Genomic DNA, 114495 nt, shown 5'->3' with positions numbered 1-114495 from the left:
CCGATATTGCCAATCTTGTTGCCTCAACACTAGGCCTGCCTTGCAAATTGGTTTGCTTTGATCGGCCGGGGGAACTAGCCGATGCCGTCAATCAGGATATCTGGGATATCGGCAATATCGCATTTGAGGCTGAACGCGCCCAAACGCTGGATTTCAGTCACCCCTATGTCGTGATCGAAGCCAATTTTCTGGTACGCCATGATGATGATTTTTTGACCAACGATGATGTTGATCGGGCTGGTGCAAAAATCGCCGTTTCCGAACGAAGCGCCTATGATCTCTGGCTTACCGATCATTTCAGCCAAGCCCAGATTATTCGGGCGTCATCAATTCAGGCAGCGCATGATTTGTTTTTTGAAAAAAAGGTTGATGTTCTGGCCAGTCTGAAACCAAAGCTTCTTGAAGACATGGCCAATAATAGCGGCCTTCGGATGATCGACCCTCCGTTTACCGCAGTGAAGCAATCAATCGGCCTTGCCAAGGGCAAAGCAGACTCGATTGCTTTTATCAATGCGCTGATTGCCCAATCAATCGAGAATGGCTGGATCGCAGCACAGCTTGAAATCCATGGCATGACCGGAAAATTAGGTATAGACCCTAACTAGACGCCAAGACTGACTGCACAAAACCGAAACCCGATCAAAAAAGGCTATCCCCATGAAATCAATTTTGATCACCGGATGCTCAAGCGGTATTGGACTTGATTCCGCGCTTGCCTTTCGTGATGCCGGCTGGAAGGTTATCGCCAGCTGTCGCAAGCCAGCGGACTGCGCAATCATGCGCGATCATCATAAAATCCATAGCATTTGCATTGATTATGAAGATGAGGCGAGCATCATCAACGGCTTTGCTTATGCGCTTGAATTCACCGATGGGCATCTTGATGTTCTATTCAATAACGGCGCTTATGGCATTCCGGCGCTTGTTGAAGATCTTCCAACAGATGCCTTGCGGGCAATTTTCGAGGCGAATTTCTTTGGCTGGCATACATTATCACGGCTTGCCATCGCGCAGATGCGCAAACAAAAACAGGGTCGCATTATTCAGAATTCATCGGTTCTTGGCTTTGCGCCTTTGAAATTCAGGGGCGCCTATAATGCCACCAAATTTGCATTGGAGGGGCTAACCGACACGATGCGGCTGGAACTTCACGGAACAAATATTCATTTAATCCTTGTTGAGCCGGGGCCTATTCGAACCCGGATCAGGGAAAATGCCTATATACAATTCAAACAATGGATCAATTGGAAGGGAACCGCCCGCGAATCTTGGTATGAAGAAGTCGCCATACCGCGCCTATCGGCCATTGATCCGCCACCAGATACTTTCGAATTGATGCCAGTTGCCGTTACCAAGGCGGTGATGCATGCGGCCACGGCAAAGCGACCAAAACTGCGATACCGCGTCACCACCGCCACAACATTAATGATGATCCTTCGCCGGTTGCTAAGCTCGCGTGCCTATGATGCGCTGGCGCGCCGGCTATAGCGATTGCAAACATATAAATAGCTGCTGCGAGCCCCCAAAAGGGCTGGTGCCTATTCTTCGATTGACATTCGGATTTTCACAAAATTACGAATCGCCATGCCGATCAAAATTGCGCTTATGCCATAGACGGCTTTTTCACCAAATGAAAATTGCTCTGAAACCAATATCGTCAAGCTTGCCACCACTGTCGCAATATAATTCAGCCCCAAAAACGCGGCGCGAAATTTCATTTTCATTTGGACCTCATATCACCACCTAAAACCGCAACCATAATAAGCCACATATCATCAATAACACATAAATCACCAGCCAAGGCAACGTCATTGCATTAGCAAAATAAACCTCCATCGCCATAATGATATCGCCAAGATTGGCATGACCCGAATATGTCGATAATCCTGGCTGGCATTCATCAGATATCGGGCCGCCGCCAAAGCAATGAAACCGAGTGAGACCTTTTGCCAGAGATTACTGCACCAAAGCCGGTTCGTGGATCCGAATGGATTTATCTGCAACGCCAATTTTTCATTTATGAAAATCAGGGCTGCGATAAATGTATTCGCAATACCACGCCGCCCTATCTGCCGCCATTACGCGGGGTGCATGTGAGTTATGATGCCAAAACATCCGATTATCTATGCGGCTTTTGCGTCAGATCACAGATGACACCATAACCATCTTTATTTTGAGTCGGGTTGATTTTTTGCAGCTTCATCGGTTTTTTCGGGCGCTAAAAGATTCTTGCCCTTATTCTGCTTTGCGATCTTGTTCAGATAGCCGGCTTGCTGCTTTCGCTGCGCTTTCCCTGCCCATCCACCATTTTGATTTTTTGTTTGCGTTTTCATGTGCATTTCATAGCACATGCTGCCATCAACTGACTAAAAAGAATCATCAAGACGGTTTTTTGATCATTGGCGTTTGTCCGCTGGCAGCATTATCGCTCTGGTTTGATTGAAGCATGAACTACATCAAGGCTATAATGCTTGGGAAGCATCATAATTTTTAAGCGGCATCCAAACCAATTCTGCCGGCAAGCGCAAAGACAGACAGCATTTCTGGAGAGGAGTTTGAACGACATGGATGACCCGATTTGCCCGCTTTGTCTTCGGTCGATTCCTGCCAATGTTGCGCAATCAAAACATCATTTGATTCCAAAGTTGAAAGGCGGAAAAACTGGTGAAACGGTTCTTTTGCACCATATTTGTCACAAAGAAATACACGCAAGTTTGACCGAGGCCGAACTGGCAAGAGATTATCATTCAATTGATGCGCTGCGGCAGCATCTAAGAATTGCCAAATTTATCAATTGGATTAAAAAACGGCCAGCCGATTTCAATTCACGCGTCCCAAACAAACGCCGATAAGATTCACCGCAAAGGCCAGAAATGGGGTTTCACCCAATCACAAATGATTGATGATGATTAATTACTAGCTTGATAGATAGGCCATCATAACGATGTAGCCACTTGCCAGCAGTTGAAAAAGAAACACCGCAACTGATATCAAATGCAACCAGCCAAACATTGCCTTTGCAGCAGTATTACCAGCAAGAAGCGCGTCGCGATATTTATTGATCTGCGGTGTTAGGATAAAAGCATTGCCCAAAAACCCCAAGGCAACCAACGCCGAAATAATGGCATTTGGTGAATGGCTATCAAACAATGCGGCAAGCCCGGCACAGCTTGAGGTTATAAATCCAAACATAAACATTCTTGGAAATAGTTTCCGAAGATAAGCACCAGCGGCTTTTTGCGATAACACTTTGAAAACGGTGGGCGCGACAACGGCCGAAAACATAACCATGAAACCGATATTGGCGGCATGAATCAGAATGGAAAGCTGCAATTGATTAATCCTTATATCGGCTGGCCGTGGCGGTAACTTTTAACAAAGCAAAGCCAAAATGGCCTTTGGGCGAACAAGACAGAAACAGGCTAGCCAAATACCGGATTCAGGCTTTCAGGATTATCAAGCCAATGCATCAACATGGCCGATGCAAACAATAAGACGAACATGATCGAAATGACGATAATCACCTTACCAAGCCGGTTCTGCGGTAACGGGTCTATGGGCAAATTGACCTCCCTTGTCATCTCAATCGTTAATCGGCACACATATTAGCGTTGTATTAATGACCCTGCCACAAAATCAGGCAGGCGCAAAATCCAGCTGCTTATGGCTTATAATTTCTGATGGCGGTGCGAAGATCATCCAATTCACTGCAACCAAGCCAGCAAATCTTATCCAGCTTTTGCAGATTTTTTTCGGCACTAACCTTATTACCAAGCATCAAAAACAATTCGCCTTGATATTCCAAAGCGCCCTTGTGCTTTGGATCGAGCGCCAAGGCAGATTTATAATAGTTTGCCGCCTCGTCCAGCTTGCCCGATTTACGATGGGCAAACCCCAGCAAATTTTGGATATCGGCGTCTTTTTTGGCCGAAGCTTCAGCTTGTTTTAGCTTCACAATGGCCTGGTCGTAATTTTTATCCTTAATCATAGCCAGCGCTTTGTTATAGGCCGCTGGCTTGGCCGCGGTCACCGCATAATCATCACTACCCGCGGCAAATGCTTGAGCGCCAAGCAAACTCATCATTATGATTACGCCAATGCTGAAAAACTTCCGAGCCATCATCATCACACCTTTTGACTGTTCATCTGTATTAAATGGGCATATGCCCGCCAATTTCAATTGGCCATCCCGAAATCGCCAAAACAATGGTGCGGCTGGAATCTTACAAGCCGCGGCACAAAGGCTGCTGTTGACTTGGCATTAGCGGCACTTAAACTGACCTGCACGAATATGGTAATAATCACCAAAACAATTCCCAAAGGCTGGAAAAATGCGGCTTGTCATCTTGATTGCCAGCTTGCTGATCTTGGCTGAACCAAGCAACAGCGCTGCTTCAGACCAGCCAGGGTCAAGCTGTGATGATTTGGGGGCATTAGCGGCCGATCCGTTACGCCAGTCTGAGCCGGTTGAATTTCAAGATATTCACGCAAACCAATTGATCAACGCCTGCCGCGCTGCCATCGCTTCTGCGACAAAACCACAAGACCGAGCGCGTTATTATTTGCAGCTTGGCCGTGGCCAATTGCGCGATGGTGATTCGAAGGGCGCAATATCATCTTTTCATAAATCGGCGTCATTCGCCTATCCAGCTGGGTATTTTGCGCTTGGTGTGGCGTATCTTTTGGGCGATGACGTTGAAAAAGATGATGCAAAGGCAAAAGATTATTTGCTGTTGGCACTTGATAATAATGTGATCTGGGCGGCCAAAGCGCTTAGCGCACTCCATGAGAATAAGGCATCAGAATTTTATGATGTTGAACGCGCAGAAAACTATCTCACTCTTTTTCAAGACAGCAGATTTTGAACGCTTTTGGGCGGTTTTTGGCAAATCATTCACGCGTGATTAAGGCATTAAAACGAAGCTCAGAGAGCTTTTGTCGCTATGCGCGGATAGTCATCGACTCACCTTAATGCTAGCCTGTCAAAACGGTCAGACAAAATCCGGCAAGCCATTCGACAAAAACTTGAAAAAAAGGCCGCGACCATGGCAATAAAAGTAGCAATCATCGGGTTGGGCATCATGGGACAGCGAATGCTTACCCATATGCGGCTGCACCAAAATTTCGAACCTGATTATTTATGGGATCCAGATGAATCTGCTTGCCATCAGGCAATGATTTTAGACCCACAATCAAAAATCATGAATAGCGCAAGTGACGCCATCAGCAAAGCGGATCTGGTTTATCTTGCCTGCCCACCGGCGGTTCGCAAACCCTATGCGCTTGCAGCGGCAGCGGCGGGCAAAGCCCTGTTTCTGGAAAAACCGTTTGGCATCAATCTTGACGATAGCGCAAAGCTTATGGCCAGATTGCAAGCCCATAATGTTCCTGTTGCGGTGAATTTCACGCAAGCATCAGGTGCCGCCTTGACCGATTTATTAGCGGCAAAAGACCGCGGCGAGATGGGTGACTTGCTTGGGGTTGATATTATCCTGACCTATCCCGCTTGGCCGCGCCAATGGCAAAAGGGGGCTGATTGGCTGCGGTTCCGTGCCGAGGGCGGCATGACCCGCGAAGTGATTTCCCATTTTCTCTTTTTCACCGAACGCGTTCTGGGGCCTTTATCACTTGTATCGGCACATACGACATATCCTGATGATCCGTCATTATGCGAAACCGCGGTTCTGGCACGGCTCGAATCGAAAACCGGGCAGGCAGTTTCCATTCTGGCAACAATTGGCGGTGTTCAGCCTGACCGCCAGGAATTTATTGTAAAAGGAACCAAATCCAGCCGCCGTTTTACTGATTTTCATAAAGATGCGATCAGTGATGGCGGCGCTTTCATCGCGCTGCGCGAACCACCAAAAGACCTACGGGCAATAAGCCTGAAAGCACAGCTTGATGATCTTTCGCTTCACCTAGTGGCAAAACCGAACAGGCTAGCAACAGTGGAAGAGGCTTTTCGAATCCAGACCCTTGTCGAGAGCATCCTTGCCAAAACGCTTTAGACCCTCACCTGCCTTAACGGTATCTCTTCCACTCAGCTTTTGTCTGAAACGGAAAAGAGGGTTGCGGGACATTCTTGAAATCCCATCTTGAAAGCACTGGTGACGTCAAACCAACCGTATCGATTTCATATATGTTCGACCCATCAAACCATGGCGCGAAACCCGCCCTGAAATGCCCTCTGGATTTGACGATGATCGTATGGGCGGCGGCGATGTCCTGATCGAACATTTCGAAAAAAACTGGGTCGGCGGTTTGCGCGCGCTCAGAAATCACCACCACTCTTACACCGGCTATTTCAAGCAGAGCACATGGCCCAAGCGACAATTTCCGGCCTGCCATCATTCCTAATCTGCCGACAATTTCGCCATCATGCAAACCAATCACCTTTGCCTCAACACCAAGCGGTTCATCCCATTGTTCCCACGGGGTGTCATTGCGGGTTTGATTGAAAACCGCCTTAAAGATTGCGCCGATCCCTTTTGCATGCGCATCTCGGGCAAGGGCCATATCAAAAAAGGAACCATACAGAATATTCTGCGCATCTGATGCCAACAATGCTGATAAAAGCCCTGTCGTGCGGGCACTGCCACCACCGCCCGGATTGTCACCCGAGTCAGCGAAAATCACCGGCTTGCGGCCTGTATCCAAGGCAATTTCAATGGCTTTCTCAAATGGGGTTAATGACTTCACATAATCATCTCTGGCGTTCCAGATAAAAGCGGCAATTTCATTGGCAAGGCTTGTTGCCACCACCGCATCATCTCTTGCGGTGACAACAATGGAAACGCCATTTTCCGGAACATCCGAAAAAATGAAATTTCCGAAAATGGAAATATTCAATATCTTGCCGCCCAATTCAGCCAGCCGCCGCTGTCCAAAATCAACCGCCCGCCCCAAAGGGCCATTGGCGGTAAGCAGCGTTATCGATGAGGGGGCAAGCGGTAATTTTACATGCGCTATTTCCGGCACCGCCAAACCATGCAGGATCTGCCGCAGTCCGAATGCTGCTTCTTGCCCGCGGTCATTTTGATCAACATGGGGGTTTGTTCTGTATCCGCAAATTAAATCAACCGAATGACACATCTTGTCGGAGATATTTGCATGCAGGTCGAGCGTCATGATGATTGGCGTTTTCGGCCCAACTGCCGATCGAACCATCTCGGCAATGGCACCGTCAGGATCTTGCAAATGCTCGGCCACCATAGCGCCATGATGGCATAAATAAACTGCATCAAAGCTTTCGTCTAACTGGCTGATGACTTCGGCACAATAGCTTTCAAAAACCGCCTTTTGCACCACGCCAAGCGGGCGCGACGCCATCAAGAGGATCGGCACAGGCTGCCAATCACCGGTTGCGTCCATTGTTTTTACAAAGGCAGAAAATTCGATGGCGATTGAAGGTGTTGCCGATCTTGCATCATCAATCAATGCCTTGCCGCGTTTTACCGTGAGGCGTTCAAAATCGTCCAAAGAGGCTGGCCGGGCAAACCGGTTTGACTCGAGGATCAGACCGAGAAGAGCAATTTTCGGGATATGTTTGCGCATTTGATCTTTTTGCATCATTGACTTTGGCGAGGCCAGCAAAGCCTAAACAGGCCAGCGCCAAATATTAAATCAACATTGACCATCAAAAGCAAATTTAACCCGATGCGTGCCAGCAATTGAGCAAGTCAGCAGACGCGCGGGATAACCGGCGAAGCGGTTGCTTTTACGGTCACTATAATGTCATGCTGTGATGGCTTGGCGATCGAGGCCAAGCCGGTTCAGTTCACGCCATGCGACGAGTAACAATCATGAAACAGGTTATCCCCAGTTTACTGATCGGGCTAAATAACAGCATCATTGTAGTTGTTTGTTTATATCTGATTTTATCGGATGATATTACGTTTCAAGAGCGCGGCATCTATGCCGGAAGTTCCATTTTATTTTGGATGGGGGTTCAGCGTTTAATCAGAAAACTTAGCAATTCAGCAAGTTAGAAGGCCATTATGTTTCCAGCCAAATACACCCAGCTTATTTTTAGCTTTTTCCTATCAATTTTCATGTCATGCGTTGTTTCGGCGGTTTCGGTGGTAAACACAATCGAGCTGATTGACGGATTTTTCAGCCTGTGGATGACCGCTTGGCTGAAAAGCTGGATTGTTGCGTTTCCAACGATTCTTGTTGTTGCCCCTCTAACCCGCCGCCTTGTCGGCAAGCTTGTTAGGAACACGCCAAGCTAGGGGCTTTGGTGAAGGATCTTGCTGCAAATAGGGGGAAGAGTGCCCCCGTCAACCAAAACGCCAACCCACGCACCAACCCACACGAACAAATGTCAAATTGCGTTATGAAACGATGCCATTGATTCGCTAATGCGATTTACCAATCAGTCTTTAAAATCATAGACGTTTGGCATCTCACGGATATCATTATCAAATAATTGCGCCATATCGCCAAGCGTCTCAACAATCGCTTCTGGGCTCTCAGCTTTCCACCAGCAGAACATAACCTTGTCTGCCTTTCCAGCATTCCATTGCATTTGAAATGATGCTTTATCATTCTTCATTGCGCCGCGGATATCAGCTTCGCTCATTGTCTCCAAAGCCTGAAAATATGCCTCCATCGCTTCATCTGATTTCAGCGTGTGCGTTACCATGTAATGTTTCATTTTTGGTTCCTTTCGTTTTGCTGTTTTCATGCGCCATTAAATCGATTTGTATCAAGATTTTGAATGGACGTTCGATTAGAAAATGGCTAGCCGGCAGTTTTCCAAGGCCCAAAGTCTTTGCCTGAGTCCATGATTTCATAGGCGATAACAGTCTCATCACCAACGACCCAGCCATCATGACCGGGGGCAAAATAATAAGCATCACCTGCCGACACTTCGATTTCGCTGCCATCATCATGAACGCATTTCAATTTTCCTTGGATGATGACGCCAACATGCCCCGCTTGGCAGCTATGCCCACCAACAGCTGGCTGAACACACTCTGACCATTTCCAGCCTGGCTCAAGGGTCAGTTTTGACGCGGTTATATTGCCCAGCTTGACAACAGCAGCGTTCGTCTTTGGTGGTGTTTTGAGCTCATCGGGCTCGGCGAATGATTTTTTCGATAAATTTGACATATCTTGGTTTCCCCTAACTTTTGTAAACGTCAACAACAGTACTCTCTAGAACATGGCCAGACTCAGCAATCATGGGGGCATTTACTTCCATAAACTTGTCCACCTTGCCCGCTAAAGCTTGCAGTATTACACATACTCGGGATTCATCATCCGTTCGCGGCCCTCGAAACAAAACCGCAATATCGGCCGCTTCTAAGCCCGGGCGGCTCTGCTCAAAATGAATGAGCCATTCATCGTAAGGCTTGGTAATTTCGAAAGATACTATGTAAGTTTCCATTTCCAAACCCCAATCAGATTTGCTTCTCGAACACAACGGTACCAGAAACAGGGTCCGTCACGCCAAGCTCAGGCGATAACTCCTCAAGCAAATGACGTGCGCTATCGAGTAAAGCAATCATTTGAGGCATCGCGTTTTTCATGCGCTCTTCGCTCTCCCAGAGGCCATATCCAACATAGCTCTCTTCGTCGGTTCGCGCCAAAATGTGAAGTAACTGGCCGTCCCAATTATCAGCTTTGCTGAACAATGATTCAAACTCTGCCTGTTTCCCTGACTTTACTCTGAACCGGACTACGTTTGTGTGTTTCGGCATATTATACTAGCTCCCTATTAACTCTGTTCAGGCCGAGTCTTTTATTCTTTGCCGGGTGTTTTGTAGCTCGACTTGACTGCGTTGATTGCCTTTAACCCCTCATCAAGGTCAAATTCAGGGAACATCATCATGTCTTCCCAAGCACCCGAGTCATTAACCGCTTTTAACAAGCCACTTGCTGCTTCGATACTTGGCAATTCCATAAGTGCCGCCATATCGTAATCACCCTGCAGGTACATCAAATCAAGCAGCTCTCCACCAGCCGCTTTCGCAATCGAGGCGGCAGCTTCCTTGCGTTTAGCTAAGCTGCTGCTCTCTAGGCCCTCAAGTCCCGCCTCGCTATACATTCCGATGTATAATACTCTCATTTTCCATTCCTTCCCACTCAGCCGAATTTTTTGCCAAGAACGCTACCTATCGTATCATCATCCATGATGGGTGTGATAACAATTTCAATCAGGCCATTCCAATCCAGCGCATAATCTGCAAGTGCCGCAGCATCTGTGCTCTCAAGAATTGCAAAGCCGCCGGTTCCATCAATATTATGATAGCGTGAAATCAATTCAACATTTTCTGGAGGCATGCCGCCAGTCTCCATGAACTGCTTTATTGTTTTATCTCTTGCCTCCGGTGAGTGTGTCCAAGCCATTTTAAAAAGCATTTTCAATTTCTCCCTATCAGGACGCAAAGCTGTATATCGCGGTGTTTGAAACTCTCATTTCATTGATCTTTGACAGACTAATTTTGCACCCATGCGTGATTTAAGAACTTGATCTTCGATAAAAACCCGTGGATATTCTTTTTCTAATTCAAAACCAGTTAAATATTCGACATGGTTTTGGTTTGATGATTTAAATATGGCGCAGGCAACAATGGATGATTTTGTAAAAAGGAATATAGCCATACGCGGCGACATAACCTGTCCAATCGCGGTGGCAGCAGAAGTGCTATCAGACCAATGGGCCGTTATTGTGCTTCGTGATATTGCCTTTTTTAACCAAAGAACATTTGGCGCAATTCTAGATAATAGTAATGAGAAAATTCCCCGGCCAACATTGGCAAAACGTTTAAAGCGACTTTGCGACATCGGGCTACTTAGCGCTCGCGGCGATGTTGGGCACGCGCAGCGCAAAATCTACAGCCTCACTGAGCCTGCATTAGGATTATTGCCGATCATGGTAGGCATGGCCGAATGGTCTTTGAGCCAAGAAAATTTCAAAGCGCAACAATTTGAGTTTTTAAAAGACCTTTATAGCCCTACATCGCAAGCGATGGCTGAATTGATTGATGAATTAAGGGTTACACATGCCATTGAATAGCGGTCAAGCGGCAGAGCAAAGCTTTCTTGCAATCGTCATAGCAATTATCACATTGCCAGAACCGCAAAGACAAGTAAGCCGGATTAGCTCTCAAGATTGGCCTCATAAAGAATAAAATCACCAAGCGCGGCAACACCGTCATTCTTACGCATTGACCCAAAGATAAATGGTCGGCCATTACGGGCGGTTGCCGTATCTGCGGCCATAATTTCAAGATCTACGCCAACATGTGGCGCAAGCTCGATCTTATTGACAACCAGCATATCAGATTTGGTCAGGGCTGGGCCCCTCTTGCGAGGAATATCGCCGCCCATGCAAACATCAATCACATAGATAGTAAGGTCAGCCAGTTCGGGGCTAAAGGTTGCCGCAAGATTGTCACCGCCAGACTCAATCAGGATAATATCAAGATCAGGAATAGTGGCACGCAGATCGGCCACCGCCGCAAGATTGACCGATGCATCCTCGCGGATTGCCGTATGGGGACAGCCGCCGGTTTCAACGCCCCTAATCCGTTCGGCTGGCAATGCCTGAACCCGCATCAAATAGTCAGCATCCTCGCGCGTGTAAATATCATTGGTGATCACCGCCATCGAAACCCGTGATGCCAAATAGTGGCAAAGCGCCTCGGTCAAACTTGTTTTACCCGCCCCAACCGGTCCGCCAATACCAACACGCAACGGGCCATTGCGGCTGGACAGCTTTACCTTCGTGCCAGCGGGTTCTTGCTCATAACCAATCATGTTCGATAAATCCTTGTTTCGAGGGTTTCATGCAAGATTGAAGCATGGTCGGCCAAAATCGCATAGCCACCAATATCATCCAGCGGGGTTGTCGATGCCTCGTCAGCTAGTGCCGCCATAGCCGGCATTAATCGGGCGAGGATAATTTGCCCATCGGACTGTCCAAGTGGCACCGCCCGAACCACGACTGAAATTAAATTACCGATAAAGCTTTGCAAAAAAAGGCTCAAACTAAGCTGCAATTCGCATCCAAGATGCCGCGCTGCAAGCCCAGCTGCAACAGGATAGGCAAGCGGCGGGGATAGCCCAATATCAAGCTGATAAACCTGCTCGGTCATGCGCGTGAAATTCACCCCGAGTTCGCGGTTTTCCTGCGCACGCTCGACGCCCGACGATAACGCAAAGGCCAGCTCATTTATTGCCTCAATCTCGGCATTTCTGCCGCCCGCCAGTTGCCCGTCTTTGGCAGCATGCAGCTTTACAGCATTATAGGCATTTGCCATCAAAATTGCATCGTTGCGACCACTTCCCCCAAGAAGAATCGTTTCAATCCAGTCATGCGCGGTTGTGGCATCATCAACATCACCCGATGCAATCGCCGCCTCGATACCATGCGAATAGGAAAAGGCACCAATGGGAAAAGCTGGTGAAAACAGCGCTGCCAGAAGCTGTGTTTGACGGATGGTGTCTGTTAATTCTGTCATGATCAATGCGTATGACCATGCGTGCGACCAAAACCATAGGCACCGCCTTCAGGATTGAACGGTGCCTCGGTTTTTGCCAATGTCGTCCCAAGCCGCACCAGCAAATCTTCTAAGACATGATCGCGGCGGATAACAAGGCAATCCTGCCTGATCTCGCACGGGGCGTGCCGATTGCCGATATGCCACGCAATTTTGGCAAGGTTTTTATGGCGTATTTCAACCACCGGCTCGGCCGCAGCTTGGATAATAATCTGGCGGCCATCATCCAGCAGAAAAGCATCACCCGCATCAAGCGAAACCGTTTCGGCAAGATCCACCATAAACGCCATTCCGCAATCAGTGGCCATTCGTTTGCGACGCAAAAACCGCGCTTCAAAGTCCAAGGTAATCGTCATATCACCATCATGGCGAGTTACATCGCGGTGGATATGACCGGCATATGATGGCGCCTCAGATTTCAACTGATCCATTGTCCCACACTGCCCTAATAGAGGAAATAGCGCTGCGCCATTGGCAATTCATGCGCTGGCTCGCACGTTAACAAAACACCATCAGCGCGCACTTCATAGGTTTCCGGGTTAACCTCAATATCTGGGCAATGGCTGTTATGAACCATGTCGGCCTTCGAGATGTCGCGTGTATGGCTAACCGGCAGAGTCGCCTTTGCAAGACCCAACTGGGATTTAATCCCCATTGCCTGCGCGGCATCACTGACGAATGTAACTGTCGAATGTTCAACCGAACGGCCAAGGCTGGCAAACATCGGGCGTGTGTAAACCGGCTGCGGTGTTGGGATAGATGCATTCGGGTCGCCCATTTGCGCCACCGCGATACTTCCACCCAACAAGACCATCTCTGGCTTTACCCCAAAGAACGCAGGCTTCCACAAAACCAGATCTGCCCGCTTGCCAACAGCAATTGAGCCAATATGGTTTGAGATGCCATGGGCGATTGCTGGATTGATTGTGTATTTAGCGATATAGCGCTTTACACGCATATTGTCATTTTCACCAGTTTCTTCTGGCAAGCGCCCACGCTGTATTTTCATCTTATGCGCAGTTTGCCACGTCCGGATGACAACCTCGCCAACGCGTCCCATTGCCTGACTATCCGACGCAATGATCGAAAACGCGCCCATATCATGCAAAATATCCTCGGCCGCGATTGTCTCACGCCGGATACGACTCTCGGCAAAGGCCACATCCTCTGGAATCGATTTATCCAGATGGTGACAGACCATCAACATATCGAGATGTTCTTCCAAAGTGTTGACGGTATAGGGGCGCGTTGGGTTGGTTGATGATGGAATCACAAATTGTTCGCCGCAAATTTTGATAATGTCGGGGGCGTGACCACCGCCTGCCCCTTCGGTATGGAACGCATGAATGACCCGCTGTTTCATCGCCTTGACAGTGTTTTCAACAAAGCCGCTTTCGTTAAGCGTGTCAGTATGGATCATCACCTGAACATCCATCGCATCGGCAACCGACAAACAAGTGTCAATCGCCGCTGGTGTGGTGCCCCAATCTTCATGCAATTTCAACGCGCAGACCCCGCCGACCACCTGTTCTTCAAGTGCTGTCGGCAGTGATGCGTTTCCCTTGCCAGCAAAAGCGAGGTTCATTGGCAGGGCATCGGCCGCCTGTAACATCCGGCCAATATGCCAGCTGCCCGGTGTGCAAGTGGTCGCCAAAGTGCCATGGGCTGGACCGGTTCCGCCACCAAGCATCGTGGTCAGACCCGAATGCAGCGCATCATCTATCTGTTGCGGGCAGATGAAATGAATGTGACTGTCAAACCCACCCGCCGTCAGAATATGCCCCTCAGCTGCAATGGCCTCGGTTCCGGGGCCGATAATGATATCGACATCTGGCTGGGTGTCGGGATTGCCAGCCTTGCCGATAGCGCAAATCCGTCCATCTTTTAGCCCAATATCTGCCTTGTAAATACCGGCTACATCAATGACTAACGCGTTGGTGATAACCGTATCAACCGCGCCATCGGCACGGGTTACCTGCGACTGGCCCATGCCATCACGGATAACCTTGCCACCGCCAAATTTTACCTCTTCGCCATAATGCGTCAAATCGCGTTCAACCTCGATAATCAAGTCGGTATCAGCCAAACGCACCCGATCGCCCGTTGTTGGCCCATACATATCAGCGTAAATATTGCGGGAAATTGTTGTTGTCATTTATAGATCTCCCATTATCTGTGCATTGAAACCAAAGACCCGCCGCGCGCCAGCCATCGCAATAAGCTGAACTTCCCGTGTTTGCCCGGGCTCAAACCGAACGGCAGTTCCAGCTGCAATATCAAGTCGCATTCCATGCGCAATTTTGCGGTCAAAATCAAGCGCCGCATTGGTCTCGGCAAAATGATAATGGCTGCCAATTTGTACCGGCCTATCACCAGTATTGGCCACCGTCAGCGTTATGGCTTCGCGCCCTTCATTTAGGATGATATCACCTGCGGCAACAATAATTTCTCCAGGGATCATGGGATGTCCTTTTGTCATGGGTTTGTTTCAACGGATTGGATGATGCACGGTTACCAGCTTGGTGCCATCAGGGAAGGTTGCTTCAACCTGCACGTCATGAATCATTTCGGCAATGCCGGGCATGCAATCAGCCTCACCCACCACATGTGCCCCAGCTTCCATCAAATCCGCAACGCTACGACCATCACGCGCACCTTCGACAACAAAATCTGTAATCAGAGCAATCGCTTCAGGATAGTTCAGCCTGACCCCACGATGCAGTCGCCCTCTGGCAACCATAGCAGCAACACTAACCAACAATTTATCTTTTTCACGGGGGGTTAATTTCATTGGCAAAATCTCCTTGTGACCGAAATGCGCAGTCTTATCAAAATAAATAGGGGCCCGTTAATTCCAAACACGCGGGTTGGCAATTTGGCGAAACTGTTCGATAAATTGTGCCAACAGTTTTTTCAGCCTTGCCGTATCATTGCAAAGGCAACGGATAACAAGCTTGCCTTGCCATGCAGACACTGCGGTTTGCACATCGGCAAAACGATTGAAAAACCCGCGCACCGCGTCAGCTTTCGCTTCGGCATCACGGCTGACATATAAGGTTGTCGCAAAGCAGACATTGCCAGCCGCGCTTGCTTTTTGATGGCGTTTTTGAACAATCTGGCCATCAAGACGAAATGCTTCAGCATGGATTAGCCTGCCGTCACACCAAATCCGCCACTGATCCCTTACACTGCCCTGACGCACAGTTTCCTGCATTGCCGTACGGCCAAACACCATCATTTCACTGCCAAGAAAACTGGCACCTTCAACCATCTGAACATCCAATTGACGGGCGAATCCAGCCCCATCAAACAAGATTGTTTCCTGCGGCAGCCAATGGAGGCTGGCGGTGCCGGTCACTGTCATATTGACACGCATTTCTGCATTTTGTGAGCCTAATGCGCGATAAACCCGTTCAGCGGTCTGCGTTGAAACGGTCAAATGCGTGTCCCCTTCGGCGCCAAGCCTGACACCAAATTCATCGCCACCAGTTAGCCCCCCAGCCGTGTTCACCAGGACAGCCTCAATGGTTTGAGCGTAGGTTTTCGGCAAAAATATCTTGGCTGAACCGGATTGATAGAACCGTTCTAACTTGCCAGCTTTCACCACAAGATCAACGGCACCACGTGCGCGCTGCAGAGCTGGTTGTTCAATATTAGCAGTTTGCAGCACCTTGGAACACCTGATGATAGATCTAATTACGTTTAACTATATTAGGTTTTTTGCTTTGATAAACAACCTTGCCGCAATTTGTGCATATAAATAAAATCGGCCTGCCCGAAAACAAGCCGCGCCTTGCCAGGGCGCCTGCGACTTTGGTCTTGTCTATTAGGGTGGGTTTTTACGTTCCGTAAATCCGATCGCCAGCATCACCTAAGCCGGGCAAAATATAGCCCTTCTCATTTAGCTGTCGGTCAAGTGCTGCGGTAAAGATTGGCACATCAGGATGCGCTTTGCGCAATCGTTCGCCCCCTTCTGGTGCTGCCAGAAGACACATAAAGACGATATCTTTGACCCCATGGTCACGCAGAATATCAATTGCCGCGATCGTGCTTCCCGCTGTTGCCAACATTGGATCAGCAAGAATAACCTGACGCGCAGAAATATCGTTTGGCAGCTTGGTATAATATTTTTCTGGCTTTAAGGTTTCATCATTTCTAGCCATGCCCAGATGCCCAACCGATGCCTCGGGAAGAATATTCAGCAAGGCTTCAGTCAAGCCGTTACCAGCCCGTAAGATGGAGACCAAACACGGGTTTGGCGCTTTCAGTTGATGACAGTCAGCAACTTCAAGCGGTGTTTCAATACGCACGGCAACCATATCCAAATGCTGCGTGACCGCAAAGGTCATCAAATAGGCAACTTCACGCAAAGTCTGGCGAAATAGGGGCGTTTTCGTTTCCTTGTCGCGCAAAACAGACATCTTATGCGCAATAAGGGGATGTTCAATAATATGGAAACGACTCATCTCATCAACCTTTTGGATATGGATCCGACTCAAGTCTCACTGGGTCGTATCAGCATCACCAGAACAACAAATGGGCGGGTTGATGTCCCTGGAAATACTGACTTTATCATTTTTTGCAAACCTAATGTTTGACCAACGCCAAAAATCACCCGATAGTTTTAGACTATTAATGTCATGGTGAAGTCAAGTATGCGGTCGCTGCAGACCCAGTGCAAAAATGTTTTCACCCTGCTGAGAATATAGACGTATCTTTTTTCGGCGGTCCAAATATGGTCCGTCGCAGTGCAGGAACAAAATAATGAACCAGTTGAAAAACCACCTTGATTTGATTGATCTTGAAAAGCGTTATGGCGAAACCCTCGCCGTTCGCGGGATTAATCTATCGCTGCCAGAAAACACATATTGTTGTCTTTTGGGGCCATCCGGATGCGGTAAAACCTCGTTGCTGCGCATGATTGCCGGACATGAGGATATTACCAGCGGTAAGGTTTTTCTGGACAACCAAGATATATCAAATGAACCACCAGCTGCACGTAGCACATCGATGATGTTCCAAAGCTATGCGCTATTTCCACATCTGAAAGTGATTGATAATGTCGCTTTTGCGCTGAAAATTATGGGGGTTAGCAAAACTGAACGTCATGCGCGCGCAATGGAGCTTTTGGAAAGTGTCCAGCTTCATACGATGTCGCAACGATATCCAAGCCAATTATCAGGTGGTCAGCAGCAGCGCGTGGCGCTGGCGAGGGCATTAATCACCAAGCCAAAACTGTTGCTCCTTGATGAGCCATTGTCGGCACTTGATCCGTTTTTGCGCATTGAAATGCGGTCAGAACTAAAACTGTTGCAACGTCAACTTGGCATTACTTTTGTTCATGTGACGCACAGCCAGGAAGAAGCAATGGCACTGGCTGACGTTATCTTGGTGATGAATGACGGCAAGGTGGAACAGCAAGGCTCGCCGATCGAATTATTCACAAAGCCCCGCAATACGTTCGTTGCACGGTTCATTGGTGGACATAATGTTATTGAGGGTGAAGGGCTGCCATTATCAATCCGAGAGGATCGGATAAAGCTGACACCGGGTGGCAGTGACAAGGTTACTGGCGTTGAATTTTTAGGGTCAGTGGTGCGCTTAAAAGTCATTTCAGGCCGTGGCCCACTTACCGTTGTTCAATCAGACATGGAATTTACCAAGTCCAAGCTTGATCTAGGAGATCAGGTAAAAGCAAGCTGGTTAAAAAAAGACCAGCTACAATTAGAAGCATAAGAAAGGAACAAAACTATGGCTAAACAAATCGACAGACGGTCACTTCTGAAAACAGCTGGCGCCACCGCCGCCCTTGCAGGATTTGGCCTAAGCGCGCCAGCAGTGCATTCTGCCAATGAAAAAGTTGTCCGCTACCTTGGTACAGCAACAACAATGGGAAGCGAGATTGACAAGAAGCTTTTCGAAGACACTGGCATCAAGGTGAAATATATTCCTGTGACAACTGATGAAGTCACAAAGCGGGTTTTGACCCAGCCAAACAGCTTTGACATTGTTGATACTGAATATTTCAGTCTGCCAAAGCTGGTACCGTCAGGCAATATCCTTGGAATGGACTCAAAGCGCATAAAGGAATTCGACAACATCAGCACGACCCATACGATGGGCGAAATTGGTGGAAAGAAAATTGGCGATCAGGGCACAGCTCCAAAAAAAGTTTTCTATCTTAAAGACGAAAAATCGAGTGAGTTCTCATCCGAGCCAACCCGCTGGGCAACGCTGATCCCAACTGTGTTCAATGCTGACACGCTTGGCATCCGCCCTGACCTTATCAAACGCCCGATCAGCACCTGGGCCGAACTTCTGAACCCGGAATTCAAGGGCAAAGCATCAATTCTGAACATTCCGTCAATTGGTATTATGGATGCGGCGATGGTTGTCGAATCGATGGGCGAATATCAATATCCGGATAAAGGCAACATGACGCGCGATGAAATTGATCTGACAATCAAGATCCTGATTGAAGCGAAAAAGGCCGGCCAGTTCCGCGCCCTTTGGTCTGATTTCAACGAAAGTGTCAACCTGATGGCATCAGGCGAAGTTGTGATCCAGTCCATGTGGTCACCTGCGATCACCGCTGTGCGTACACAAGGTATTCCATGCGTTTATCAGCCGCTGAAAGAAGGCTATCGTGCATGGGCAGTTGGCTTTGCATTATCTGCTGCGACCAAAGGCTATCAGGCTGATGTTTGCTATGAATTCATCAACTGGTATTTGTCAGGATTTGTTGGCGGTCATCTGAACCGTCAGGGCTATTACTCAGCAGTCCCATCAACAGCCAAGCAGTATATGGAAGGCTATGAGTGGGATTACTGGATGCTTGGTAAAGCGGCGGCAAAAGACATCAAAGCCCCTGATGGTAAAAAGCTGGCAAGTGCAGGCGAAGTGAGAGACGGCGGTTCATTCGTTGAGCGGATGGGCGGCGTTGCCTGCTGGAACGCCACCATGGACGAGAACAGATACATGGTTCGCAAATGGAATGAATTCGTAGCGGCCTAAGGCATATTGATATAATCTGCGGCAGCCTCTATCGTTGCCGCAGATTTTTTTGGGGGAAACATGTTTGATGTAAAAAGACACAGCGCGACAATTCTGTCGTTTCCCTTCACCTTTGTTATTTTCGCTTTCTTCGTTGTCCCGCTTTGCCTCGTGGTTATGGTTAGCTTTTGGGACTATAATTCTTATTCGATTATTCCAGATTTCATTTTTACAAATTACCAAGATATTTTTTATGGCTGCGTTAAAAGCCTGCCGGATTTATGCACATCTTTTGCAACCTATATTTCAAGCTTGAAATTTGTTTTCATCACTTGGTTGATTACCTTGTTGACCGGATTTCTGGTTGCGCTGTTTTTATCTTTTTGTGTGTCTAGTCTGCAGATGCAGATCGTTTTATTTCTGCTATGCACAATCCCATTCTGGACCTCGAATGTTATTCGGATGATTTCATGGATTCCGTTACTAGGACGTAATGGTCTGGTAAATTCGACAATGCAGAATGTTGGGCTCACCGACTCACCCGCTGAATGGCTACTTTATTCCGAATTTTCGGTCATCCTGGCATTTGTACATCTTTACACGCTCTTCATGGTTGTGCCGATTTTCAACTCGATGATGCGCATTGATCGCTCGCTGATCGAGGCTGCGCATGATGCTGGCGCAAGCAGTTTTCAAACTTTGACCAATATTATCATCCCACTTAGCCGCCCAGGGATCATCATCGGATCAATCTTTGTGATTACGATTGTCATGGGCGATTTCATCACAATTGGCGTCATGGGTGGACAGCAAATTCCATCAGTTGGCAAAATTATCAATGTGGAAATGACCTATCTACAATTTCCAGCGGCGGCCGCTAATGCCGTGATCCTGATCATCACAACATTAATGATTATTTTCGCCATGACAAAACTCGTTGATATTCGAAAAGAGCTATAGATGTTTGGTCGCGGTTTTAAATTATCTCTTGGCGTCTTCTTTACCCTGTTCATTTTGTTCCTATATGGGCCAACCTTATCTATCTTGGTATTGTCCTTTCAGGGACCGAATGGCGGCCTGACATTTCCGATGCGCGGCTTTTCAACCTTCTGGTTTGAATCACTTTTTGATGGCGTTGGGGTGATTGATATTTGGGGTGCATTTGGCCGGTCCATTCGTCTCGGACTTGTTGTGATGGTTCTAACAGTGGTTCTAAGCCTGATGGCAGGGATGGCTTTTCGTAAACGCTTTCCGCTTTCAAGCTTTTTATTCTATGCCACCATTTCATCGCTGATCGTGCCATCAATTGTAATCAGCCTTGGGGTGGCGCTTGAATTTCGGATCATTGATGATGCTGTCAAAGCCATTGGCGGCGATATGAATATCCAATGGGTGATTGATGATTTCCGCACCACAATGGGGCTGTTTAGTTCAGGACTCGGTGCCCAGCTTACTTGGACATTGCCCTTTGGTTTGTTGATTATGTTTGCTGTTTTCAACCGGTTTGACCCGTCTTATGAAGAAGCGGCGCGCGATCTTGGCGCTGGGCCATGGCAAACTTTCCGTGAGGCTGTGCTGCCGATCATTGCGCCTTCTTTGATTGGTGTTGCGCTATTTGGTTTTACGCTTAGCTATGATGAATTGGCGCGTTCATCACAGGCAATTGGCGGGCTAAACACCCTGCCGCTTGAATTGCGTGGCCTGACCACGACGGTAACTGATCCAACAATTTACGCGCTTGGCACATTAACCACAGCCGTCAGTTTTGTAGCAATCAGCATATTTTTGATTTTATTCACCCTGCTGCGCCGGCGAACCGCCAAGGCACCGCGGCCAGAGAGCACCGCACCGTGACCCGTGTTGCTTTTATTAATCCAAACTCAACAATTGCGATGACCACAAGCTGCGCGCGATCATTTGTCGCCCAGCTTCCCGAAGATTATCATGTTGAAGCGATTACCAACCATCAGGCACCGGCTGCGATTCAAGGGCCTGAAGATGGCGATGCTGCCGTTCCGGGGGTGCTTGATATCATTGCCAATGGCAATTTTGATGCCTATGTGATTGCCTGTTTTGATGATACCGGATTGGCTGAGGCGCGAACAATTACCCAAAAGCCCGTTATTGGAATCGGTCAGGCATCATTTCATTTGGCAGCATTATCATCGGGGCGGTTTTCAGTGCTGACCACGTTGGCAGTGTCAGTTCCGGTGATTGCTGGAAATATCGAGGTACAGGGATTTGGCCAAATCTGTGATGGCGTTTATGCCAGCGGCGTTCCAGTTCTTGACCTTGAGACTGCGCCTGATAAATCACGTGAAATTATCTCATCACATTTGCAAAAAATGACCGTAAAAAATCCCAGCGATGCGGTGGTTCTTGGCTGTGCTGGCATGACCAATATCTGGAACAAGCTACAACCAGATCATCAGATTACCTTGATTGATCCAGTGGCCGCCGCGGCAAAATTAATCCCCGTACTTGTCTAACTTGCCATTCCTTAGATCTTTCAACTGCGCTCAGACAAACTCGCTGGCTAGCGGGCAAAGGCTTTGCGCTGCAGAATTGCTGGAATGGCGCGACCCTCCACCAGCACACTATAACCGCCCTTTTCCAGCGCCTCAACACCAGATTTTTCGGTTGACGGCGCAATCAAACAAAGCCCAACAGCGCTGCCTTGCGCGGCCGAGAATGCCCCGCTCGTAACAAAGCCAACAATCGCCCCATCGCGCAATACAGGCTCATTGTGATGCAGCATCGCATCGGACTGATGTAATTTAATTGAGCATAGAAAGGGACCTTTTGCTTGGGCTTTGCGGGCAAGATAGGCCGACTTACCGGTGAACGCGATACCCTTGTCAATGTGGCACGCAAAATCCAAACCAATTTGATGGGGCGACTCGGTATAGGCCATGTCAGAACCCCAATGAACAAAGCCTTTTTCAATGCGCAAAGCATTCAAGGCCTCGCCGCCAGCAAGCCGTAAATCATATGCTTGTCCCGCTTGGTAAAGCTGCTCGAATACATATTCGGCAAAGTCAGGGGTGATAAAGATTTCCCAGCCCATTTCACCGGTAAAGGAAAGACGCTGGGCAAAAACAGGTGCGTGACCAATATAGAATTGCTGTAAGCTGTATGGCGGAAAATCTGTGTTGGATAGTGGAATATCGACAAGTGTTTTCAGCACCGCACGCGACAATGGTCCAGAAAGCGCCAGAACGGCATAGGCGCTGGTCACATCACGGATGATAACATCTTCACTGGCCAAAATCGCGTGTTGCAAATGGTCTCGGTTGCGTCGGGTATGGGAAATTGCACTCATGACCATAAAGCGTGTTTTGCCATGCCGCGCAATCGTGACATCTCCCTCGATACCGCCGCGTTCGTTCAGCATAAGACTGTAGATAACGCGCCCATCTTCGATCGAAACATCATTGGTGGAAACACGTTGCAGAAACGTCTCGGCATCTTTTCCTTCAACCATATGTTTGCCGAGCATTGAATAATCAATCATCACGACGCCTTCACGCGCCGCTTTCTGTTCGGTCTGCGCATGGTCAAACCAGCTTGGTCGGCCAAAGGCATAATCGTGAACCGGTGCAACCCCTTCCGGGGCAAACCAGCTTGGACGCTCCCAGCCTTGCATTTCTGTATAAACCGCGCCTTTGGCCTTTAGCGCATGGTAAAATGGTGTTCGCCGCAAGCCGCGTGCGGTTTCGCGCTGGCGTCCGGGCCAATGCATTGCATAGGTCAGGACAAGGGTTTCTGGACAGCGCTCCTGAAGATAGCGATCCTGCGCCTGAAATGCCTCAATCCGTGCCGGATCCATTTCCGACAGATCCATTGTCGGATGGCCTGCCATAATCCAATCGGCAACGGCCTTTCCAGCACCCGAACCAGATTGGATTCCCGTTGAATTAACCCCGGCAAGAACAAAGTAATTTTTTACATCAGGCGCTTCACCCAAGGTAAACCGCCCATCATGTGAATAGCTTTCAGGGCCATTGAAAAAAGTGCGGATACCAATTTCGGTTAAGCATGGCACCCGCGCCATTGCCAGTTCCAGCACCTCCATCACATCATCTTCGATGAACGGCAGACTATCAAACTCAAAACTATCTGGAATGCCGTCTTTTGACCATGCCTTTGCATGGAAATGGGCAAAGCCAAATAACAGCTTGCCAGCATCCTCTTTCCAATAAGTGCCATCACAATATGACCGAAGAACCGGCAAATCCGATGGCAGATCAGCAATCGGTTCGGTAACAAGGTAATAATGTTCGCAAGCATGAAGCGGAACGCCAACGCCATTTTTTCGGCCAAGATCGCGCGCCCACATGCCAGCGCAGTTAACAACAAACTCGGCAGAGATGATGCCAGCATCAGTCTTAACACCAGTTACTTTTCCGCCTGAAGTCAATACGGTCTCAACCTTGATATTCTCAAAAATCTGAGCGCCATTCATCCGCGCCCCGCGCGCCAACGCTTGTGTCAAATCTGTTGGATTTGCCGATCCGTCACTTGGCATATAGATTCCGCCAAGCACACCCTCGGCATTCATTAAGGGCCATCGTTCAGCAATTGCATCTGTTGCGATAAAGGACGCTTCGACGCCAAATAGCCCGGCAAAATCGGCTTTGCGCTTCAATTCCGAGAGGCGGCTCTGATTCACCGCGATCGAGATTGAGCCATTTTGCCGAAAGCCCGGACTAAGCCCTGTTTCGGCTTCAATCTCCTGTAAAAGCTCAACACCATAGCTGGCAAAGGCGGTCGTGGCATGGGTGCCTTGAAGCTGACCTACCAGACCGGCAGCATGCCATGTGGTTCCACTTGTAAGTTTTTTCCGTTCAACAAGCACCACATCCTTCCAGCCATTCTTGGCAAGATGATAGGCAACCGAACAGCCATGGACTCCGCCTCCGATGACAACAACTTGCGCATGTTTTGGAAAGGATGCTGACATGGAAGAAAACCTTAAGGTATTGTTTTACATACGAAAAATAGCGTTACCAGATATGCCGTTCTTTATTCCAATGTGAAAAGCCGTCCAAAACCGTCGGGCTGATTTTTTATGCCGGACAACCGCATCATATGCCAAGCAAGTGCCTGATTGGATGACACCACAGGCTTGCCAAGCATGCCTTCTGCATGGCTAAGAATATCCAGAGTTCGCAAACTGGTGCAAGATACAAACACGCCATCGCACAAATCAGAGCTACCAGCTTTAAGGACCGCGTCAAGAACACTTTGCTGGCTGATCCGGGCAACGGTAAAATCATCGGATTGATTGAAGGAGGCAACAATTGTTGCGTCAAAACCCGCTTGTTTCAAATTGTCACGCATCGCCAAAGTGACCTCAGGCGGGTAGGGCGTAACCAGCGCAAGCTGACGCACGCCCAATTTAGCGAGCCCAGCCTTGCAGGCTGATAGCGGGTTGGATATTTTCGCCTGCGGATGAAACTCTTGAATGATGCCAGCCACCGTATCCTCGCCAATCATGGTTGCGCCAGAGGTGCAAGCATAGCCAATTGTATCAAAGCTGAATGATGGCGGCAGCAGCTTTGCCGTTGCCGGTAAGTCGGCTTTCATCTGACCAAGCGTGTCTGGCGATACCACCATCGCATTCGGAATTCGCGCATGATAAACCGCAATGTCCTTGGCGGTGACTAATTGGGCAAATTCATGCTCGATTGTCTGATCGGTTTGCAGAACAATCATGCCAAGCCGCGCCGCGGAACCAAGCCCATGATCAGTCTCAAAAGCCAACTTGTCGATCATGCTGGTTTGATTTTGTGGTTTCATCGGCTACCCCATTGCCGCATTACATATCAGCGCCTTCTTGTTGGGCAAAAAACGATGTTCCTTTTGGAACGGCTGGTAATTGCATAGCATATGGAGAACAACGAACCCTGCCTGTCACTTCGCCCCGAACCAATGCATGGGTGAACCGGCTTGGCAAATGATTTGGGCTTAGTTCGATTGCATCTTCGGCATAATAGGTGGTGATATACAGCGTCCGAGGCACATCAGATAAGTTAGGCGCTGACCCGTGAAGCAGATTGACATGCATCAAGCAGACCGTACCGGCGCTGCCCGTGCATTTAACAATCTTGTCACGCTGCGGTTCGATAATGCGCTCATCAATGGCGCCGGTGAATATGCCATTATGCCAATGCGGATAAAGTGGCCCCTTATGGCTTGTGGGGATGACCTCAAGCGGACCATTCTCCAGCGTTACATCATCGAGGAAAAGCAAGCAAGTGATCATGTCGTCATTGGTCATTGGCTGGAACGGAAAGTCCTGATGCCATTGCACCGCGGTCGCCGATCCGGGGAGTTTTGAATTTACCTTGCCGTGATGAAAGCGGATATTTGAGCCAAGCAATTCAGCACAATAATCAACCGTGCGGGCATTGCGCATCACATCTTCATAAATTGGCGAAACCTCTTCGGGCGATTGCACACGCCGAAGCCCCGGTGTTGTTGGGCTATGGCCGGGCTGCAGGTCAAACCTTGCGCGCCCATCCAAAGTCTCGCCATAGTCACAATCATGGTTTTGGCTTTCTTCGACCCAATTTTGGAATTCGGTACGAAGCGCGGCAAGCTGGCGCGCCGATACCGCATCTTCAACCACCAAAACACCATCATGCCAGAATTTGTCTTTTTGCGCTTGTGTTAGCAACCCCATCTTTTGCCCCCCTTGTGCTTGGCATAAAACCGGTATTCACGGAAAAACATTCACGGCAAAACTTTTCAATCAAAACCGAAATGCGTCAAGCCTTATTGCGTAAACAGGCTTTGCCCGTTGTCTTTGGTGACAGTTACATGGGTAGCTAATGTGGTTAGATACTATGTATAATAGATAGCCGGTTTATAGCAATTTAGGAGTCGGTAAAAACCTCAGGCCAAAATTCGCCATGTTGTAACACCCGAAATTGGGTTTTTGAAACTTCTGCATTTTCAATTGCTCGCTCTAATCTGCGAGGCGGCTCATCCATTTTTTCAAGGGTCAACTTGAAAGTTCCCCAGTGTATCGCAATCGCATATTTGGCGCCCAAATCTTTAAAAACTGCAACAGCTTCTTCAGGATTAATATGTGAAGATTTCATAAACTCCCTTGGCTCGTAAGCACCGATGGGAATAGCGGCCAGATCAGGTCTGCCTAGCCTTTTAGACACCTCTTTGAAATCATCAGAATAGCCAGTATCTCCGGTAAAATAAAATGAGAAATCTTCCCATTGTGTCATCCAACCAGCCCATAAAGTTTTATTACGGTCAAAAGCAGAACGTTTGGACCAATGTTGCACCGGAGTAGGTTGAAAGGTAACGCCTTTGACTATCACTGATTGCCACCAATCTAACTCTGTGACGTCTGCTACACCCCACTCTATCAAGAGTTTTCTCAGCCCAAGTGGCACTAAAAATTTTACATTTGGTTGATGCTTGGATATCTGCCTGATGCTATATTCATCGAGATGATCATAATGATTATGGCTGATAATAACGACATCAAGTGGCGGCAATTCAGCGGGTTTAAAAGGTGCTGGTGTCGCACGCTTTGGTCCCATGAATGAAAATGGCGATGCATAATCTGAAAACTGCGGGTCAGTAAGAATAGTCAAATTTGAGTGATTTATCATTACACTGGAGTGTCCAACCCACATTACGTTTTCTTTAAAACTCTTCAGTTTATTATTTGAGATTTGCACGACTGGAAACCCAGTGTTTTCCCAATCATCATCCACTCGCCTAAAATAATCTTTAAAAAAATTAAATAGGTCACCAAAGCTTTTGTCATTCAAGTCCCCATCAGGATGCTGGAAACGTTTGGTTAACTTGTTAAAATTAGGTGAGTCGGACAATTTAAAACCACTATCTTCATTCTGTCTGGATGACAGTTCGCCAGCCTTTGCGCATCCTGAGATGGCAAGATAAACGAGTGATGTAATAGATTTAATTAGAAGGTTACGCCTGCTAATCATTAATTCATCCTAAATATAGTTTACAGCATTGGTGCTTAGTAGGTGTAGTTATAGATCAATGGAATATTACTCAACCACTCTACTTACCCTGTGCTCAGTAGAAACCCAGATATCACTTAGCTGGTCACTTACTCTGTACTGATAACGATAAGGATATATACAGATACTTCTATAAATACATAATCTATCAGATGGGTAGCTAGGAACCATACCCACCTACGTACCTATTATATATGTGCTGTTACACAGATTAGGTGTGATAGCTGGCAACCATTTTAATGAGCCATACAGAGTCACTGACAGGCTCTAGCATCGCTTTGAACACAGAATAACTATGCATGGCTAGAGACTCTGTGTGAGTCAGCTAGAGTGGATAGGTTATGTGCTTATGATGTGGTTAAAACAGCCACTCCTATAAACACTACAACAAGCGATACTCTAGCCATTGGAGGAATCATTTTTATGACTTTTGGATTGGGTGGGTTACCGTCTCTGGATTGTTTTGTTAAATGAAGGTTCAAAAAAGCCACTGCACCAAGCAAGGAAGTCGCACCTAATAGCTTTAGGTGGAATGGCCAACCTAAATCAAAGCTGCCATAAACTTTGTAGGTTAAGGGTATTCCAGTTATCCAAAGTATGACGATTGCGATTAGACCAAGTCTGGCTAACGTCATCATTGTTTTTTGGACTGGTGGTGCAGGTGGCATTCCAGCTATTTGGTGGTTCTTAAACAGCATCACATTTGCAACACCTAGCCCACCTGCCAAAAATAGCGATACGTAATGTAAGACTTTCAGTAAAATAATTGTGGTCACTTTAAACCCGCAGCTCCTAAATATCAGCAGCCTAATCAACCGCCACAGTCCTCTTGAGAGGGTTGCTCGTATTTGTAGGTTTTGCAATAGGCGTTAATTTTTTAGTTTATAGCCAGTTTTGAAAATCCAATAGATTATCGTGATGCAAGTAATGCTAAATACCAAGGTTGCCAAAAAACTGTGAAAAACAGGAACATCTGCGACGTCAAAAAAAGCCCACCTAAAAACAGAAATCAAGTACATGACTGGATTAAAAAGTGTCACGGTTTGCCAAAAACTTGGGAGCATTTCTAATGCATAGAAGCTGCCGCCTAAAAAAACTAAGGGTGTTATTATCAGCATGGGAACCAAATTTAATTGTTCAAAATTATTGGACAAGATGCCGATGATGAATCCCAATAAACTGAAAGTAACGCAATTAATTACAAGAAGTGCAATCATCCAAACTGGATGAGATATGTTTAGTGAAACAAACAAAGATGAAGTTATCAGTATAATCATTCCAATGATAAATGATTTTGTTGCTGCGGCACCTACATAGCCAACTATTATCTCTAAAAATGAGACTGGCGCTGATAAATGTTCATATATTGTTCCAAGAAATTTTGGAAAATAAATACCAAAAGAGGCATTTGCGACGCTTTGCATCAATACAGTAAGCATTATCAACCCCGGCACAATGAATGCACTGTAATGGATACCTTCGATTGTTTGGATACCTGAGCCGATAGCAGCTCCAAAAACGATAAAATAAAGTACTGTAGATATGACAGGAGAGATGATGCTCTGGACTAGGGTCCTAAAAGTCCGGGCCATTTCAAATCGATAAATTGCTGCTATCGCGTATAAGTTCAATTAACTAGTTCCTAATCATTCTGACAAATATATCTTCTAATGAACTTTGAGAGGTCTGTAAGTCTTGAAGGATAAGGTTTGTCGACGCAATGTCTCTCATTAACCTTGTAATACCAGTTCGCGATGCCTTGTTATCATACGAATATATTAAGCTAAACTGGTCTTGGCTAAGCGCTAACTTGTATTTTGATAGCGCCTCCGGTATCGAGCTGATTGGTGATTGAAAGTTAATCGTCAGCTCTTTTTTCCCCATTCTTGCCATCAGCGACTCTTTGTTTTCAACAAAAATTATTTGCCCCTTATTAAGCAAGGCTATTCTGTCCGCCATCATCTCAGCTTCTTCAATATAGTGTGTTGTGAGAACGATAGTCACCCCCTTGCTTTTGAGCGAGCCCATCACATTCCACATGTCTCGACGTAATTCAACATCGACACCTGCTGTTGGTTCATCGAGGAACAATATCTTTGGGCTGTGACTGAGGGCTTTTGCTATCATGACACGGCGTTTCATTCCACCGGATAGCTCTTTTATCATTTGCTTTCGTTTATCGAAAAGCGACAGTTTTTCCAGGATATTGTTGAGAAGCTCTTTATTTTCTGGGTACCCAAACATTCCCCTAGTAAAACGAATCGTATCATAAACTGTTTCAAATGGTTCTAACATAATCTCTTGAGGGACTAATCCTATTAGCTTGCGGGTTCTACGATATTCAGTAACGGTATCGTAACCATTAACTTTAATTCGACCGCTGTCATATTTAAGCAGTCCACAAATTGTAGAAATCAGGGTTGTCTTTCCAGCGCCATTTGGCCCCAAAAGTGCAATAATTTCACCTTCATTGACCTCCAAATTTACGTCGTCAAGTGCATTAGTTCCGTCACTGAAAGATTTACTTAAATTAGAAATGCTAATGATTGGCATATGCAATCCTGATACTGGTATGAAATACTTATTTTGGCAGAAAAGAAGTTTGTAGAACTAGATACAAAACTAAACTCAACGGTTTGGCAATCTTCTAGATAACTAATTGACCGCCACTTTCTTCAGAGCAGGATTGCTCGCGCGAATGGGTTTTGCAATAGCCGTTGTGCCAAGGAAGGCAGACTTGGCAGGAAGCGAGTTGTGCATTTTTTGCACCAACGCTGTGCAAAAATTAATCTATTCCCTCGGTTAGGTTTGATATTGGTTGGTTAAGCACTTAATTAGAAAAACGGAGATATTTAATGGAAAAAGAAATGCTTGCTTTGGTAAAGCTTAAAGAAGGCGATGATAAGTTTCCTAAATTTATGGGATGGATGCAGTCAGATGAAGGTATGGCTGAACGAGGTAAATTTGCCATCCCATCCAAAACCATAGGAACAGTCACGCCTGATAAAAGCGCAGTGATGTTCAAAGTATTTGTTACTGACAAAGATGGCATGATGGATTTTGTGTCTGGCAAAAACCCGGCTATTAAATCCACATATGATGAGTGCATAGAAAGTGTCCAGCTTTGGGACTTAAGTGAAGTAGAATTGTAAAGCCACATCAGTGTTTCTACGATGCTAGATCAACAACATTGCAATTAAACGAAGGGAAGAAATCATGTCGTTACACAAAAAGCTGATGCACATCTGTAATGATAGGGACTTGAGTAGTTACCTTGATATGCTTCACGATGAGTTTACTGTGGTATTTCACAAATCTGGAAATTCGTTTTCAAAAGAAGAATGGTCTTCGATGGTCGCTGGTATGTTTGAGAACGAAAAATTTATTTTTGAGTCATCACGCTGCGTATATGAAAATAGTGAAATTATGGTCGACCATAGTTTTATGTCTTACCCTGATGGGACTCGAGAAGCCGTAATGTTGGTTGCAAAACTGAAGGATGGTAAAATAGTGCACATGGAGACAGGCGCTACACCTTTAGGCTAACAGATTCTTATAAGTTAAATGGTTTTACCCTGAACTATGAAACTTTTTGAATGGGTTGTTTAAATAGTAAATGAACCAACCTTCGAACACTGGTAGAGAAGGAATATATCGAATGCCTAAAGGCTACGTAGTTGCAAACATCAGAGTTACAGACCAGGACAAATTTCAAGAATTCTCCGGTATGGCAGGGCCAGCCATAAAAAAATATGGCGGTATAGTACTTGCTCGTGGTCCAGATGCTGACAGGCTTGAAGGTGATGTCAGTGGCATCGTTATGATGATTGAGTTTGAAAGCAAAGAAGCTGCATACACCTTTTATCATAGCGAAGAGTATCAGGCCGCAAAAGCTGTTAGAGAGGAATGTTCTGACACTGATTTCATGATTATAGAAGGTGTGTCTGAATAAATTTTAAAAGAAAAAACATAAAAGGGTTTATCAAATGCAAATGTGTATTGTTGCAACGTTTAAGTGTGGTTTTGATGACTGGAAATCTATTTACGATGGTGATCAAGACCTACGTAAACAGTTCATGAAAGATGATATTGTCGGGAAGTCAGTGAAAATTGTGCGATGATAAAATTCACAGTTACTGATCCAGAGAAGATGAGCCAAGTTATGTTAAAGAGAATACCTGAAATCGCACCGTCAATCGGTTTAGAACATGAAATATACAGTCTCACTCAGGTTGAGTAAGCCTATCTTCAAGTGAGTATTTGATCCAATAGAACCCGCAGCTAAAATCGGGTATTCACCAGAAACCGATTTGGCCAGAATTAATCCCTGAATGGAACAAATAGAGAAGTTCCCTTGTCTACAAAGGCGGTCCAAGTCTTGAGCAACCAGAGGTCACGGCAGGACACCCCTACTCCGTTCCCGGTCAATGCTAACGCCTTCAGACTAGCATGGGAACGTCTAAGAAAACGTGCTGACTTGTGTGACCTTAGGTTCCACGACCTTCGCCATGAAGCAATAAGTAGGTTCTTTGAAATGGGATTAAGCATTCCTGAGGTGGCAGTTATCTCAGGTCACAGGGACGCCAGGATGCTCTTTAGATACACTCACCTAAGAGCAGAAAACATTATCGTTAAACTCGGTTAAAAAGCCTTGTGGCACGACTCTTGCTTATATGGAAGGGAAGAACCTTAATGCCAAATAAGTGACGCTTTAACAGTGGTGTCCCTCCCTTAAGACTTGCCCTTGCTGGTTAATACTGGTGGGGGTATTTCTTTGGTAAAACTGGTTCCATACTCGAACAAATCACACCCCAGTACCCATCGTAATCTCACGACTTCAAAAAAGGGGGCTAAAGGGTCGGGTGTTGTTGACTGTTCTGTGAGCTACTTATGCGACTAACTTGAGTAAATTAGCTGTTTTCCCTAATCATATTTAATCTTACCGCCCCAACACTCCCCCGGATCTTCTATTATGTCCAAAGCAGTTTAGAGGCTTTGGTAGAAAGATAATTTACTCACTCGACATAATAATGTACCTCACGAACGATCATTTGCTCGCCATTGATAGGCACCATATCCTGCGGGCATGTTGACATGACAACAACAACATCATGATGGGCGCGAAGACAGACATAATCCCCAGGCTTGGATAGTGGTGGGCAGAAATCGGTTGCGCCATCGAGCGTGAACGGAATGTTCATCCAGAGGTTAAGCGGTGATGGCGTTTCAGGCGCGGTTAAACCTATTTCTGTCATTGCCGACGCTAGATTATCTGTGCAGTTATCATGATAATCTTTACAGCCAAGCATCTGATAGCGATAGATATCACAAGCGGCAAGCATCGTATCATGCCGCCCCGGCGAGGTGTCTTGTTCAAGTGTTAAGAGTGGCCTACGCCGGTTGCTATATAACGGTATACCGATGGCTGGGAATACTGATTGAGTAACACTGCGCTGATGCTCCATTGACATAAACTCAGCCAGATTATCTTTCATAAAGCACCATGTATCTACAACTTGGGTGCCATGCGTATTGATAATGGTAATAGCCTCACCAGCTTTTACATGAGTGGCTTTTCCTTGCCGTGCCGGAACGATTTCTAACGCTCTACCTGATGTTGTCATAATCGATGCTCCGTATTACTAATACTTCAGGCTGGCAAGAAGAGTTTTCAATTTCTTTTTGCTCTTCCCAATTGCTTTGGCACTCGCAATATCATCAATGTTTGACAGGTCATTACCTACAATAACCAAGCCAATCATACCCATGCCCTTGTGAGGTGTACACCAGTAATAGTAAATTCCTGGCGTATCAAAAGTGATTTTAGCTTCTTTACTATTCTTTGATTTAAACTTCATCTTGTTAGGAGATGAAATTATTTCTACGTTGTGGCCTTTTGAGGCTGGAAACCAAGTAACGGTATCACCAACTTCGACTTTGGCAACTTCTTGGCTGTATACCATTTTATTTCCGTTGGCATCTTTATTTAGCATTTCAATCGAAACTTCAGCCGCGAAGGAAGGAGTGGATAGAAAGGCTGCAATTATGAGGGCATATAACTTCATTTGAAATTCCTTGGGTAGATTACGTCGATTTAATTGTGATGTGCCAATATCGTCTGTCTGGAGTTACTCCTGGGCCACCACTCTTCCAGCAGCCTTCAGAGTGTTAGTCAGATGCAGCAACGGATGCATGGGCTTCCTGGTGTTTCTTCCGTTGTTTACGTTTACACACCTGCTTCATGACCATTACGGCAGCAGCGCCAATAACCATGCCTGACATTAAGTTTAGTTTCGCTGTTAACAACATATTCACCTCCATTCACTGAATAATACTCCATAACCAACTGGATAGTGCGCTGGCGCATACAAGTCGGTGCGACAATACGATACAACTAATCAGGATCACCTATTCACAGGTTTCCCGATCACATCAGGGCATAATACTCAGGTTATAAAAAGCCCCACCAGAAAGGGGGGAAGTCCGACTGGTGAGGCTTAGCGTCAGGGAGAAAACCTAACTTTATTGATGTGGTGTTTGTATGGTTTGAAAACGACTGGACATTTTGTCGCGCTAATTGATTTTGCAGACTCAAAACGAAAAAAAAGTCCACCAGCGTTAACTGATGGGATTCTTGCATGGATTGTCATGCAGCGTTCGCAATGTGTGTGCTAGCACCCAAGTCTCCACTTGTTAAGACAAGTAACGACACTCCTTTGTCATCTTTTTGTGACCCTTGTGCTCATAGGAAAACTTGGGTTTACCAAAGGGGCTAAAGGTCAAAGGTGTCGTTCTTGTTGTTTTTGAGTTACTTCAATTCAACTTCAATGAAGCTATACGGCCCATCGTTGTTGTTAATGATGTTGTGTTCAACACCTACTGGACGAACGTAGCTTGCCCCCACGGTCAATTTGTTCTCAACAACAGTGCCATCTGGCATTTCTGCCGTCAAAGTGCCATCAGTCAAAGGCACGACGACATAATCCATCTCGTGACTATGCCACCCTGTTTCCGCCCCTGGTGAAAAATCCCATCGGGTCACTTTCACTTTGTCATCATCAATTTGAACTGTTGGTTTCGCTTTTTCACGCATCACGGCTTCGCCTCCTTAAGCTGTAAATGGCACTAACGACAAGCCTAACTCACAAGCCACTCTTCAAACAACCTACGCATCCTAGGTGACGGAAGATAAAGGGTGATTGGCTCCCCTTTTCTGACCCTAGACCGCCATATCCACTGTACTAGCTCAGTGAGAACATAGGCGTCTTTGAAGTCTTGCGAACTATTTCCCAACCAACGTGCCAGTATGGGATTGACGTTCTGAACTTATCTATACCTTGTTAAATTTGAAACCAGTTTTAATTGAGTAAAAGATTTTGAGGGTGTTGTTTAAGTAGTTTTAGGGAGGTGGCTAATCTAGTCACAATTAAGAGAAAATGTGGAGAGTTTTAAGATGTCAAATTATGTTGGGTCATGCTCGTGTGGAGCGGTGGAAGTAGCGGTTACCGGGGAGCCCGCAGCAATGGCAGTTTGTCACTGTACAATTTGCCGCGGATGGTCTGCAGCGCCCGTGACAGGAGCATGCCTATGGGCACCAGACAATTTTAAAGTGACAAAAGGCGAAGACTGTCTGGGCAGTTATGCTAAGGTAGAAGGGCATGATCGGAAATGGTGTGTCAAATGTGGTGGACATGTTTTTGTTGATCACAGCACAACCTATGGACTGATGGACGTCTATGGCTCTATTCTGCAAGACTTCAAATTTGAACCTGCATTCCACGTTAACTATGAAAATTGCATTCTTCCAATTAAAGATGGACTTCCAAAGTTTAAAGATTTTCCGACTGATTTCGGCGGGTCTGGTGAAATGTTAGAGGAGTGAGTTTATACTCTTTTATGGCCTGCGACCTATGCTGAATATTTTTGTTGTCTGATGACCACTACCAATCTGTGTAACAGCATATATACAATACTAAGGTAGGTGGGCATGGTTCCTGCCTACCTATCTTGTGGAAGCGTGTATCTGTCGTAGGTTCTTTACATTATTGAGCCCAGCTCCAGCACCCTAAATACAAACAAATAACTGGGATTTGCTTTATGGTCGTTTGAACTAGGTCGTCTTAGTTTTTCAAACCAAACAGATAACAAACAACAACAACAGGCCCTTTAGTTCCCTTTTGTGAAATCGGTGTTTGTCTGCCCACACTGGGGGTGTCTTTTCCCTGAACATGGGACTCACGCGAACGACTTTGGTCACACACCGGTCACACCTCAGTCACACAGACTTTGACAAAAAGGCATGAATCCGTAAAATCGACGGAAATCACATTGAGGTGATGACTGACGGAGGCTATTGATTTTCTTAAGAAAAAGTTGTGCCCGGGGGCAAGTTCGATGCCTGTGCTAGGCAAGTTCAAGTCTAAAAACTCCCGCTATTCCGTCAGTTTATAGGATTTTCCCAGCAAACTAAAGCACAAAGCTTGTCTACAACCTTGTCTACAGCAAAGGTTCGAGGACCGGCGACCAAGAGACGCCATCCAAACACAAAGGTTCGATAAACTTGGGCCTCGGACACCGGACCGGGGTTACTGAGGGTGTTTCTTAATCAGCTTTGGACTTTGTTGAAGGGGTGGGGTGCAGGACGCAGGGGCTTGCGTCTCGGATCGACGGTTTACTTGATTGGTTGGTGGATTTGATTGAATAAAGTTTTAAATTTATTTCCTTGCAGATAAGCTTTACTTGCTCTTTCCAAAGTTCACTGCCTAAGAGGAAGCTCACTAATGCAAGACAGACCCATTAACCAGCTCATATTGATGACCGACGAACACACGCGGAAGGTTCTTGGTTGCTACGGCAATAAGATTGTCAAAACGCCCCACATCGACAGCCTAGCGCGTGAAGGAACATTATTTGAAAACGCCTATACAAATGTGCCTATTTGCGTGCCAGCCAGAGCTTCCTTTGCAACAGGAGATTATGCGCATCGTTCACATCATTGGGATAACGCCACGCCCTATTTTGGCACACCCAGCTCTTGGGGTAACGAGCTACAAAAAGCCGGTATTACAGTCGGGTCAATCGGCAAGCTACACTACCGGAACTCAGATGACGACGTGGGGTTGGATTTTCAGAAGATACCAATGCATGTAGTCAACGGGACTGGTGATGTTCTGGGCTGCGTTAGGGAGCCTTTACCAAAGCGCTGGAAGTCTTTGTCTATGGCTGAAAAGATTGGCCCGGGGGAGACTGACTACAATATTTATGACCGTCAGGTAGCAACTGAAGCTATAGATTGGTTAGCCACGGATGGTAAACAAAAGAAGCCTTGGGTGTTGTTTGTATCCATGGTAGCGCCACATTTTCCGTTGATCGCACCGCAAGAATTCTACGATCTCTATGACAAGCTTGGTCTGATGCCTACAAAACCCCGGGAGTCCCCAGAGCACCCTTGGCATCACGCTATGCGAAATTGTCAAATCATGGATAACTTTACATCAGAGCGAACAAGGGTTGCGCTGGCATCCTATTACGGGCTGGTCACGTTCATTGATGATTTAATTGGGAAAATTTTAGGAGCGGTTGAACAAAACGGTCTTGGCGACAACACACAGATTTTCTACCTCAGCGATCACGGTGATAATATTGGTGAACGCGACCTTTGGGGCAAATCAAACTTCTACGAAGAATCAGTTGGCATACCCTGTATTATAAAAGGCCCGGGAATTCCCGTGGAGAAAACTGTTAAAACACCAGTTTCCCTGATTGATGTCTGCCCAACGATACTAAAAACCGCCGGTATCACCCCAGAGGCAAAGCCGGGCACATCACTAGTCGATCTGGCAAACGCAGAAGATAATCTTGATAGATTGGTTTTCTCTGAATATCACGCTGTGGGATCAGCAACTGGTGCTTTTATGATCCGCAAAGGACAGTGGAAATTGGTCTACTATGTATCGATGCAGCCGCAGTTATTCAATTTAGCTGATGACCCTGAAGAATTGCATGATCTTGGTGCCAATCCAAAGCACGAGGGTATACGCAGACAATTGGAAGCCGGGCTTCGGTCGATATGTGACCCGGAGGCAGTAGATGCCATGGCTAAGGCTGATCAGATGGCTATCGTAAACGCAAATGGTGGCATAGAGGCCGTTGTCGCAAAAGGCGGATTTGGCGCTACACCTCCTCCTGGGGTTAATGCAGAATTCATGAACCAAAAATAACAGATTTAAACGCTCGCTCCAGAGTAGGGCGGACCAGGGTTACTGAGGGCGTTTCTTAATCAGATTTGGACTTGATTATAGGGGGCAGGGTCTAGATTGGGCCGGGCTTGCGTCTCTGATCAACGGTTTACTTGATTGGTTGGTGGACGTTTGATCACCAGCACAGCACGTAAATTGTCGAAAATGTTCTTTACCAAGTTTGAAAAAATTATGTCTGGCGAGGAAAGCCTACCTGAAGAAGATGATACTGGCGAAACAGCACCGAGTGATCCGGTACCGGCGTGATGCGCCATCATCTGAAATGAATGTTCCACTAAAAACGTTGGTAACGGTTAGCCCTTGCTCTCTAATTGCTAAATTTACGATTGATTTGACTGAGGAGAACAATCGTTTGACTGATGAGTATGACATGCCGCGGGCGAACAAATAGTCTCGGAACCGTCCTGCGTCAGATATTTCCAAGTCTGATAGATTATTGTGTTCCAAGCATTCCGCCAGATAACGAATACTTCTGTTTGATACGTCATAAAAAAGTTGGTTTTTGCCTGTGCCTTTGAGACGATGATAGAGCGCCAGTGCGTCCGACAAGCTGAAATGATTACTATTGGCTGTTTTTATGTCTTGTAGGGCTTTTAGGCCAAGCTCTTGCGAATGAAATCGTTCCAGCCGAAGTGACTCAAAATATCTCTCAAGCCTATCAGATAGTGCGAAAGCTGCTTTCTGCGCTTTAACCTCTGACCGTGTGTGCAAAGACACAACCACACGGTTCTTATTAAACCGCGTCTTTAAATCGGAAGGTACATTGCGTGTGAAGTAATAGATGCCATTACGGCGATATAAATAGTCTGGCGACCTTGTATACACCATTGTCCACAGTCCCTGTCGTTCCTCAAACGATAATTTAAGGAATTCAGAGACTTGAACCTCGAACCTCGGCTCTTTTTATGAAGAAGTGGTGCCCGGGGGCGGGGTTATGTTCCTCGCATAGGCACTTACGTGTATTTCTTACGAGTTACTTCAATTCAACTTCAATAAAGCTATACGGCCCATCGTTGTTGTTAATGATGTTGTGTTCAACACCTACTGGACGAACGTAGCTTGCCCCCACGGTCAATTTGTTCTCAACAATCGAGCCATCTGGCATTTCTGCCGTCAAAGTGCCATCAGTCAAAGGCACGACTACATAATCCATCTCGTGCCTATGCCACCCTGTTTCCGCCCCTGGTGAAAAATCCCATCGGGTCACTTTCACTTTGCCGTCATCAATTTGAACGGTTGGTTTTGCTTTTTCACGCATCACGGCTTCGCCTCCTTAAGCTGCTAATGGCAGTAAATGACAAGCCTACCCAAAGAAACGTCTATGAGACCAGAAGTCTCCATAGCCTGGACAATGGGCTTGAATGTCTTGTAGCCGATAGGCCGGTCAGAAAAGGCAGCGGTGGACAGCGAGAGATAAGACCACCCCACCTCTCTTGTCTGAAGTCCAATAAGTAGGTCGCCAACGATCAATCCCACTGCTGACTTAAAGGCTGCTGCCGCACCAGGCTGCCTCACTCTCTTGCGCTGCTCTGCACTGAGGATGATGTCGATGATGCTGTCTACTAGCCTCTTAGCCTCAGGAGACGCAGGTGGACTAGTGAGGCTCATGTACCGGGCTTGCTTTAGTTCGTCGATGTTGACTTCAGTCATTGTCTTACGGTTTCTAGTATACCCGGGTCATCCCTGTCTGCTCTAGCGGGTCTTAGTTACTACCACTATTAGTAATAACTAATATGATTATACCCTAGTAACGAAGGATACGTTGGTAACTATGGTCTATCTTTAATGTTGTCGTAGAAGGATAGCCATCAATTCAAGGTAGTGCTAGTAAGTGATTACTAAATCACCTCAATGGAGACATAACGATGGCGAAAGCACCAGCAGCGAAGAAGAAGGCAGCAGCAAAGAAGACACTAACAAAGAAGGTGGCCGTCAAGAAAGCAGCTACAAAGAAGAGTGGTCGTCCAGCTAAAGCTGCACCAAAGGTTGCACAGGCAGTTGTGGCCGAAGCCACTCAGAAAAACGCCTTCGAGGAGAAGTTTGGCGAAGGCACAGCCTTTGACTTGGACTATGGCAAGCTGCTGATCATTGCATTATGTGTCTACATTGCAGTTCAGGTTAGCTAAAGCATGAACATATTCGAAACTATGACAGCATTATTCAGCGGTGAGCGTGTATCACACACAGACACATTCATACTTGCTGGAGTGGTGCTTGCCCTGTTTATTGGCATTAGAACACTTCGCAAGCGTATGCAGAGCAAGGACTAAACCAAGGCTCATCAATCAACGCTGGTGGGCTTTCTCACGACTGTCCAATGAGTAGTTTCCTGCACCATGGACAATGAGAAATAGAAATCCTCCAGTAATTGAGATGTTTTTCATAAAGTGAATCATTTGGTTTTGATCTGAGAAATCAGCATGAAATAAGACTGCAGACATGACACTAAAACCAGCAAAGAGAATGGCAGCAATTCGAGTTTGCCAGCCAATCATTATCGCTGCCCCACCAAGCACTTCTAATATGATAACGAGAGGTAATAGGTTTCCAGGAACACCCATAGCGTCCATCCATCCCGCGGTATTGGTGTAATTATTCATTTTGTTCAATCCAGACATGACAAACATGAAAGCGATTAAAACTCGTCCGGCAGGAGCAGCATAATTTGAGTTACTTATAATCAATTGATTGATGGTTTTCATTATTGGCACCTTTATTTGGAGTCACGGGCGATAGAACGTCGCTACCGCCCGGATTAAATTACTTGCTAGCTTTTTTTGCTTCATATTCAGTTTTTTTCTTTCGATATTCCTCTTCGGAGAGGGCGTGCCAACCAATACAATTTCCTGTTGGTGACCGTCCACATCCGCATTTAGGTGCTTCACTCATTGTTTTGGTTCCTTTGTTTCCGATCTGATTGATTTCAGTAATTACCGATATAAACTGTTTACAAAAATGAATTAATAGTTGAGTTGTAATAAAACTATTAACTTCAGGTTATCAATTTATGATTTATTCCAATGGATTTGAGATGTTTCGTGAAGTTGCAAAACATCAGAGTTTCACTAAGGCAGCTAATGCACTTGACGTTTCAAGCGCAGCTGTAAGCCGACAGGTAAAATCTTTAGAACAGCGTTTGGGTTTGTTGCTACTCCATCGGACCACCCGTTCCGTTGCCTTGACAGAAGCAGGAAGGAATTTAGTCGACGCTCTCAACCGAAGTGAGAGTGAGGTTTCAAGTTGCTTGACCCAATTAGGGAGGGGGAACGAAAAGCCATCAGGAAAACTAAAGATCAACGCGCCAATGGCCTTTGGGGAAAAGTTTCTTGTTTCTCCAATTGCTGAATACGCAAGACTTTATCCAGATGTCATTCTTGATATCGAGTTTGATGATAAACGAGTGCACTTGATCGAAGAGGGTTATGATCTTGTTATTCGCATTGGTGCTCTTGAAGACTCCGGGCTTGTCGCAAAGCGGCTCTGTGATTTTCCGTCCCGCATATGTGCAAGCAAAGATTTCATTAACCAATACGGGGAACCATCAAGCCCCGATGGCCTTCGACAGCTGCCGTTCGTTCAATACACAAATAGCCCACTTGGAAACACTTTGAACTATAGAGCGACTAGCGGACAGGAAGGTTCAGTTAGTCTTGCCCCCGCTATTTATACGAACAGTCTCGCAATGTTGGTAGAGAGCACATTACAAGGCATTGGTTTTGCGAGGCTTCCAGCTTTTGCAGTGGAAAAACATATAGAGAGCGGGGCGTTAAACCGATTGCTTTGTGAATATGAGTGTTTGCCAGAACACGCTATTTACGCAATTTATCCTGATAAAAGGTTTCTGCCGCTGAAAGTCAGAAAATTTATTGATTTGCTCTATGACCGGTTGAGCTAGGACATCTTTGCTTTTCGAAGCAAACAGAGAACAACAACACTTCACCCTTTAGTCCCCTTTTGTGAAATCAGTGTTTGTCTTCCCCCACTGGGGGTGTCTTTCCTTCGAGCATGGGACCCATGCGATCAACTTTGGTCACACGCCGGTCACACCTCAGTCACACAGACTTTGACAAAAGGGCATGAATCAGTAGAATCGACAGAAATCACATTGAGGTGATGACTGACGAAGGCTATTGATTTTCTTAAGAAAAGTGGTGCCCGGGGGCGGACTCGAACCACCGACACGCGGATTTTCAGTCCGCTGCTCTACCAACTGAGCTACCCGGGCATCTTTGCGGCCGCAAACGGGCCCGCTTTGACATCAAATGCGAACCAAACAGCAATCTTTATTTCCAGATAACTGCTTCGCTACACGCCTGATATGACGGATATAGCCGCTTGGCCTGCCGCTGTCCAGCCTGAATTCACCTAAAAAACCAAAGCTTGCTTGACCGACAGCGCTGGCAGCGAACTAGCGGTCATCCTCATCTTGGATTGATGCCACATCACCGGCAAGAAGCGCCTCAATAATCGTATCATCCGCCGCATCAACCGCCGGGATCGCATATTTTCCCTGGAACCAATTGCCAAGGTCAATATCGGCGCAGCGCGACGAGCAAAAGGGGCGCGCCTTGGCATCGGCTGTCGCACCGCAGGTTGGGCATTTTGGTAGAGGCTTTTCCGCAGATTCTGCCGTTTCTGATTGCTGATTTTGCTTTATGTCACTCATCATCTATCGCCATTATCCAATAATATGCGCTGCTTGATTCTGCGTATCATCTGACCAGACAACAAGCTGAAGCTGTCTGTCAAGCTGGTCGAGGGCAGGCCTGCCCGCCCCCTCAAGCCAACTGGCCATGGCCTGACTAACCGCCAGGGTGACCGGCTGAAAGGCCGGCCGTGCCATAACAAGCCGCAAACCCGCAAGCGCGTCTTGCGCTGGTTGATCCTGCATGACCGCATCAAGCGCCATCTCGCCATGCGCGATTTTCAATTCCAACAAGCCGCCACGGGTCATGCCAAGAAAATCTAGCTGGCGTGGGTCATTGGCAAGCGCATCCTGCAATGCCTTACGAAATTTTTTGCCCTTTGGAATTGCCATGCGCGGCACATCAATCAGCACCGGTCCCGACATCGCACGAAGCCGAATTTGCCGTGCAATTTCGCTGGCCGCTTCATCAAACAGCCGGTCAAAATCTGTTACCCCATGGCTATCCAGATCAATCGACCAGAGTGCATGACTTTGCTCGCACCATAAATGCCCACCACAGGCAAGTGGGGTCTTTGGCAAAATGGCCGCGGCAATCGAATCATCAAGCAGGCAGGACATCGCGGCCGCATTCGCCGCATCATCCAGCACCACAACATCACCGACAAGCCGCTTTGCGCGTGCCAAAAGACCGCCACCATCAAAGATAATGCCTGTTTGGTTTCTTGGCAGTTCGCTGGCACTTTTCTGCCACATGCTAACAAGGCGCGAAACCTCACTGGCAAAATTGGGCAAATCCACTCCGTTTCGGCGCAAAATCACACCAAACCCAGCCGGCAATTCAGCCATTGCTTCGGCTGCCAAACGTGCCGTTAACGTGGCGCGTTGTTCAGTCGGAACCTGGTTTGACAGCGCGGTCGCCGCAGAACCGTCGGAAAGGCCTATAAGCAGGATCATGCAGGCGCTTGCCAATCGGGCGCCAATCATTGCCTGCCACGGTTTGCCGTGACGCGGCGCGGCGGTAATGGTCACTGGCAAAACCGCACCAGCAGTGGCCATTGCCGTATCCCCCTTGCGCAGCCTGACACTGACCTGCACGCCATCGTCAAAACGGCCGGCGGCACGATTCTGGTTGGGGAAAACACGCTCGATGCGGATATGATGAACACTGCCAATCAAATTCGGGCGATGAAGCGGATCGAACCACACATCTAAAAGCCGATCATCCTTGCCAAAAAACCCCAGCCTTGTTTGGCCCGGGGCGATTTCGTGAAATAATTTTGTGACGGCAAGCTTGTGCATGGCGGGCGGCATCATGCAGAGGGCAGGGTTTGGCTAGGCAGTTGGTCTGTACCGCGCCAGCCAGCCGCATCAAGCATCGCCGCGACATCATAAAGGCTGAAACCAACAATATTCGAATAGCTGCCATCAATCGCGCGAACAAACCGTGCCGCCAGCCCTTGAATGGCATAACCGCCAGCCTTACCATGCCAATCGCCCCGATCAATATAGTGATCAATATCCAGTGCCGAAAGCCGCCGGAAACGGACATGGCTTGTCACCAACCGATGACCAAGACTGCCACCCGGCGAACATAGCGCAATCCCGCCATAGACACGGTGTCGCCGACCCGACAGAATTGACAGGCAGTCACGCGCCTGCTGTTCGGTTTCGGCCTTTGGCAAAATCCGCCGCCCAGCCGCCACCACGGTATCACCAGCCAGAATAAAGGCACCCGTCCGCGCGCCCGCTAGCCGATTGGCTACAAGCAATGCCTTTTCGCACGCCATGCGCAGCGCGTAATCATTCGGGCGTTCTTGGTGATGCGGCGTTTCATCACTATCAGCCGGCAAAATTTGATCGGGGATAATGTGAATTTGCCCAAGCAGATCCAGCCGCCGCGGTGATGCCGAGGCCAGCACAAGCTGTTGGGGATTTTGGGGATTTTGCTTTGGCACGCCGACTTGCACTCCTGCTCGTTCGCGTTAAAGCGTAATAGCCGCTTCGCAAGCCGAAAGGGCCACACCATATGGCGTGGCGGCTGTGTTTATTTAAACCGAAAGGTAATCCGACCTTTGCTAAGGTCATACGGCGTCATCTCAACATTGACACGGTCGCCAGCAAGCACCCGAATGCGGTTTTTTCTCATCTTGCCACTAGTATGAGCAAGCACTTCGTGATCATTGTCGAGTTTGACGCGAAACATCGCATTTGGCAGCAGTTCTGCTACCGTTCCTGAAAACTCAATTACGCCTTCCTTGGCCATGTTAGCCTTTCCATCAAATGAAATTGAGCCATAGACATGCGCAAATTTAGCAAAAAGGTCAAGTTTTTACTGCGACTGGCTTATTTAAGTATTTTTCCAGCTTTGATTGAATATCGTCACGTACATGCCGATAGGCGCGCAAACGTTCATCGCGTGATCCGGTTAGTTCGGCCAGATTATCAACCGGCCAATACAGCGTTTCACAATCCATGCTTTGCGTCAGCTCAACCGCGGCAGCATGCGCTTCGGGCGAAAAGGAAATGATGACATCGTAAAATTCGGAATCGAGATCATCAAAAGATTTGGGCTGATGCGCCCCCATATCAATGCCAATTTCCGCCATGACCGCAATGGCAAACCCGTCTGGATTGCCGGGTGCAACACCGCATGAGTCAACGAAAATTTCCTTTGGAAAGGTCACTTTTACCATGGCTTCGGCCATCGCCGAGCGAACCGCATTAATATTACAGGCGAATAAGATAGCCCCGACATTCTTTTTGCCCGAACGGCTGTCATCGGCATCTGAAGTTTGAATGGTCATATCTGGTCTTTGCCCCCTAGCGGCTTTGCAAAACACAAATCAAGGTAAAAAGGCGTCGCGCTGTTTGAAAATCGGTTTCAACCTTGCCGTCAAGTCGTGCCTGCAACAATTCCGACCCTTCATTGTGAAGGGCGCGCCGCCCCATATCAATGGCCTGAATCTGTGACGGTGATTTCGTACGAATGGCGTCATAATAAGTATCGCAAACATGGAAATAATCACGCATCACGCGGCGCAATGGCCCCATTGCCATAAAAAACTGAATCAAGGGGGTTTCATTGGATTGGCGAATGTCGAAATGAACATGCCGCCCTTCAAGGCGAAGCGTTAGGTGAAACGGTCCTGTTTGTGACTCAAGACGGAAAATATTATCTTCAAGAATGTCATAGATCGCGATTGCGCGTTCCTGTTCGGCCTCGGCAGATCGACGGGGCTTTCCAACATCATCAAGATCAATCTTGACGAGCCGGTTTTCGTCCTTTTGTTCCCCGTCCGCAGCCATTACATCCCTACCGGTTCATTCGTATCCGCATCGATAAGGCATGCGCCCCAAGCCCTTCGGCATCAGCAAGCGCAACACCCGAAGGCGCAATGGCAGCAAAGCCATCAGCATCACATGCCACAATCGTTGTTCGCTTCATAAAATCGGCAACGCCAAGCCCGGATGAGAATCTTGCAGTTCGCGCGGTTGGCAAAACATGATTTGGGCCAGCAACATAATCGCCAATCGCCTCGGGCGTATAGCCGCCAAGGAACATGGCACCTGCATGCCGAATTTTGCCTGACCAGCCAGCCGCATCATCAAGCGCAATTTCAAGATGTTCAGCCGCAATCCGGTTTGCAAGCGCTGGCATCTCATCCATCGACGGAACCGTGATGATGGCACCATTATCCGCCCATGACTGGCCAGCAACCGCGGCGCGTTCAAGCTGCGGCAACATCGCTTGCACCGCCGCTTCAACCGCATCAGCAAAATCGGCATCATTAGTGATCAGGATGGATTGCGCGGCTTCGTCATGTTCGGCTTGCGACAAAAGATCAGCCGCAATCCAGTTTGGGTCATTCTGCGCATCGGCAACAACCAGAATTTCGGAAGGGCCAGCAATACTGTCAATGCCAACTTGACCAAAGACCTGCCGTTTGGCGGCGGCAACAAAGGCATTGCCCGGCCCAACGATTTTATCAACCTGGCCAATTGTTTGCGTGCCATAGGCAAGCGCGGCAACCGCCTGCGCCCCGCCGATACGCCAAACCTCGCTGACCCCAGCAAGCGACGCTGCGGCCAGCACCAGCGGATTAACCTCGCCATCGCGTGCCGGCACAACCATCACCCGCCGTTCAACGCCGGCCACCATTGCCGGAATTGCATTCATCAAAACCGATGATGGATAGGCAGCCTTGCCACCCGGCACATAAAGACCCGCCGCATCAACTGGCGTAAAGCGCATGCCAAGCTGGACACCAACATCATCTTGATAGGCAAAATCTTGGGGCAATTGTTTTTCGTGAAAACGGCGGATACGATCGGCCGCCAGTTCCAATGCGGCGCGCAAATCAGCGTCAAGGCCATTTAGGGCAGCCGCCATTTCATCTTGGCCAACCGCAAGATTGGCAACCGTTTCAGCGTGAAGATTATCAAATTTTGCAGTTAGCGCCAGCAAGGCTTGATCGCCATGATTGCGAATATCGGCAATGATCGAAGCGACCGCATCATGCACATCGCTATCTGATTCGCGTTTGCTATCAAGCAGCGCGTCAAAGTCCGCAGCGAAATTAGCGGAATGAAAATCCAGCCGTCTTGCCATATGCTTTTTCCACTTCACCAGCAGCCAATTGGCCGCCTAAACATCATGCGCTGGCTGTAAACTTGTTGGGTGTCCCGCATCAAGATCAGCAAGCGTAATATCAATCTCATCCATTAAGAGCCGAAGGCTTGACCCACCAGAAAATTCAAATTGAAGACCCATTCCTTCGCCTGCTTGTTCTGCCATATCAACATGGCGAAGCGCAAGAAGGTTGAAAAGCGCATCTTGCCGCATGGCTGGCCAATCATGATGCTGTGCTGCGGTGACATGACCAACGCAAATACCGCAAAGCCGACGTTCGTGAACCGGTTTTCCATCACTGCTTGTCACCCCGTCAAGCGGCGGGATTTCCCAGCAAAACCGATTAGCCACAATGATGAACTGGCCTGTCTTGAGGTTGAATTCCATATCCGCGCCCGGAATGATCGCATCTTGCAAAAGGGCCGATACCACCGCAACATCATCTTCATCACGAGCCAAAAGGCGCAATTTTCCGGCTAGATCATGCATCCCTACGAAGCCTTTATCCGGCGCAGCTGTGCCCCGCAATTGCCGAGCTTTTCCTCAAGCCTGCTATAGCCGCGATCAAGATGATAAATCCGGCTGATCTGGCTTTCCCCTTCGATTGTCAGCGCGGCAAGCACCAGAGATACCGACGCACGCAAATCGGTTGCCATCACTGGCGCCGGAGTTAGAAATTCGCGCCCACGAACCATCGCAATGCCGCCATCAACCTGAATATCGGCACCCATGCGCAACAATTCGGGAACATGCATGAACCGGTTTTCAAAAATCGTTTCGGAAATGCGTGACGAGCCATCAGCAATGCACATCATCGCCATGAATTGCGCCTGCAAATCAGTTGGAAAGCCCGGGAACGGGTCGGTTGTGATATCGGCTGCAACAGGCCGGCCATTCGCCACAACCCGAATTGTATCATCGGTTTCGGTAACAGTAGCACCGGTTTCCCGAAGCACCATAAGCAACGCATCAAGCGTGCGCGCCCTGGTTCGTTGCAGCGTCAAATCACCGCCAGTCATCGCGGCAGCAATGGCAAAAGTGCCAGCTTCAATCCGGTCAGAAATCACCGCATGCGTTGCCCCATGCAATTCATCAACACCTTCAACCGAAATGGTGCCAGTGCCATGTCCGGTAATTCTGGCACCCATCGCATTCAGACAATTGGCAAGATCAATAATTTCAGGTTCGCGCGCAACATTCACCAACTCGCTTGGCCCTTTGGCAAGAGCCGCCGCCATCAGTGCATTTTCGGTTGCCCCAACCGACACCATTGGGAACACCACGCGGCCGCCGCTTAAGCCACCTGGTGCGCGCGCCTGAATATAGCCATCGGCAAGCTCAACCACCGCGCCAAGCCCCTGCATCGCACGAACATGAAGATCAACTGGCCGTGTGCCAATCGCACAGCCCCCAGGCAAGGATACGCGCGCCTCGCCATAACGCGCCAGCAATGGCCCAAGAACCAGAACCGACGCCCGCATTTTACGAACAAGATCATAAGGCGCATCATATCGCCGCGCACCACCACGCATGGTGACAATTTCGCCTTCGCGCGTCACATCAACACCAAGATGGCGAAGCAGGCCTTCCATCGAAATCGTATCGGCAAGTTCAGGTACATTTTCCAGAATTAATGGCGCATCAGAGATCAAACCAAGGCAAAGCAGCGGCAAAGCAGCATTTTTCGCACCGCTGATGATAATATCGCCCTGAAGCGGCTTGCCGCCGTCAATTTCCAAACCATCCATGCGCCTGCTAGCCTTTGCTCTTGGGTATTAAGTCAGGGTTTCGCGATTGGGTCATCTAACCATCACCCTTTGGTGAATTATCTGTTTTTATCGTCGCTGTCATGCCGGTTTCGGCTGTGTCAATCGCAGGTGCTTGACGGGCGCGTGCTTGCGCTTTACGGCGATGAAGATTGTCGCGCAACGCCTTGGCCAGCCGGTCTGCTTTTTCCTGCTTGGCCTGCTCTGCGGCGGTTTTACCGATTTTCTGATCACCTGCCACGATTGGCGTTCCTATCCTAATTCTCTATCTTCGGCTATTATATCGTCAGCCGTCATTAATTCAGGCAGCATGGCCTATGGGATAAGCATTTTACCAAAATTGCCAAAATCACGGCCTGTATTGCCTTGGCATAATCCGCCTAATGTCATCCCCTACCCATGTCATCATCCAAATTGCCAAGATGTTATGGCGGATTTATGACCATAATCGCATGAACAGGTCATCGATCATTACCCTTGTTTCAATTTATAGGCCGCTTTTAAAATGAAATCCAGCAAGGATAGGATCGCCACCACGGCAAAGAAACAAACGAGGCATTGGACATGAAACCACCAGCGTTAAAACGGCTTTTGCTTCCGGCAATTCTCCTCGCCGGATTAACCCTGTTTTTTGCCAGCGGCGCCAATGAGATCATAAGCTGGGGTTTTCTTGGCACGCATTACGCCGCCATTAAAAGTTTTGCCGGTGATCATATCTGGCTTGGCTATCTTGCCTTTTTTTGCAGCTATGTTCTGGCCGTTGCCTTTTCCTTGCCAATTGCCAGCTTGCTCACGCTTGCTGGCGGTGCGGTTCTTGGTTGGCCTGCGGTTATTCTCGTCGTCGCCGCAGCAACAACCGGTGCTGGATTGGTGTTTCTGGCAGCGCACAATCTTTTTACCGATCTATTGCGCCAACGCGCCGGAGCGTTTTTTACCAAGCTTGAAAAAGGCTTTTCAGAAAATACCTTTTTCTATCTTCTGGCTTTGCGGCTGGTTCCAGCGGCACCGTTTTGGGCAGTCAATATTGTGCCAGCGCTGACCCGCATGCCGTTTCGGCAATTTATCGGCGCAACCTGTCTTGGCATCATTCCGGGGACTGCGGTCTATATTTCGGTGGGGCGCGGCTTTGATCATATTCTGGCCGCTGGCAAAACACCCGATCTTGGCGTTTTGACAAGCCCAGAGATTTTACTGCCATTGGCGGGGCTTGGCGCTTTGTCACTTTTGCCAATCTTGTTGCGGCGCTGGCAAGCGGCAAAAAGGCCAATGCCAAAAAAACCAGCCGCAAAAGGACAGCATGATGAAACAGATTGAGACCGATATTTGCATCATTGGGGGTGGCTCGGGCGGATTAAGCCTTGCTGCTGGTGCCGTGCAAATGGGAGCACGTGTTGTTCTGTTTGAAGGCGGCCAAATGGGCGGTGATTGCCTGAATAGTGGCTGCGTGCCATCAAAAGCGCTGTTGGCCGCGGCAAAAGCGGCATATCTTGCCAATGGCAATGCGGCAATGGGCATCACAAATACCCCGCCAAATATTGATTTTGCTGCTGTCAAAGCGCATGTGGCCGATGTGATTGCGCAAATTGAACCGCATGATTCGATTGCCCGATTTGAGGCGCTTGGCGTCACTGTCATTCCGGAAATGGCGCATTTTACCGGGCCGCGCGCGGTGGCATCAGCAACCCATCAAGTTCGCGCAAAATATATCGTGATTGCCAGCGGATCACAGCCGATGCTGCCACCGATTCCGGGGCTGGATCAAACCGATTTTCACAGCAATGAAACCATTGTCGCTGACCCGGAAAAACCTGATCATCTGTTAATCATTGGCGGTGGGCCAATTGGCGTTGAAATGGCACAAGCGCATGCGCGGCTTGGCTGTGATGTGACTTTGGTCGAGGCCTTTCGCGTTATGGGGCGCGATGATCCGGCACTTGTCGAGATATTAAAGCAAAATCTTATCAAAGCAGGAATCACCCTGATTGAGGGGGTTGGCGTTACCAGCCTGTCACAGACCATCAAATCAGGCCGCCGAACCATCACCGCCAGCCTTGCCGATGGCAAACAAATGACCGCAAGTCATTTATTAATAGCGGTTGGCCGGAAACCGTCGCTTGACAGGCTGCAACTTGCCGCCGCCAAAATACGCCATGATGCCAAAGGCATTGTCACTGACCGGCGGTTACGAACAAGCAACCGGCATGCCTATGCCATTGGTGATGTTGCCGGACGCCAACAATTCACCCATATTGCGGGCTATCATGCTGGCATTGTCATTCGCAATATCCTGTTCAAAATACCGGCCAAGCTGGATGATCGCGCAGTGCCATGGGTCACTTATTGCGATCCTGAGCTCGCGCATGTCGGGCTTGGGCTTGATGATGCCACGGCGCGTTTCGGCAGCGATCAGGTGATTTGTCTTGAAACCCCGCTTAGTGGCAATGACCGCGCAATTGCCGATCGCCGAACCGAGGGTATAGTTAAAGTCATCACCCATAAAAATGGGCGTATTCTTGGCGCGTCAATTCTGGCACCAGCCGCGGGCGAGATGATTTTGGCTTGGAGCCATGCGATTGCAACAAAGGCCAAAATTGGCAGTATGGCAAACCTGATCGCCCCCTATCCAACCTATGGCGATTCTAGTAAACGCGCCGCTGGCAGCTTTTTTACCGCAAAGCTGTTTTCGCCAGCAACCCGACGATTTGTAAGATTTTTGCTGAAATTCTAAGCGCCCATTTGACCAGCGCCAAACCGCAGCGCATGGCATTGATTTGCGCGGCTATTTCCACTTGTCATTTCGGGGCAAGACTGTTAGTACCTGTCACGAATTTGCGGCATTGAACGCCGTCTCCATCTTGGCCTTTAATTTGCACAGGTCGGGATATCGAAAAGATGCTGCCATAGCTCCAGCGGTAGAGCGCACCCTTGGTAAGGGTGAGGTCGCGTGTTCGAATCACGCTGGCAGCACCATTTCCTCATGACACTCAACTCTTTATTTAAAATAGTCTGCCTAGATTGATCAATTTTAGGGACTTCCATTTGTGAAGAGATGTTCCGCATTAACCCAGCAAGACTGGTGTATCTAAAATTTAGAGCTACGATAGCCAAAGGAATTGCTGGAAATAATGTTCCAACCGCAGCAATTGTCATCCCACTCTCCAAAAAATATTTCCATTTAGAGTCTATTAAATTACAGCACTTTTTGGTCACAGATCCCCCTCTGGCGGGGGAGGTGCCAGAGGGAAGAAATGTGTTTACTGAGTAAGTGAGTGTTCAACTTGGAGGAGGTAAACTCACGTATAATGGGTACTTGTTTTATGTGATGCGTAACAGCGCTATAATTGCATATGTACGGTGCATTAATTGCACCATATTGCGCCGAAGGACTTTGAAATGGTTTCAGTGGCAAGTTTTTGCAGTGCGCCAGTAGAATTGGACTATTTCTTGCAACAAGTTTAATCTTCACGACAGACTTACCAAAAGATAACGGAAAAAACTCATGATTTCAATGAATAAGCGCTATCTGATGATGATGTTTTTGATTATGCTGGCTCTGCCACACAAGGCAACAGCATTAGTGGTGCCTGAAACCTGCAAGACATCTGACGCTACTGATTTCTTTAATCTAACGGCGTTTGAGGTAGAGCCGTATATTCCAAGCGTCGATGAAGAAGGCAATCCTTATCTGAAAGAGGTTGCTTTGGCAAATGCTGAAATAAATCACTATCGCAACCAATACAAAGATGCACCCTTGGTACGGATGCCGATTGATCGCTACGCGGCACTGACGAGTGCAAACCCAGACGCGCTTAAAAATCTTGAAAGCCGGCTATTAATTGTTGACCCAGAGTGCAACGAATTAAAACTCTTTTTTGGCAACTTAATTGGTGCAAGCGAACTTAGCTTAAAAAACTATCTTCAGATGTTTGACGCAGCGGAGAGGTTAGGTCACGTGCCACTCCGTGAATTTACTGAACAACGCGTGAGGTTGAAGCCAAAGTCGATTAACGAATTAATTGAGATCCTCAAATCAGACCTTGCCTTTGACATCACTCTTACAAAGCGAACCCTAGGTAGGGATTTCCTCAAAAATATGGGGCTTGAAAACAAAAACGATTTCTCGCAAGGTGGAGAACTCGCTCTTCTATCATATGCTAAAAAAGGTGGTCGCATAAAAAACGCCAGAGGTAATGTGAAGGCTTTCATTATTTTACCTTCATCAAAAAGAGGCTTGGAAGACACCGATAAAACTGTGATTTTGCTATCTTCAGGTGTAGCCCACATTATTTCCTCTCTGCACACGCCATTAGCAAAATATGCTTTAGGACAACTTGGAGTCCCAACTACAGTTCTTTCAGTTGGCCGCCTTTTTGATGACAGCGGGCCTGTATGTTCATTGGATGAGGTTGGAAATTGGTACCGTATGATCAATGGAGCACGCAGCCGAAATTGTAACTTTACTCAAGTTCTGCTGCAAAGCCTCAAAAGTGATAGTTGGAGATATACTTTTGATGAACATTTGACACCAATTTCATATCAACAAATTAGAGATATAATGACACAAAACAGTTCGATAAAATTCGTTTATTAGAGACAGTTTAGAAGGATCATCCTTCGACACAAAAATCTCACTCCCTATTTAAAATCCTCAAAGCCCTAAACACCCCCATAGGCCTAGGTGTCTTGCCGTCTTCCTATCTGTTTCTTTTGTGAGATAAGCCGCAAGGCAGGTGCACGTGCTGAACATGTTTTACATGTTTAGGATGTTGGGCATCCGCTTGGTGCATAGCGAGTGTACAAGCTGTGCCTATTGACAGCTAAGTATCAGTAGTAAACTCTAGGCTATCGCTTGTGATTAACAGGCAGTGTTGCCTTTAGGGGTGTATATCCTACTCGCTGGCAGCACCATTTTTCCGATTTCATATCAGACCAAAGCCAACAATCGCCGTGATGGGCTTGCCGATTATTGGCTGTCTCGAAGGCTGGCTAACATTGGTGACTCAACACAGCCAATATGATTGACTGGCACTATGTTATCGTTAGCATCAACCCTCGAACGACAAAGACAGGAAATGAATAGCGTTGTGTGATTTGGACCTGACTGAATTGGACAGCCTTGTGAATGCTGACGCGGTACTGGTGCACCGGGGGCGCTGGGTAAATCTAACCTTTACATTTGGCGTTGGCGATACCGACTATCTGATCACCATTCAACAGGGCAAAATAATCAAAATCACCCAGCGTACGCTGCAAACTGTGACGGGTCGATTCAGCATTCGCGCCGATGCGACCAGCTGGCGCAAACATTGGCAGAAAATCCCGCAAAGAGACTATCATGATATATTTGCGATGCTGGCAAAAGATATCGTCAACATCGATGGTGATTTACTACCACTTATGCAAAATCTACAATATTTCAAAGATTTAATATCAAAGAACAGAGAAAGTTAAATCAGCAGATGGCTATCGAGTTTGAACCCATCACCGGCAAGTATTTTACATTAGAGGTCGCGGGCACATCGTACCGGATTTACATGGAAGAAAGCGGTTCTGGCATCCCTCTTCTATGCCTGCACACAGCCGGTTCTGACGCCCGCCAGTTTCGCCACATTCTGTGTGACAGGGACATCACAAGCCGGTTCCGGGTGATTGCATTTGATATGCCATGGCATGGCAAATCAAACCCGCCAGACCATTTTCATACCACTGAATATAAACTTACCGTAGATGGGTATAAGCGCATTGTAACCGCCTTTATTGCGGCACTTGGTCTCGACAAACCGGTGGTGATGGGATGTTCGATGGGCGGGCGCATCGTTTGCCATCTGGCTCTTGAAAACCCGTTGCAATATCGCGCCATGATCGCGCTGGAAGGCGCTGATAATTTATCACCTTATTATGATTTGGACTGGCTACACCGACCGGATGTGCATGGTGGTGAAATTCAGGCAGCGTTCGTATCGTCACAGGTGGCGCCACAAAGTCCCAGTCATTTTCGCCATGAAACACTGTGGCATTATATGCAAGGCGGGCCCGGCATTTTCAAAGGTGATTTGCATTTCTATTGGCTCGACGGTGATTTTGACAAAGTATCAGGCAAAATCGATACGAGCCTATGCCCGCTTTATTTGATGTCGGGCGAATATGATTGTTCCTGCACACCCGAACGCATGTTCGCCACAGCCAAAAGAATCAAGGGGTCAAAACCCATTTTGATGGAGGGTATGGGGCATTTTCCAATGAGTGAAAATCCGGTCCTGTTCAAACAATATCTTTTGCCAGTTCTGGCAGACATCGCCGATGGGTAATACCATGTCGCTTTCGCCCGGTATTGATGCAACATATCAATCTACAATTAGTGATGCCGGTTCAAAGTTAACCCAAAGCGGTCCGCACAATCTCACTAATCCAGCTGTTCGGTAAATTTGGTAATATCTTTAAACAGATTGCCAGCAGCGTATGATTCGTTAAATGACAAAGTCAAAAGAACCGTGTCCTTGCTGTCATCAATCGCAAGAAAAGACACGCCCGCGTCACAACCTTGAAAAAAAATTCGAGGGTACAACTAACGGATGCCTAACCAGCCACCCGCAATGGCGGCGCTGTCAATGCGAGAGGATAGATAAACCTATTTCTTGCCGCGCTTTTTTATGGGCCGCGCTTTTTTATATGTGATGAAAATTTATGGCGCGTGACAATGATTATCCGACATCGGCAAGCGGCGCAACCGCATTGAAGGTCAGCCGATCAGTCGCCTGATCCAGCCCAACCGCAATCACATCGTCATCTTGAAACCGGCCATCAAGCAAAGCTTCGGCAAGCGGGTTCTGCACCTTATTCTGGATTACCCGTTGTAATGGTCGTGCGCCGAATTGCGGGTCATAGCCTTGTGCCGCCAGCCAGTTTTGCGCCGCCTCATCAAGGCTAAGGCTTATACCACGTTCCGCGAGCCGTGATTGCAACCGCGCCATCTGGATGGTGACAATGGCACCCATATCATTTCGTGACAACCGCCGGAACAGCAAGATTTCATCGAGCCGGTTTAAAAATTCAGGCCGGAACATCTGATGCATTTCGGTCATGATTTCATCGCGGGCAGCCTCGGCAGGCGCGTCATCATCAAGCGCCAAAAGATGATCTGCACCAATATTTGAGGTCAGTAAAATCATCGTATTGCGGAAATCGACATGCCGCCCCTTGCCATCGGTCAAACGGCCTTCATCAAGCACCTGAAGCAGGATATTGAATAAATCGGGATGCGCCTTTTCAATTTCGTCAAACAGCACAATTTGATAAGGCCGGCGACGTACCGCTTCGGTTAACGCGCCGCCTTCTTCATAACCAACATAACCAGGAGGCGCACCAATCAGCCGTGCAACTGTGTGTTTTTCCATATATTCGGACATATCAATCCGCAATATGGCCGAATCATCATCAAACAGAAATTCGGCAAGCGCCTTGGCAAGCTCGGTTTTACCAACACCGGTTGGACCAAGCATCAAAAAACTTCCCATTGGCTGGTTAGGGTCAGCAAGGCCGGCGCGCGCACGTCTTGTCGCATTGGCAACCGCCTTGACCGCATCAGCCTGGCCAATGATCCGTTTGCCAATGTAATCTTCCATTGCCAATAATTTGTCACGCTCGCCTTCCAGCATCTTATCAACCGGAATACCTGTCCAATTGCTGATCACGCTGGCGATATGCTGGCTGGTCACTTCTTCATTCAACAATTCGGATTCAGCAACAGCGGCCTTGGCAGCGGCAAGATCCTGCGCCAAAGCTGGTAATTTGCCGTAAGTCAGTTCGGCTGCCGCTTCAAGATTGCCGTCACGCTGCGCCACATCAAGCGCGTGACGCGCATCTTCAATCGCCTGTTGCAGGCTGACAACTTCAGCCGTTTTGGCCTTGATCGCATTCCATGCCGCGCCAAGCGTTTGAGATTGCTTTTCAAGATTGGCAAGCTCGGCCGCGATCGCATCAAGCCGTTTTTCATCGGGTTTATGCGACTCTTTTTGCAACGCCGCCTGTTCAATTTTCAACTGCATGATCTGGCGGTCGGTACGATCAAGATCGGCAGGTTTGCTATCGGCCTCGATCCGCAAATGGCTTGCCGCCTCATCCATCACATCAATGGCTTTATCAGGTAAAAACCGCTCATTGATATAGCGTTGCGACAGGCGCGCCGCTGCGACGAGCGCATCATCCGTGATCCGCACACCGTGGTGAAGTTCGTATTTTTCTTTAAGGCCGCGAAGCACAAAAATCGTGTCCTCAACCGATGGTTCATCAACAAATACCGGCTGGAACCGGCGTGTTAGCGCGGCGTCTTTTTCAACATATTGCCGATATTCATCAAGGGTTGTGGCACCGATACAGCGCAACTCACCACGCGCCAAAGCGGGTTTCAGCAGATTTGACGCATCCATCGCGCCATCGGTTTTACCAGCGCCAACAAGCTGGTGCATTTCATCAATGAAAAGGATGATCTCGCCATCGCGGTCCTGCACCTCTTTCAATACAGATTTCAGCCGCTCTTCAAATTCGCCACGATATTTTGCCCCAGCAACAAGCGCCCCCATATCAAGCGAGAGCAGGGTTTTATTGGCAAGCGCCTCTGGCACATCAGAATTGATAATACGTTGCGCCAACCCTTCGGCAATTGCCGTTTTGCCAACCCCGGGCTGGCCAATCAAAACCGGATTATTCTTTGTCCGGCGCGCTAGAATCTGGATTGTCCGGCGCACTTCGGCATCCCGCCCAATAACCGGATCAAGCTTGCCATTACGCGCCGCTTCGGTCAGGTCGCTTGTATAGCGTGACAAGGCATCATAGCTATTTTCGGCAGCGTCATTATCGGCGGTGCGGCCTTTGCGCATTTCGTCAATCGCTGCGCCAAGCGGGGCGGGTTCAACGCCTGCTTTTTCTAGAATCTTGCCAAGTGACCCTGTTGATTTCGTCATGGCAAGAAGCAAAAGATCAACCGCGATAAACTGGTCATGGCGGGCCTTGGCCTCGGCCTCAACAGCAGCAAAAATCCGTGCCAGATCAGCATCAAGCTGCAACTGGCCTGCGCCGCTGCCAGTGACTTGCGGAAATTTATCAAGACCGGCCTTCAGCAACGCCGACAATGAGGCGCTGTCAGCGCCCGCCTTTGCCAGCAGCATTTTAACCGTCATGTTATCGTCTTTTAGCAATGCTGCCAAAACATGTTCGGCGGTCAATTTTTGATGATTTGCCGCCAAAGCTGCCGATTGTGCGGCACCAATGGCATTGCGTACCAAGGCCGTAAATTTATCACTTTGCATCACATTAATCCCCCATTTGGCCATCTACCAAATCACATAAATCACCTTGATCCTGCATACCAGACCTTTTCTGGCCAGCTATTTTTGGGCCAGCTGTTTTCGGGCTATTGCGGCAAGACGAACTTTCATGGCGAGAAAACATTGTCATTGCGCAGCCAGTAACGCACCGGAAAGCCGGCCCATTTGTCGCTGTGTATCAGGATCATTGGTATAAAAATTATGTGGGCATGACGAGATGCCATTTCAAGTTTTTTGGCAAAAATAATTGCCTGCCATTCGCCGGTTTGATCTTGCCGCTTGTCAGCGTCATGCCATCATGCTGAACTGCGGCATGACAACCAACCCATCACCCCTGCCACCAATCACCCCCACCGGCTTTATTGGCAATCGCGAATTTGTTTTGACCGAATGGCGATTTTTGCTGTTCGGGCTGTTAATGGCATTTTGGTCATCGCTTGGCCAAACTTTTTTCATCTCGCTTTTTTCAGGGCAAATTCGTGCCGCGCTTGATCTCAGCCATGGTGACTTTGGCACCTATTACGCGCTTGCTACAACCGCCAGCGCCATCAGCCTGATCTGGCTTGGCAAGCTTGCCGATATGATGCGGCTGGAAAAGCTGGCCATTTTCATTCTTGGCAGCCTATGTGTGGCGGCCATTCTGTTTAGTCAGATTTCATCATTATGGATGCTTGTTGGCGGGCTATATTTTCTGCGGATGTTTGGGCAAGGCATGATGACACATGTCTACACAACCGCCATGGCACGACGCTATGTTGTGACGCGTGGCCGCGCCATTTCAATTGCCCAGCTTGGCCACACGCTCAGCGAATCCATTGGACCGGCAAGCATTGTTGCGCTTCAGGCCATTTTTGACTGGCGAAGCCTATGGATTGGCCTGCCATTGATTGCCTTTTTAACGCTGGCACCTTTCCTGCGGCTTTTGACGCAGCGCACCCGATTACAAGATGGCGAAGGGCTTGATGGTCTTGGAGCAAACCAACCAATACCCGATCATGCCTATGGCGGTCAAAAACAATGGCGGCGCAATGAGGTTTTGCGCGACCCTGCCTTCTGGCTTGGGTTTATCTGGCTTGCCGCAGTGCCATCTTTTGTTTTGACCGGCCTGTTATTTCATCAAATCTATTTGGCCGAAGCCAAGGGTGTTGCCCTGTCAACATGGACAGCAAGCTATGTCCTTTATGCCGTTTTTGCGGTGATTGGCAGCCTGACCATCGGCCAGCTGATTGACCGATTTTCGGCGCGCCGCGTCGCCGCACATACGCTTTTGCCAAACACATTGGCCTGCCTTGCGCTCTGGCTTGGATCAGCTGAAATTGGGGTGCCGTTATTTTTTATTCTTTTTGGTTTGGCCATTGGCATGCCGCACGCCACCAATGCCGCCTTGGTCGCAGAGGTTTATGGCACCCGCTATATGGGCGAAATCAAAGCGCTGTTCATGCCAGTTGGGGTTTTTGCATCGGCCTTGTCACCAATGTTAATGGGGTGGATGATTGATGCTGGTTTGGGGTTGGACGCCTTGCTTGGGATGCATATCGCGCTTGCTTTTGGCGCGCAGATTATGGCCATGCTTGTCTTGCATTTTCGGAAAGCTTTGTGAATGATAGCCTTATGAATCACCGCGTTTGGACACTCATATTTGCCCTTGTCATTAGCTTTGCCTTGCCAAATCCAGGCGCAGCGTCAAGCACGGGGTTTGCCGTTGACGGCGAAGAATGGCCCGGTTTCTGGTTTGTTTGTGAATTTTCCCAACGTCAGCGCGCACCTGATGATGGCTGCAAGATGTTTGATGATGAGGGGTTTCAACTTGCCGAAGGCCGGCTTCGCTATATCCGCATGCTTGGCTCGACCGAAACCGCCTGCCGCGGCAATAAAAAGGGTCAGTGCTTTTCGGCAAACATGCCAAAAATTCGCATTTCACGAACCGATCGTGGCAAGCTAAGCCTTGGTGACAAGCAATTCAAGGTTAGCTATTTTGGCTGTACACAGATTTACTATTTTGCCGACACGCCGGCTTACCGCGAAATCTGGCCTGACAAGAAACGTTGTTTTTGGGCCAGCAAGCGCCGCTTTTACATTGCCCCTTACCAAGGCAGCGTAACCATCACCGATTAGATGCCTTACCGCCTTTAGCTAAACGAGCCGGATCAATGACACTAACATCTGATGAATTGCCGATTTGCCATCCTGATACCGGCTTTATTTCGGTTGCTGGTGATGAGGCTTGTGCTTTTTTGCAATCAATCATCACGGCAAATGTTGAAACATTGCCAATTGGCGCATGTCGCCCAGCGGCGCTGTTAACCCCGCAAGGCCGCGTGCTGATCGATATGATGGTTTACCGGCCTGCAATGGATCGTTTTTTGATACGAAGCGATATGGCACGGCGTGATGATCTGTTTACCCGTCTTCGCCGCTATCGGTTGCGACGACCCATTGATCTGGCGATTGAACCTGATATCAGGCTTGTTCTGTTGCTTGGCAATCAGGACGCTGAAACAACGGCCATCCCCATGATTATGGTCTCCAGTGACCCGCGAAGCCCACAACTTGGCAGCCATTGTCTGGTCGAGGCACGTCATCTGCCAGCGCAAATGGGCGCAATTGATCGCTGGCACGCAAATCGCATTGCCGCCAGCGTTCCCGAAGGATCGGTAGATCTGACCCCTGAACGCGCCTTGATGCTTGAGGCAGGCCTTGACCGGCTTGGTGCGGTTGATTTTGAAAAAGGGTGTTATGTTGGTCAGGAAGTGACCGCACGCACGCATTATCGCGGGCTGGTCAAGCGCCGCCTGGTGCCGCTCACCATCGCTGGCGATCCACCAGCCATTGATAGCGATATCATGTGGCAGGGCACCGCCATTGGCAAAAGCAAAACTGCAGCTGCATTAAACGTCCCGATCACCGGCACACATGGGCGGATGGACGCAAAATCAATTTGCCTGGCACTTTTGAAACTAAGCGACCTTCACAATATTCTTGATGCGCCTGCCAATGATGATGGCCTAATGATCAATGGCCATGCCGCCAGATTGGCGCTGGCTGATTGGATGCAGCCATTGCCGCGCCAAGGCAAGTCATAAAAAGCCTTGGTTATAAAAGGCCTAATCTCCCCCGCCAAACAGGGCATTGGCTGCCGACTGAACCTTGTTTTTTTCAGCAATCATCAATTCAACATGCGTGATTTCAGCCCGCATCGCCGCGACATAGGCCTGCAAATCCTCGATGTTCCAGCGTTGCTTATCAGCAGGTAATCCGGCTGGCTTTAACCGATCTAATTCATCATCCATCACCCGCTCCTGCTTTTCATCGCCTTTTTCATGGCCCTTTTGATTGCTGGTTTTCGCCTAATTTGCACTTTTTCGGCGCTTCGGGAAAGGCAAGCTTTGCAATATCGCGCAATTCCCCCTATAAAGGGGGAACGTTTTCTCTTAATCTCAACGAATGAAACGCACCTAGCTCGCCCAAGAATTTAACGGAGCGCGCCGGGGCGGCAATAGGTAGGACATATGACACAACTATTGATGCCAAAAGCCACCGCCGTATGGCTGATTGATAACACCGCGCTGTCTTTTGACCAGATTGGTGCCTTTTGTAATCTTCATCCGCTTGAGGTTCAGTCGATTGCCGATGGCGAAGCTGGCGTTGGCATTCAAGGTTATGACCCGATTTTGAACGGACAATTGACCCGCGCCGAGCTTGATCGTTGCGAAGCTGATCACACAGCGGTTCTGGTTCTGGCATCATCGCATCTGCCAACACCGAATCGGCGTACCAAAGGCCCGCGCTATGTGCCAGTGGCACGCCGTGGCGATAAGCCTGACGCCATCATGTGGCTTGTTAAGCACCATTCTGAATTGAAAGATTCGCAAATCATCAAATTGATTGGCACAACCAAAGAAACCATCGCCAAGATTCGCGACCGGTCGCATTGGAACATTGCCAATATCACGGCAAAACATCCGGCGATGCTTGGCCTTTGCCGGCAAGATGATCTGAATGCTGCCATTGAAAAGGCTGGTGGATCAACACAGACCGAAGAACAGGTCTCAAACATGTCCGAATTACCATAAGGCAGCCAGATTGGCACATGACGCGAAGGAACGGTATGTGGACAAAGACTCCGACGACCTACAACGCAATATTCAAAACCAGATCGCCATGATGGAAAGCGAACATCGCGATCTTGATTCGGTGATTGAACGGCTTGGCGAGGTTTTGCCTTTTGATCAGCTAAAGCTGCAAAGATTGAAAAAGCGCAAACTTGTGCTGAAGGACGAAATGGCCAAATTACGAAGCCGGATTTTGCCAGATATCATTGCCTGATGGTGATAAATCAAGCAGACTGATCGCCGTCGATAGTGCCGGCCTGCAATCATCTGACTTATGCCAGCCCCTTCAAGACGTGACCATTTCAAGACGTAAATCGAGAATTTCATGACCGCAAAATCATCGCTAGCCCGCATCGCCATCTGTATGGGAAGCCAGTCTGACTGGTCAACCATGAAAGCCGCTGCTGATATTCTTGATCAGTTTGGCGCGGCGCATGAGGTGAAAATCATCTCGGCGCATCGCACACCGGCACGGTTATCCAAATTTGCCGAAACTGCGCATGAAAATGGCTTTGGCGTGATCATTGCTGGTGCTGGCGGTGCAGCGCATTTGCCCGGGATGATTGCGGCTCATACGCATTTGCCAGTTCTTGGTGTTCCGGTTGAATCGGCAGCGCTGAAAGGCATGGACTCGCTGTTATCAATCGTGCAAATGCCTGCTGGCGTTCCGGTTGGCACCCTCGCCATTGGCGTTGCTGGCGCGAAAAATGCGGCGTTGCTGGCGGTACAGATTCTTGCCCTATCGGATGCTGATCTTGACCAAAGAATTATCGCATGGCGGCAAAGCCAGACCGATAATGTTGCCGAAGCGCCGGAATAATCGATTGCCATACGCCCCGCAAAAAACCATCGGCATTCTTGGCAGTGGACAGCTTGGCCGGATGCTGGTGATTGCTGCCAGCCAGCTTGGTTTTCGAACCCATATATTTGCCCCTGACGCCACCAACAGCCCTGCTGGTGATATCGCGCATGATTGTACCGAGGCTGGCTATGATGATTTGGAGGCGCTTGCCGCCTTTGCCAGCAAAATTGACGCGGTAACAAGTGAATTTGAAAATGTACCGGCAAGCACAATGGCCTTTCTGGCCAAACATTGTCTTGCCAGCCCGGGCGAAGCCGCGCTTCATACCGCTCAACATCGGATTCGCGAAAAGACCCTTGCCCGCGATCTTGGCATTGAAACGCCCGCTTTCTGGCACATCACCAATGCCGCCGATCTGCAGCATGCAATGGCCGAATTAGGCGGCGATGGGGTGCTGAAAACCTGCCAGCTTGGCTATGATGGCAAGGGCCAAATCCGGCTTTCCCAGCATGATGATCTTGACGCTGGTTTTGCCGCGCTTGGCACAGATGATGCCATTCTTGAGGAAATGGTGGCTTTTCGTGCCGAAGCAAGCTTTTTGATTGCCCGCACCACCGATGGCAGCATCGCGCATTTTCCAGCAAGCCTGAATGAACATAAAGACGGTATTCTAGCCCGATCCATAGCACCGGCCGACCTGCCAGCAGTGGTAATTGACGCTGGTCAAAATGCCATTCAAAAGCTGGCCACGGCGCTTGATGTTACAGGTCTTTTGGCATTGGAAACTTTTGTCACGGACGATCATCGCCTTTTATTCAATGAAATAGCGCCGCGACCGCATAATTCATTCCACTGGACCATCGAAGGCTGCGCCAATAGTCAATTTACTCAATTGATCCGCGCTGTTGCCGGCATGCCTTTGGGAAGCACCAATTGCTATGGGCAATGGCAAATGGATAACCTTCTTGGTGAGGATATGACCCGCCTCGACGCGCTTGCCAGCACAAGCGGGCTGCATCTTCATCTCTATGGCAAAGCCGGGGCCAAACCGGGCCGCAAAATGGGCCATACAAACCGGCAAATCAAAACGGCAGATCAAACCGGTCTAATCACGCCCGAGTAAACATGCCCGAGTAAACATGCCAGAATAAACATGCCCAGAACGGCCGCTTGTTATGTTTTGCCAAGGCTTGTCAGGTCGAATGGCGTTGCCTGATACAAATCATTGATCCAATTGGCCATCAGCAAAAAGGCGAAGGGCCGCCAGTTATTGATTGGCGGCAGCGTGGGATCATCATTTGGATAATAATTTTCCGGCAAAGCCGTCTTTAGTCCCGCGGCAACATCGCGCTGATATTCATCACCAAGCGTTGTGGCATCATATTCAAGATGATTAAACACAAACAGATCACCGGTTACCGAATCACGCACCATGCCGGCACCGCATGACCCGCCTTCGGCCAGAACATCTAATCCTGCCGCCGCCAAATCTTCGCTCCGATTCATCGTATAACGCGACGCCGGCATCGGAAACCGGTCGGTAAAACCATTCATCAACCGACCCGAAACATCACTTAACCCATGCTCAAAAATGCCGAAAAGCTTTGCCCCAATTTCATATTTCGGCACTTGGTGAAAATGCCATAACAGCGCCTGCGCGCCCCAGCAAATGCCAAGCCTGCGGAAACAATGGGTGCGCGACCATTCCATGATTTCGGTCAATTCAGACCAATAGGTCACATCCTCAAATGGCAAGGTTTCAACCGGCGCACCAGTGACAATCAGCGCATCAAAGTAATCATCCCGCACATCATCAAGCTGGCGGTAAAACCGGCGTAAATAGCCCGGTTCCGTATTGCGCGGCGTATAGCTTGCCGTTGTCATCAAAATCATTTCGACCTGAAGCGGCGAATTGCCAAATAATCTGGCAAATTGAATTTCGGTATCACGCTTTTTCGGCATCAGATTAAGCAGCAGCAACCGCAACGGCCGGATATCCTGACTGACGGCCTGCTGTTGCGGAATGATATCAACAGACTCAGCATGCAACACTTCAAGCGCGGGCAGATTATCAGGTACTCTAATTGGCATCGAGGCTCCTCTTGGCAATCATCACCCGGTGGCGCTGATCTACAAATCTGGCGGCGATCATAACCACCCTCATGCTCGCGTTATACCGGTTTTCTTGGTAATGTCCAATGCGCGGCGGGCAAGGCCTTAACACATGGTTAGCCCCGCCCCATCAATATGCCGGCTGATTATGACTGGTTGGCGTGAATGGTTAGCGTGAATGGCGTTTGGCCAAACCCAGCATCAAGCTGTTGGCAATCCGCTCACCAGCCGAAATGACGGAACGCACCGGTTTGGTGATTTTGGGAATGCGAGCAATATCGGCAAGCCGCCGATCAAGAAAATCAACGGTTCCGTCAAGATTGCCACGATTATCAGCAAGCCATGCCAGCACCGTCGCACTGTAAACCGCGGCAAGTGACCCGCGCTTCGTATAAAAGGAAAAACTGGTATCGCGCTGGCCTGCGGCGCGCCACATGGAATCAACCGTTTCATAAAGAAGCTTGGCCGATAATTTGGCATTGGCAGGCATCGCCAGAAGGCTAAGCGCACGGCGAACCGCATCTTTATCAGGCTGGGCAATTTCAAGCCGCAACAACACCAGCGACCGAACCGTCAAATGCACTTTTTCCGGACGCTCAGGAAGCGCTAGAAACGCTTCAACCATTGATTGATCTGCCAAGCGTGAATGAAGCGCAATCGCATCGATTGCGCCGCGCGGAAACGCGGTATGAACCGCCGCCGCATCATGACCCGAGTCAGCTGCACCAGCGACAAGCGCTGCCTCGCCCCAACCGTCAAACGGCACATGAAGCATTGATGCCCGCAGAATGGCAACGGCAACAGGATCAGGCTGGAACTGTTCATCATGCATGGGTGATGTCCTTCAAAAAATCATGCCGAAAGGTGCTTGACCAGTCGAAACCAACCGCGCGTTTGCATTATATAGCCATATTTCCGACCAATGCCAACCCGCCACCACTGCAATGATGGTTTAATGTTTGCAACTTGTGAACTGCTATGATAAACAACCGGCCTACTCAAAACGGATTATCAGATATCTTTAGAAGGGATGTGAAAGACGTGTACGTCACCGTTAGAGAAAATAATGTTGACCAGGCACTGCGTGTTCTTAAAAAGAAAATGCAGCGTGAGGGTGTGTTCCGCGAAATGAAAAATCGCCGGTCCTTTGAAAAGCCATCCGAGCGCCGCGCGCGTGAGACTGCTGAGTCGACCCGTCGTGTGCGCAAGTTAATGCGCAAACGCTTGGAACGCGAAGGCTATTAGATCAAGCTAGCTTGATCAGGCCCTACAACATGAAAACCGCCAAGCATTTGGCGGTTTTTTCATATGTGCTGACGCCATTTGATCCCCCCTACTATATGGCAGAATCCGCGGTTTTGGCTTGCATAGTCTCAACCGATCAGCGAAAACAAGAATGCTTAGATATAGTTTGATATGCATAATGGAAACGACAAGATGATAATTGGTGCTCCAAAAGAAATTGCTGCTGATGAAAAACGCGTCGCCATGACGCCCGATAGCGCTACGCAATTACAAAAGCTTGGTTATGACTGTCTTGTTCAGTCAGGCGCTGGCCTCCATGCCGGTTTTTCCGATGCAGCTTATGAAAAAGCTGGCGTCAAAATCGCCAAAACCGCTGAAGAATTGTGGAAAACCGCCGATATTATTAGCAAGGTTCGCCCGCCAGAGGCAGATGAAGTCAAATTCCTGAAAAAAGGGAAGCTCTTGATATCATTCTTTTATCCGGCACAAAACACTGACCAGATGGCGCTGATTGCAAAACAAGATGCCAATGTCATTGCCATGGATATGGTCCCCAGAATTAGCCGCGCGCAGAAAATGGATGCGCTATCGTCAATGGCAAACATTGCCGGATACCGGTCGGTAATCGAAGCCGGTAACAATTTTGGCCGTTTTTTCACGGGCCAAATCACCGCCGCGGGCAAAGTGCCGCCTGCCAAGGTTTTGGTTATTGGCGCTGGCGTGGCTGGCTTGGCCGCAATTGGCACCGCCACATCGCTTGGCGCAATCACTCTTGCCTTTGATGTGCGGCCGGAAGTTGCTGAACAAATCGAATCAATGGGCGCCGAATTTGTCTATCTTGATTTTGAAGAAACCCAGCAGGATGGTGCGGCGACCGGCGGTTATGCAGCCCCATCAAGCCCTGAGTTCCGTGAAAAGCAGCTGGAAAAATTCCGCGAATTAGCGCCTGAAATTGATATTGTTATCACCACCGCGTTGATTCCGGGAAGAGACGCACCAAAGCTATGGCTTGCAGATATGGTCGCCGACATGAAGCCCGGCTCGGTTATTGTTGATTTGGCGGCCGAGCGCGGCGGCAATTGCGATCTTACCGTTCCCAATGAAAAAATCATCACTGAGAACGGCGTGACGATCGTTGGTTACACCGATTTTCCAAGCCGTATGGCAGCGCAATCCTCGACCCTTTATGCAACGAATATTCGCCATATGATGGCCGATCTGACACCCGAAAAAGACGGTCAGACTGTGCATAATATGGAAGATGATGTGATCCGCGGTGCAACCGCCACATTTGATGGTTCGGTTACATTCCCGCCGCCGCCGCCAAAAGTTCAGGCAATTGCTGCAAAGCCAAAGGAAAAAATACCCGAGCGCACTGCCGAAGAAATTCGTGCTGATGAAATTGCAGCATTCAAGCAAACAACCAAAAATCAGGTTATGCTTTTGACCATTGGTGGCGCGGCTTTGCTTGCAGTTGGAGCCTATGCACCCGCCAGCTTCATGCAGCATTTCATTGTCTTTGTCTTGGCGGTCTTTGTCGGGTTCCAAGTGATATGGAACGTCAGTCATTCACTGCACACACCATTGATGGCCATCACGAATGCGATTTCATCAATCATCATTCTTGGGGCTATTCTGCAGATCGGCTCAAGCAGCTTTTTGGTGACCGTGCTTGCAGGCATTTCCATATTCTTTGCTGGAATTAATATTTTCGGTGGCTTCCTCGTAACACGTCGCATGCTCGCCATGTTCCAGAAATCTTAAGGAGACCAGAACGATGGATCTAGGTTTCACCACTGCTGTTTATGTTGTCGCCGCTATTCTGTTCATCCTGTCGCTTGGCGGACTGTCGGGTCAGGAAAGTGCAAAGCGCGCCGTTTGGTATGGCATTTTTGGTATGGGGCTGGCGGTCTTGGCGACCGTTATTGGCCCGGGGGCTGGCCTATGGCAGCTAACAGCTATTTTGATCGCAATCGGCGGATTGATTGGCTATCAGCTTGCGTCAAAAGTTGAAATGACCCAAATGCCGGAATTGGTTGCGGGTATGCACGCATTGGTTGGTCTGGCTGCCGTCTTTGTCGGGTTTAACGCGCATTTTGAGCTTGCCAACGTCCTAACCTTGGATGACACGACAAAGAAAGCGCTTGAGGGGTTTGCCGCATTGCTGGCAAAGAAATCAGGTGCCGAGATTAATATTTTGCGTGTTGAGGCATCACTTGGCATCTGGATTGGTGCCGTTACCTTTACCGGCTCGGTGATTGCTTATGGCAAGCTATCTGGAAAAGTGACATCAGCCGCAACCAAACTTCCCGGCGGGCATCTATTGAATGCGACCGCGGCGATCTCATCATTGGCCTGCCTTGGCTGGTATCTTTCAAGCGGCGCATTACTGCCGCTGGTTATTCTGACGATCCTAGCCCTTTTCATCGGCTGTCACTTGATCATGGGTATTGGTGGTGCTGATATGCCGGTGGTTGTATCAATGCTGAATTCCTATTCGGGTTGGGCAGCGGCCGCGATTGGCTTTAGCCTTGGCAATGATCTGCTGATCGTTGTTGGTGCGCTTGTTGGCTCGTCAGGCGCGATCTTGTCCTACATCATGTGTAAGGCGATGAACCGATCCTTTGTCAGTGTTATCCTTGGCGGTTTTGGCGGCACAGCTGGCCCGCAGATGGAAGTTGAAGGCGAGCAGATTGCGATTGATGCCGATGGTGTTGCAGCAGCGCTTGAAGATGCAGAAAGCATTGTCATCATCCCGGGTTACGGCATGGCGGTGGCGCAAGCCCAGCAAAATGTTGCCGAACTTACCAGGAGGCTTCGGGCGAAAGGCAAAACTGTACGCTTTGCAATTCATCCGGTTGCTGGCCGGCTTCCCGGACATATGAACGTGCTATTGGCCGAAGCTAAAGTGCCTTATGACATCGTTCTTGAGATGGATGAAATCAATGATGATTTCCCAAGCACCGATGTTGCCATCGTCATTGGTTCCAACGATATTGTAAACCCAGCAGCACAAGACGACCCGAACAGCCCGATTGCCGGCATGCCTGTTCTGGAATGCTGGAAGGCAAAACAGGTTTTCGTATCAAAGCGCGGCCAGGGCACCGGATATTCGGGTATTGAAAATCCGTTGTTTTTCAAAGAAAACACCCGCATGTTCTATGGTGATGCCAAAGCGTCACTTGACCAGCTATTGGTGATTATTTCGGGTCATTGATCCATTACCATATAAACACCTAAGAAAAAGGCAGCCCTGATTGAACGGGCTGCCTTTTTCTTTGTCTGTTTTCGGCGGGTCGGGTTTATCCAGTGCCCGATCTAGCCGCTATAGGGTGCAATCAGATTATCGGGAAGCCCGACTTTGGTTGCGGCCGCGCGTTGCCGTTCGGCAAGCGCATCAACCGAGAAATCATCAATCAGCTCATGGAATAATTCATGCCAATTCACTTCGGCACCAAGATGCATGAAAACTGATCCAAGCCCAACAGCCGCCCGATCGGTCAACACAAATTCACGCGGCGGCTTGATCCCGCCAATGCGTTTCAACTCGGTATGAACCTTGCCAGCCAGATCACGTCCCGCCTTGCCACCTCGCATTTGCTGGATGGGGCGAACCCGATTTTCAAGAAGCGGGGCATAGATAAATTCGGCCCACATATTCAAAACATCAATGGCTTCATTATCAAGCCCAACAAAGCCCCAGCGTTCATAGGCATCAACAGCCTGATCGCGGTTATTGTCACGAAGCGCCTTATAAAGTTCAATCACGCCAGCAACAAATTGCGGCCGAAACAGGCGGATTGACCCGAAATCCATGAGATTGATGCTGTGATCCTTGGCAATCGAATAATTGCCAAGATGCGGATCACCATGAATGACGCCGTAATAATAGAACGGTACATACCAGACCCGAAACATGGTTTTCGCAATTTCATTGCGCGTTGCCTGATCGGGGTTGGTTTCAAGAAAGGCCATTAACCGCTGGCCTTCAAGCCAGTTCATGGTTAAAAGCCGGTTTGTTGATAATTCCGGAATATGGCTTGGCACCTGCACCTTTGTCTCATCAGCAAGCATATGCTGATAAAGCTGCATATTCATCGCTTCGCGACGGTAATCAAGCTCTTCTAAAAGCCGATCGGATAATTCGTCATAAATATCCGATGTCGAAATCGCCAAATCATACCGTTCATATAGCTGGAATAGCAATTTTAGCTGTTTTAGATCAGCCTCAATCGCCGAATGCATATCGGGATATTGTAATTTCACCGCCAAAGGCGAGTTATCCAGTCCCATCGCCTGATGAACCTGTCCAAGCGATGCCGCCGACACCGCGTCACGGCCAAAGCTGCTGAATTTCTGCTGCCAATCAGCGCCAAGCTCGGCCGCCATGCGGCGTTTGGTAAACAGCCAGCCCATTGATGGCGCATCGGCCTGCAACCCTGCCAGCTCTTCGGCATATTCTGGTGGCAATGCATCGGGAATGGTTGAAAGAATCTGCGCCACTTTCATGATCGGGCCTTTCAACCCACCAAGTGCTTGCCGCAAATCAGCGGCATGTTTACCGCGATCAATTTCCCAACCAAGATAGCGTTCACCGGCAACCCGCGCCGCAAGCCCGCCCATGGTTGACGTTACTTTTGCATAACGGCGGATACGGCCGCCAAACTGCCGGTCGCTGGCTGCATCACGATCACCGCTCGTTGCCATTATTTTAATCCTTCCAACTCGTCAATCATGCCACTAATCATATCCAGCCCAAGCGACCAGAAAGCTGGCTTGCTGGCATCAAGGTCAAAATGTTGCAAGGCCACATCATAACGTTCGGTGCCACCAGCCTTTAGAAGGTTTTTATAATTCTGGATAAACAGATGGTCGGTCTTGCTGGCCTGCGCCAATTGATATTTCTGCCAGAGCGCATTCACCAAACAATCACCAAATGCATAGGCATAAACATAAAATGGCGTATGGATGAAATGCGGCACATAGCCCCAGATCGGCCGGTAATCATCGCCGGTTTTAATCGCTGGCCCTAGCGCAGCACGCTGGGTTTCCATCCAGATATCCGAAATTTCTTCGGCCGTCAGTTCGGCTTTGACGCGCGCCTGATGCAATTCGGTTTCAAAATTATGAAACGCAATCTGCCGCACAACCGTATTCAGCATGTCTTCAACTTTGCCCGCCAACAATAACCGCCGCGATTGGGCATTGGTTTGGCTATCAACAAGCTGGCGAAAGGCCAGCATTTCGGCAAAAACCGACGCTGTTTCAGCAAGGGTAAGCGGCGTATCAGACATTAAATAGCCCTGATCGGCCGCTAGCACTTGATGGATGCCATGCCCCATCTCATGCGCCAAAGTCATCACATCGCGCGATTTTCCGGAAAAATTCATCAAAATATAGGGATGCGCTGATGGCACAACCGGATGCGAGAATGCGCCCGAGCTTTTGCCCGCCCGCGGTGCCGCATCAATCCAGTTCTGCTCGAAAAACGGCAAGGCAATCTTAGCCATTTCGGGATCAAAGCCGTGAAATGCATCAAGCACTATCTGCTTAGCTTCACCCCATTCATAATGCCGGTCATCATCACCGGGCAATGGCGCATTACGATCCCACCAGTCAATTTGCTTTTTGCCCATCCAGCCAGCTTTGAGGCTGTAATAGCGATGCGACAGATCGGCATTGCGGTCATTCACCGCCTGCACCAGCGCATCAACAACATGATCATCAACATCATTTGCCAGATTGCGCGATGATACTGGCCGCGCAAAACCGCGCCAGCCATCTTCGATCTGCTTATCCTTGGCGATGGTATTCATCACCAACGACAGCAATCTTTGATGATCTTTCAAAGTTGTTGATAAAGACTGGCCTGCCTCTTTACGCTTGGCTGCATCGGTGCTGGATAGCGCATCAAGAATTTCCGCTTCGGTTACATCGGTGCCTTGAAAGGCAAACCGCATTGCCGTTGTGGTTTCTTCAAATAATCGCACCCAAGCTCCAGCACCTGTTGGCGCGCGTTCGGCAATCATTTTTTCAATTTCATCAGATAATTGGTATGGCGCCATTGCCCGCACCCGCCGTAACCAGGGTGAAAACCGTGCCAAACCAGCATCGTCAAGCAAGCCGTCAACATGATCTTGATCAAGACGCGTAAGCTCAAGCTCGACAAATAAGAGCGCCGCGCCAATTTCGGATCCAGCTTCGCGCATCGATTGGTGATGTTTGGCGATTGCCGGATCATTTGTATTGGCTGCAAATAGCAATTGAGCGTGGCTTTGTACCTTGCCTAGCTGTTCAAGAATCGTCTCATAGGCGGTGATGACAGCAGCAAGTTCGGCTCCTGAAATCGTGGCAATCTTCCCCTGCCAGTCAGCTGCAAGCGCTAATGCGGCCTTGCGGCAGGCGGCAATATCGGTTTGCACAGCTGGGGAACCAACCCCGTCATAAAGATCACGCAAGCTCCAAATTGGACAGGAATCAGGCATATCAAAGCTTCACTTTTCTAACAGAACCAACCACAGCCACGGCAAGGGACACCCTACCTTACTTTTATATGAGCATAGGTAAGAGCTTTCTCAAGGCTGTTTTTCAAACCTTTTAGATTTATCCCTTCGATATTCGCTGCAAGCTTGCCCCAAAATCTAAATTGCGTTAGCGTTTTTTTGCTCGATACATGAGAGGGGAGAGATTGCTGGCCGCCGAACGAGCGATAGCAGCAACACCGAAGGAGCAAACCCCCAGAAACTCTCAGGTAAATGTACTCTTTCATGTGAGCACTCTGGAAAGTGACACGGCAGTGTCCACCGAAGGGGAAAACTGGTGATCTTATGAATCAGCCAGAATTGGCATAAGGTTCAAACGATCATCCAATTAGGTCACTATAGGACGTGATTGGAAACAGCTAATCTCTCAGGTTCCGCGACAGACGGGGCGAATACCATCGCATGGTATTCATCTTTGACGCGTGAGCAGGAGATTAGACCAGTGGAAAAACAACGAACCCCACTTTACGATTTTCATATCGCCAATGACGCCCGCATGGTGCCTTTTGCCGGATGGGATATGCCTGTTCAATATGCGGCTGGTATTAAGGCCGAACATCTGGCAACCCGCAATGGCGCAGGGTTATTTGATGTATCGCATATGGTGCAGGTCGAATTATCCGGCAATGGCGCCGATGCCTTTTTTGAACGTCTGACCCCAACCGATATTGGCGCGGTTGCCGAAGGGCGCGTTCGCTATTCAATGCTGCTGAATGACGCTGGCGGTGTTCTTGATGATTTGATGGTGGCGCGGCTTGATGGCAGGCTGCACCTTGTTGTCAATGCTGGTCGCGCCAAGCATGACATTGATCATCTTCGCCAGAATCTTGACGATAGCACCAAGATGGATGTTCATCATAGTTGGGCGCTTTTGGCGCTTCAAGGCCCAAAAGCGGCGCAGGTTCTATCCAGCCTTGGCCTTGATCTTGACGGGTTCCGCTTTATGGATATGCGCCATTTCACCCTTGGCACGGTTCCGCTTGTGATCGCGCGGTCTGGCTATACTGGCGAAGACGGATTTGAAATTTCCATGCCCGCCAATGCCACTGTTGATATTGCCAAAACCCTAATGGCAACAGGTGATGTCACGCTTGCCGGTCTTGGTGCCCGCGATACATTACGTCTTGAGGCAGGCCTGCCGCTATGGGGGCGTGAACTTAATGAAACCATCACCCCAACCATGGCCGGGCTAAGATTCGCCCTTTCAAAAAAGCGGCGTGAAGCGGCTGATTTCCCCGGTGCCGATATCATTCTTGATGAATTTGCAAATGGCCCGAAACGACAGCTTGTCGGTTTATTGGCAAGCGGCGCACGGCCAGTTCGCGATGGCACAATCTTGCTTCATGACGGTGTTGACATTGGCATCATCACATCGGGTGGTTTTTCGCCAAGCCTCGATCGCCCGGCCGCGCTTGGGTTTGTTGAGACCCATCTTGCCACTGACGGCACCGTCCTTGCCGCTGCCACAAGAGGCGGTGACACCCCCATCACCGTGGTGAATTTGCCACTCGTCCCACATCGCTATTTTCGCGGTTAAACATATCAAAGCCATAAGGAGATAATCATGCTTAAATTTTCTGAAGATCACGAATGGGCCAATCTAGATGCCGATATTTGCGCGGTTGGTATTTCACCGCATGCGGTTGAACAGCTTGGCGATATTGTTTTTGTTGAATTGCCCGATATTGGTCTGGCAGTGAATAAAGGTGATGCCGTTGCCGTCTTTGAGTCGGTCAAGGCCGCATCGGATATCTACAGCCCTGCCGGTGGGGAAATCGTCGAGGTCAATAATGCGCTTCTTGACGACCTAACCGCGATCAAGCCCGAAAGCGCAATGGCCAACTGGCTTTTTAAAATCAAAATCAATGATGCTGGCGACCTTGAGTCACTGATGGATGAGGCCGCCTATAATGCCATGATTGGCTAATCGGCATCGCCCGATCATTTTACGGTAATCCGGCCTGACCGACCATTGCCGTTCTTGCCCAAATGGGTCGTTAGTTTCGAAAGGACGCATCATGTCATCACTTCATTCGCCACAAGCCGCCTTTGCCAGCCGCCACATTGGCATTAACGAAACCGATATCGACAAAATGCTTGATGCGGTTGGCGCTCCTTCAATGGCGGCGTTAATGGATTCGGTGATTCCCGAAAATATTCGCCGCCAAAGCAAAATGGCCTTGGCACCAGCCCTTTTGGAACATGAAGCATTGGCTGAATTAAAGGGCTTTGCTGCCAAAAACCAGGTCAAAACATCACTTATCGGCATGGGCTATTATAATTGCCACACCCCGCCAGTGATCCAGCGCAATATTCTGGAAAATCCGGCATGGTACACTGCCTACACTCCCTATCAGCCGGAAATTTCCCAAGGGCGTCTTGAGGCGATTTTAAATTTCCAAACAATGATCATCGATCTAACCGGCATGGATATCGCCAATGGATCGCTTCTTGATGAAGCCACCGCCGCTGCTGAGGGCATGGCATTGGCAAGCCGTATGCATAGACCCAAGGGCACCCGTTTTATCGTTGATCCGGATACCCATCCGCAAACCATTGCCATTTTAAAAACCCGCGCTGAACCGCTTGGCATCATCATTGATGTTCAGCCCATTGGCGACACAATACCCGATGATTGCTTTGGTGGCTTGCTGAGCTATCCGGGCAGTTGCGGTGCCATTCATGACCTATCGGGCGCGATTGCCACCATCCATGATGGCGGCGGCTTGGCCGTTGTTTGCGCCGATCTTTTGGCGCTGGCCCTGCTGACACCACCGGGCGAAATGGGTGCCGATATTGTCGTTGGCAGTGCACAAAGATTGGGCGTGCCATTCGGCTTTGGCGGGCCGCATGCCGCCTATTTTGCGTGCAGCCAAGCCTTGCAAAGGTCAATCCCCGGACGGTTGGTCGGGGTGTCGCGCGATTCCAGTGGCCGCCCTGCTTACCGGCTGGCACTGCAAACCCGTGAACAGCATATCCGCCGCGAAAAAGCCACCTCCAACATCTGCACCGCACAGGCGCTTTTGGCGATTATGGCAAGTTTCTATGCGGTTTGGCATGGCCCAGAAGGGCTGCAAAACATCGCGTCACATAGCAACCGGCAAGCACGGCGTTTCGCCGCCGCAATGATGGCGGCTGGCCGTACCATTCGGCATCAGGCATTTTTTGACACGGTCGTGATCGAAGCGGCAGATGATCGTGATTCGCTCATGGCGGCGGCAGTGGCGGCTGGCTTTAACCTTCGGCAATTAGATCATGCAGTTGCCGCAAGCTTTGATGAAACGATTGATGATGACGCGCTTGCCACCATCATCGGCGCGCTTGGTGGTCGTTTAGGCGATGATTACCTTGACAGCATTCCGCCACAACTTGGCCGAAGCAGTCCGTTTTTAACGCATCATGTGTTTCATCAATACCGTTCGGAAACTGAAATGCTGCGCTATATGCGGCGGCTTGCCGATCGTGATCTTGCGCTTGACCGCTGCATGATTCCGCTTGGATCATGTACCATGAAACTAAACGCCACTGCCGAAATGATGCCCATCACATGGCCCGAATTTGCCAATATTCATCCCTATGCGCCCGATGATCAGACCAGTGGCTATCGTGAGATGATTTCACGGCTCGAGGAGATGCTGTGCCAATGCACTGGCTATGCCGCAATGTCCTTGCAACCAAATGCCGGCGCGCAAGGCGAATTTGCCGGATTGCTGGCGATTTCACGCTATCACCAATCACGCGGCGATCATGACCGCAATATTTGTCTCATCCCATCATCGGCGCATGGCACCAATCCGGCATCGGCAGCAATGGCCGGCATGAAAGTCGTTGTGGTCAAATGCGATGCAAATGGTGATGTCAATCTTGATGATTTACGCGCCAAGACCGCCCAATATGAAACCAATCTTGCCGCCTTGATGGTCACCTATCCGTCAACGCATGGCGTGTTTGAAGAAGCCATTGCAGAAATTTGCGATATTATTCATCAGGCAGGTGGGCAGGTCTATGTTGATGGCGCCAATTTAAATGCGCTTGTTGGCCATTGCGCGCCGCCCGAATTTGGTGCCGATGTCAGCCATCTCAATCTGCATAAAACCTTTTGCATCCCGCATGGCGGCGGCGGCCCAGGCGTTGGCCCGATTGGTGTTGCGGCGCATCTGGCACCATTTCTGCCCGGATCACCGATTGACGGCATTGGCGCTGTCAGTGCTGCACCCTTTGGCTCGGCAGGCATTCTGCCCATCACCTATGCCTATATTCGCATGATGGGGCCAGATGGGCTGGGCGCTGCCACTGCTGCGGCAATCTTGTCGGCCAATTATATTGCCAAGCGGCTTGCCGCTTCCTATCCGCTGCTTTACACCGGCCGCAATGGGCGGGTTGCGCATGAATGTATCATTGATATCCGGCATATTCAGGAGGCGCATAGCATCAGCAATGAAGATATTGCCAAGCGGTTGATTGATTATGGCTTTCACGCGCCAACCATGTCATTTCCGGTTGCTGGCACCTTGATGATCGAGCCAACCGAGTCTGAATCACTTGCTGAAATTGACCGGTTTTGTGACGCCATGATTGCGATTGCCGCCGAAATCCAATCCATCGCTGATGGCATATGGCCCAAAGACAATAACCCCTTGGTCAATGCACCCCATACCGCCGATGACATTATGGATGAGGACTGGACGCGCCCCTATAGCCGCAAACAAGCTGGCAACCCTGATGGAAATCACCAAGAAAACAAATATTGGCCACCGGTAAACCGGGTCAATAACGCGCTTGGTGACCGGGCGCTGATTTGTGCCTGTCCGCCAATGGAATTTTGGGAACAGCAGGCCGCCGAATAACGGCTAAAGCGCAAAAAGTGACAATGTTTCCTCGCGCGTGGCTGGCTGACAAGCTTCAGCCAACTGGCGGATAAGGGCGGCATTATTTGGCGCCAAACTGCCATCTTTTAAATAGAGGTTATTTTCAAACCCAACCCGGCAATGGCCGCCACTGGCAATCGCATCGGTCATAACGTCAAATTCACGATGCCCAAATGCACAGATCGACCAGCTTGCCATATCGGTCAGCCCATCACCGATAAATGGCTTCATTTCGGCAGGATCAGACTGGAAATTACCGCTATAGCGGCCAAGCACCAACAAAAGATGCGGCCGCGCAGCGGGTAAAATGCCATCAGCCATCGCCACGCGGAACCGTTTGAGGTCATCAAGATCATACAGGATATGTTGCACATTTATCTGCTCAGCAAGGCTTTGGTGATAGAAATGCTTGGCAAGCGCGCGGGCAGCCTCGCCATTATCACCAATCATTTCACGAAAACCGACCGACACAAAATCAGGCTTTAAAGCAAACACCAAATCCACCTGCTGTTCAGGCGTGTAAACACCAACAGCTTCGGTGGTAATCTGCACCAGCATTTCCGGCACTTCCTGCCGCAACCCATCAAGCAATTGCCGATAGCGCCCCGCATCAAGAAGATGTTTGCCATCATCATCGCGAACATGCGCGTGAAGAATACTTGCACCAGCCGCATGGCATTCCTTGGCGGTTGCAATCGTTTCCGCAATCGTAACCGGAACGGCTGGATGGTCAGTTTTTACTTTGCGTGCGCCATTAGGTGCCGCCATGATGATTGTTGGTCGGGTCATCTTCATCCTCAAAAAACACTATAAACCACGCCAGAAAAAGCGCAGAACTGATCGCATCACTAAATGGAATACGCCCTTTTATGCTAGCACCGGCAAATCACAGGTCAAGGCGCGAGCCATCACAACATCACTGAGAAACCTATCGCCCACTATCGGAATATATGCTAATTAATTGACGTTATTTGGCTTTGGGCTTGCCCCGATAATCTGTCCCCTTAGGGCGCTTTAGTGTCAATACTATCCAACCCGCCTGCAACGAGACTGACCGACATGTCTGTGAAACCTGAAATCAGTGACTTTATTGCCCTAAAGGGCCAGCGCAAAATTGTTTGCCTAACCGCTTATAGCGCGCCAATGGCGCATGCGCTTGACCCTCATTGTGACCTTTTGCTTGTTGGCGATTCCGTGGCGATGGTCATCTATGGCATGGATACAACGCAAAATGCCGATCTTGATATGATGATCAGGCATGGTCAGGCCGTTATGCGGCGGCGACAATCGGCGCTTGTGGTGATTGATCTTCCTGCTGGCAGCTATGAAAATAGTCCGGCACAGGCCTTGGCCAGCGCTGCCGAGATTATGGCCAAAACCGGCGCTGATGCGGTCAAGCTTGAGGGCGGCACTGATCTTGCCCCGCATGTGAAATGCCTTGTTGGTTCAGGCATTCCAGTGCTTGGCCATATCGGGCTTTTGCCGCAACATGCTGTTGCAGGAGCCGCTTTTCGCATCACCGGACGAAGCGATGAAGAATCAGCCCAGCTTCATGCCGATGCTGATGCCTTGGTTACGGCAGGCGTTTTTGGCATTGTCATGGAAGGGGTTATCGAACCGGTTGCCGCATCAATTGCCCAATCTTGCGCCGTGCCAACAATCGGTATTGGTGCCTCGGCGGTTTGTGATGGGCAAATTCTTGTGACCGAAGATGTGCTTGGGCTATATGACGCCTTTACCCCGAAATTCGTTCGGAAATTTGCCAATCTTCAAGATGATATTGGCGCCGCTGCGGCTCACTATCGCGCCGCAGTCATTGATGGCAGCTTTCCAACCAAGGATCATCTTTTCTGGCCGAAAAAGACCTGATCTCAGGCAGGGCATAGTGATGAAGATTTTGCATAGCAAAGCCGAAATGACCGCCGCCACAATCGCCTGGCAAGCGGCGGGGGAAACGGTTTGCCTTGTGCCAACAATGGGAAGCATTCACCAAGGTCATCTTGCGCTGATTGCCGCAGCGCGCAAAACCGCCAATCGCGTGATTGTCAGCATTTATGTGAACCCCACACAATTTGGTGTTGGCGAGGATTTTGATCACTATCCCCGCACGCTTGAGGCTGATTGCGCGGCGATCACTGCAGCGGGTGGCTGTGATGCCATTTATGCGCCTGCCAATATGTATGATGATGGTCATGCTACCAGCATTGTTCCAGCTGGTGTTGCGCTGGCCATGGAAGGCCAGACAAGACCACATTTTTTTACCGGCGTTGCCACAATTGTTTTAAAACTATTCACCCACATCCCTGCCAATTTCGCGATTTTCGGCGAAAAAGATTACCAACAATTAGCAGTCATCCGGCAAATGGTTCGTGATCTCGATCTGAACATCACAATTCTGGCACAGCCAACAATTCGCGAAACCGATGGTTTGGCATTATCCTCGCGCAATCTGTATCTAAGCGCCAGCAACCGCAAATTGGCGCCATTGCTTTATGTCGAAATGCAGGAAACCGCCAAACAGATTGCCAAAGGAACGCCCGTTGATGCAGCCTTGGCCAGTGCCAAAACACGGCTCACCAAAGCTGGTTTTGGCAAGATTGACTATTTTGACCTACGCCATTCAGACAATCTGCAGCCAGCCAAAACATTAGTGCCAAATTGCCGGATTTTTGCCGCCATCTGGCTTGGCACAACGCGCTTGATTGATAATTATGCCCTGTGAGGGTGATTTTATCATTTGTGCTTTTTGTTCAGCCCCTCGATAATGGCCGTATCAGGCATAATGTTGATGCCGTTATGTGAAGGAGCGCTGCATGAAGCCGCAAGACCAAAATAGCGACCAAACGGCCAAAATCGCCGCAGCGATAAAACTGCTGATTGCCAGCTATGATGCTGGCGGCAGTTTGCTAATTTGTGGAAATGGCGGCAGCGCGGCCGATTGCGAACATATCGTTGGCGAATTGATGAAGGGGTTTTGCCTGCCACGGTCATTATCAGCACATGATCGTGATCGATTGACGGCCATTTGTGGAGATGATGCGGCGCGTCTTGGGGAAAAGCTTCAATATGGATTGCCAGCCCTGTCACTTGTCAGCCATTCATCCCTGATTACCGCGATTGCCAATGATCTTGATGGTGATTTGATTTTTGCCCAGCAAATATGGGCAATGGGCAAGGCCAATGATGTTTTGCTTGCCATTTCAACATCGGGAAATTCTGAAAATATCCTGCTGGCCGCAAAGACCGCCAGCGCCAAAAACATAACGGTCATCGGCCTTACCGGTGCTGGCGGCGGCAAGCTGGCACCGCTATGTGATGTGCTGATCGATGTGGCGTCTAACGATGTTGCCAGCATCCAAGAAATGCATCTTCCGATCTATCATGAAATTTGCCGCCAGCTTGAATCGCATTATTTCACCGTCTGATCAAACCCGTGCTGAAATCGGCACTGAAATTGACGCTGGTGTCTGCGCCAATACAGTTAACAAAGTCACAAATCAGATTTTCAACCGGCTAAAGACACGGCGCGCATTGCCCTCGAAAATGGCCGCTTTAGCCGCGGCATCAAGCGCAATATTCGCATCGATATAGCGTTTGGTATCATCATAATGATGATCGGTTCGTGGGTCGATTCCGCGAACGGCACCAATCATTTCCGAAGCAAAAAGAATGTTTTTTGTCGGGATGACATCAAGCAGCAAATCAATGCCGCGCTGGTGATAAACGCATGTATCAAAATAGATATTACCAAGCACCCGCGCATCCAGATCGCCAAGCCCGCGATCCTGCGCAATCCCCCGGAACCGCCCCCAATGATAAGGAACTGCCCCGCCGCCATGCGGAATGATCAGTTTCAATTCGGGAAAATCGGTAAACACATCTGAAAATAAAAGATGCGTAAAGGCAGTTGTATCACCACCAAGATAATAACTTGTGGTGGTATCAAGCGAATGATGACACGCCCCCGATACATGGATCATCGCTGGCACATCCAGCTCAACCATTTTTTCATAAAGCGGGTACCAATAGCGATCACCAAGACGCGGGTCTTTCCATGAACCACCCGATGGATCGGGGTTCAGATTACAGCCGATAAAGCCCATCTGTTCAACACAGCGCGATAATTCGGCAATGCTGTTATCCAGCGATGTCTCGGGGCTTTGCGGCAATTGACAAACCGGCACAAAATTTTCGGGAAACAAATCACAAACCCGCCGGATCAAATCATTGCAAAGCTCGGTCCAGGCTTGTGACGTGCTGGCATTACCAAGATCATGCCCCATCCAGCTTGCCCGTGGTGAAAAGATCGTCACGTCAGTGCCACGATCCTGCTGCATTTTTAGTTGGTTGTTGGCAATCGTGTCACGAATCTCGTCATCCGAAACATTGATATTGCCCTTTTCGAAAAGATGATTTGGATCATTTGCAAGCAAGGCGCGCTGTTGGTTACGGTAGGTTTCGACCTGTGGCGGCGTTGTTGTATAATGGCCATGACAATCAATAATCATAATACAATCTTTCTTTTAAAAACCGGTAATGCCACACAATGCCATGCCGCATTACGGCGTGCCTGTTTGCCCAAAAATATTACGCCAGCGCCCCAGTAAAACCAAGGCCGAAAACGGCAATGGCTAGCCCCCGCCAGCGGCAAAAAATGGCTGGTTGCGATATCCAGCCTTGCCATAGAAAAAGGGCTTGCCATCTTCGGCCGTGATGCGTCCGCCGGCGGCGCGCAACACCGCATCACCCGCGGCGGTATCCCATTCCATCGTTGGGCCATATCGCGGATATAGATCGGCCTCACCAGCGGCAATCAGGCAAAATTTTAGCGATGAGCCAATGGCGATGCTATTGGTAATCCCGCGCATTTCCAGCCATTGATTAGTTTGTGCGTCACGATGCGATGCGCTGGCGACAGCGACCGGCCCGTCGGCGGGCGGCATGCGAACATAAATTTGGCGGCAGATACCGCCCGAAATCTCAAACGCGCCATTGCCAAGACTGCCAAAAAACAGGCGGTCAAGCGCTGGAGCAAAGACAATACCCATGACCGGCTCGCCATTTCGGATAAGCCCGATGTTTACAGTAAAGGCACCATCACCGCGCGGCTTAATAAATTCCTTGGTGCCATCAAGCGGATCAACAAGAAAAAATTCTTGGCTTGCCACAAGGTTATGGCTAGCGGCATTTTCTTCGGAAATGACCTGGATTGACGGTGCCAAAGCGGCAACTTCGGCAAGTAGGATCGCTTCGGCAGCTTGATCGGCCTTGGTGACGGGACTACCATCGGCCTTGGTCTCGGCGGATGGATCGGTTTGATAGAAATCCATGATAACGCGACCCGCATGCTGCACCGGCGCAATCAGCGCTTTGACAAGCGCGCTGTCATCAATCTGGCTTTGTTCTTGCCCAACCATTGCCGCGAACGCGTTGCCTCCATTTTGCCAAAATCCAGTTTTGCTATGAATGGCGCGCAGCCCCAAAGCCCCGCGCCGCCGAATCAAAGATTACTATGCCTCGTCGCATTTGGCGAGGATAGGGGCGAATGCGTTCATTTTGCAGGAAACAGCAATAATGCAGATTTTCACATACGTTTTGCAGCGGTCCTGATATGTCTTTGGACGCAAGGGATGGTGATCCCGGAGGGACTCGAACCCCCTACCTACAGATTAGGAATCTGTCGCTCTATCCTGATGAGCTACGGGACCATAAATCTCTTATGCCCGAATTTATAATGGAATGCCAGCCTGCCAAAACGGCGTTTTTTGCGGGTTTCCCATGCCATCATCGCATTTGATGACTGCCAAAAATTTTCCTTTCATTGACAAACTCAACGCTAGGGCGCATAAGTCCGCCAAAGATGTGGCGCGCTAGGGGCGATGCTACCTTCGCGAAAAGCTATGCGCTAGAAAACAAACTAATGTCAGATATGAATCAAGAGTCTGCCGAAATTTCGGCACAAACACCGGCTGTCAACTTTGATAGTTTTGGATTACCCGAACTAATGCTGGCCACTTTGGCCCGCGAAGGCCTGGTATCCCCAACCCCCATTCAGGAAATGTCGATCCCGCTTTTGCTGGAAGGGCGCGATCTTATCGGCCTTGCCCAAACTGGCACTGGCAAAACCGCTGCCTTTCTGCTGCCTTTGATGACACATCTTGGCTACAGCGCTGCCGTTCGCGCTGGGCAGCCGCCAAAAGCATTGATTCTTGCACCGACGCGCGAATTGGCCAATCAGATCGAGCAGAATGTCAGCAAATTATCAGCCGATCTGAATATCCGCCATCTGGCCGTTTTTGGTGGGGCGCGCTATGACGCACAAATTCGCGGATTACGCCGTGGTGTCGATATTGTTGTCGCCACGCCTGGCCGTCTTGAAGATCTGATGGATCGCGGCGCGTTTGACCCAAGCGGAATCACCCATTTCGTTCTTGATGAAGCCGACCATATGCTTGATCTTGGCTTTTATCCGCCAATCAAGCGTATCGCCGGCAGCCTGCCACGCAACCGCCAGACAATGTTGTTTTCGGCAACCATGCCGCCCGAAATTGAAACGCTTGCCAAGCAGTTTCTAACCGATCCGGCACAGGTAAAAGCACCACAAACCGGCATCACTGCCGACAAGGTAACCCAGCGCGTAACCTTGATGGCCGAAGGCGATAAACGCGACCGGCTTTGTGATATTCTGAATGAACAGGATACCGGCCAAAGCTTGATCTTTGTCCGCACCAAACGGCGTGCCGATGCATTGGCAAAATTCATGGAGGTTCGCGGCTTTGCTGTTGATGCGCTTCATGGTGATATGCGCCAGACCCTGCGCCAGAAGGTGCTTCGCAATTTCCGCAGCGGCCAGTTGCGTGCCTTGATTGCAACCGATGTTGCGGCGCGCGGTATCGATGTTGCGGGTTTGAGCCATGTGATCAATTTTGATCTGACCGACACACCTGAATCCTATGTTCACCGTATTGGCCGCACCGGCCGGGCCGGTCTTGGTGGTTTGGCAATTTCATTTTGTGCGCCCGATGAGCGGAATAAGCTTGGCGCGATTATTGCCGCCGTTGGCCCGCGGGTTGAGCTGTTTGAACTTGATGGCACGCCGGTAACTGATTTCAAAGCTGGCGGTGGCGCATCACGCGGTCGTCGTCGCCCACCACAGGGCGCGCGTGGCCGCAGTGACCGTGACCGGAATGACCGTGACCGTTCAGGCCGTGACGGCCGGCGTGATGATCGGCGTGATGATCGGCGTGATGATCGTCCGGCGGGTGGTCGTGGACGCCCCGAGCGGCGTGATGATCGTCCGGCAGGTGGTCGTGGACGCCCCGAGCGGCGTGATGATCGGCCGGCAGGTGGTCGTGGACGCCCCGAGCGGCGTGATGATCGGCCGGCAGGCGGTCGTGGTCGCCCAGCAGGCAAACCCTCCGATGATGATCGCCGTCAAGCGCGGCCAGCCGGTGGCGGCCGTCCTGAAGGTGGCAGTCGCCCGAACCGTGATAGTTTTGCAAAACGTGATGATCGCCCAAACCGTGAAGGTGGCTTTAAAGGGCGCGATGATCAAGCCCGCCCCGCCCGCAGTGGCAAGCCATCATTCGGCGACAAGCCATCATTCGGCGACAAGCCAGCCCGCAGCGGCAAGCCGTCATTCGGTGACAAGCCAGCCCGCAGTGGCAAGCCAGCATTTGGTGACAAGCCAGCCCGCGGCGGTAAGCCGTCATTTGGCAGCAAGCCCGCCTTTAACAAACGTCCAAATTTTGGTGATAAGCCAGCGGCGCAAAAGCCATCATCCGATCGAGGCGATGGTGGCGCAAAACGCGCATCACCTGCCCCGAAAAAGCGCGTTGGCGCAGCGCGGCCAGGCCGCAATGCCACACCACAGGGCGGCCAGGGCACGTTGAAACGCCGCCGTTAATTCGGCCTGGGCGATCGACAAAAATAATTTGGCGCGGGGTCGGCTTACCCAATCCTGCGCCAGAAATGCCGTTGAACAGCAAAAACAATCGCTGATCCGGCCCCCATCGCCAGCAGCGCGTAAAACCACGCGCCCATCATGCTAGCGCCGCCCGCCTGATCAAGAACATAGCCAACAACCGGCGCGCCAAGCGCTCCGCCACCAAACCCAATCATGGAATGAACCGCCAGCAATGCCCCGCGGTCATAGGCATCGCCAGCCTCAACCGTCCCGGTGGTCAAGGCACCTGAATCAAGCATGATAAAGCCATTATAGATCCATAAACCGGCAACCGCGATCCAAACCGGCCCATCAAGGCTAAAGGCAACAATGACGCTGACTAGTGCCGTTGCGCCGCCAATCAACGCGATCACCCGATGCCGCCCAAAAGCAAGGCATAGCCGCGCCCCAAGCAGTGAGGCAAGCATGCCTGTCACCGTAATCAGGCTGACGATTGTTGTGACCGCCCCGATCCCCATACTGCCATCGGCGCGGCTGGCCAAAAATACTAAAAGCGCGAAACTCCATGTCCGAAAGGCAAATAATTCATAAGTATGGGTGCCATAAGCAAGAATATAGCCAAGTGCGACCGGTTTTCGAAAGGCGGGTCGCAAATCCAAGGGATGGCGTTTCGTCTTCGTGGCTGGCAAGGGCGCGACTGGACGGGGCTGAACCAAAAACAGAACCAGCATTGCGCCAAGCATTGCGCCCCCCGCCCCAAGATAGGCCGCCAGCCGCCAATCGGCATAGGCAAGCAAAACGCCCATCAAACCGAATGAACTGCCTGTGCCGATCCCAAAACAGGCGGTATACCACGGCACCGATCGAACCCGCGCGGCATCATCTAAACGTGCATTTAAAATTTGCAATCCGGGCATATAGGTGCCAGCAAGTCCCGCCCCGACCAAGGCCCAGCAAGATGCCGCCGACCAGAAATCATGCGCCAATTGCGCAAAGCCAAGACAGCCAACAGCTCCGAAAGCACATCCACCCAGAAAGATCAGCTTTGCGTCAATGCGATCGGTCAAACCGACTAAAATTGGTGTTGCCAGCAAATAGCCAAAAAAATAAGCACCACTCACCAACCCGATATCCGTATTGCTAAGACCCCACTCACGGCCAAGGCTTGTTAGAAACACCGGCCAAAGCGCAAAGCTAAGCAAGGCCAAAATGCCTGCAAGGCTGACAAGGCTTAAAAGATGTGTTGGACGATCACCAGATATCATTTATCACCAACCGGTAGGCCTAAAGTAGATCATGCTGTTACCGCCTTGCCAAGCTCTCTTGCCGATCTTTCTGGCCAAGCTCTCTCGCTAAGCTTTTTGGCCATTATGGGCAAGGCAAAAAAAAGCACCGCATGTTGCCATGCGATGCTTTTATAAGGTTATTTGGCTGGCTTAGCCACCAAGGAACAACCGGCCAACATCTGGATTTTCCAGCAAGTCATTACCCATGTCCGCAATCGCTGTTTCACCTGAAACCAGAACATAACCAATGTCGGCAAAGGCTAGGCCTTTCTTGGCATTCTGCTCGACCATGATAATGGTTTTGCCATCTTTTTTCTGCAAATCATCCAGAATTTCGAACACCATATCGATAAAGCGTGGCTCAAGGCCGATTGACGGCTCGTCAACCAGCAAAACCTGAGGCTGCATCACCAATGCCCGTGAAATCTCGAGAAGGCGACGCTCACCACCTGACAGAACGCCAGCAGGCTTGTCACGCCGATCAGCAAGACGGGTATATTTATCGAACACCATTTCGGCTGCCGCCTTCGCTTCGGCCGGACGGTCTTTCAAAAAGCCACCCATCAACAGATTTTCTTCAACCGTCATTTGCGGGAATACCGACTTGTCCTGAAGGATATAGGCAATGCCTGCTTCTGACAGCTTTTGTGATGGTGTCAAGGCGGTTACATCTTTTCCATCAACAATGATCGATCCGGAAAAAATATTTGTAAAGCCAAAGATCGAATGAAGCACAGTTGATTTACCGGCACCGTTCGGCCCAATCAAACACAAAGACTGGCCACGACCAATGCGAAGGCTGAATTCATGCAAAATTTCCATTTTGCCATAGCCTGCCCGAAGGTTGTTAATGGTCAGATAATTGTCTTTATTGGCCAGCTTTTCCAATTCGGCGATTGTTGGTGCATTTGCGGCAATCGACGCCGCTTCACGCGCCACCTGATCAACCGACATCACAACATCAACTGAACCACCGCCATAACCGCTGACGTTTTTCTTGCCTTTTCTCGCGGCTTTGGCTGGTGCCTTTTTAGCAACAGCCTTTTTCACTGGTGCTTTTTTTGCGGCAGCGGCTTTGGCTGGTGCTTTTTTCACGGCAGCTTTGGCTGGTGCTTTTTTCACGGCAGCTTTGGCTGGTGCTTTTTTCACGGCAGCTTTGGCTGGTGCTTTTTTCACGGCAGCTTTGGCTGGTGCTTTTTTCACGGCAGCTTTGGCTGGTGCTTTTTTCACGGCAGCTTTGGCTGGTGCTTTTTTCACGGCAGCTTTGGCTGGTGCTTTTTTCACGGCAGCTTTTTTCACCGGCGCCTTTTTCACAACGACTTTTTTCGGCGCAGCTGCTTTAGATGCTGGCTTTTTCGCTGTTGCCTTTTTTGCCGCAGCAGCTTTCGCAGCGGTCTTTTTTACCGGTTCTTTGGCCATTAGTGCCCTCCAAGATACGCGTCAATAACGCGTGGATCATTTTGTAGTTCTTCTGGTTTGCCATTTGCCAGCATCTTGCCGTTCGACAAACAATAGATGTGCGAGGCAAGATTCATGATCACCCGCATATTATGTTCAATCACGCACAAGGTGATGCCAAGCTCTTCATTTGCCCGTCTTAACCGGTCAATCAATCCATTGATCAATGTTGGGTTAATACCGGCAGTTGGCTCATCAAGGAGAAGTACTTTTGGTTCGTTCATCAATGCCATCGCAAATTCCAAAAGCTTTTGCTGACCAAAGGACAAATCGCCCGAGATCAAGCTTCGTTTGGAATAGAGACCCACAAATTCAAGCAGATGCTCGGCGCGATCGCGGATTTCACCACGACGACTTGCAAACATTGAATTTGATGACCCTTCACGATGCGATACCGAAATCTGCATGTTATCGACACAGTCCATTTTGCTGTAGATACGGGTTTGCTGGAATGTCCGCAACATGCCAAGCCGCGCGATGTCACCAACGCGAAGCTTGGAAATTTCGGTATCATCAAATTTGATTGAACCGGCATCAATCGGATGATAGCCCACAATCGAGTTGAACAATGTGGTTTTGCCACAACCGTTCGGCCCGATAATGCCAGTGATCGAGCCCCGCTCTACTGTCAGTGAGATATCGACATTTGCTTTAACACCGCCATAGGCTTTGGAGACGTTATTAACTGCAATAATTGGGTCAGCCATTTATGCCTCCTCTTTCGCTTGTGTGGTGGATTGATCGACGGTGATGCCAAATTTTTCAGGATATTTGGTTTGCAACCAGCCCATGATGCCCTGCTGGAAGTAAACAATGTTTACAATCAGGATCAGACCAAGAGCCACCCACTGCCACCCAAGAAGATAGGTCCATGTGGTTTCTTTGATAACATGGAACAAGACCGCACCAAGAACCGGGCCCCACAAGGTGCCTTTGCCGCCGAGAAGCGCCATTGCCACCATGAAGATACCAAATGTTGGCGCCGGAAAAGCCACCTCAATCGGCTCGATATAGCCAACCATATTTCCAAAGACGGCACCGCTACAGCCCATATAGAATGCGGCAATGCCCCATCCAAATTGTTTGTACTTCATGGTTGGAATGCCCATGGCTTCGGCTTTGTCTTCATCATCACGAATTGCATTTGCTGCCAAACCGAACTGCGTTGAGAACATCCAGCGGATGGTGAAATGCGATAAGATCGCCAGCACAAAACAGATGATATAAAAGAAGGTTGAGCGGAAGTGAATATCCCAAGGGAAAAACGGCATTGAGATACCAGCACCGCCACCAATCGTGTCAATCGTTCCAGCAATCTGACCTGCTGCAATCGCCACACCAAGTGTACCAATGGCGAAATATGGCCCACGAAGACCGAATACCACGGCCCCAAGAAGGCGGGCAAGAACCACACAGCCAACACCACCAGCCAAAATACCCATGGCTAAGCCGCTGAAATATTGCTCGTCGGTAAAGACCGGCTTAATCGCGCCGTATGACGCGGTATAAAGCGCGATATCATAGAACATTGAGACCTGAATAACCGCCGAGATATACATGCCAACGCCAAAGAAGGTGATGTTGCCAAGTGAGTTGTACCCCATCTGGCCGCCTGTAATATCCCATGTTGAGGCCATCAGAACCATGACCCAAAGAACCGCCATTTGCTGGATGTAGTTCGGGAACAGAATTGGCCCCACAACACCCGAAATCGCGATTGCGAGATAAAGTAGAATTTGATTTTTAGTCATTACCGTACCACCTGCCGCTGACGCCGCAATTGAATTTGTCGCCACATGAGGACCCCAAGTAGCATAAAGACTGCCGAAGCAACCTGCCATTCGGCACCGGCAATAATGCCAGCATATTGCTCAACCCAGCCAAGCGCAAAGCTCATGCCGATAACGGCTGGCAAATTGCCGAGACCGGCTGCCGTCACAATGGCGAATGTCCGAAGTGAGTAAACAATGCCGTAGAAAGGTTGAAGCACCCAGATCATTGAAACCAATACACCGGCAACGCCACAAATCGAAGCGTTCAATGAATAGGTAAAGGCATAAACATTATCCGTATTGATGCCAAGCACTCGTGCGGCGCGTGCATCCTGCGCTGTTGCGCGGATGGCCTGCCCCATACGGGATTTTTTCATAAAGATAACCACAGCAAGCGCGAAGATCATGGCAAGTGCCAAAGACACAATCTTAACCACCGGAATGGTCACAAAATCATCGAACATTGTGAAAATCGGAAAATGCGAATCAATGGTTTGAACTTCTGGCCCATAGATCAGGTTCATAACCTGCTGAAGCAAAAGTGACAGGCCAAAGGTTGCCAATAATGAAACAAACATGTCGTTGTCAATCACCCGGCGAATGATCATTATATAAACGATCCAGCCGAACATGAACATACAAACGGCCACGATAGGGATGGCAATAACAGGGTGAATGCCAAGCTTGTAAAGCGAGAAAGCGACATAACCACCCATGATGACAAAGTCACCCTGAGCAAGGTTTTTCACATTCATCACGCCCCATACAAGCGCCAGTCCATAGGCTGACAGCGCGAAAACAGCACCAACAAAGATGCCGTCTAAGATCATCTGAATGTTCATCACAGGCGCGTAAACAAACAGCAATTGAAGATTGTCTAACATGATTCCTCCAGCCCGAATTCAAGAAAAATAGGGACCTGCAAAAAAAACGGGAAGCCCGAATTGGGCTTCCCGTAGTGAGATTGGTAGATTAGTAGTTGGCTTTCCGTGGGAACGTCATGTCAGCTGGTGAAACGATCGGCTTGTAGCTGCCATCTGCACCAATTTGACGATAGAACATCGGCTTAGCAATGTTGTTGCCTTCCGGTGCGAATTTGATATCGCCATAGAAGGTTTCCATGTTTGTTGCTGCCAATGCGTCACGAACTTGTTTTTGGTCAAAGCTGTTTGCACGCTCAAATGCGTCCTTGAAAACCAGAACAGCGGCAGATGCCTGAGCTGTCTGATAAGGAACTGCTGAGTAGCTAGGATGCAGCTTCTTGAAATCTTCGTTCCACTGCGATGCTGTCCCGAAGTAAGCATCTTTCTTTGGCAGGTTTGACAGCCACTGCGTTGGGCACATCATGCCGTTTGCTGATTTTGGAAACTTCTCATGAACCTTTGCAGCTTCACAATGTGTGATCGCAACAACAGGTGCCTGAATTTTCATTTCCTCAATCTGACGTGCAGCAGTCGCTGCGCCTTTTGAGTGACCAGAAACCAGAAGAATGTCAGGCTTTAGCGCCTTGAACTTGGTCAAGGTTGCTGACATGTCTGAAAGGTCAGCTGGCAATTTGTCGTCAATCACGATTTTCATGTTGTATTTCTTGGCAACGTCAAGAACACCGGCACGAACGTCAAGTGAGAAACCGTCATTTTCAAAGGCCATACCGATCCGCATTTTTGCAGGATCTTTGCCTTCTGATTTTGCACGCTGTGCGACAACGTCAAGAACTGGCGCAAGGTAATATTCAGAAGTTGACAGAACCGCGAACATGTACTTGTAGCCTTGCGTGAACAAAGAGCGAGATGCGCCCTCGGCCTCAACCATTGGCACGCCAAACTTTTCAGTCACTGGTGCAACAGCTTTGGTCAGACCTGTGCCATATGGCCCAAGCATGAATTCAACGCCGTCCTGCTGGATCAAACGCTCGGCAAGCTGTGTTGCACGTGCAGGTGTTGATTCGTCATCATAATATTTGATCGCAAGCTTGTAGCTTTTGCCACCAACTTTAACGCCACCTTTTTCGTTGATACGATCAACTGCAAAATCATATCCGCGCTGTGTGTGCAAACCATTGGTAGAATATTTACCAGAAAGTGAGATTGCTGACCCAAGGATGATGGTGTCGCCTTCGACTTTCGCCATGGCACCACCGGCAACCCCAACAGCAAGGGCCGTACCCAGCGCTATTGATAGTTTATTATACATTCTTAATTCCTCCCAGAATTGAACATTAGAGCTCGGCCTTAACTTGCTCGATTTTGATCAAGACGCCAAGTAAGAATTTACCATTAAAATGAAAAATTATACCTGACGCAACACAAACTGGCCCTGAATGCGCAATTAATCACTAAAGTTGCGACATTTAAGCTGATTGACCTTCTTGCATTCCATTATCAAAGGCAGGGCCAGATTAGACAGGCACATCACCTTTCAGCGTTATGCGATGCAATAGCCGGCGATATCCATGATAATCATTCAATGGGTAATGCTGCACGCAACGATTGTCCCAAAAAGCAACATCACCAACCTGCCAACGCAACCGGCATTGAAATTCAGGCGAAATCTGATGCGTGAACAGATAGTCTAAAAGCCCGCGGCTTTCCTCCTCGCTCCAGCCGTCGAATGCGACCGTATGCGCCGCATTGACAAATAGCGCCTTGCGACCCGTTTCGGGATGCGTTCGCACCACCGGATGAATGCCAACCAACGCGTCAGGATCAACGCCGCTTCCCGAATCCTTTAACCGTTCGCTTCGGGTTGACGCCACCCGCTTTTTGCCCGCTGCATTCACTGCCCATAGCCCGTCAAGAACCGCACGCAATGAATCCGACAATTGGTCATAGGCATCATATTGGCTGGCAAAGAGCGTATCGCCGCCAAGTGGTGGCAGTTCCTTGGCATAGAGCAATGTCGCCATTGGCGGGCATTTTTGATAGGTCGTATCGGAATGCCAGATACCGCCAAAATTGACCTTTTCATCTTCTTTTTTCAGCACTTCGGTAATCATCGGAAACCCGTCAAGGCCGGTCAGGAACGGATAGATGTCAGGATCACCAATGGCACTGGCAAAGCCCAGCTGTTGCGCCGGTGTGATATTTTGCCCGCGAATCACGATCATTTGATATTCAAGCCAGACAGCGCGCAATTCGGCAATAAGCCCGTCATCATGCGCCGCACTTAGATCAACACCCGTTATCTCGGCGCCCATTGCAGGCGCTAGCGCTGTTACCTTCATCAAAAAACCTCATCCCGAAATGGTGGGCGCATTACGCCTCGATTTGCCCTTGGTCTTACCGATTATCTATATGTAAAAGATCGCATTGATTGAAATGGCCAGACGCCACATTACCGATAAATCATCTTCGCCAAGATTTGAGAAAAAGCAAGTCTGATTGACTGGATCTATTTTTAGCCACAACTGGTACCAAAGTCAGCTTGGCTTCGCCGAAAAATGATAGTACAACCATCGCCTAAAGTTTCCGATCGGCGTCCGAGATAGTCTTGAGGCAAGATACGACAGGCCGAAAGACAAACATCTGACGACATACCATTTGTAACAGTAACTTGATTTAACGACAGGGTGACAACTCATGAAGATGACAACCGAAGAAGCGTTTGTAAAAGTATTGCAAATGCATGGCATTGAAAATGCTTTTGGCATTATTGGCTCTGCAATGATGCCAATTTCTGACCTATTCCCACAGGCTGGTATTACCTTCTGGGACGCCGCGCATGAGTGTAATGCAGGTATGATGGCCGACGGCTTTACCCGCGCCACCGGCAAAATGTCGATGATGGTTGCGCAAAATGGCCCTGGCATCACCAATTTCGTAACTCCGGTCAAAACAGCTTATTGGAACCATACGCCATTGCTATTGGTCACGCCACAAGCGGCCAATAAAACACTTGGTCAAGGTGGTTTTCAGGAAGTTGAACAAATGGCTTTGTTCAAAGACATGGTTGCGTATCAAGAAGAAGTCCGCGACCCGACACGCATTGCCGAAACATTGAACCGCGTTATCCTTCAGGCAAAACGTGCATCAGCTCCAGCCCAAATCAATATCCCACGCGATTTCTGGACACAAATCATTGATATTGAATTGCCGGCGATTGTTGAATTTGAGCGCCCATCAGGCGGCGAAGATGCCATCAGCCAAGCCGCAGCTTTGCTATCAGAAGCCAAATTCCCAGTTCTGTTGAATGGTGCTGGCGTTGTTATTGGCGGAGCAATCGATGCATCAATGAAACTGGCCGAGCGTCTTGATGCGCCTGTGTGCTGTGGCTATCAGCATAATGACGCATTCCCGGGTTCACATCCGCTATTTGCCGGCCCGCTTGGCTATAACGGATCAAAAGCCGGTATGGAACTGATTGCCAAGGCCGATGTTGTTCTGGCTTTGGGCACGCGCCTGAATCCATTTTCAACACTTCCCGGTTACGGCATCGATTATTGGCCAAAAGATGCCAAGATCATCCAGGTTGATATCAACCCTGATCGCATCGGCCTAACTAAGCCAGTTTCAGTGGGCATCGTTGGCGACGCCAAAAAAGTTGCCATGAGCATTCTTGATAAGCTGGCAAGCACCGCTGGCGATAGCGGCCGCAGCAGCCGTAAAGAACTCATTGCCACAACCAAATCAGCATGGGCGCAAGAGCTGACATCGCTTGACCATGAAGATGATGATCCAGGAACAACATGGAACGAGCGTGCGCGTGACCGTGAGCCAAAGAAAATGTCGCCTCGCATGGCATGGCGTGCGATCCAATCGGCGCTGCCAAAAGATGCAATCATTTCATCTGACATTGGCAATAATTGCGCGATTGGTAACGCCTATCCAACATTTGAAGAAGGCCGTAAATATCTGGCGCCGGGTCTGTTCGGGCCTTGTGGCTATGGCCTGCCGTCAATCATGGGGGCCAAAATTGGCCGCCGTGATGTTCCGGTTGTTGGCTTCGCTGGCGATGGTGCCTTTGGCATTTCAATGAATGAAATGTCGGCAATTGGCCGCGAAGAATGGCCAGCCATCACCATGGTGATTTTCCGCAACTATCAGTGGGGCGCCGAAAAGCGCAACACAACCTTGTGGTTTGACGATAACTTTGTTGGCACCGAGCTTGATCAGCAGGTCTCTTATGCTGGTGTTGCCAAGGCATGTGGTGTTGAAGGCGTTGCTGTTTCGACAATGGATGAGCTTCGCGATGCATTGGCCAAGGCGGTTGACGCCCAGATGAATGATGGCGTGACCACCTTTATCGAAGTGCTGTTGAACCAAGAGCTTGGCGAGCCATTCCGTCGTGACGCAATGAAAAAGCCAGTATCGGTTGCTGGCATCAGCCAAACCGATATGCGGCCACAGCAAGGCGCATAATATCGCATTTGCGATACGGCGAAGGCCAATATAGAAGCATGGAAAAGGGGCTGCCAATAGCAGCCCCTTAATCTTTGCAAAAGGCACACGGTATGAACTGCGTCGCTTCAATGCCATTTAAGCCCCTTAACTGGCAAGCCCGTTTTGTGACCAGCGCATTATCTGGCCAGATCGTTGGTTATTAGACAGTTAGGATCGTACAGCCTGTTGTAGCACGGCCCGTCAATGCCTCATGCGCTTTTGCCACATCTTCCAAGGCAAAACGCTGATTGATCGAAACATTGATTGTGCCATCGGTAACGGCCTTGAATAGTTTTGCCGATGCCGCATCAAGCCATGACCGATCACCAACAAAATGAAACAATGTTGGACGGCTCAGATAATAAGACCCTTTTGAAAGATCAGTGATTTTGAAATCAGCATATGGCCCTGATGATTGGCCAAAGGCGATGATCGTGCCGCGCCGTTTGGTCGAGGTGATGGTTCGCGCCATTGTGTCATTGCCAACCGAATCATATGCCACAGTCACGCCTTCACCATTGGTCAGGCGCATCACTTCGGCTTCGAAATCGGTACTGGTATAATCAATCACATGATCAAACCCATTGGCCTTGGCAAGGGCGCATTTTTCGGCACCGCCAGCCGTTCCAATTGTGGTGGCACCAAGCGCCTTTAGCCATTGGCCGGCAATCAGACCAACACCTCCAGCCGCAGCGTGAAACAGCACTGTATCACCCGGCTTAACCGCATAGCTGTCATGGATAAGATAGGCAACGGTCAAGCCTTTCAGCATGATCGATGCGGCCAAATCACTTGGTACATTATCCGGCAATTTGACAACATAAGCGGCGTCAATCACCCGGTGGGTGGCATAGGCACCATTGGCAAGCGTATAGCCAACCCGGTCGCCGACAGCCAGACCTTTGACATCACTGCCAACCGCTTCGATGATGCCAGCACCTTCAGACCCGAGAATAAGATCACCATCAACCGGCCATGGATAGGCACCATTGCGGATATAAATATCGAGGAAATTAATGCCGACCGCGTCATGTTTGATCAACACTTCACCCGCTGCGGGAGTTAAATCCCCAAGCGTGATTTTATGAAGAACTTCAGACCCACCTGGTTTGGCGGCTGCCATTGCGTAACCCATTCTCTATCTCCTTGGAATATATATGTCGGTTTAGCATTCATCTATCTAGCCGCAAAGCCCAATCCGAAACCGGTAAATAGCGGCAAAAATTCTCTTTGTCTCTTACTGCCTATTCAGCAAAATTGCTAGTCAGATACGCTGACAAGCCGAATTCCTCGAGAATTATTAAACCATAAAATGAACATCTAATTGATAATGTTTTATTTTTAATCATTTTCACCATTAGAGAGATGCGATTTGACTTGCACAATGAAAAATTCGCCCTAGGCTTTTTTCTATTGGCTAACTAAAGGGGGAATTTAGAATGACTAATGCAAAAATCGGCACGTCCGAGCAACTTAAAGATCCAAATCATGAGATACCGTTTGGGCCGCGTACCGCCCTTGGTATCCAGCATGTTCTGGCAATGTTTGCCAGCAACGTCACACCATCAATTATCATCGCTGGCGCTGCCGGTTTTGCTTTTGGTGGTGAGGATATGGTCTATCTTGTGCAAATGGCGATGTTGTTTGCAGGGGTTGCCACATTATTTCAGACAATCGGCTTTGGCCCGATTGGTGCAAGATTGCCTGTCATGCAGGGCACAAGCTTTGCCTTTGTTCCGATCATGATTGGTATCGTTAAAACCAGTGGCATGGCCGCCTTGTTCGGCGCGGTGATTGTTGCCGGTCTGTTTCATACATTTCTTGGCAGTGTCATTGGCCGCATCCGCCATTGGTTTCCGCCATTGGTGACAGGCATTGTGATTACCGCCATTGGCTTGGCATTGTTACCAGTCGGCATTAAATATGCGTCTGGTGGTGCCGCAGCTTTTCAAATGAACGCACCTGAATGGGGCGATTTCAGCCGCTGGGGTCTTGCGCTTGTGGTGATCTTCGTTGCCCTTGGTTTCAAATTCTTTACCCGAGGTACCATGTCATCTGCGGCCATTCTAATCGGCTTGATCGCCGGTTATGTTGTTGGCTATCTGACTGGTGCGGTTAATTTTGGCGGTGTTGCCAAGGCGGCTTGGTTTGCCGTACCGCAGCCGTTCAAATATGGGGTCGAGTTTAGCGCCTTTGCCATTATCGGCATGTGCTTAATGTCGCTTGTCAGCGCCATTGAAACAGTTGGTGATATTTCGGGTATTGCCAAAGGTGGTGCAAACCGGGAAGCCACTGATAAAGAGCTGTCGGGTGGCACTTATGCTGATGGTTTTGGCAGCTTTGTCGCTGGTTTATTTGGCGGTTTGCCAAACACGTCATTCAGCCAGAATGTTGGATTGATCTCGATGACAGGTGTAATGAGCCGTTCGGTTGTTACGCTTGGTGCCTTGTTCCTTGTCGCTTGTGGTCTCATTCCAAAGGTTGGTGCCGTCGTTGCGGCAATGCCAATTTCAGTTTTGGGCGGCGGCGTGATCGTGATGTTTGGTATGGTTGTTAGCGCTGGCATCAATATGTTGTCAGATGTGAATTGGAACCGTCGCAATATGATCATTTTGGCAATGTCACTTTCGGTTGGGCTTGGCATTCAAGCCGTGCCAAAATCAATGCAACATTTGCCCGATTCATTCGAAATGCTGATGGTGTCAGGGTTACTTCCTGCGGCAGCGATTTCGGTGATCTTGAACCTGCTGATTCCAAAAGATATCGATTAATCAAAAAGAAGTCTTGCGAGACGAGCGCGCGCAAAGCCATGATATGGTTCAATCATCATGCCGCCGGATCACATGGTTCGGCGGTATATTTACGACAGGAATATATCAATTATGGCTGATAAAACACTTCTGTTGAAAAATGCTGACCTGCTATGCACGATGAAGCTAAGCGATGCGGGTAGCGGCCAATCGGCGGCGCATGTTGGGCGCCCGGGTGATCATTGCGGTGCTGAAATCAAAAATGGTGGCCTTTTTGCCCGAAATGGGGTCATCGAAGCCGTTGGCGATACAGATTCTTTACCGGCTGATGCTGATATGGTGATTGATATGACCGGCCATGTGATGATACCGGGCATGGTCAATACGCATCATCATATGTTTCAAAATCTTACACGCGCCGTTCCAGCGGCGCAAAATGCCCCACTATTTGGCTGGTTGCAAACGCTCTATCCGATCTGGTGCAATCTTGGCCCTGATCATATTTACTGGTCAAACGCCCTTGCGATGGCCGAGCTCGCGCTTAGCGGCTGCACCACATCATCTGATCATCTCTATCTATATCCAAACGGCGCGCGGCTTGATGATTCCTTTGCGGCGGCGGCTGATATTGGAATGAGGTTTCATGGCACTCGCGGATCAATGAGCATTGGCGAGTCAAAGGGCGGGCTTCCGCCTGACCGCCTGACCGAAGCTGAGCCTACGATTCTGGCTGATTGCCAGCGCGTGATCGAAACGCATCACAATGCCGATCGTTACGCCATGCATCGTGTGGCACTTGCCCCTTGTTCGCCCTTTTCGGTTAGCATGGATCTGATGCGGGAAACCGCCCATTTAGCGCGCGCCTATGAGGTTGGCATGCATACGCATTTGGCCGAAAACAGTGAAGATATTGACTATAGTCTTGCCAGTTTTGGCATGCGTCCGGGCGAATATATCGAAGCTGTCGAATGGATTGGCCATGATGTCTGGCATGCACATTGTGTGCAGCTTGACCCACAAGAAATTAACCTGTTTGCCCGCACCAAAACCGGCATTGCCCATTGTCCCTGTTCAAATATGCGCCTATCAAGTGGCATCGCACCGATACGTGAAATGATTGATGCTGGCGTGAAAGTCGGTCTTGGCGTTGATGGATCAGCATCGAATGATAGTGGTCATATGTTGAATGAGGCGCGTCAGGCGATGCTGTTGCAGCGGGTGATGAAAACGGGCGATGCCATGACGGCGCGCGAATCTTTGGCGCTTGCAACACGCGGTGGCGCGGCGGTCTTGAACCGTGATGATATCGGCGTTCTGGCACCGGGCTATGCTGCCGATATCGCTGCTTTTGATTGTCGTGGTATTGATTTTGCTGGTGCTGAATGGGATTTGCTGGCGGGGTTGTTGTTCTGCGGCCCCATCAAAACCAGCTATACGATCATCAATGGCAAAATCATTGTCGACCAGGGCCAGCTTGTGAGCATGGATATGCGGCATTTGCTGTCAAAACATCGCGCCATGACGGCCGATCTAATGAGCAAAGCCTAACCAGATACCTGACCCAGTACAGGCCGCGCTATGGATTGATCAGTGCCGCTGGTCCGTCATGCCAGACCTCATCGAGATTATGCCCCTCGCCCCGACGGTCAATCACCAGAAAATCTTGCAAAGGTTGCAAAACCAGCAAAGGGTGATGCCAAACCCCGCGATCATAGCTGACCCCCTGCACGCCACTGGCGCGAAAACAGGCCAGCGTCGAAAAATCAGGGGCGTCACCTGCCACATTGCCATGTGCCACCACAACCAGCCAATCATGCTGGCTTAACGGCATAAAGGCTTGCGAGCCAAGCGGGTGGCGTTCAAGAAGATGAATTTCAATTGGGTTGGGACGGCGCATACCGCGAAACATCGATATGATGGGCGTGCCTCCACCCGAGGCCACATCAACGCCCGCCATGGCATCAAACCGTATGGTCGTTCCCTGATTGATACCAATCTCAGTTGCGCCATCGGTTTCAATAACCGTTCCAAAGGGCGCAAAGCTGGCTTTGGTAAGCGATTGAATATCGAGTTGTTTTAGGTCTGATGACGTCATGATTGATCGGCCTCGAACGGGTGGTTTGCGATCCAGTGATTTGCAATATCGATGCGCCGCGTAACCCATACCTTGTCATGCGCCATGACATGATCAAGAAATTTAACCAATCCGGCAAACCGCGCTGGCCGCCCGATCAGACGACAATGCAGGCCAATCGACAGCATCTTTGGTGCCGCCGCGCCTTCAGCATAAAGAACATCAAAGGCGTCAATCAGATATTGGGCAAATTGATCACCGGTATGAAATCCCTGCGCGGTGGCAAAGCGCATATCATTTGTATCCAGCGTATAAGGAACAATCAAATGCGGCGTTTTCACCTGCGCCGACCAGAATGGCAAATCATCCGAATAATCATCGGCGTCATAAACAAACCCGCCGTCTTCGGCGACAAGATTGCGCGTGTTTTCGGATGTTCGCCCCGTATACCAACCAAGCGGGCGGGTGCCACAAATACCGGTTAGAATCGAAATCGCCTTTTGCATATGGTCGCGTTCTTCATCAATTGGCATGCCATGATAATTGATCCAGCGATAGCCATGCGCCGCGATTTCATGCCCATCGGCAAGCGCAGTTTCAATAACCATTGGGTGACGTGCCGCCGCCATGGCAACAGCAAAAACCGTCAGCGGTAACTGCCGTTGACGAAACAGATCCAGAATACGCCAGACACCCGCCCGCGACCCATATTCATAGATTGATTCCATTGACATATGACGCGCCCCATCAAATGCGGCTGCACCAATGATTTCCGATAAAAACACCTCAGACGCCGGATCGCCGTGAAGAACACAATTTTCGCCGCCTTCTTCGTAATTCAACACGAATTGAACCGCGACCCGCGCGCCATTCGGCCATGCCGCCTGTGGCGGTGTGGCACCATATCCAGATAAATCTCTTGGATAATCCGTCATTTCGAAACACTCACTATCATGTCAAAACCATCAATTCAGAAAATTATGGCAAAAAATCACGACCGATTGCCGTCAACCAAACCCTTATTGACCATATCACGCCATGCCGCCAGCATCGCCCGTTCTTCATCTTCAACCCAAATCACCTGCCCTGGCGGCATCGCATGTGACGCCGACACTTGCCAGAAAATTTCATTCGCATGAAGGATCACCTGACGTTCAGTTTCAAGATGAATGCCCTTTGGCGCAAAGGCAAGGCCGTCCCAAATCGGCTTGCTAGCATGGCAGCTGGCACAACGTTCAATCACCAGCTCTACCGATGCCTGATGAAGCACAGCAGGCGAGGCATGCGCGCTCTGATCATATTTCACCTGCGGCGCACCAAGCTGTGACAGCATGATCGCAAAGCCGGTTAAAATCGCCGCGACAAGCCATGTCCAATATGGTGGGGCAAGCCCCTTATGTTTGGTGTTAAAGAAATGCCGGATCACCGCACCAATCAGCAACACAAGCCCCAGAATTGCCCATGCATAATCAGTGGCAAACACCATTGGATAATGGCCGCCAATCATAACAAAAATCACCGGCAGTGTCAGGTAATTATTATGCAGCGAACGTTGCTTGCCACGCGCGCCATAACGCGGATCAGGTGTCTCACCCGCCTTCAGCGCAACAACAACTTTGCTTTGTCCGGGGATGATAATCATCAACACATTGGCAACCATAATCGTGCCAATGGTAACCCCCATTTGCATAAAAGCACCACGCGCCGAGAAAATCTGGCTATAGCCATAGGCAAGTACGACAAGAAAGATAAAGCCGGCCAAGGCCAGCATTAGATCACTTCGGCCAAGTGGGCTGCGGCACAGGCCATCATAAATGGCCCAGCCTATCACGATACCGCCAAGGCTGATCATCACCGCCTGCATTTCGGTAATATCCAAAATATCAAGATCGATCATGTAAAGGCTTGCCGCGCCGTAATAGACAAGGCTCATCAAGGCAATGCCGGAAATCCATGTTCCATAAGCTTCCCATTTAAACCATGTAAGCTCTTCAGGCATTTTGGCGGGTGCCACCAGATATTTCACCATGTTGTAAAAGCCGCCGCCATGCACTTGCCATGCTTGGCCATGTGCCTCGTCCGGCAGTTCCTTTCCCGGTTTCAAACTTAGATCAAGCGCAATGAAATAAAATGACGATCCGATCCATGCGATACCGGCAATGACATGCACCCATCGCACAATCAATTCTGACCAAATCCAAAGATAGTCGGTCATTACCCCCCCCTTTTTTTTCGGCTGACAGCATGGCAATCACGACTTGATCAAGCCCCATTTCCACGCTACCCGGCATCATCTCTCAATTGCTGCCAAATGGCAAGATCAGCCGCGATTGACAAAGCCACATGCGCTGGGCTTTTGCCGTTGATTTCACTGATGCCAATTGGACTAATCAATCGATCCAGCATCGCTGGCGACACTCCTGCTGCGGCCAGTCTTTTGGCAAATCGCGCCCGTTTGCTTTTTGACCCAATCAACCCAAGATAGGCAAAATCACCGCGCATCAAAAGCTGTAGGCAAATCGCCTCATCAAGGCTATGTGAATGGGTCATGACCAAATGAACCGCCCCTTGTGGGGCGCGAAGCGCAATTTTTTCAGGCGCCTTAGCAAGCAGTTTTTGCATATTATCACCAAGATCATCGGCAAATCTGGCAGCCTCAATATCAACCAGAAAAATATCGAACCCAAGCCCGTCAAGCCTTGGGATAAGCGCACGGCTAACATGACCCGCGCCATAGATAAAAAGCGGCATCTGCCGCGGCATAACAGGTGCCATAAACACGGCATCATCAAGAGCTGACTGCGCCGATTGCAGCGTCAAAGGCAAGCCGGATTCAAGCGGGTGAGCCAACATTTGATCATGATGATCTTCTTGCGCAAACGCGGCCAGAGCACCAGCCTGTTTGGCGGTAAATTTTTCCAGCAATAACGACATCTGCCCACCGCAACATTGTCCCATATCAGGCCCAAGAATAACGGTCATATGCTGACGCTGCCAATCATCATCATCACTAGCCAGCATCTTGCGGGCGCGCGCCATCACATCAAATTCTAATGCGCCGCCGCCAATCGTTTGCCAAATACCAGCCTTTGTGACCAGCATGTGCGAGCCATGATCGCGCGGTGATGATCCCTTGGTCGCGGTGACCGTGACAAGCACAATATCCTGCCCATCATCAAGACTAGCCAAGGCGTTGGCAAGCCAACTATTTGCATGCATTCCCATCGGCAACATATCAGACAAAATTTGCCCCCAGCCGGTTTGCCGTCAATAACAGCCGTTCAGCCGTTGCGGGTGCATCAAGCGCCGGATAGGCAGCGCCTTTTATGCCGGCAAGCGCATCTGACAGAGCAAGCCAACTGCTAATCCCAAGCATCAGCGGCGGCTCGCCAACAGCCTTTGACTTATGGATCGTATCTTCGCTATTTTCGCCATCAGCGTAAAAGGCAACCCGCCATTCAATTGGCCGGTCCGAACAGGTCGGAATCTTATAGGTTGATGGCGCATGGGTTTGAAGACGTCCTGCCGCATCCCAAACCAATTCTTCGGTTGTCAGCCAGCCAACGCCCTGCAAAAAACCGCCTTCAATCTGACCCATATCAATTGCTGGATTGATCGATTTTCCAACATCATGCAACAGATCAGCGCGAAGCAGACGATTTTCACCGGTCAGCAAATCGACAATCACTTCCGACACGGCCGCACCATAGGCAAAATAATAAAAGGGGCGACCATGCATTCGGTCTTTGTCCCAGCTTAATTTCGGCGTGGCATAAAAACCGGTTGCCGACAAGGAGACACGCCCAAGATAGGCACGTTTTACCGCATCAGCAAATGCCATGCTGTCGGCGCCAATATGCACCTGACCATTGGCAAAAACCACCTCGGCCTGATCGGTTTGATATTCATCTGCTAGAAAGGCAGCAATCCGGCCTTTGATGGTTTGTGCTGCCCGCATCGCCGCCATACCATTGAGGTCAGTTCCTGACGATGCCGCTGTTGCCGATGTATTTGGCACTTTGCCAGTTGTTGTTGCAGTGATTTTGACGAGGTCAATGTCAATCTGAAATTCATGCGCGACAATTTGTGCAATCTTTGTGTAAAGCCCCTGTCCCATTTCGGTGCCGCCATGATTGAGGTGAACCGATCCGTCATTATAGACATGGATCAATGATCCGGCCTGATTCAAAAATGTTGTATTAAATGAAATGCCAAATTTCACTGGTGTCAGGGCAATGCCGCGTTTGACATATTGATTGGCAGCGTTGAAGGCGGCAATTTCCGCACGGCGCGACAAATAATCAGATGTTTTGACAAGTTCATCAACGATTGGCTGGATAACGCAATCTTCGACCGTTTGCCCATAGGGTGTAATGCCAAATTTACCCGCCCTTTTATCCGGATAGAAATTTTTTCGCCGCACTTGTAATGGATCAAGCCCAAGATAATGCGCCACCTCATCCATCACCCGTTCAATGCCAAGCATGCCCTGCGGCCCACCAAAACCACGAAACGCCGTATTGGATTGGGTATGGGTCAAACAGCAGTAATTGGTGATTTTCATATGCGGAATATCATAGGCATTATCGGCATGACACATGGCCCGCGCCGCAATACCAGCCGATAAATCCCACGACATGCCACAGCGCAACGCCTGTTCAAATTCAACCGCAAGGACACGGCCATCATCATCAAAGCCGACATGGTAATCAATCCGGCAATCATGGCGTTTGCCGGTCAACATGAAATCATCATCACGATCATAAATTGTCTTCGCTGGATGACCGGTTAAATAGGCGGCAAGCGCCGCTGTCATCGCAGGTAGATTACCCTGACTTTCCTTGCCGCCAAACGCCCCGCCCATGCGTCGCGTTTCAACCGTTACCGCATGATTGGCAAGCCCCAGCATTTCAGCTGTTTTATGTTGAATTTCGCTTGGATGCTGGGTTGAGCTAAATAGCTGTATTTCTCCATCTTCGCCCGGAATGGCCAATGCCGCCTGTCCTTCAAGATAGAAATGCTCTTGCCCACCAGCGCAAACACGGCCGCGCAATGCGTGCGGTGCCGTGGCAAGGGCGCTTTGTGTGTCGCCTTTAATCATCTCGCTTGGGCTGGTAAGCCATGACTTGGCTTGCATCGCCGCATCAATTGTTAAAATGGCTGGTAAGGGCTCATATTCAATGACCGCAAGCCCGATTGCCGCACGGGCTGCCGCCATATCAACCGCCGCAATTGCAAATAGTGATTGTCCAACATAACAAACTTCATCAACAGCAAAAACAGGATCATCATGTATCGCTGGCCCGCAATCATTCACCCCAGGAATATCAGCCGCCGTCATGACCGCAACGATACCCGGGGCTGCGGCAACAGCCGATAAATCCATGCGATTGATTTTAGCATGGGCGTGCGAACTTTGCCCGATCAGCACGGTCAAACAATTTGCCGGCGTTGCCATATCGTCAACATAAACAGCACGACCCGATACATGTTTTACCGCACTATCATGATGTTTCGATTGGCGGATATCGCCATCAAGGCCAGATGATGTCATGACCAGCCCTCCAGCCCCACTGCAAGATCGGCACCGGCAAGCCTCATCTGCCGCGATGAAATTAACTCTAACCCATATTTGATAAGCAAATTCTGCGATGTTAAAAGCCGATATTCAGCCGAACCACGCATATCGGAAAGGGGGGTGAAATCATCCATCAAAGCCGCAGCTGCAGCTTTGAAATGCGCCATATCAAGCGGTTTTCCGGCAAGTTTTGCTTCGGCAAGATTTGCCCGTTTTGGAATGCCAGCCATGCCACCAAAGGCCAAACAAATATCCGTGATAACGCCATCATCAAGATGCAGATTAGCCGCCAGCATCACTGCCGAAATATCCTGATCAAACCTTTTGGATATTTTATAGCATCGCAAATGCGGTGCTGGCCCCTGAGGTACCAGAATCGCCGACAGAAATTCGCCGCTTTGCCGATCTTGCTTACCATAATCCAAAAAGAAATTTTCCAGATCAAGAATACGAGTCTTGCTGGCTTTGGTCAGCTCGATTTTGCTAGCAAGCGCCATTAGCACTGGCGGTAAATCGCCAATCGGTGACGCATTAGCAACATTACCACAAACCGTACCACTGCTGCGAACCTGAAGCGCACCAAAGCGGCGCAGCAATTCAGCGCATTCGGGCAAATCATCGGCATTGTGATGCAGAAATTGCTGATGCGTTACCGCTGGCCTGATCCGCATAAAATCGCTGTGAGTTTCAATTTGGTCAAAACCAGCAACCCGCCCTGTCCAGATAAACGTACCAAGTTTGCGATGCTGTTTTGTCACCCAAAGCCCAACATCGGTTGCGCCGCCAACAATGGTTGCATCCGCCTCTTTGGCATAGATTTCTGCAAAGCTGGCACTGGTGGCAGGAGCAATAAATCGCGTGGCCCCATCGCCGAGACAGATATCGTCTTGTTGGTCTTTTGCCGACGATAGCGCCACCAGCATCGCCGCATCATTTACCATATCCGTTTTGGCCAGATCGCCGTCCCTGCCATGATCAAGCATGCTGGCAGCATCAATAATCGGGCGATAGCCCGTGCAGCGGCATAAATTGCCGGCAAGGGTCGTATCCACGTCATTTGCTGATAGTCCGCGGCCATTTTGCCAAGCGGCATAAAGCGACATCACAAATCCTGGCGTGCAAAATCCACATTGTGACGCATCGGTGGCAACCATCGCGCTTTGCACCGGATGTAATTTGCCATCAGGGCTGGCCAGCCCTTCAACCGTGCGAATGGCGCTTCCATCAATCATGCCAAGAAATAAAATACAGCTATTTACGGGCCGATATTCCAGCCGTCCCATCGCGTCAGGCCGTGCCACCGTCACAGTACAGGCACCACAATCACCCTCGGCACAGCCTTGTTTGGTGCCGCGAAGATGCGGTTGTCCACGCAACCATTCAAGCAATGTCAAATCGCCGGCAACATCACTGACATGTTGTGTCTTACCATTCAGTAAAAAGCGGATTTCACTACGCATAGCGCCCCCGCATTTAGCTGCCCCGATAAGTCGAATAGCCGTAAGCAGACAAAAGTAACGGAACGTGATACTGCTGCGTTGGATCATTGATGCCAAAATTAATCACAACATCATCAAGAAACGGAATTTCGGGCAGGTCATCACCGCTTCGGCGCAGATATGCCGCCACTTTGAACAGCAATTGATACCGTCCTTTTTGCAATGCATCACCATCCAGCAACGGCGCATCGCAGCGACCATCATCATTGGTTTTGGTGGTTTTCATCAGCACTGGCTCATCGCCATCAAGGCGAAACAGATCAATCGACAGATCCGATGCCGGACTGCCGCGGGCTGTATCTAGAACATGTGTTGTTAATCGGCCCATAAGCCATTACCCCCTTTTGCATAAACCGCCCGAAAAGGAACTTCTAACGATGGCAGTTATGCATTGTTATTGCAAATCAAATTGGACATTTAAAGGAATCCTGTCAATATGGTTTGGTGCCGGTTTTAACCGGCTTTGACACAGTTTGAACCGGATAATTATGACGATCAAACCTGCACCGCATCACTTATCACGCGCCAATTTTATCGCGGCCTATGGCGGTATTTACGAACATTCGCCATGGGTGGCCGAAAGGCTGTTTGACGCTGGCCTTAGCGCGCATGATGCCAATCCGGCGAATCTGGCAAGACGCATGGCCAAAATTGTGGATGCCGCCGGATATGATAAACAGATGGCTCTTTTATGTGCCCATCCGGAACTTGCTGGAAAGCTGGCCATTGCTGGATCATTAACGGCCGAGTCAACTGCAGAACAGGCCAGCGCCAAACTTGACCAATGCAACGCTGAAGAATTTGCCGCCTTTCAAGATTTGAACGACCGTTATGGCAAAAAATTCGGCCATCCCTTTATCATCGCTGTTCGCGGTCTTGATCGCGCCACCATTTTAGCGGCCTTTGGCAAACGCGTTGCGCATTCGGCCAAAACCGAATTTACCACCGCGCTTGGCGAAGTGCATAAGATTGCGCGGCTTCGGCTAGAACAATTATCGGCCGAATAACCACATCGCCGCCAGCAGATATGATTTTTCCCGCAAAAAAGCCTTGCCATAAAGACAGGGCCTTCAATCTAGAACCTATGTTTTGGGGTCTTTAACTTAGATCCTGCGACTTATTTGGTTTCGCTGCCTGAATGAAAGTTAAAGACAGCGCCGTCTTTAATCCCGCTTGGCCAGCGTGCTGTCACTGTTTTCAGCTTGGTATAGAAACGCACGCCTTCCATGCCATGGATCGAATGATCGCCAAACATAGAGGCTTTCCATCCGCCAAAGCTATGATAGGCGACCGGCACCGGAATTGGCACATTCACGCCAACCATGCCAACATTCACATTATTGGCAAATTCACGCGCTGCATCACCATCACGGGTGAAAATCGCCGTTCCATTTCCATATTCATGCGTCATCACCAGATTGACCGCTTCTTCATAGGTTTTTGGCCGCAGAACCGACAGAACCGGCCCGAAAATTTCATCACGATAAACCGACATGTCCGCAGTAACACGGTCAAGAAGCGTGCCACCAACGAAAAAGCCGTCTTCATAGCCTTGCAATGACAAGCCACGACCATCAACAACCACCTCAGCACCATCAGCCTCGCCCTGATTGATATAGTTGGTCACCCGCTCTTTTGATTCGCGCGTGATCAAAGGCCCCATTTCGACACCAGGTTCGTCATATTGGCCAATTTTCAAAGCGCGTACCTTTGGGGCTAAGGCTGAAACAAACTGGTCGGCAGTATCGTCACCAACCGCTAGCACAGCCGATATCGCCATGCAACGTTCGCCAGCCGACCCGTAGGCCGCACCCATAGCCGCATCAACCGCCTGATCCATATCGGCATCAGGCATAATAATCATATGGTTTTTAGCACCGCAAAGTGCCTGAACACGTTTGCCATTTGCACACCCACGGCCATAGATATATTTTCCAATAGCGGTTGAACCAACAAAGCTAATTGCCGCCACATCAGGATTATCGAGAAGCGCATCGACCGCTTCCTTATCCCCATTGACCACATTCATACAACCATCAGGCAATCCAGCCTCGCTTAACAGTTGCGCTAGATAAAGCGGCGCAGCCGGGTCGCGTTCGGAAGGCTTTAAAATAAATGTATTACCGCAGGCAAGTGCCATTGGAAACATCCACATCGGTACCATCGCCGGAAAATTAAATGGCGTGATCCCCGCTACAACGCCAACCGGCTGGCGAAGCGAATAACTGTCAACAGCACCCGCGACCTGCGCAGAATATTCGCCTTTCAGCAAATGCGGAATACCGCAGGCAAATTCAACCACTTCAAGACCGCGCGACACCTCACCTTTGGCATCGTCTAACGTCTTGCCATGCTGGGTTGAAATCAGCTCGGCGATCCGGTCAAGATTTTTGATGATCAATTCGCGGAATTTGAACATGACTTGGGCGCGTTTTGCCGGCGGTGTATTGGCCCAACCGGGCAAGGCCGCCTTGGCGACAGCAACCGCCGCGTCAATTTCGGCAGCACTGGCCAACGGCACTGATGACGTAACCGCGCCTGTTGCTGGATTGTAGACATTCTGCGATCGGCCACTTGTACCCGCCGATGTTGCGCCTTTGATAAAATGCATATCCGTCATTGCTGCCTCGTTTAGCCCCTGCTTGCGCACATGGCTCTTTATTGATGTTTGTTTGAAAATATCCGCCCTAGACTAGCCCTTTTTTGCACAAAGGCAAGACAGGCCAACGCTGGTTTAGGCCGAATATCACCACCGATCGAGGATAAGGGATTTTTCGGTTTTTGAAAAACAAAGCTTGGCCTTGGCAAGATTGATTGTATAAGAAGTTATGGAGATTTGGGTATTATTTGCCGTCGCCGCTGCCGCAACACAGGCACTTCGTACGGCGGTACAACGACGCATGGTTGCGCCGCTTGGCAGCTATGGCGCCGCCTATATCCGGTTTTCCTATGCCTGTCCAATCGCATGGCTTTGTGTTTTTTCCTTTATCAGCATGACTGGCGCAAAGCTTGCCGGACTTCCATTTACTTTTTGGGCCTGGATCAGTATCGCCGCACTGGCGCAGGTTATTTTCACGATTCTTCTGGTTCAGCTTTTTAGCCATAGGTCTTTTGCTGCAGCCGTTGCCTTTTCAAAAACTGAAGTTTTGCAAACAGCAATTTTTGAGGCGCTGATTTTGGGCGTAGTTGTGACCGTCCAAACCGGTTTTGCCATTGCGCTTGGTGTGTTTGCAACGGTGATGCTGGCACTTGTCAAAACCAATTTATCGCTTGGCAATATCCGCCAAAGTATTATGAGCCGCCAGATGGCAATCGGCCTTGCGGCGGGTGCTTTCCTTGGATTTTGCACCGTTTCCTATGGCGCGGCGATGCAGGCGATGATTGGCGGCAGCCTGCTTAGCAATGCGATCTATGCCGCCGCGATCGGGGTAACGATTCAGGCAGTATGTTTTGGTGCCTATCTGTATGTCGCCAAACGCCGTGAATTTATCGCCAGCTTTGTCGAATGGCGCGGCGGGGCGATGGCTGGGGTTTGGGCTGCCATTTGCAGCATTTGCTGGTTTGCCGCTTTTTTGAACCATGAAGTTGCGCCGGTTCGCGCTGTAGGGCAGGTCGAACTGCTGTTCAGCATCGGCTTTTCGGTGCTTTATTTCAAAGAACGTGTCAGCCGCCTAGAGCTTGCGGCAATGGCGCTTTTGGCGCTGTCAATTGTCATGGTGTTGCTGGATTAGAACAATTTTCACCATCGGCAGAAACTGCGCTCCGCTGTCCCGCCTTCCTGATTGACAAGCCTTTCGCGCAACCTTAATAATGTTGTTCGTTTTCGCCCGCCCGTACGGGCTTAACCCTGCAAGGCCACCGCGGCCACACCCCCATTCACCAACTTTGAGAGTGCTGTTCTCGTGGAAAAATTCCTGTCATCTATCGGTATTTCTGACGTTCAAACCATTGTTCACAACCCGTCATATGATCAGCTTTATGAAGACGAGCTTCAGCCCGGACTTGAAGGCTTTGCCCGCGGCTATCTAACGGAACTTGGTGCCGTTAATGTGTTAACTGGCGAATATACTGGCCGATCACCAAAAGATAAATTTATCGTCATGGATGACACCACCCGCGACAGCTATTGGTGGAATGGGAATGGCACCAAAAATGACAACAAACCCATTGATAACGCCGTCTGGAATGACCTGAAAGCACTTGCTGCCAAACAGCTAAGCGGTAAAAAACTGTATATTGTTGACGGATTTTGCGGTGCCAATAAAGACACCTGCATGAAAGTTCGTTTTGTTATGGAAGTGGCATGGCAGGCGCATTTTGTGAAAAACATGTTTATCCGGCCAAGCGACGAAGAGCTTGCCGATTTTACCCCTGATTTCACCGTGGTAAATGCCTCAATGACAACCAATCCAGATTGGGAACGTCACGGCATGAATTCGCCAACCTTTGTTGCCTTTAACCTAACCGAGCGTATGCAACTTATTGGCGGCAGCTGGTATGGCGGCGAAATGAAAAAAGGGCTTTTCTCGGTGATGAATTACCTTTTGCCGCAAAAGGGCATTGCCTCAATGCATTGTTCGGCAAATTCTGGTGCGAATGGTGATGTTGCGCTTTTCTTTGGCTTGTCAGGAACCGGCAAAACCACCTTGTCGGCCTCGTCAAACCGCAGTCTGATTGGTGATGACGAACATGGCTGGGATGATGATGGCATTTTCAATTTCGAAGGTGGCTGTTACGCCAAGACAAGTGATCTAAGCGAGGCCAGCGAGCCGGAAATCTATCGGGCAATCCGCCGCGATGCGCTGTTGGAAAATGTGATGGTAGATGCTGATGGCAAAATCGATTTCAGCGATACCAGCCTGACCCTTAACACCCGCGTTTCCTATCCAATCTATCACATTGACAATATTGTTCGTCCGGTCTCTAAGGCTGGCCATGCCAAGCATGTGCTGTTTTTGACCGCCGATGCTTTTGGCGTTTTACCACCTGTTTCGATTCTTGACGATGCCGCAACGCAATATCATTTCCTGTCTGGTTTCACCGCTAAAATGGCCGGAATGGAACGCGGCATGACCGAACATCAGCCAACCTTTTCGGCCTGTTTTGGCGCGGCCTTCCTAACGCTTCACCCAACCAAATATGCCGAAGTATTGAACAAACGCATGCATGATGCAGGTGCCAAAGCCTATTTGATCAATACGGGCTGGAACGGTCAGGGAAAGCGCATCTCGCTTGCCAACACGCGGGCCTTGATCAATGCCATTTTTGATGGTGAATTAGATGATGCTGAGACCGAAACTTTGCCAATCTTCAATCTGCAAATGCCAAAAGCCTTGGCCGGACTGGACAGTTCGGTTCTGGATCCACGTTCAAGCTATGAAGACCCGGCTGAATGGGAAAAGCGCGCCCGCCATCTAGGTGGTTTATTTGTCGATAATTTCGAAAAATTCACCGACACCGATGCTGGAAAGGCACTTGTTGCCGCAGGGCCGCAGATCGACTAATCCAGCGCAAATAAAATCCCAAAACAAAAGACGCTGGCCTGAAACCAGCGTCTTTTTTATGCGTTATCCAACGGCAGAAGCGCGCCGCTATAAAAAGCTGTTAATCGTTTCGATCAGGGCTGCATTGATTTGCCGCGGCCCTTTGTTAAGCCGGTTTTTATGACGTCTTGCACCTGGCATACGAACACCATCAATGGCAGTCATTTTCTGCATAAAGCCCTCAACATGATCCCGCCAGCCATCTCCAGCAACAACCGATGGCGATAGACCGATGATCATTTCACCACCGCGTGGCGGGCCACCGTCCTTATTGTCGGTTTCGCGGGCTTCAAAACTGAACTGCTCGCCTGTCATGCCTGCGGCAAGCAGTTCAACCATAAGCGCAATCGCCGATCCTTTATAGCCGCCAAATGGCAATAGAACGCCTTTGGCAATCGCTGCCGGATCGGTGGTGAGCTGGCCATTTTCATCAAGCCCTGTTCCAAGCGGTACTTCACGGCCATCACGGGCGGCAATCTGCACATCGCCCATCGCCATTGACGCTGTTGCCATATCATAGACAACCGGATCATGGCCCGGACGCGGCCATGCAAATGACAATGGATTGGTGCCAAATAATGCTTCTTTCGATCCAGCTGGTGCCACCGCCGGCATATAGGCCGTACAAGCAATACCAACTAGGCCGCGATCGGCCAGATATTCGGTTTCCGGCCAAAGTGCCGCAAAATGATGAACCCCAACAAGCGATAAAGCACCAATGCCAATTTGGTTTGTCGCCTCAACAAGAACAGGCAGTCCAACCGATTGTGCCAATGGCGCAAAACAGCCATGGCCATCAACCTGAATGACCGCAGGGGTGATATGTTTGATTGTTGGTTTGGCTTTGCCATCAACCTTGCCACTGCGAAGCGCTTTGACATAGCCAGGAACACGAAACAATCCATGCGAATGTGACCCGTCGCGTTCGGCACGGCTGATGATATCAGCCAGCGCTTCGGCATTTGCCACATCACATCCATTTGCCAGCATGACCTCTTTAGCAAGGTCATAAATGGCATCAAGGCCCAGTTCTTGCGTACTCACTTGTATCTTGGTCCTTCATCACCACGGTCCGGACGTGCCATCGCAGCAATGGCATTAGCCAAGCTGATCTTGCCAATCGTCTTGCCATCATCACCAACTACAGCACCACTGTCCTTGCCAGCATTCACCAACTGTTGCAACGCATCTTCAAGCGGCGTTTTAATGCCCATTTTCGGCCCGCTTGCCCGATCAGCTTTTTCCATGATCGACCGCACTTCAAGAACGCGCCCCCGATTAATATCTTTGATAAAGTCAGAGATATAATCATCGGCAGGTTTCATGATGATCGATTGTGGATCACCCTGCTGGATCACCTCACCATCACGAAGAATCGAAATTTCATCGCCAATCCGCAAGGCTTCATCAAGATCATGCGT

Annotated in this window: 124 protein-coding genes, 3 tRNA genes and 2 riboswitches (2 of these 129 running past the window's edge); of the genes, 51 read left to right on the top strand and 76 right to left on the bottom strand. The window is 49.4% G+C overall.

From position 1 onward, the window contains the following. A protein-coding gene (locus tag ABXT40_RS01495) for a transporter substrate-binding domain-containing protein (RefSeq protein ID WP_443646075.1) crosses the window boundary here: on the top strand, positions 1-605 show its 3' portion. 127 nt of this gene lie to the left of the window's left edge; only the last 605 of its 732 coding nucleotides appear in the window; the start codon falls outside the window, past its left edge; the stop codon is at positions 603-605. A gap of 52 nt (positions 606-657) precedes the next feature. Next, positions 658-1488 carry an SDR family NAD(P)-dependent oxidoreductase gene (locus ABXT40_RS01490; protein ID WP_443646074.1) on the top strand — a complete coding sequence of 277 codons (831 nt, stop codon included), beginning with the start codon at positions 658-660 and terminating at the stop codon, positions 1486-1488. 50 nt (positions 1489-1538) lie between these two features. On the opposite strand, the gene ABXT40_RS01485 is transcribed toward ABXT40_RS01490, so the two are convergent. Next, the gene (locus ABXT40_RS01485; protein ID WP_443646073.1) at positions 1539-1724 is read right to left on the bottom strand and encodes a hypothetical protein; all 186 of its coding nucleotides are present in this window, start codon (positions 1722-1724) and stop codon (positions 1539-1541) included. Positions 1725-1946: 222 nt separating this feature from the next. Here ABXT40_RS01485 and ABXT40_RS01480 point away from each other — a divergent pair, with 222 nt between their 5' ends. Further along, complete coding sequence (locus tag ABXT40_RS01480) at positions 1947-2162, top strand: hypothetical protein (RefSeq protein ID WP_443646072.1); 216 nt, start codon at positions 1947-1949, stop codon at positions 2160-2162. A gap of 6 nt (positions 2163-2168) precedes the next feature. Here the strand turns inward: ABXT40_RS01480 and ABXT40_RS01475 are convergent, their stop codons facing one another. After that, positions 2169-2333, bottom strand: coding sequence for a hypothetical protein (locus ABXT40_RS01475; RefSeq protein WP_443646071.1), 165 nt, complete (start codon positions 2331-2333; stop codon positions 2169-2171). Positions 2334-2564: 231 nt separating this feature from the next. Here ABXT40_RS01475 and ABXT40_RS01470 point away from each other — a divergent pair, with 231 nt between their 5' ends. Further along, positions 2565-2852, top strand: a complete 288-nt coding sequence (locus ABXT40_RS01470) for an HNH endonuclease (protein ID WP_443646070.1) — start codon at positions 2565-2567, stop codon at positions 2850-2852. A 64-nt stretch (positions 2853-2916) separates the two neighbouring features. On the opposite strand, the gene ABXT40_RS01465 is transcribed toward ABXT40_RS01470, so the two are convergent. The 3 genes from ABXT40_RS01465 to ABXT40_RS01455 form a co-directional block, all read right to left on the bottom strand. Next, positions 2917-3333: a DUF4149 domain-containing protein gene (locus ABXT40_RS01465; protein ID WP_443646069.1), complete on the bottom strand. Its 417-nt coding sequence runs from the start codon at positions 3331-3333 to the stop codon at positions 2917-2919. A gap of 89 nt (positions 3334-3422) precedes the next feature. Beyond that, entirely contained in the window at positions 3423-3563 is a 141-nt protein-coding gene (locus tag ABXT40_RS01460) for a hypothetical protein (RefSeq protein WP_443646068.1), read from the bottom strand. A gap of 98 nt (positions 3564-3661) precedes the next feature. Beyond that, positions 3662-4084 carry a tetratricopeptide repeat protein gene (locus tag ABXT40_RS01455; protein ID WP_443646067.1) on the bottom strand — a complete coding sequence of 141 codons (423 nt, stop codon included), beginning with the start codon at positions 4082-4084 and terminating at the stop codon, positions 3662-3664. Between the two features lie 247 nt (positions 4085-4331). Here ABXT40_RS01455 and ABXT40_RS01450 point away from each other — a divergent pair, with 247 nt between their 5' ends. Beyond that, positions 4332-4865 carry a hypothetical protein gene (locus tag ABXT40_RS01450; RefSeq protein WP_443646066.1) on the top strand — a complete coding sequence of 178 codons (534 nt, stop codon included), beginning with the start codon at positions 4332-4334 and terminating at the stop codon, positions 4863-4865. A 180-nt stretch (positions 4866-5045) separates the two neighbouring features. Continuing rightward, on the top strand, positions 5046-6008 hold the full coding sequence (locus tag ABXT40_RS01445; RefSeq protein ID WP_443646065.1) for a Gfo/Idh/MocA family protein: 963 nt from the start codon (positions 5046-5048) through the stop codon (positions 6006-6008). A 13-nt stretch (positions 6009-6021) separates the two neighbouring features. Here the strand turns inward: ABXT40_RS01445 and ABXT40_RS01440 are convergent, their stop codons facing one another. Continuing rightward, the gene (locus ABXT40_RS01440; RefSeq protein ID WP_443646064.1) at positions 6022-7572 is read right to left on the bottom strand and encodes a M81 family metallopeptidase; all 1551 of its coding nucleotides are present in this window, start codon (positions 7570-7572) and stop codon (positions 6022-6024) included. Between the two features lie 425 nt (positions 7573-7997). On the opposite strand from ABXT40_RS01440, the gene ABXT40_RS01435 reads away from it, so the two are divergent. Further along, positions 7998-8231 carry a DUF2798 domain-containing protein gene (locus ABXT40_RS01435; protein ID WP_443646063.1) on the top strand — a complete coding sequence of 78 codons (234 nt, stop codon included), beginning with the start codon at positions 7998-8000 and terminating at the stop codon, positions 8229-8231. Between the two features lie 143 nt (positions 8232-8374). Here ABXT40_RS01435 and ABXT40_RS01430 read toward each other — a convergent pair whose 3' ends face one another. Genes ABXT40_RS01430 through ABXT40_RS01405 form a run of 6 tightly spaced genes read right to left on the bottom strand, consistent with a single transcriptional unit; the run spans position 8375 to position 10365 of the window. Next, positions 8375-8686 carry a hypothetical protein gene (locus ABXT40_RS01430; RefSeq protein ID WP_443646062.1) on the bottom strand — a complete coding sequence of 104 codons (312 nt, stop codon included), beginning with the start codon at positions 8684-8686 and terminating at the stop codon, positions 8375-8377. Positions 8687-8742: 56 nt separating this feature from the next. Beyond that, positions 8743-9114: a cupin domain-containing protein gene (locus tag ABXT40_RS01425; protein WP_443646061.1), complete on the bottom strand. Its 372-nt coding sequence runs from the start codon at positions 9112-9114 to the stop codon at positions 8743-8745. A gap of 13 nt (positions 9115-9127) precedes the next feature. Beyond that, positions 9128-9391, bottom strand: coding sequence for a DUF3764 family protein (locus tag ABXT40_RS01420; RefSeq protein ID WP_443646060.1), 264 nt, complete (start codon positions 9389-9391; stop codon positions 9128-9130). Between the two features lie 13 nt (positions 9392-9404). Beyond that, positions 9405-9704, bottom strand: coding sequence for a hypothetical protein (locus ABXT40_RS01415; protein ID WP_443646059.1), 300 nt, complete (start codon positions 9702-9704; stop codon positions 9405-9407). Positions 9705-9745: 41 nt separating this feature from the next. Further along, positions 9746-10072 carry a GYD domain-containing protein gene (locus ABXT40_RS01410; RefSeq protein ID WP_443646058.1) on the bottom strand — a complete coding sequence of 109 codons (327 nt, stop codon included), beginning with the start codon at positions 10070-10072 and terminating at the stop codon, positions 9746-9748. Between the two features lie 17 nt (positions 10073-10089). Beyond that, entirely contained in the window at positions 10090-10365 is a 276-nt protein-coding gene (locus tag ABXT40_RS01405) for a DUF3303 domain-containing protein (RefSeq protein ID WP_443646943.1), read from the bottom strand. A gap of 211 nt (positions 10366-10576) precedes the next feature. Here ABXT40_RS01405 and ABXT40_RS01400 point away from each other — a divergent pair, with 211 nt between their 5' ends. After that, entirely contained in the window at positions 10577-11023 is a 447-nt protein-coding gene (locus ABXT40_RS01400; RefSeq protein ID WP_443646057.1) for a winged helix-turn-helix transcriptional regulator, read from the top strand. Positions 11024-11106: 83 nt separating this feature from the next. On the opposite strand, the gene ureG is transcribed toward ABXT40_RS01400, so the two are convergent. The 8 genes from ureG to upp form a co-directional block, all read right to left on the bottom strand. Next, positions 11107-11766 (bottom strand): urease accessory protein UreG, encoded by a 660-nt coding sequence (gene ureG / locus ABXT40_RS01395; protein ID WP_443646056.1) that lies wholly within the window; start codon positions 11764-11766, stop codon positions 11107-11109. After that, positions 11763-12470, bottom strand: a complete 708-nt coding sequence (locus ABXT40_RS01390; RefSeq protein ID WP_443646055.1) for an urease accessory protein UreF — start codon at positions 12468-12470, stop codon at positions 11763-11765. The genes ureG and ABXT40_RS01390 overlap by 4 nt, the downstream gene beginning before the upstream one ends. Before the next feature lie 2 nt (positions 12471-12472). After that, positions 12473-12940: an urease accessory protein UreE gene (locus ABXT40_RS01385; protein WP_443646054.1), complete on the bottom strand. Its 468-nt coding sequence runs from the start codon at positions 12938-12940 to the stop codon at positions 12473-12475. Between the two features lie 14 nt (positions 12941-12954). Further along, on the bottom strand, positions 12955-14664 hold the full coding sequence (ureC, locus tag ABXT40_RS01380; protein ID WP_443646053.1) for an urease subunit alpha: 1710 nt from the start codon (positions 14662-14664) through the stop codon (positions 12955-12957). Then, entirely contained in the window at positions 14665-14970 is a 306-nt protein-coding gene (locus ABXT40_RS01375) for an urease subunit beta (protein WP_443646052.1), read from the bottom strand. A 27-nt stretch (positions 14971-14997) separates the two neighbouring features. Beyond that, positions 14998-15300, bottom strand: coding sequence for an urease subunit gamma (locus ABXT40_RS01370; protein WP_443646051.1), 303 nt, complete (start codon positions 15298-15300; stop codon positions 14998-15000). Positions 15301-15357: 57 nt separating this feature from the next. Beyond that, complete coding sequence (locus ABXT40_RS01365; RefSeq protein WP_443646050.1) at positions 15358-16179, bottom strand: urease accessory protein UreD; 822 nt, start codon at positions 16177-16179, stop codon at positions 15358-15360. A gap of 169 nt (positions 16180-16348) precedes the next feature. Then, positions 16349-16975 carry a uracil phosphoribosyltransferase gene (gene upp, locus ABXT40_RS01360; protein WP_443646049.1) on the bottom strand — a complete coding sequence of 209 codons (627 nt, stop codon included), beginning with the start codon at positions 16973-16975 and terminating at the stop codon, positions 16349-16351. A 298-nt stretch (positions 16976-17273) separates the two neighbouring features. Here upp and ABXT40_RS01355 point away from each other — a divergent pair, with 298 nt between their 5' ends. The 5 genes from ABXT40_RS01355 to ABXT40_RS01335 are packed head-to-tail and all read left to right on the top strand — an operon-like array spanning position 17274 to position 21991. Continuing rightward, positions 17274-18245 (top strand): ABC transporter ATP-binding protein, encoded by a 972-nt coding sequence (locus ABXT40_RS01355; RefSeq protein WP_443646048.1) that lies wholly within the window; start codon positions 17274-17276, stop codon positions 18243-18245. A gap of 15 nt (positions 18246-18260) precedes the next feature. Further along, positions 18261-19523, top strand: a complete 1263-nt coding sequence (locus ABXT40_RS01350) for an ABC transporter substrate-binding protein (RefSeq protein WP_443646047.1) — start codon at positions 18261-18263, stop codon at positions 19521-19523. A 60-nt stretch (positions 19524-19583) separates the two neighbouring features. Then, positions 19584-20462: an ABC transporter permease gene (locus ABXT40_RS01345; protein ID WP_443646046.1), complete on the top strand. Its 879-nt coding sequence runs from the start codon at positions 19584-19586 to the stop codon at positions 20460-20462. Continuing rightward, the gene (locus tag ABXT40_RS01340; RefSeq protein ID WP_443646045.1) at positions 20463-21356 is read left to right on the top strand and encodes an ABC transporter permease; all 894 of its coding nucleotides are present in this window, start codon (positions 20463-20465) and stop codon (positions 21354-21356) included. Continuing rightward, entirely contained in the window at positions 21353-21991 is a 639-nt protein-coding gene (locus tag ABXT40_RS01335) for an aspartate/glutamate racemase family protein (protein ID WP_443646044.1), read from the top strand. Before ABXT40_RS01340 ends, ABXT40_RS01335 begins: the two co-directional genes overlap by 4 nt. A 47-nt stretch (positions 21992-22038) precedes the next feature. Here ABXT40_RS01335 and ABXT40_RS01330 read toward each other — a convergent pair whose 3' ends face one another. From ABXT40_RS01330 to ABXT40_RS01300, 7 genes are all read right to left on the bottom strand, one after another. Further along, positions 22039-24465, bottom strand: coding sequence for a GcvT family protein (locus ABXT40_RS01330; protein WP_443646043.1), 2427 nt, complete (start codon positions 24463-24465; stop codon positions 22039-22041). Positions 24466-24527: 62 nt separating this feature from the next. Then, a complete protein-coding gene (locus tag ABXT40_RS01325) occupies positions 24528-25304 on the bottom strand; it encodes a maleate cis-trans isomerase family protein (RefSeq protein WP_443646042.1) in 777 nt (258 codons plus the stop codon). Between the two features lie 19 nt (positions 25305-25323). Then, positions 25324-26184, bottom strand: a complete 861-nt coding sequence (locus ABXT40_RS01320) for a phytanoyl-CoA dioxygenase family protein (protein ID WP_443646942.1) — start codon at positions 26182-26184, stop codon at positions 25324-25326. A 199-nt stretch (positions 26185-26383) separates the two neighbouring features. Further along, positions 26384-27484, bottom strand: a complete 1101-nt coding sequence (locus ABXT40_RS01315) for an MBL fold metallo-hydrolase (protein WP_443646041.1) — start codon at positions 27482-27484, stop codon at positions 26384-26386. A 386-nt stretch (positions 27485-27870) separates the two neighbouring features. Next, positions 27871-28299: a hypothetical protein gene (locus ABXT40_RS01310; RefSeq protein ID WP_443646040.1), complete on the bottom strand. Its 429-nt coding sequence runs from the start codon at positions 28297-28299 to the stop codon at positions 27871-27873. 93 nt (positions 28300-28392) lie between these two features. Beyond that, the gene (locus ABXT40_RS01305; RefSeq protein ID WP_443646039.1) at positions 28393-29154 is read right to left on the bottom strand and encodes an ABC transporter permease; all 762 of its coding nucleotides are present in this window, start codon (positions 29152-29154) and stop codon (positions 28393-28395) included. A 4-nt stretch (positions 29155-29158) separates the two neighbouring features. Next, positions 29159-30076, bottom strand: coding sequence for an ABC transporter ATP-binding protein (locus tag ABXT40_RS01300; RefSeq protein ID WP_443646038.1), 918 nt, complete (start codon positions 30074-30076; stop codon positions 29159-29161). 302 nt (positions 30077-30378) lie between these two features. Here ABXT40_RS01300 and ABXT40_RS01295 point away from each other — a divergent pair, with 302 nt between their 5' ends. The 4 genes from ABXT40_RS01295 to ABXT40_RS01280 all read left to right on the top strand — a co-directional run bounded on the left by ABXT40_RS01295 (position 30379) and on the right by ABXT40_RS01280 (position 32168). Further along, entirely contained in the window at positions 30379-30675 is a 297-nt protein-coding gene (locus ABXT40_RS01295; protein WP_443646037.1) for a hypothetical protein, read from the top strand. A gap of 64 nt (positions 30676-30739) precedes the next feature. Continuing rightward, complete coding sequence (locus tag ABXT40_RS01290) at positions 30740-31069, top strand: hypothetical protein (protein ID WP_443646036.1); 330 nt, start codon at positions 30740-30742, stop codon at positions 31067-31069. 112 nt (positions 31070-31181) lie between these two features. Further along, the gene (locus ABXT40_RS01285) at positions 31182-31475 is read left to right on the top strand and encodes a DUF1330 domain-containing protein (RefSeq protein ID WP_443646035.1); all 294 of its coding nucleotides are present in this window, start codon (positions 31182-31184) and stop codon (positions 31473-31475) included. Between the two features lie 375 nt (positions 31476-31850). Beyond that, positions 31851-32168 carry a site-specific integrase gene (locus ABXT40_RS01280; protein ID WP_443646941.1) on the top strand — a complete coding sequence of 106 codons (318 nt, stop codon included), beginning with the start codon at positions 31851-31853 and terminating at the stop codon, positions 32166-32168. 370 nt (positions 32169-32538) lie between these two features. On the opposite strand, the gene ABXT40_RS01275 is transcribed toward ABXT40_RS01280, so the two are convergent. The 4 genes from ABXT40_RS01275 to ABXT40_RS01260 all read right to left on the bottom strand — a co-directional run bounded on the left by ABXT40_RS01275 (position 32539) and on the right by ABXT40_RS01260 (position 34619). Next, positions 32539-33147: a DUF1989 domain-containing protein gene (locus ABXT40_RS01275; protein ID WP_443646034.1), complete on the bottom strand. Its 609-nt coding sequence runs from the start codon at positions 33145-33147 to the stop codon at positions 32539-32541. An 18-nt stretch (positions 33148-33165) separates the two neighbouring features. Further along, positions 33166-33588 carry a plastocyanin/azurin family copper-binding protein gene (locus ABXT40_RS01270; RefSeq protein ID WP_443646033.1) on the bottom strand — a complete coding sequence of 141 codons (423 nt, stop codon included), beginning with the start codon at positions 33586-33588 and terminating at the stop codon, positions 33166-33168. 103 nt (positions 33589-33691) lie between these two features. Continuing rightward, on the bottom strand, positions 33692-33832 hold the full coding sequence (locus ABXT40_RS01265) for a hypothetical protein (protein WP_443646032.1): 141 nt from the start codon (positions 33830-33832) through the stop codon (positions 33692-33694). A 499-nt stretch (positions 33833-34331) separates the two neighbouring features. Then, the gene (locus ABXT40_RS01260; protein WP_443646031.1) at positions 34332-34619 is read right to left on the bottom strand and encodes a cupin domain-containing protein; all 288 of its coding nucleotides are present in this window, start codon (positions 34617-34619) and stop codon (positions 34332-34334) included. A gap of 357 nt (positions 34620-34976) precedes the next feature. On the opposite strand from ABXT40_RS01260, the gene ABXT40_RS01255 reads away from it, so the two are divergent. The 3 genes from ABXT40_RS01255 (at position 34977) to ABXT40_RS01245 (ending at position 38028) form a co-directional block, all read left to right on the top strand. Further along, the gene (locus ABXT40_RS01255; protein WP_443646030.1) at positions 34977-35405 is read left to right on the top strand and encodes a GFA family protein; all 429 of its coding nucleotides are present in this window, start codon (positions 34977-34979) and stop codon (positions 35403-35405) included. A gap of 898 nt (positions 35406-36303) precedes the next feature. Further along, positions 36304-37743 (top strand): sulfatase-like hydrolase/transferase, encoded by a 1440-nt coding sequence (locus tag ABXT40_RS01250; RefSeq protein WP_443646029.1) that lies wholly within the window; start codon positions 36304-36306, stop codon positions 37741-37743. Between the two features lie 135 nt (positions 37744-37878). Beyond that, positions 37879-38028, top strand: a complete 150-nt coding sequence (locus ABXT40_RS01245; protein ID WP_443647023.1) for a hypothetical protein — start codon at positions 37879-37881, stop codon at positions 38026-38028. Here the strand turns inward: ABXT40_RS01245 and ABXT40_RS01240 are convergent. From ABXT40_RS01240 to ABXT40_RS01230, 3 genes are all read right to left on the bottom strand, one after another. Next, positions 37972-38610 (bottom strand): DUF6538 domain-containing protein, encoded by a 639-nt coding sequence (locus ABXT40_RS01240; RefSeq protein ID WP_443646028.1) that lies wholly within the window; start codon positions 38608-38610, stop codon positions 37972-37974. The genes ABXT40_RS01245 and ABXT40_RS01240 overlap by 57 nt on opposite strands. 145 nt (positions 38611-38755) lie before the next feature. Next, entirely contained in the window at positions 38756-39040 is a 285-nt protein-coding gene (locus ABXT40_RS01235; RefSeq protein WP_443646027.1) for a cupin domain-containing protein, read from the bottom strand. Positions 39041-39063: 23 nt separating this feature from the next. Then, positions 39064-39432 (bottom strand): hypothetical protein, encoded by a 369-nt coding sequence (locus ABXT40_RS01230; protein WP_443646026.1) that lies wholly within the window; start codon positions 39430-39432, stop codon positions 39064-39066. 215 nt (positions 39433-39647) lie between these two features. Here ABXT40_RS01230 and ABXT40_RS01225 point away from each other — a divergent pair, with 215 nt between their 5' ends. Further along, a complete protein-coding gene (locus ABXT40_RS01225) occupies positions 39648-39908 on the top strand; it encodes a hypothetical protein (protein WP_443646025.1) in 261 nt (86 codons plus the stop codon). 159 nt (positions 39909-40067) lie between these two features. On the opposite strand, the gene ABXT40_RS01220 is transcribed toward ABXT40_RS01225, so the two are convergent. Then, positions 40068-40484 (bottom strand): DoxX family protein, encoded by a 417-nt coding sequence (locus ABXT40_RS01220; RefSeq protein ID WP_443646024.1) that lies wholly within the window; start codon positions 40482-40484, stop codon positions 40068-40070. Between the two features lie 58 nt (positions 40485-40542). Continuing rightward, positions 40543-40671, bottom strand: a complete 129-nt coding sequence (locus ABXT40_RS01215) for a hypothetical protein (RefSeq protein ID WP_443646023.1) — start codon at positions 40669-40671, stop codon at positions 40543-40545. A 142-nt stretch (positions 40672-40813) separates the two neighbouring features. On the opposite strand from ABXT40_RS01215, the gene ABXT40_RS01210 reads away from it, so the two are divergent. Further along, positions 40814-41677, top strand: a complete 864-nt coding sequence (locus ABXT40_RS01210) for a LysR family transcriptional regulator (protein ID WP_443646022.1) — start codon at positions 40814-40816, stop codon at positions 41675-41677. Positions 41678-41931: 254 nt separating this feature from the next. Here ABXT40_RS01210 and ABXT40_RS01205 read toward each other — a convergent pair. From ABXT40_RS01205 to ABXT40_RS01155, 11 genes are all read right to left on the bottom strand, one after another. Then, positions 41932-42007, bottom strand: a tRNA-Phe gene (locus ABXT40_RS01205). Positions 42008-42190: 183 nt separating this feature from the next. Continuing rightward, positions 42191-42448, bottom strand: coding sequence for a DNA gyrase inhibitor YacG (locus ABXT40_RS01200; protein WP_443646021.1), 258 nt, complete (start codon positions 42446-42448; stop codon positions 42191-42193). A 12-nt stretch (positions 42449-42460) separates the two neighbouring features. Continuing rightward, complete coding sequence (locus tag ABXT40_RS01195) at positions 42461-43729, bottom strand: ribonuclease E/G (protein WP_443646020.1); 1269 nt, start codon at positions 43727-43729, stop codon at positions 42461-42463. 11 nt (positions 43730-43740) lie between these two features. Further along, positions 43741-44385, bottom strand: a complete 645-nt coding sequence (locus ABXT40_RS01190) for a Maf family protein (protein WP_443646019.1) — start codon at positions 44383-44385, stop codon at positions 43741-43743. 89 nt (positions 44386-44474) lie between these two features. Further along, a complete protein-coding gene (infA, locus tag ABXT40_RS01185; protein WP_013046186.1) occupies positions 44475-44693 on the bottom strand; it encodes a translation initiation factor IF-1 in 219 nt (72 codons plus the stop codon). A gap of 58 nt (positions 44694-44751) precedes the next feature. Then, positions 44752-45234: an arsenate-mycothiol transferase ArsC gene (locus ABXT40_RS01180; protein ID WP_443646018.1), complete on the bottom strand. Its 483-nt coding sequence runs from the start codon at positions 45232-45234 to the stop codon at positions 44752-44754. 16 nt (positions 45235-45250) lie between these two features. Next, positions 45251-45736 carry a UPF0262 family protein gene (locus ABXT40_RS01175; RefSeq protein WP_443646017.1) on the bottom strand — a complete coding sequence of 162 codons (486 nt, stop codon included), beginning with the start codon at positions 45734-45736 and terminating at the stop codon, positions 45251-45253. Positions 45737-45743: 7 nt separating this feature from the next. Then, positions 45744-47039: a histidinol dehydrogenase gene (gene hisD / locus ABXT40_RS01170; RefSeq protein ID WP_443646016.1), complete on the bottom strand. Its 1296-nt coding sequence runs from the start codon at positions 47037-47039 to the stop codon at positions 45744-45746. Positions 47040-47075: 36 nt separating this feature from the next. After that, the gene (locus tag ABXT40_RS01165) at positions 47076-47549 is read right to left on the bottom strand and encodes a DUF2948 family protein (protein WP_443646015.1); all 474 of its coding nucleotides are present in this window, start codon (positions 47547-47549) and stop codon (positions 47076-47078) included. 2 nt (positions 47550-47551) lie between these two features. Then, positions 47552-48808, bottom strand: a complete 1257-nt coding sequence (gene murA, locus ABXT40_RS01160; RefSeq protein ID WP_443646014.1) for a UDP-N-acetylglucosamine 1-carboxyvinyltransferase — start codon at positions 48806-48808, stop codon at positions 47552-47554. A 55-nt stretch (positions 48809-48863) separates the two neighbouring features. Next, positions 48864-49067 carry a hypothetical protein gene (locus ABXT40_RS01155; RefSeq protein ID WP_443646013.1) on the bottom strand — a complete coding sequence of 68 codons (204 nt, stop codon included), beginning with the start codon at positions 49065-49067 and terminating at the stop codon, positions 48864-48866. Positions 49068-49390: 323 nt separating this feature from the next. Here ABXT40_RS01155 and ABXT40_RS01150 point away from each other — a divergent pair, with 323 nt between their 5' ends. From ABXT40_RS01150 to ABXT40_RS01125, 6 genes are all read left to right on the top strand, one after another. Beyond that, positions 49391-50140 (top strand): TVP38/TMEM64 family protein, encoded by a 750-nt coding sequence (locus ABXT40_RS01150; RefSeq protein ID WP_443646012.1) that lies wholly within the window; start codon positions 49391-49393, stop codon positions 50138-50140. After that, the gene (locus ABXT40_RS01145; protein ID WP_443646011.1) at positions 50127-51554 is read left to right on the top strand and encodes a dihydrolipoyl dehydrogenase family protein; all 1428 of its coding nucleotides are present in this window, start codon (positions 50127-50129) and stop codon (positions 51552-51554) included. The genes ABXT40_RS01150 and ABXT40_RS01145 overlap by 14 nt, the downstream gene beginning before the upstream one ends. A 166-nt stretch (positions 51555-51720) precedes the next feature. Further along, positions 51721-51796: transfer RNA gene (locus ABXT40_RS01140), tRNA-Thr, on the top strand. Positions 51797-52325: 529 nt separating this feature from the next. Next, entirely contained in the window at positions 52326-53417 is a 1092-nt protein-coding gene (locus tag ABXT40_RS01135; protein WP_443646010.1) for a hypothetical protein, read from the top strand. 527 nt (positions 53418-53944) lie between these two features. Then, a complete protein-coding gene (locus ABXT40_RS01130) occupies positions 53945-54277 on the top strand; it encodes a hypothetical protein (RefSeq protein WP_443646009.1) in 333 nt (110 codons plus the stop codon). Positions 54278-54285: 8 nt separating this feature from the next. Next, the gene (locus tag ABXT40_RS01125) at positions 54286-55134 is read left to right on the top strand and encodes an alpha/beta fold hydrolase (protein ID WP_443646008.1); all 849 of its coding nucleotides are present in this window, start codon (positions 54286-54288) and stop codon (positions 55132-55134) included. A 95-nt stretch (positions 55135-55229) separates the two neighbouring features. Here the strand turns inward: ABXT40_RS01125 and ABXT40_RS01120 are convergent, their stop codons facing one another. Together ABXT40_RS01120 and clpB are read right to left on the bottom strand one after the other, a co-directional pair. Next, positions 55230-55352, bottom strand: a complete 123-nt coding sequence (locus ABXT40_RS01120; protein WP_443646007.1) for a hypothetical protein — start codon at positions 55350-55352, stop codon at positions 55230-55232. A 175-nt stretch (positions 55353-55527) separates the two neighbouring features. After that, positions 55528-58131 (bottom strand): ATP-dependent chaperone ClpB, encoded by a 2604-nt coding sequence (clpB, locus tag ABXT40_RS01115; RefSeq protein WP_443646006.1) that lies wholly within the window; start codon positions 58129-58131, stop codon positions 55528-55530. Between the two features lie 265 nt (positions 58132-58396). Between clpB and ABXT40_RS01110 the strand changes: the two genes are divergently transcribed. The 3 genes from ABXT40_RS01110 to ygfZ are packed head-to-tail and all read left to right on the top strand — an operon-like array spanning position 58397 to position 61232. After that, the gene (locus tag ABXT40_RS01110) at positions 58397-59749 is read left to right on the top strand and encodes an MFS transporter (RefSeq protein ID WP_443646005.1); all 1353 of its coding nucleotides are present in this window, start codon (positions 58397-58399) and stop codon (positions 59747-59749) included. Beyond that, entirely contained in the window at positions 59746-60264 is a 519-nt protein-coding gene (locus ABXT40_RS01105) for a hypothetical protein (RefSeq protein ID WP_443646004.1), read from the top strand. Before ABXT40_RS01110 ends, ABXT40_RS01105 begins: the two co-directional genes overlap by 4 nt. Positions 60265-60299: 35 nt before the next feature. Next, the gene (ygfZ, locus tag ABXT40_RS01100; RefSeq protein WP_443646003.1) at positions 60300-61232 is read left to right on the top strand and encodes a CAF17-like 4Fe-4S cluster assembly/insertion protein YgfZ; all 933 of its coding nucleotides are present in this window, start codon (positions 60300-60302) and stop codon (positions 61230-61232) included. A gap of 21 nt (positions 61233-61253) precedes the next feature. Here ygfZ and ABXT40_RS01095 read toward each other — a convergent pair whose 3' ends face one another. Continuing rightward, on the bottom strand, positions 61254-61439 hold the full coding sequence (locus ABXT40_RS01095) for a DUF1192 domain-containing protein (protein WP_443646002.1): 186 nt from the start codon (positions 61437-61439) through the stop codon (positions 61254-61256). 219 nt (positions 61440-61658) lie between these two features. Here ABXT40_RS01095 and ABXT40_RS01090 point away from each other — a divergent pair, with 219 nt between their 5' ends. The 4 genes from ABXT40_RS01090 to ABXT40_RS01075 all read left to right on the top strand — a co-directional run bounded on the left by ABXT40_RS01090 (position 61659) and on the right by ABXT40_RS01075 (position 64186). Next, positions 61659-62222, top strand: a complete 564-nt coding sequence (locus tag ABXT40_RS01090; RefSeq protein WP_443646001.1) for a DUF1013 domain-containing protein — start codon at positions 61659-61661, stop codon at positions 62220-62222. Positions 62223-62310: 88 nt separating this feature from the next. After that, complete coding sequence (locus ABXT40_RS01085; protein WP_443646940.1) at positions 62311-62475, top strand: YdcH family protein; 165 nt, start codon at positions 62311-62313, stop codon at positions 62473-62475. 111 nt (positions 62476-62586) lie between these two features. After that, positions 62587-63081: a 5-(carboxyamino)imidazole ribonucleotide mutase gene (purE, locus tag ABXT40_RS01080; RefSeq protein ID WP_443646000.1), complete on the top strand. Its 495-nt coding sequence runs from the start codon at positions 62587-62589 to the stop codon at positions 63079-63081. A 4-nt stretch (positions 63082-63085) separates the two neighbouring features. Then, positions 63086-64186 (top strand): 5-(carboxyamino)imidazole ribonucleotide synthase, encoded by a 1101-nt coding sequence (locus ABXT40_RS01075; protein ID WP_443645999.1) that lies wholly within the window; start codon positions 63086-63088, stop codon positions 64184-64186. Between the two features lie 50 nt (positions 64187-64236). On the opposite strand, the gene ABXT40_RS01070 is transcribed toward ABXT40_RS01075, so the two are convergent. Continuing rightward, positions 64237-65154: a homoserine O-succinyltransferase gene (locus tag ABXT40_RS01070; protein ID WP_443645998.1), complete on the bottom strand. Its 918-nt coding sequence runs from the start codon at positions 65152-65154 to the stop codon at positions 64237-64239. Positions 65155-65344: 190 nt separating this feature from the next. Next, positions 65345-66007 carry a COQ9 family protein gene (locus tag ABXT40_RS01065; protein WP_443645997.1) on the bottom strand — a complete coding sequence of 221 codons (663 nt, stop codon included), beginning with the start codon at positions 66005-66007 and terminating at the stop codon, positions 65345-65347. A gap of 209 nt (positions 66008-66216) precedes the next feature. On the opposite strand from ABXT40_RS01065, the gene rpsU reads away from it, so the two are divergent. The 3 genes from rpsU to ABXT40_RS01050 all read left to right on the top strand — a co-directional run bounded on the left by rpsU (position 66217) and on the right by ABXT40_RS01050 (position 69637). Next, complete coding sequence (gene rpsU / locus ABXT40_RS01060) at positions 66217-66420, top strand: 30S ribosomal protein S21 (protein ID WP_443646939.1); 204 nt, start codon at positions 66217-66219, stop codon at positions 66418-66420. A gap of 192 nt (positions 66421-66612) precedes the next feature. Continuing rightward, entirely contained in the window at positions 66613-68184 is a 1572-nt protein-coding gene (locus ABXT40_RS01055) for a Re/Si-specific NAD(P)(+) transhydrogenase subunit alpha (protein WP_443645996.1), read from the top strand. A gap of 13 nt (positions 68185-68197) precedes the next feature. Next, positions 68198-69637, top strand: coding sequence for an NAD(P)(+) transhydrogenase (Re/Si-specific) subunit beta (locus tag ABXT40_RS01050; protein WP_443645995.1), 1440 nt, complete (start codon positions 68198-68200; stop codon positions 69635-69637). A 101-nt stretch (positions 69638-69738) separates the two neighbouring features. On the opposite strand, the gene ABXT40_RS01045 is transcribed toward ABXT40_RS01050, so the two are convergent. Both ABXT40_RS01045 and ABXT40_RS01040 read right to left on the bottom strand, forming a co-directional pair. Next, positions 69739-71127 carry an ABC1 kinase family protein gene (locus ABXT40_RS01045; protein WP_443645994.1) on the bottom strand — a complete coding sequence of 463 codons (1389 nt, stop codon included), beginning with the start codon at positions 71125-71127 and terminating at the stop codon, positions 69739-69741. Next, positions 71127-72905: a M3 family oligoendopeptidase gene (locus ABXT40_RS01040; RefSeq protein WP_443645993.1), complete on the bottom strand. Its 1779-nt coding sequence runs from the start codon at positions 72903-72905 to the stop codon at positions 71127-71129. The genes ABXT40_RS01045 and ABXT40_RS01040 overlap by 1 nt, the downstream gene beginning before the upstream one ends. Positions 72906-73089: 184 nt before the next feature. After that, positions 73090-73193, top strand: a riboswitch (glycine riboswitch). A gap of 4 nt (positions 73194-73197) precedes the next feature. After that, positions 73198-73346, top strand: a riboswitch (glycine riboswitch). Positions 73347-73404: 58 nt separating this feature from the next. Between ABXT40_RS01040 and gcvT the strand changes: the two genes are divergently transcribed. The 3 genes from gcvT (at position 73405) to gcvP (ending at position 77809) form a co-directional block, all read left to right on the top strand. Next, positions 73405-74499 carry a glycine cleavage system aminomethyltransferase GcvT gene (gene gcvT, locus ABXT40_RS01035; RefSeq protein ID WP_443645992.1) on the top strand — a complete coding sequence of 365 codons (1095 nt, stop codon included), beginning with the start codon at positions 73405-73407 and terminating at the stop codon, positions 74497-74499. 27 nt (positions 74500-74526) lie between these two features. Further along, the gene (gene gcvH, locus ABXT40_RS01030) at positions 74527-74889 is read left to right on the top strand and encodes a glycine cleavage system protein GcvH (protein ID WP_443645991.1); all 363 of its coding nucleotides are present in this window, start codon (positions 74527-74529) and stop codon (positions 74887-74889) included. A gap of 91 nt (positions 74890-74980) precedes the next feature. Beyond that, the gene (gene gcvP / locus ABXT40_RS01025) at positions 74981-77809 is read left to right on the top strand and encodes an aminomethyl-transferring glycine dehydrogenase (RefSeq protein ID WP_443645990.1); all 2829 of its coding nucleotides are present in this window, start codon (positions 74981-74983) and stop codon (positions 77807-77809) included. A 3-nt stretch (positions 77810-77812) separates the two neighbouring features. Here gcvP and ABXT40_RS01020 read toward each other — a convergent pair whose 3' ends face one another. Then, positions 77813-78619: a 3-keto-5-aminohexanoate cleavage protein gene (locus ABXT40_RS01020; RefSeq protein ID WP_443645989.1), complete on the bottom strand. Its 807-nt coding sequence runs from the start codon at positions 78617-78619 to the stop codon at positions 77813-77815. Between the two features lie 270 nt (positions 78620-78889). On the opposite strand from ABXT40_RS01020, the gene panB reads away from it, so the two are divergent. The 3 genes from panB to ABXT40_RS01005 all read left to right on the top strand — a co-directional run bounded on the left by panB (position 78890) and on the right by ABXT40_RS01005 (position 81255). Next, a complete protein-coding gene (gene panB / locus ABXT40_RS01015) occupies positions 78890-79699 on the top strand; it encodes a 3-methyl-2-oxobutanoate hydroxymethyltransferase (protein ID WP_443645988.1) in 810 nt (269 codons plus the stop codon). Between the two features lie 19 nt (positions 79700-79718). Continuing rightward, positions 79719-80552, top strand: coding sequence for a pantoate--beta-alanine ligase (gene panC / locus ABXT40_RS01010; protein WP_443645987.1), 834 nt, complete (start codon positions 79719-79721; stop codon positions 80550-80552). A gap of 91 nt (positions 80553-80643) precedes the next feature. Beyond that, the gene (locus tag ABXT40_RS01005; RefSeq protein WP_443645986.1) at positions 80644-81255 is read left to right on the top strand and encodes a D-sedoheptulose-7-phosphate isomerase; all 612 of its coding nucleotides are present in this window, start codon (positions 80644-80646) and stop codon (positions 81253-81255) included. 72 nt (positions 81256-81327) lie between these two features. Here the strand turns inward: ABXT40_RS01005 and ABXT40_RS01000 are convergent, their stop codons facing one another. From ABXT40_RS01000 to ABXT40_RS00990, 3 genes are all read right to left on the bottom strand, one after another. Next, a complete protein-coding gene (locus ABXT40_RS01000) occupies positions 81328-82338 on the bottom strand; it encodes an amidohydrolase family protein (RefSeq protein ID WP_443645985.1) in 1011 nt (336 codons plus the stop codon). A gap of 123 nt (positions 82339-82461) precedes the next feature. Beyond that, positions 82462-83247, bottom strand: a complete 786-nt coding sequence (gene cysQ / locus ABXT40_RS00995) for a 3'(2'),5'-bisphosphate nucleotidase CysQ (protein ID WP_443645984.1) — start codon at positions 83245-83247, stop codon at positions 82462-82464. A gap of 214 nt (positions 83248-83461) precedes the next feature. After that, positions 83462-83538, bottom strand: a tRNA-Arg gene (locus ABXT40_RS00990). Positions 83539-83750: 212 nt separating this feature from the next. On the opposite strand from ABXT40_RS00990, the gene ABXT40_RS00985 reads away from it, so the two are divergent. Further along, the gene (locus tag ABXT40_RS00985) at positions 83751-85736 is read left to right on the top strand and encodes a DEAD/DEAH box helicase (RefSeq protein ID WP_443645983.1); all 1986 of its coding nucleotides are present in this window, start codon (positions 83751-83753) and stop codon (positions 85734-85736) included. 44 nt (positions 85737-85780) lie between these two features. Here the strand turns inward: ABXT40_RS00985 and ABXT40_RS00980 are convergent, their stop codons facing one another. From ABXT40_RS00980 to ABXT40_RS00950, 7 genes are all read right to left on the bottom strand, one after another. Beyond that, on the bottom strand, positions 85781-87001 hold the full coding sequence (locus tag ABXT40_RS00980) for an MFS transporter (protein ID WP_443645982.1): 1221 nt from the start codon (positions 86999-87001) through the stop codon (positions 85781-85783). A 171-nt stretch (positions 87002-87172) separates the two neighbouring features. Beyond that, positions 87173-87976, bottom strand: coding sequence for an ABC transporter ATP-binding protein (locus tag ABXT40_RS00975; protein WP_443646938.1), 804 nt, complete (start codon positions 87974-87976; stop codon positions 87173-87175). A gap of 464 nt (positions 87977-88440) precedes the next feature. Next, complete coding sequence (locus ABXT40_RS00970) at positions 88441-89187, bottom strand: ABC transporter ATP-binding protein (RefSeq protein WP_443645981.1); 747 nt, start codon at positions 89185-89187, stop codon at positions 88441-88443. Beyond that, complete coding sequence (locus tag ABXT40_RS00965) at positions 89188-90231, bottom strand: branched-chain amino acid ABC transporter permease (protein ID WP_443645980.1); 1044 nt, start codon at positions 90229-90231, stop codon at positions 89188-89190. After that, complete coding sequence (locus ABXT40_RS00960) at positions 90231-91136, bottom strand: branched-chain amino acid ABC transporter permease (RefSeq protein WP_443645979.1); 906 nt, start codon at positions 91134-91136, stop codon at positions 90231-90233. Before ABXT40_RS00960 ends, ABXT40_RS00965 begins: the two co-directional genes overlap by 1 nt. An 88-nt stretch (positions 91137-91224) precedes the next feature. Beyond that, on the bottom strand, positions 91225-92445 hold the full coding sequence (locus ABXT40_RS00955; protein ID WP_443645978.1) for an amino acid ABC transporter substrate-binding protein: 1221 nt from the start codon (positions 92443-92445) through the stop codon (positions 91225-91227). Positions 92446-92650: 205 nt separating this feature from the next. Continuing rightward, positions 92651-93475 (bottom strand): TauD/TfdA dioxygenase family protein, encoded by an 825-nt coding sequence (locus ABXT40_RS00950; protein WP_443645977.1) that lies wholly within the window; start codon positions 93473-93475, stop codon positions 92651-92653. A 355-nt stretch (positions 93476-93830) separates the two neighbouring features. On the opposite strand from ABXT40_RS00950, the gene xsc reads away from it, so the two are divergent. Next, positions 93831-95609: a sulfoacetaldehyde acetyltransferase gene (gene xsc / locus ABXT40_RS00945; RefSeq protein WP_443645976.1), complete on the top strand. Its 1779-nt coding sequence runs from the start codon at positions 93831-93833 to the stop codon at positions 95607-95609. A 181-nt stretch (positions 95610-95790) separates the two neighbouring features. Here the strand turns inward: xsc and ABXT40_RS00940 are convergent, their stop codons facing one another. Beyond that, positions 95791-96765, bottom strand: coding sequence for a quinone oxidoreductase family protein (locus tag ABXT40_RS00940; protein ID WP_443645975.1), 975 nt, complete (start codon positions 96763-96765; stop codon positions 95791-95793). A gap of 304 nt (positions 96766-97069) precedes the next feature. Between ABXT40_RS00940 and ABXT40_RS00935 the strand changes: the two genes are divergently transcribed. Together ABXT40_RS00935 and ABXT40_RS00930 are read left to right on the top strand one after the other, a co-directional pair. Continuing rightward, the gene (locus ABXT40_RS00935; RefSeq protein WP_443645974.1) at positions 97070-98401 is read left to right on the top strand and encodes a uracil-xanthine permease family protein; all 1332 of its coding nucleotides are present in this window, start codon (positions 97070-97072) and stop codon (positions 98399-98401) included. Between the two features lie 111 nt (positions 98402-98512). Next, positions 98513-99928 carry an 8-oxoguanine deaminase gene (locus tag ABXT40_RS00930; protein WP_443645973.1) on the top strand — a complete coding sequence of 472 codons (1416 nt, stop codon included), beginning with the start codon at positions 98513-98515 and terminating at the stop codon, positions 99926-99928. Positions 99929-99956: 28 nt separating this feature from the next. Here ABXT40_RS00930 and ABXT40_RS00925 read toward each other — a convergent pair whose 3' ends face one another. From ABXT40_RS00925 to uraH, 7 genes are all read right to left on the bottom strand, one after another. After that, positions 99957-100475 carry an ureidoglycolate lyase gene (locus tag ABXT40_RS00925; protein ID WP_443645972.1) on the bottom strand — a complete coding sequence of 173 codons (519 nt, stop codon included), beginning with the start codon at positions 100473-100475 and terminating at the stop codon, positions 99957-99959. After that, positions 100472-101389, bottom strand: coding sequence for an allantoinase PuuE (gene puuE / locus ABXT40_RS00920; protein WP_443645971.1), 918 nt, complete (start codon positions 101387-101389; stop codon positions 100472-100474). The genes ABXT40_RS00925 and puuE overlap by 4 nt, the downstream gene beginning before the upstream one ends. A 56-nt stretch (positions 101390-101445) precedes the next feature. Further along, a complete protein-coding gene (locus ABXT40_RS00915) occupies positions 101446-102669 on the bottom strand; it encodes a urate hydroxylase PuuD (RefSeq protein WP_443645970.1) in 1224 nt (407 codons plus the stop codon). 65 nt (positions 102670-102734) lie between these two features. Continuing rightward, positions 102735-103688 (bottom strand): xanthine dehydrogenase accessory protein XdhC, encoded by a 954-nt coding sequence (gene xdhC / locus ABXT40_RS00910; protein ID WP_443646937.1) that lies wholly within the window; start codon positions 103686-103688, stop codon positions 102735-102737. A 1-nt stretch (position 103689) separates the two neighbouring features. After that, positions 103690-106008: a xanthine dehydrogenase molybdopterin binding subunit gene (xdhB, locus tag ABXT40_RS00905; protein WP_443645969.1), complete on the bottom strand. Its 2319-nt coding sequence runs from the start codon at positions 106006-106008 to the stop codon at positions 103690-103692. Then, positions 106005-107492 (bottom strand): xanthine dehydrogenase small subunit, encoded by a 1488-nt coding sequence (xdhA, locus tag ABXT40_RS00900; protein WP_443645968.1) that lies wholly within the window; start codon positions 107490-107492, stop codon positions 106005-106007. Before xdhA ends, xdhB begins: the two co-directional genes overlap by 4 nt. 13 nt (positions 107493-107505) lie before the next feature. Next, positions 107506-107859 carry a hydroxyisourate hydrolase gene (gene uraH / locus ABXT40_RS00895; RefSeq protein ID WP_443645967.1) on the bottom strand — a complete coding sequence of 118 codons (354 nt, stop codon included), beginning with the start codon at positions 107857-107859 and terminating at the stop codon, positions 107506-107508. A gap of 160 nt (positions 107860-108019) precedes the next feature. Here uraH and uraD point away from each other — a divergent pair, with 160 nt between their 5' ends. Further along, positions 108020-108538, top strand: a complete 519-nt coding sequence (gene uraD, locus ABXT40_RS00890; RefSeq protein WP_443645966.1) for a 2-oxo-4-hydroxy-4-carboxy-5-ureidoimidazoline decarboxylase — start codon at positions 108020-108022, stop codon at positions 108536-108538. A 110-nt stretch (positions 108539-108648) separates the two neighbouring features. Here the strand turns inward: uraD and ABXT40_RS00885 are convergent, their stop codons facing one another. Beyond that, entirely contained in the window at positions 108649-110151 is a 1503-nt protein-coding gene (locus ABXT40_RS00885) for a CoA-acylating methylmalonate-semialdehyde dehydrogenase (protein ID WP_443645965.1), read from the bottom strand. A gap of 208 nt (positions 110152-110359) precedes the next feature. Here ABXT40_RS00885 and ABXT40_RS00880 point away from each other — a divergent pair, with 208 nt between their 5' ends. Then, positions 110360-111262, top strand: a complete 903-nt coding sequence (locus tag ABXT40_RS00880) for a hypothetical protein (protein WP_443645964.1) — start codon at positions 110360-110362, stop codon at positions 111260-111262. A gap of 171 nt (positions 111263-111433) precedes the next feature. Then, complete coding sequence (gene pckA / locus ABXT40_RS00875) at positions 111434-113035, top strand: phosphoenolpyruvate carboxykinase (ATP) (protein WP_443645963.1); 1602 nt, start codon at positions 111434-111436, stop codon at positions 113033-113035. A gap of 87 nt (positions 113036-113122) precedes the next feature. On the opposite strand, the gene ABXT40_RS00870 is transcribed toward pckA, so the two are convergent. Further along, on the bottom strand, positions 113123-114118 hold the full coding sequence (locus ABXT40_RS00870; RefSeq protein WP_443645962.1) for an Ldh family oxidoreductase: 996 nt from the start codon (positions 114116-114118) through the stop codon (positions 113123-113125). Beyond that, positions 114115-114495: the end of a quaternary amine ABC transporter ATP-binding protein gene (locus tag ABXT40_RS00865; RefSeq protein ID WP_443645961.1), read on the bottom strand. It continues 666 nt past the right edge of the window; only the last 381 of its 1047 coding nucleotides appear in the window; the start codon falls outside the window, past its right edge; its stop codon occupies positions 114115-114117. The genes ABXT40_RS00870 and ABXT40_RS00865 overlap by 4 nt, the downstream gene beginning before the upstream one ends.

Source organism: Candidatus Ponderosibacter sp. Uisw_141_02 (assembly GCF_048087665.1).
Taxonomy (GTDB): domain Bacteria; phylum Pseudomonadota; class Alphaproteobacteria; order Puniceispirillales; family Puniceispirillaceae; genus UBA3439.
This window is presented reverse-complemented; position numbering and strand designations above follow the sequence as displayed.

Bases quoted from the DNA above. Each gene is read 5' to 3' on its own strand.
- murA (WP_443646014.1), bottom strand. From the start codon at position 48,808: ATGGATGGTTTGGAAATTGACGGCGGCAAGCCGCTTCAGGGCGATATT.
- ureC (WP_443646053.1), bottom strand. From the start codon at position 14,664: ATGACAACAACAATTTCCCGCAATATTTACGCTGATATGTATGGGCCA.
- ABXT40_RS01450 (WP_443646066.1), top strand. From the start codon at position 4,332: ATGCGGCTTGTCATCTTGATTGCCAGCTTGCTGATCTTGGCTGAACCA.
- ABXT40_RS01180 (WP_443646018.1), bottom strand. From the start codon at position 45,234: ATGACCATTCAAACTTCAGATGCCGATGACAGCCGTTCGGGCAAAAAG.
- ABXT40_RS01250 (WP_443646029.1), top strand. From the start codon at position 36,304: ATGCAAGACAGACCCATTAACCAGCTCATATTGATGACCGACGAACAC.
- upp (WP_443646049.1), bottom strand. From the start codon at position 16,975: ATGAGTCGTTTCCATATTATTGAACATCCCCTTATTGCGCATAAGATG.
- ABXT40_RS01270 (WP_443646033.1), bottom strand. From the start codon at position 33,588: ATGAAGTTATATGCCCTCATAATTGCAGCCTTTCTATCCACTCCTTCC.
- ABXT40_RS00975 (WP_443646938.1), bottom strand. From the start codon at position 87,976: ATGTCGGTTGATCAGGTGGCGCGTGAAGCGGCGTCGATTGCCGCAAAT.
- ABXT40_RS01195 (WP_443646020.1), bottom strand. From the start codon at position 43,729: ATGCACAAGCTTGCCGTCACAAAATTATTTCACGAAATCGCCCCGGGC.
- ABXT40_RS01200 (WP_443646021.1), bottom strand. From the start codon at position 42,448: ATGAGTGACATAAAGCAAAATCAGCAATCAGAAACGGCAGAATCTGCG.
- panC (WP_443645987.1), top strand. From the start codon at position 79,719: ATGAAGATTTTGCATAGCAAAGCCGAAATGACCGCCGCCACAATCGCC.
- hisD (WP_443646016.1), bottom strand. From the start codon at position 47,039: ATGGCAAGACGGCTGGATTTTCATTCCGCTAATTTCGCTGCGGACTTT.
- ABXT40_RS01230 (WP_443646026.1), bottom strand. From the start codon at position 39,432: ATGACTGAAGTCAACATCGACGAACTAAAGCAAGCCCGGTACATGAGC.
- ABXT40_RS01340 (WP_443646045.1), top strand. From the start codon at position 20,463: ATGTTTGGTCGCGGTTTTAAATTATCTCTTGGCGTCTTCTTTACCCTG.
- ABXT40_RS01325 (WP_443646042.1), bottom strand. From the start codon at position 25,304: ATGAAACCACAAAATCAAACCAGCATGATCGACAAGTTGGCTTTTGAG.
- ABXT40_RS01370 (WP_443646051.1), bottom strand. From the start codon at position 15,300: ATGAAATTAACCCCCCGTGAAAAAGATAAATTGTTGGTTAGTGTTGCT.
- uraH (WP_443645967.1), bottom strand. From the start codon at position 107,859: ATGGGCCGATTAACAACACATGTTCTAGATACAGCCCGCGGCAGTCCG.
- xsc (WP_443645976.1), top strand. From the start codon at position 93,831: ATGAAGATGACAACCGAAGAAGCGTTTGTAAAAGTATTGCAAATGCAT.
- ABXT40_RS01070 (WP_443645998.1), bottom strand. From the start codon at position 65,154: ATGCCAATTAGAGTACCTGATAATCTGCCCGCGCTTGAAGTGTTGCAT.
- ABXT40_RS01045 (WP_443645994.1), bottom strand. From the start codon at position 71,127: ATGGCAACGAGCGGTGATCGTGATGCAGCCAGCGACCGGCAGTTTGGC.
- ABXT40_RS01165 (WP_443646015.1), bottom strand. From the start codon at position 47,549: ATGCATGATCTAGCCGGAAAATTGCGCCTTTTGGCTCGTGATGAAGAT.
- ABXT40_RS00965 (WP_443645980.1), bottom strand. From the start codon at position 90,231: ATGACTAAAAATCAAATTCTACTTTATCTCGCAATCGCGATTTCGGGT.
- panB (WP_443645988.1), top strand. From the start codon at position 78,890: ATGTCTGTGAAACCTGAAATCAGTGACTTTATTGCCCTAAAGGGCCAG.
- ABXT40_RS01440 (WP_443646064.1), bottom strand. From the start codon at position 7,572: ATGATGCAAAAAGATCAAATGCGCAAACATATCCCGAAAATTGCTCTT.
- ABXT40_RS01240 (WP_443646028.1), bottom strand. From the start codon at position 38,610: ATGGTGTATACAAGGTCGCCAGACTATTTATATCGCCGTAATGGCATC.
- ABXT40_RS00960 (WP_443645979.1), bottom strand. From the start codon at position 91,136: ATGTTAGACAATCTTCAATTGCTGTTTGTTTACGCGCCTGTGATGAAC.
- ABXT40_RS01300 (WP_443646038.1), bottom strand. From the start codon at position 30,076: ATGCCAATCATTAGCATTTCTAATTTAAGTAAATCTTTCAGTGACGGA.
- ABXT40_RS01445 (WP_443646065.1), top strand. From the start codon at position 5,046: ATGGCAATAAAAGTAGCAATCATCGGGTTGGGCATCATGGGACAGCGA.
- cysQ (WP_443645984.1), bottom strand. From the start codon at position 83,247: ATGGTTGGGCAAGAACAAAGCCAGATTGATGACAGCGCGCTTGTCAAA.
- ABXT40_RS01275 (WP_443646034.1), bottom strand. From the start codon at position 33,147: ATGACAACATCAGGTAGAGCGTTAGAAATCGTTCCGGCACGGCAAGGA.
- ABXT40_RS01350 (WP_443646047.1), top strand. From the start codon at position 18,261: ATGGCTAAACAAATCGACAGACGGTCACTTCTGAAAACAGCTGGCGCC.
- ABXT40_RS00955 (WP_443645978.1), bottom strand. From the start codon at position 92,445: ATGTATAATAAACTATCAATAGCGCTGGGTACGGCCCTTGCTGTTGGG.
- ABXT40_RS01235 (WP_443646027.1), bottom strand. From the start codon at position 39,040: ATGCGTGAAAAAGCAAAACCAACCGTTCAAATTGATGACGGCAAAGTG.
- ABXT40_RS01145 (WP_443646011.1), top strand. From the start codon at position 50,127: ATGAAACAGATTGAGACCGATATTTGCATCATTGGGGGTGGCTCGGGC.
- ABXT40_RS00950 (WP_443645977.1), bottom strand. From the start codon at position 93,475: ATGAAGGTAACAGCGCTAGCGCCTGCAATGGGCGCCGAGATAACGGGT.
- ygfZ (WP_443646003.1), top strand. From the start codon at position 60,300: ATGACACTAACATCTGATGAATTGCCGATTTGCCATCCTGATACCGGC.
- ABXT40_RS01095 (WP_443646002.1), bottom strand. From the start codon at position 61,439: ATGGATGATGAATTAGATCGGTTAAAGCCAGCCGGATTACCTGCTGAT.
- ABXT40_RS01040 (WP_443645993.1), bottom strand. From the start codon at position 72,905: ATGCCTGATTCCTGTCCAATTTGGAGCTTGCGTGATCTTTATGACGGG.
- ABXT40_RS01435 (WP_443646063.1), top strand. From the start codon at position 7,998: ATGTTTCCAGCCAAATACACCCAGCTTATTTTTAGCTTTTTCCTATCA.
- ABXT40_RS01210 (WP_443646022.1), top strand. From the start codon at position 40,814: ATGTTTCGTGAAGTTGCAAAACATCAGAGTTTCACTAAGGCAGCTAAT.
- ABXT40_RS01485 (WP_443646073.1), bottom strand. From the start codon at position 1,724: ATGAAAATGAAATTTCGCGCCGCGTTTTTGGGGCTGAATTATATTGCG.
- ABXT40_RS01490 (WP_443646074.1), top strand. From the start codon at position 658: ATGAAATCAATTTTGATCACCGGATGCTCAAGCGGTATTGGACTTGAT.
- ABXT40_RS01285 (WP_443646035.1), top strand. From the start codon at position 31,182: ATGCCTAAAGGCTACGTAGTTGCAAACATCAGAGTTACAGACCAGGAC.
- ABXT40_RS01400 (WP_443646057.1), top strand. From the start codon at position 10,577: ATGGATGATTTTGTAAAAAGGAATATAGCCATACGCGGCGACATAACC.
- ABXT40_RS00930 (WP_443645973.1), top strand. From the start codon at position 98,513: ATGGCTGATAAAACACTTCTGTTGAAAAATGCTGACCTGCTATGCACG.
- ABXT40_RS01055 (WP_443645996.1), top strand. From the start codon at position 66,613: ATGATAATTGGTGCTCCAAAAGAAATTGCTGCTGATGAAAAACGCGTC.
- puuE (WP_443645971.1), bottom strand. From the start codon at position 101,389: ATGACGGATTATCCAAGAGATTTATCTGGATATGGTGCCACACCGCCA.
- ABXT40_RS01255 (WP_443646030.1), top strand. From the start codon at position 34,977: ATGTCAAATTATGTTGGGTCATGCTCGTGTGGAGCGGTGGAAGTAGCG.
- ABXT40_RS01425 (WP_443646061.1), bottom strand. From the start codon at position 9,114: ATGTCAAATTTATCGAAAAAATCATTCGCCGAGCCCGATGAGCTCAAA.
- ABXT40_RS01225 (WP_443646025.1), top strand. From the start codon at position 39,648: ATGGCGAAAGCACCAGCAGCGAAGAAGAAGGCAGCAGCAAAGAAGACA.
- ABXT40_RS01470 (WP_443646070.1), top strand. From the start codon at position 2,565: ATGGATGACCCGATTTGCCCGCTTTGTCTTCGGTCGATTCCTGCCAAT.
- ABXT40_RS00925 (WP_443645972.1), bottom strand. From the start codon at position 100,475: ATGACGTCATCAGACCTAAAACAACTCGATATTCAATCGCTTACCAAA.
- ABXT40_RS01405 (WP_443646943.1), bottom strand. From the start codon at position 10,365: ATGCTTTTTAAAATGGCTTGGACACACTCACCGGAGGCAAGAGATAAA.
- ABXT40_RS01315 (WP_443646041.1), bottom strand. From the start codon at position 27,484: ATGATTAGCAGGCGTAACCTTCTAATTAAATCTATTACATCACTCGTT.
- ABXT40_RS01085 (WP_443646940.1), top strand. From the start codon at position 62,311: ATGATGGAAAGCGAACATCGCGATCTTGATTCGGTGATTGAACGGCTT.
- ABXT40_RS01150 (WP_443646012.1), top strand. From the start codon at position 49,391: ATGAAACCACCAGCGTTAAAACGGCTTTTGCTTCCGGCAATTCTCCTC.
- ABXT40_RS01005 (WP_443645986.1), top strand. From the start codon at position 80,644: ATGAAGCCGCAAGACCAAAATAGCGACCAAACGGCCAAAATCGCCGCA.
- ABXT40_RS01000 (WP_443645985.1), bottom strand. From the start codon at position 82,338: ATGATTATTGATTGTCATGGCCATTATACAACAACGCCGCCACAGGTC.
- ABXT40_RS01475 (WP_443646071.1), bottom strand. From the start codon at position 2,333: ATGAAAACGCAAACAAAAAATCAAAATGGTGGATGGGCAGGGAAAGCG.
- ABXT40_RS01020 (WP_443645989.1), bottom strand. From the start codon at position 78,619: ATGACCCGACCAACAATCATCATGGCGGCACCTAATGGCGCACGCAAA.
- ABXT40_RS01175 (WP_443646017.1), bottom strand. From the start codon at position 45,736: ATGGCTGCGGACGGGGAACAAAAGGACGAAAACCGGCTCGTCAAGATT.
- gcvP (WP_443645990.1), top strand. From the start codon at position 74,981: ATGTCATCACTTCATTCGCCACAAGCCGCCTTTGCCAGCCGCCACATT.
- ABXT40_RS01065 (WP_443645997.1), bottom strand. From the start codon at position 66,007: ATGCATGATGAACAGTTCCAGCCTGATCCTGTTGCCGTTGCCATTCTG.
- ABXT40_RS01265 (WP_443646032.1), bottom strand. From the start codon at position 33,832: ATGTTGTTAACAGCGAAACTAAACTTAATGTCAGGCATGGTTATTGGC.
- xdhB (WP_443645969.1), bottom strand. From the start codon at position 106,008: ATGACATCATCTGGCCTTGATGGCGATATCCGCCAATCGAAACATCAT.
- ABXT40_RS01410 (WP_443646058.1), bottom strand. From the start codon at position 10,072: ATGAGAGTATTATACATCGGAATGTATAGCGAGGCGGGACTTGAGGGC.
- ABXT40_RS01135 (WP_443646010.1), top strand. From the start codon at position 52,326: ATGATTTCAATGAATAAGCGCTATCTGATGATGATGTTTTTGATTATG.
- ABXT40_RS01385 (WP_443646054.1), bottom strand. From the start codon at position 12,940: ATGGATCAGTTGAAATCTGAGGCGCCATCATATGCCGGTCATATCCAC.
- ABXT40_RS00915 (WP_443645970.1), bottom strand. From the start codon at position 102,669: ATGACCGACTATCTTTGGATTTGGTCAGAATTGATTGTGCGATGGGTG.
- uraD (WP_443645966.1), top strand. From the start codon at position 108,020: ATGACGATCAAACCTGCACCGCATCACTTATCACGCGCCAATTTTATC.
- ABXT40_RS01125 (WP_443646008.1), top strand. From the start codon at position 54,286: ATGGCTATCGAGTTTGAACCCATCACCGGCAAGTATTTTACATTAGAG.
- ABXT40_RS01090 (WP_443646001.1), top strand. From the start codon at position 61,659: ATGACACAACTATTGATGCCAAAAGCCACCGCCGTATGGCTGATTGAT.
- ABXT40_RS01390 (WP_443646055.1), bottom strand. From the start codon at position 12,470: ATGACAGAATTAACAGACACCATCCGTCAAACACAGCTTCTGGCAGCG.
- ABXT40_RS01330 (WP_443646043.1), bottom strand. From the start codon at position 24,465: ATGTCAGCATCCTTTCCAAAACATGCGCAAGTTGTTGTCATCGGAGGC.
- infA (WP_013046186.1), bottom strand. From the start codon at position 44,693: ATGGCCAAGGAAGGCGTAATTGAGTTTTCAGGAACGGTAGCAGAACTG.
- ABXT40_RS00880 (WP_443645964.1), top strand. From the start codon at position 110,360: ATGGAGATTTGGGTATTATTTGCCGTCGCCGCTGCCGCAACACAGGCA.
- ABXT40_RS00885 (WP_443645965.1), bottom strand. From the start codon at position 110,151: ATGACGGATATGCATTTTATCAAAGGCGCAACATCGGCGGGTACAAGT.
- ABXT40_RS01415 (WP_443646059.1), bottom strand. From the start codon at position 9,704: ATGCCGAAACACACAAACGTAGTCCGGTTCAGAGTAAAGTCAGGGAAA.
- ABXT40_RS01345 (WP_443646046.1), top strand. From the start codon at position 19,584: ATGTTTGATGTAAAAAGACACAGCGCGACAATTCTGTCGTTTCCCTTC.
- ABXT40_RS01455 (WP_443646067.1), bottom strand. From the start codon at position 4,084: ATGATGAGTTTGCTTGGCGCTCAAGCATTTGCCGCGGGTAGTGATGAT.
- ABXT40_RS01420 (WP_443646060.1), bottom strand. From the start codon at position 9,391: ATGGAAACTTACATAGTATCTTTCGAAATTACCAAGCCTTACGATGAA.
- ABXT40_RS00935 (WP_443645974.1), top strand. From the start codon at position 97,070: ATGACTAATGCAAAAATCGGCACGTCCGAGCAACTTAAAGATCCAAAT.
- clpB (WP_443646006.1), bottom strand. From the start codon at position 58,131: ATGCAAAGTGATAAATTTACGGCCTTGGTACGCAATGCCATTGGTGCC.
- ABXT40_RS00980 (WP_443645982.1), bottom strand. From the start codon at position 87,001: ATGATATCTGGTGATCGTCCAACACATCTTTTAAGCCTTGTCAGCCTT.
- ABXT40_RS00940 (WP_443645975.1), bottom strand. From the start codon at position 96,765: ATGGGTTACGCAATGGCAGCCGCCAAACCAGGTGGGTCTGAAGTTCTT.
- ABXT40_RS01215 (WP_443646023.1), bottom strand. From the start codon at position 40,671: ATGAGTGAAGCACCTAAATGCGGATGTGGACGGTCACCAACAGGAAAT.
- ABXT40_RS00970 (WP_443645981.1), bottom strand. From the start codon at position 89,187: ATGGCTGACCCAATTATTGCAGTTAATAACGTCTCCAAAGCCTATGGC.
- ureG (WP_443646056.1), bottom strand. From the start codon at position 11,766: ATGATTGGTTATGAGCAAGAACCCGCTGGCACGAAGGTAAAGCTGTCC.
- ABXT40_RS01375 (WP_443646052.1), bottom strand. From the start codon at position 14,970: ATGATCCCTGGAGAAATTATTGTTGCCGCAGGTGATATCATCCTAAAT.
- ABXT40_RS00985 (WP_443645983.1), top strand. From the start codon at position 83,751: ATGTCAGATATGAATCAAGAGTCTGCCGAAATTTCGGCACAAACACCG.
- ABXT40_RS01050 (WP_443645995.1), top strand. From the start codon at position 68,198: ATGGATCTAGGTTTCACCACTGCTGTTTATGTTGTCGCCGCTATTCTG.
- ABXT40_RS01220 (WP_443646024.1), bottom strand. From the start codon at position 40,484: ATGAAAACCATCAATCAATTGATTATAAGTAACTCAAATTATGCTGCT.
- ABXT40_RS01295 (WP_443646037.1), top strand. From the start codon at position 30,379: ATGGAAAAAGAAATGCTTGCTTTGGTAAAGCTTAAAGAAGGCGATGAT.
- xdhC (WP_443646937.1), bottom strand. From the start codon at position 103,688: ATGTTGCCGATGGGAATGCATGCAAATAGTTGGCTTGCCAACGCCTTG.
- ABXT40_RS01355 (WP_443646048.1), top strand. From the start codon at position 17,274: ATGAACCAGTTGAAAAACCACCTTGATTTGATTGATCTTGAAAAGCGT.
- ABXT40_RS01290 (WP_443646036.1), top strand. From the start codon at position 30,740: ATGTCGTTACACAAAAAGCTGATGCACATCTGTAATGATAGGGACTTG.
- xdhA (WP_443645968.1), bottom strand. From the start codon at position 107,492: ATGCGTAGTGAAATCCGCTTTTTACTGAATGGTAAGACACAACATGTC.
- ABXT40_RS01430 (WP_443646062.1), bottom strand. From the start codon at position 8,686: ATGAAAACAGCAAAACGAAAGGAACCAAAAATGAAACATTACATGGTA.
- gcvH (WP_443645991.1), top strand. From the start codon at position 74,527: ATGCTTAAATTTTCTGAAGATCACGAATGGGCCAATCTAGATGCCGAT.
- purE (WP_443646000.1), top strand. From the start codon at position 62,587: ATGACCGCAAAATCATCGCTAGCCCGCATCGCCATCTGTATGGGAAGC.